101 protein-coding genes, 4 tRNA genes and 1 pseudogene (1 of these 106 only partly in view) are annotated in these 113220 nt (G+C 72.5%); 19 read left to right on the top strand and 87 right to left on the bottom strand.

The features are described 5' to 3' along the window. Both MUK52_RS21390 and leuA read right to left on the bottom strand, forming a co-directional pair. A protein-coding gene (locus MUK52_RS21390; protein WP_114057491.1) for a TerB family tellurite resistance protein crosses the window boundary here: on the bottom strand, positions 1-323 show its beginning. 373 nt of this gene lie to the left of the window's left edge; the window shows 323 of its 696 coding nt (coding positions 1-323); its start codon is at positions 321-323; the stop codon falls past the left edge of the window. Positions 324-848: 525 nt separating this feature from the next. After that, complete coding sequence (gene leuA, locus MUK52_RS21385) at positions 849-2612, bottom strand: 2-isopropylmalate synthase (protein ID WP_114057492.1); 1764 nt, start codon at positions 2610-2612, stop codon at positions 849-851. 361 nt (positions 2613-2973) lie between these two features. Here leuA and MUK52_RS21380 point away from each other — a divergent pair, with 361 nt between their 5' ends. From MUK52_RS21380 to MUK52_RS21365, 4 genes are all read left to right on the top strand, one after another. Continuing rightward, positions 2974-4047, top strand: coding sequence for a M4 family metallopeptidase (locus MUK52_RS21380; RefSeq protein WP_114057493.1), 1074 nt, complete (start codon positions 2974-2976; stop codon positions 4045-4047). Positions 4048-4075: 28 nt separating this feature from the next. Further along, the gene (locus MUK52_RS21375; RefSeq protein WP_114057494.1) at positions 4076-4342 is read left to right on the top strand and encodes a protealysin inhibitor emfourin; all 267 of its coding nucleotides are present in this window, start codon (positions 4076-4078) and stop codon (positions 4340-4342) included. A 28-nt stretch (positions 4343-4370) separates the two neighbouring features. Continuing rightward, positions 4371-5192, top strand: coding sequence for a GNAT family N-acetyltransferase (locus MUK52_RS21370; RefSeq protein WP_114057495.1), 822 nt, complete (start codon positions 4371-4373; stop codon positions 5190-5192). A 126-nt stretch (positions 5193-5318) separates the two neighbouring features. Next, positions 5319-6002, top strand: a complete 684-nt coding sequence (locus tag MUK52_RS21365) for an SAM-dependent methyltransferase (protein ID WP_114057496.1) — start codon at positions 5319-5321, stop codon at positions 6000-6002. A gap of 21 nt (positions 6003-6023) precedes the next feature. Here the strand turns inward: MUK52_RS21365 and era are convergent, their stop codons facing one another. Together era and MUK52_RS21355 are read right to left on the bottom strand one after the other, a co-directional pair. Continuing rightward, positions 6024-6974, bottom strand: a complete 951-nt coding sequence (gene era, locus MUK52_RS21360) for a GTPase Era (protein WP_114057497.1) — start codon at positions 6972-6974, stop codon at positions 6024-6026. Between the two features lie 59 nt (positions 6975-7033). Then, a complete protein-coding gene (locus tag MUK52_RS21355; RefSeq protein WP_114057498.1) occupies positions 7034-8038 on the bottom strand; it encodes a GlxA family transcriptional regulator in 1005 nt (334 codons plus the stop codon). 71 nt (positions 8039-8109) lie between these two features. Between MUK52_RS21355 and MUK52_RS21350 the strand changes: the two genes are divergently transcribed. Continuing rightward, on the top strand, positions 8110-9423 hold the full coding sequence (locus MUK52_RS21350) for an MFS transporter (protein ID WP_246042684.1): 1314 nt from the start codon (positions 8110-8112) through the stop codon (positions 9421-9423). A gap of 32 nt (positions 9424-9455) precedes the next feature. Here the strand turns inward: MUK52_RS21350 and MUK52_RS21345 are convergent, their stop codons facing one another. The 12 genes from MUK52_RS21345 to hrcA form a co-directional block, all read right to left on the bottom strand. Continuing rightward, positions 9456-9812, bottom strand: coding sequence for a cytidine deaminase-like protein (locus tag MUK52_RS21345; protein ID WP_114058900.1), 357 nt, complete (start codon positions 9810-9812; stop codon positions 9456-9458). 243 nt (positions 9813-10055) lie between these two features. Continuing rightward, on the bottom strand, positions 10056-10418 hold the full coding sequence (locus MUK52_RS21340; protein WP_114057499.1) for an MmcQ/YjbR family DNA-binding protein: 363 nt from the start codon (positions 10416-10418) through the stop codon (positions 10056-10058). After that, on the bottom strand, positions 10415-11719 hold the full coding sequence (locus MUK52_RS21335; protein WP_114057500.1) for a hemolysin family protein: 1305 nt from the start codon (positions 11717-11719) through the stop codon (positions 10415-10417). The genes MUK52_RS21340 and MUK52_RS21335 overlap by 4 nt, the downstream gene beginning before the upstream one ends. Next, positions 11716-12213 (bottom strand): rRNA maturation RNase YbeY, encoded by a 498-nt coding sequence (gene ybeY, locus MUK52_RS21330; protein WP_114057501.1) that lies wholly within the window; start codon positions 12211-12213, stop codon positions 11716-11718. Before ybeY ends, MUK52_RS21335 begins: the two co-directional genes overlap by 4 nt. A 13-nt stretch (positions 12214-12226) precedes the next feature. Beyond that, positions 12227-14353 (bottom strand): PhoH family protein, encoded by a 2127-nt coding sequence (locus MUK52_RS21325; RefSeq protein WP_114057502.1) that lies wholly within the window; start codon positions 14351-14353, stop codon positions 12227-12229. A 146-nt stretch (positions 14354-14499) separates the two neighbouring features. Continuing rightward, positions 14500-15684, bottom strand: a complete 1185-nt coding sequence (locus MUK52_RS21320) for a carbohydrate kinase family protein (protein WP_428985456.1) — start codon at positions 15682-15684, stop codon at positions 14500-14502. Positions 15685-15871: 187 nt separating this feature from the next. After that, the gene (locus MUK52_RS21315) at positions 15872-16783 is read right to left on the bottom strand and encodes a ribonuclease Z (RefSeq protein ID WP_114057504.1); all 912 of its coding nucleotides are present in this window, start codon (positions 16781-16783) and stop codon (positions 15872-15874) included. 3 nt (positions 16784-16786) lie between these two features. Beyond that, the gene (locus MUK52_RS21310; protein WP_114058901.1) at positions 16787-17146 is read right to left on the bottom strand and encodes a histidine triad nucleotide-binding protein; all 360 of its coding nucleotides are present in this window, start codon (positions 17144-17146) and stop codon (positions 16787-16789) included. Between the two features lie 100 nt (positions 17147-17246). Then, positions 17247-17990 carry a 16S rRNA (uracil(1498)-N(3))-methyltransferase gene (locus MUK52_RS21305; protein WP_114057505.1) on the bottom strand — a complete coding sequence of 248 codons (744 nt, stop codon included), beginning with the start codon at positions 17988-17990 and terminating at the stop codon, positions 17247-17249. Further along, complete coding sequence (locus tag MUK52_RS21300; protein WP_114057506.1) at positions 17987-19078, bottom strand: nitronate monooxygenase; 1092 nt, start codon at positions 19076-19078, stop codon at positions 17987-17989. The genes MUK52_RS21305 and MUK52_RS21300 overlap by 4 nt, the downstream gene beginning before the upstream one ends. A gap of 157 nt (positions 19079-19235) precedes the next feature. Then, positions 19236-20372 carry a molecular chaperone DnaJ gene (gene dnaJ, locus MUK52_RS21295; protein ID WP_114057507.1) on the bottom strand — a complete coding sequence of 379 codons (1137 nt, stop codon included), beginning with the start codon at positions 20370-20372 and terminating at the stop codon, positions 19236-19238. Then, entirely contained in the window at positions 20373-21389 is a 1017-nt protein-coding gene (hrcA, locus tag MUK52_RS21290) for a heat-inducible transcriptional repressor HrcA (protein WP_284579189.1), read from the bottom strand. Positions 21390-21532: 143 nt separating this feature from the next. On the opposite strand from hrcA, the gene MUK52_RS21285 reads away from it, so the two are divergent. Both MUK52_RS21285 and MUK52_RS21280 read left to right on the top strand, forming a co-directional pair. Next, positions 21533-22258, top strand: a complete 726-nt coding sequence (locus MUK52_RS21285; protein ID WP_114057509.1) for an MBL fold metallo-hydrolase — start codon at positions 21533-21535, stop codon at positions 22256-22258. A gap of 28 nt (positions 22259-22286) precedes the next feature. Continuing rightward, entirely contained in the window at positions 22287-23093 is an 807-nt protein-coding gene (locus tag MUK52_RS21280) for a DUF3097 domain-containing protein (protein ID WP_114057510.1), read from the top strand. Positions 23094-23132: 39 nt separating this feature from the next. Here the strand turns inward: MUK52_RS21280 and hemW are convergent, their stop codons facing one another. From hemW to lepA, 3 genes are all read right to left on the bottom strand, one after another. Continuing rightward, positions 23133-24365: a radical SAM family heme chaperone HemW gene (gene hemW / locus MUK52_RS21275; RefSeq protein WP_114057511.1), complete on the bottom strand. Its 1233-nt coding sequence runs from the start codon at positions 24363-24365 to the stop codon at positions 23133-23135. Between the two features lie 137 nt (positions 24366-24502). Next, complete coding sequence (locus tag MUK52_RS21270) at positions 24503-26392, bottom strand: AMP-dependent synthetase/ligase (protein ID WP_284579183.1); 1890 nt, start codon at positions 26390-26392, stop codon at positions 24503-24505. Between the two features lie 228 nt (positions 26393-26620). Continuing rightward, positions 26621-28486, bottom strand: a complete 1866-nt coding sequence (gene lepA / locus MUK52_RS21265; protein WP_114057513.1) for a translation elongation factor 4 — start codon at positions 28484-28486, stop codon at positions 26621-26623. A 197-nt stretch (positions 28487-28683) separates the two neighbouring features. Between lepA and rpsT the strand changes: the two genes are divergently transcribed. Next, complete coding sequence (rpsT, locus tag MUK52_RS21260) at positions 28684-28950, top strand: 30S ribosomal protein S20 (RefSeq protein WP_114057514.1); 267 nt, start codon at positions 28684-28686, stop codon at positions 28948-28950. Positions 28951-29148: 198 nt separating this feature from the next. Here the strand turns inward: rpsT and holA are convergent, their stop codons facing one another. Then, positions 29149-30147 carry a DNA polymerase III subunit delta gene (gene holA / locus MUK52_RS21255; RefSeq protein ID WP_114057515.1) on the bottom strand — a complete coding sequence of 333 codons (999 nt, stop codon included), beginning with the start codon at positions 30145-30147 and terminating at the stop codon, positions 29149-29151. A 61-nt stretch (positions 30148-30208) separates the two neighbouring features. On the opposite strand from holA, the gene MUK52_RS21250 reads away from it, so the two are divergent. Next, a complete protein-coding gene (locus MUK52_RS21250) occupies positions 30209-30451 on the top strand; it encodes a hypothetical protein (protein WP_284579167.1) in 243 nt (80 codons plus the stop codon). Between the two features lie 27 nt (positions 30452-30478). Here MUK52_RS21250 and MUK52_RS21245 read toward each other — a convergent pair whose 3' ends face one another. From MUK52_RS21245 to MUK52_RS21180, 14 genes and pseudogenes are all read right to left on the bottom strand, one after another. Next, positions 30479-31360: a YceI family protein gene (locus MUK52_RS21245; RefSeq protein ID WP_114057517.1), complete on the bottom strand. Its 882-nt coding sequence runs from the start codon at positions 31358-31360 to the stop codon at positions 30479-30481. A gap of 133 nt (positions 31361-31493) precedes the next feature. After that, positions 31494-33917 (bottom strand): annotated as a pseudogene (locus MUK52_RS21240) (ComEC/Rec2 family competence protein); the annotation flags it as partial. After that, on the bottom strand, positions 33914-34630 hold the full coding sequence (locus tag MUK52_RS21235; RefSeq protein ID WP_342777137.1) for a ComEA family DNA-binding protein: 717 nt from the start codon (positions 34628-34630) through the stop codon (positions 33914-33916). The gene MUK52_RS21235 and the pseudogene MUK52_RS21240, both read right to left, overlap by 4 nt. A gap of 931 nt (positions 34631-35561) precedes the next feature. After that, positions 35562-36407: a DegV family protein gene (locus MUK52_RS21230; RefSeq protein ID WP_114057518.1), complete on the bottom strand. Its 846-nt coding sequence runs from the start codon at positions 36405-36407 to the stop codon at positions 35562-35564. Between the two features lie 117 nt (positions 36408-36524). Further along, complete coding sequence (locus MUK52_RS21225) at positions 36525-37274, bottom strand: hypothetical protein (protein WP_284579162.1); 750 nt, start codon at positions 37272-37274, stop codon at positions 36525-36527. A 170-nt stretch (positions 37275-37444) separates the two neighbouring features. Beyond that, on the bottom strand, positions 37445-40315 hold the full coding sequence (gene leuS, locus MUK52_RS21220; RefSeq protein WP_284579160.1) for a leucine--tRNA ligase: 2871 nt from the start codon (positions 40313-40315) through the stop codon (positions 37445-37447). A 244-nt stretch (positions 40316-40559) separates the two neighbouring features. Beyond that, positions 40560-40632, bottom strand: a tRNA-Ala gene (locus MUK52_RS21215). A 144-nt stretch (positions 40633-40776) separates the two neighbouring features. Next, entirely contained in the window at positions 40777-41010 is a 234-nt protein-coding gene (locus tag MUK52_RS21210) for a hypothetical protein (protein WP_008738908.1), read from the bottom strand. A gap of 145 nt (positions 41011-41155) precedes the next feature. After that, positions 41156-41228, bottom strand: a tRNA-Ala gene (locus MUK52_RS21205). 133 nt (positions 41229-41361) lie between these two features. Beyond that, positions 41362-41982: a histidine phosphatase family protein gene (locus MUK52_RS21200; RefSeq protein WP_114057520.1), complete on the bottom strand. Its 621-nt coding sequence runs from the start codon at positions 41980-41982 to the stop codon at positions 41362-41364. Positions 41983-42077: 95 nt separating this feature from the next. Further along, positions 42078-42524 carry a ribosome silencing factor gene (gene rsfS, locus MUK52_RS21195; protein WP_114057521.1) on the bottom strand — a complete coding sequence of 149 codons (447 nt, stop codon included), beginning with the start codon at positions 42522-42524 and terminating at the stop codon, positions 42078-42080. A gap of 97 nt (positions 42525-42621) precedes the next feature. Then, the gene (locus tag MUK52_RS21190; protein WP_284579139.1) at positions 42622-44403 is read right to left on the bottom strand and encodes an LCP family protein; all 1782 of its coding nucleotides are present in this window, start codon (positions 44401-44403) and stop codon (positions 42622-42624) included. A 26-nt stretch (positions 44404-44429) separates the two neighbouring features. Further along, a complete protein-coding gene (gene nadD, locus MUK52_RS21185; protein WP_114057523.1) occupies positions 44430-45047 on the bottom strand; it encodes a nicotinate-nucleotide adenylyltransferase in 618 nt (205 codons plus the stop codon). A 71-nt stretch (positions 45048-45118) separates the two neighbouring features. Then, complete coding sequence (locus MUK52_RS21180) at positions 45119-45286, bottom strand: hypothetical protein (RefSeq protein ID WP_174250456.1); 168 nt, start codon at positions 45284-45286, stop codon at positions 45119-45121. 140 nt (positions 45287-45426) lie between these two features. Here MUK52_RS21180 and MUK52_RS21175 point away from each other — a divergent pair, with 140 nt between their 5' ends. Then, positions 45427-46530: a M48 family metallopeptidase gene (locus MUK52_RS21175; protein WP_114057524.1), complete on the top strand. Its 1104-nt coding sequence runs from the start codon at positions 45427-45429 to the stop codon at positions 46528-46530. Here the strand turns inward: MUK52_RS21175 and MUK52_RS21170 are convergent. The 7 genes from MUK52_RS21170 to MUK52_RS21140 all read right to left on the bottom strand — a co-directional run bounded on the left by MUK52_RS21170 (position 46514) and on the right by MUK52_RS21140 (position 53026). After that, a complete protein-coding gene (locus MUK52_RS21170; RefSeq protein ID WP_284579135.1) occupies positions 46514-47656 on the bottom strand; it encodes an SCO2583 family membrane protein in 1143 nt (380 codons plus the stop codon). The genes MUK52_RS21175 and MUK52_RS21170 overlap by 17 nt on opposite strands. Positions 47657-47722: 66 nt before the next feature. Next, positions 47723-48274, bottom strand: coding sequence for an SCO2584 family spore wall biosynthesis protein (locus MUK52_RS21165; RefSeq protein ID WP_246042686.1), 552 nt, complete (start codon positions 48272-48274; stop codon positions 47723-47725). A 77-nt stretch (positions 48275-48351) separates the two neighbouring features. After that, positions 48352-49629 carry a glutamate-5-semialdehyde dehydrogenase gene (locus tag MUK52_RS21160; protein WP_284579134.1) on the bottom strand — a complete coding sequence of 426 codons (1278 nt, stop codon included), beginning with the start codon at positions 49627-49629 and terminating at the stop codon, positions 48352-48354. Between the two features lie 173 nt (positions 49630-49802). Further along, the gene (locus MUK52_RS21155) at positions 49803-50237 is read right to left on the bottom strand and encodes a DUF8830 family protein (protein WP_114057528.1); all 435 of its coding nucleotides are present in this window, start codon (positions 50235-50237) and stop codon (positions 49803-49805) included. A gap of 44 nt (positions 50238-50281) precedes the next feature. Further along, the gene (gene proB, locus MUK52_RS21150; RefSeq protein WP_114057529.1) at positions 50282-51409 is read right to left on the bottom strand and encodes a glutamate 5-kinase; all 1128 of its coding nucleotides are present in this window, start codon (positions 51407-51409) and stop codon (positions 50282-50284) included. Between the two features lie 142 nt (positions 51410-51551). Then, complete coding sequence (locus MUK52_RS21145) at positions 51552-51977, bottom strand: GtrA family protein (protein WP_114057530.1); 426 nt, start codon at positions 51975-51977, stop codon at positions 51552-51554. Continuing rightward, positions 51974-53026, bottom strand: coding sequence for a glycosyltransferase family 2 protein (locus tag MUK52_RS21140; protein WP_114057531.1), 1053 nt, complete (start codon positions 53024-53026; stop codon positions 51974-51976). Before MUK52_RS21140 ends, MUK52_RS21145 begins: the two co-directional genes overlap by 4 nt. A 158-nt stretch (positions 53027-53184) precedes the next feature. Here MUK52_RS21140 and MUK52_RS21135 point away from each other — a divergent pair, with 158 nt between their 5' ends. Continuing rightward, positions 53185-56064 (top strand): bifunctional glycosyltransferase/CDP-glycerol:glycerophosphate glycerophosphotransferase, encoded by a 2880-nt coding sequence (locus MUK52_RS21135; RefSeq protein ID WP_284579131.1) that lies wholly within the window; start codon positions 53185-53187, stop codon positions 56062-56064. After that, positions 56061-57254 (top strand): glycosyltransferase, encoded by a 1194-nt coding sequence (locus tag MUK52_RS21130; protein WP_284579129.1) that lies wholly within the window; start codon positions 56061-56063, stop codon positions 57252-57254. The genes MUK52_RS21135 and MUK52_RS21130 overlap by 4 nt, the downstream gene beginning before the upstream one ends. A 108-nt stretch (positions 57255-57362) precedes the next feature. Here MUK52_RS21130 and galE read toward each other — a convergent pair whose 3' ends face one another. The 8 genes from galE to MUK52_RS21090 all read right to left on the bottom strand — a co-directional run bounded on the left by galE (position 57363) and on the right by MUK52_RS21090 (position 68832). Next, complete coding sequence (gene galE / locus MUK52_RS21125) at positions 57363-58364, bottom strand: UDP-glucose 4-epimerase GalE (protein ID WP_284579128.1); 1002 nt, start codon at positions 58362-58364, stop codon at positions 57363-57365. A 60-nt stretch (positions 58365-58424) separates the two neighbouring features. Then, positions 58425-60047: a glycosyltransferase family 2 protein gene (locus MUK52_RS21120; RefSeq protein WP_114057535.1), complete on the bottom strand. Its 1623-nt coding sequence runs from the start codon at positions 60045-60047 to the stop codon at positions 58425-58427. A gap of 78 nt (positions 60048-60125) precedes the next feature. Next, the gene (gene obgE / locus MUK52_RS21115) at positions 60126-61571 is read right to left on the bottom strand and encodes a GTPase ObgE (RefSeq protein WP_284579123.1); all 1446 of its coding nucleotides are present in this window, start codon (positions 61569-61571) and stop codon (positions 60126-60128) included. A 166-nt stretch (positions 61572-61737) separates the two neighbouring features. After that, entirely contained in the window at positions 61738-61992 is a 255-nt protein-coding gene (gene rpmA, locus MUK52_RS21110; RefSeq protein ID WP_008738950.1) for a 50S ribosomal protein L27, read from the bottom strand. 14 nt (positions 61993-62006) lie between these two features. Further along, positions 62007-62327 carry a 50S ribosomal protein L21 gene (gene rplU, locus MUK52_RS21105; protein WP_114057537.1) on the bottom strand — a complete coding sequence of 107 codons (321 nt, stop codon included), beginning with the start codon at positions 62325-62327 and terminating at the stop codon, positions 62007-62009. 307 nt (positions 62328-62634) lie between these two features. Further along, complete coding sequence (locus MUK52_RS21100; RefSeq protein ID WP_284579102.1) at positions 62635-66696, bottom strand: Rne/Rng family ribonuclease; 4062 nt, start codon at positions 66694-66696, stop codon at positions 62635-62637. Between the two features lie 237 nt (positions 66697-66933). Further along, complete coding sequence (locus tag MUK52_RS21095; protein WP_114058904.1) at positions 66934-67713, bottom strand: TIGR03936 family radical SAM-associated protein; 780 nt, start codon at positions 67711-67713, stop codon at positions 66934-66936. Between the two features lie 231 nt (positions 67714-67944). Next, a complete protein-coding gene (locus MUK52_RS21090) occupies positions 67945-68832 on the bottom strand; it encodes a hypothetical protein (RefSeq protein WP_284579099.1) in 888 nt (295 codons plus the stop codon). A gap of 181 nt (positions 68833-69013) precedes the next feature. Between MUK52_RS21090 and MUK52_RS21085 the strand changes: the two genes are divergently transcribed. Then, positions 69014-70396 carry a recombinase family protein gene (locus tag MUK52_RS21085; RefSeq protein ID WP_284579097.1) on the top strand — a complete coding sequence of 461 codons (1383 nt, stop codon included), beginning with the start codon at positions 69014-69016 and terminating at the stop codon, positions 70394-70396. Positions 70397-70443: 47 nt separating this feature from the next. On the opposite strand, the gene MUK52_RS21080 is transcribed toward MUK52_RS21085, so the two are convergent. The 12 genes from MUK52_RS21080 to MUK52_RS21025 all read right to left on the bottom strand — a co-directional run bounded on the left by MUK52_RS21080 (position 70444) and on the right by MUK52_RS21025 (position 87194). Next, positions 70444-72372: a TIGR03960 family B12-binding radical SAM protein gene (locus MUK52_RS21080; RefSeq protein WP_114057540.1), complete on the bottom strand. Its 1929-nt coding sequence runs from the start codon at positions 72370-72372 to the stop codon at positions 70444-70446. An 80-nt stretch (positions 72373-72452) separates the two neighbouring features. Beyond that, positions 72453-73994 (bottom strand): CYTH and CHAD domain-containing protein, encoded by a 1542-nt coding sequence (locus tag MUK52_RS21075; protein ID WP_284579091.1) that lies wholly within the window; start codon positions 73992-73994, stop codon positions 72453-72455. Positions 73995-74154: 160 nt separating this feature from the next. Then, entirely contained in the window at positions 74155-75354 is a 1200-nt protein-coding gene (gene rodA, locus MUK52_RS21070; RefSeq protein ID WP_114057542.1) for a rod shape-determining protein RodA, read from the bottom strand. A 10-nt stretch (positions 75355-75364) separates the two neighbouring features. Further along, entirely contained in the window at positions 75365-77545 is a 2181-nt protein-coding gene (gene mrdA, locus MUK52_RS21065; RefSeq protein ID WP_114057543.1) for a penicillin-binding protein 2, read from the bottom strand. 13 nt (positions 77546-77558) lie between these two features. After that, positions 77559-78263, bottom strand: coding sequence for a rod shape-determining protein MreD (gene mreD, locus MUK52_RS21060; RefSeq protein ID WP_114057544.1), 705 nt, complete (start codon positions 78261-78263; stop codon positions 77559-77561). 12 nt (positions 78264-78275) lie between these two features. Further along, positions 78276-79226 carry a rod shape-determining protein MreC gene (mreC, locus tag MUK52_RS21055; RefSeq protein WP_114057545.1) on the bottom strand — a complete coding sequence of 317 codons (951 nt, stop codon included), beginning with the start codon at positions 79224-79226 and terminating at the stop codon, positions 78276-78278. A 175-nt stretch (positions 79227-79401) separates the two neighbouring features. After that, complete coding sequence (locus MUK52_RS21050) at positions 79402-80421, bottom strand: rod shape-determining protein (RefSeq protein ID WP_008738981.1); 1020 nt, start codon at positions 80419-80421, stop codon at positions 79402-79404. 296 nt (positions 80422-80717) lie between these two features. Further along, entirely contained in the window at positions 80718-81128 is a 411-nt protein-coding gene (ndk, locus tag MUK52_RS21045; protein WP_114057546.1) for a nucleoside-diphosphate kinase, read from the bottom strand. 123 nt (positions 81129-81251) lie between these two features. Beyond that, positions 81252-81593 carry a DUF4233 domain-containing protein gene (locus tag MUK52_RS21040; RefSeq protein ID WP_114057547.1) on the bottom strand — a complete coding sequence of 114 codons (342 nt, stop codon included), beginning with the start codon at positions 81591-81593 and terminating at the stop codon, positions 81252-81254. Between the two features lie 3 nt (positions 81594-81596). Next, positions 81597-83069: a bifunctional tetrahydrofolate synthase/dihydrofolate synthase gene (gene folC / locus MUK52_RS21035; protein ID WP_428985499.1), complete on the bottom strand. Its 1473-nt coding sequence runs from the start codon at positions 83067-83069 to the stop codon at positions 81597-81599. Positions 83070-83224: 155 nt separating this feature from the next. After that, on the bottom strand, positions 83225-84388 hold the full coding sequence (locus MUK52_RS21030) for a sensor histidine kinase (RefSeq protein WP_284579076.1): 1164 nt from the start codon (positions 84386-84388) through the stop codon (positions 83225-83227). A gap of 157 nt (positions 84389-84545) precedes the next feature. Beyond that, complete coding sequence (locus MUK52_RS21025; protein WP_284579073.1) at positions 84546-87194, bottom strand: valine--tRNA ligase; 2649 nt, start codon at positions 87192-87194, stop codon at positions 84546-84548. Between the two features lie 90 nt (positions 87195-87284). On the opposite strand from MUK52_RS21025, the gene MUK52_RS21020 reads away from it, so the two are divergent. After that, positions 87285-88280 carry a hypothetical protein gene (locus tag MUK52_RS21020; RefSeq protein ID WP_342777138.1) on the top strand — a complete coding sequence of 332 codons (996 nt, stop codon included), beginning with the start codon at positions 87285-87287 and terminating at the stop codon, positions 88278-88280. Between the two features lie 76 nt (positions 88281-88356). On the opposite strand, the gene clpX is transcribed toward MUK52_RS21020, so the two are convergent. The 5 genes from clpX to MUK52_RS20995 all read right to left on the bottom strand — a co-directional run bounded on the left by clpX (position 88357) and on the right by MUK52_RS20995 (position 93101). Then, positions 88357-89643, bottom strand: coding sequence for an ATP-dependent Clp protease ATP-binding subunit ClpX (gene clpX, locus MUK52_RS21015; protein WP_030297265.1), 1287 nt, complete (start codon positions 89641-89643; stop codon positions 88357-88359). Positions 89644-89797: 154 nt separating this feature from the next. Then, on the bottom strand, positions 89798-90451 hold the full coding sequence (locus tag MUK52_RS21010; protein WP_174250457.1) for an ATP-dependent Clp protease proteolytic subunit: 654 nt from the start codon (positions 90449-90451) through the stop codon (positions 89798-89800). 108 nt (positions 90452-90559) lie between these two features. Then, the gene (locus MUK52_RS21005) at positions 90560-91177 is read right to left on the bottom strand and encodes an ATP-dependent Clp protease proteolytic subunit (protein WP_114057551.1); all 618 of its coding nucleotides are present in this window, start codon (positions 91175-91177) and stop codon (positions 90560-90562) included. Between the two features lie 295 nt (positions 91178-91472). Continuing rightward, entirely contained in the window at positions 91473-92852 is a 1380-nt protein-coding gene (tig, locus tag MUK52_RS21000) for a trigger factor (protein WP_114057552.1), read from the bottom strand. A 172-nt stretch (positions 92853-93024) separates the two neighbouring features. Further along, positions 93025-93101, bottom strand: a tRNA-Pro gene (locus tag MUK52_RS20995). A gap of 178 nt (positions 93102-93279) precedes the next feature. Between MUK52_RS20995 and MUK52_RS20990 the strand changes: the two genes are divergently transcribed. Then, positions 93280-93353, top strand: a tRNA-Gly gene (locus tag MUK52_RS20990). A gap of 67 nt (positions 93354-93420) precedes the next feature. On the opposite strand, the gene MUK52_RS20985 is transcribed toward MUK52_RS20990, so the two are convergent. The 11 genes from MUK52_RS20985 to MUK52_RS20935 all read right to left on the bottom strand — a co-directional run bounded on the left by MUK52_RS20985 (position 93421) and on the right by MUK52_RS20935 (position 100721). Next, positions 93421-94575, bottom strand: coding sequence for a tyrosine-type recombinase/integrase (locus MUK52_RS20985; RefSeq protein ID WP_284579058.1), 1155 nt, complete (start codon positions 94573-94575; stop codon positions 93421-93423). After that, positions 94575-94781, bottom strand: coding sequence for an excisionase family DNA-binding protein (locus MUK52_RS20980; protein WP_284579055.1), 207 nt, complete (start codon positions 94779-94781; stop codon positions 94575-94577). The genes MUK52_RS20985 and MUK52_RS20980 overlap by 1 nt, the downstream gene beginning before the upstream one ends. After that, complete coding sequence (gene repSA / locus MUK52_RS20975; RefSeq protein ID WP_284579053.1) at positions 94774-96144, bottom strand: replication initiator protein RepSA; 1371 nt, start codon at positions 96142-96144, stop codon at positions 94774-94776. The genes MUK52_RS20980 and repSA overlap by 8 nt, the downstream gene beginning before the upstream one ends. Continuing rightward, the gene (locus MUK52_RS20970) at positions 96141-96518 is read right to left on the bottom strand and encodes a hypothetical protein (protein WP_284579051.1); all 378 of its coding nucleotides are present in this window, start codon (positions 96516-96518) and stop codon (positions 96141-96143) included. Before MUK52_RS20970 ends, repSA begins: the two co-directional genes overlap by 4 nt. Positions 96519-96611: 93 nt before the next feature. Next, positions 96612-96935, bottom strand: coding sequence for a SpdD protein (locus MUK52_RS20965; protein ID WP_284579049.1), 324 nt, complete (start codon positions 96933-96935; stop codon positions 96612-96614). Positions 96936-96952: 17 nt separating this feature from the next. Next, the gene (locus MUK52_RS20960; RefSeq protein ID WP_284579047.1) at positions 96953-97111 is read right to left on the bottom strand and encodes a hypothetical protein; all 159 of its coding nucleotides are present in this window, start codon (positions 97109-97111) and stop codon (positions 96953-96955) included. Positions 97112-97129: 18 nt separating this feature from the next. Next, positions 97130-97318, bottom strand: a complete 189-nt coding sequence (locus MUK52_RS20955; RefSeq protein ID WP_284579045.1) for a mobile element transfer protein — start codon at positions 97316-97318, stop codon at positions 97130-97132. Positions 97319-97331: 13 nt separating this feature from the next. Next, a complete protein-coding gene (locus tag MUK52_RS20950; protein WP_284579043.1) occupies positions 97332-98021 on the bottom strand; it encodes a DUF2637 domain-containing protein in 690 nt (229 codons plus the stop codon). Between the two features lie 76 nt (positions 98022-98097). Beyond that, on the bottom strand, positions 98098-99444 hold the full coding sequence (locus tag MUK52_RS20945) for an FtsK/SpoIIIE domain-containing protein (protein ID WP_284579041.1): 1347 nt from the start codon (positions 99442-99444) through the stop codon (positions 98098-98100). Between the two features lie 4 nt (positions 99445-99448). After that, complete coding sequence (locus MUK52_RS20940; protein ID WP_284579039.1) at positions 99449-99802, bottom strand: SCO3933 family regulatory protein; 354 nt, start codon at positions 99800-99802, stop codon at positions 99449-99451. 139 nt (positions 99803-99941) lie between these two features. Next, the gene (locus MUK52_RS20935; RefSeq protein ID WP_284579037.1) at positions 99942-100721 is read right to left on the bottom strand and encodes a GntR family transcriptional regulator; all 780 of its coding nucleotides are present in this window, start codon (positions 100719-100721) and stop codon (positions 99942-99944) included. Between the two features lie 18 nt (positions 100722-100739). On the opposite strand from MUK52_RS20935, the gene MUK52_RS20930 reads away from it, so the two are divergent. Then, positions 100740-101207 carry an NUDIX hydrolase gene (locus tag MUK52_RS20930; protein WP_284579035.1) on the top strand — a complete coding sequence of 156 codons (468 nt, stop codon included), beginning with the start codon at positions 100740-100742 and terminating at the stop codon, positions 101205-101207. A gap of 2354 nt (positions 101208-103561) precedes the next feature. Here MUK52_RS20930 and MUK52_RS20925 read toward each other — a convergent pair. The 4 genes from MUK52_RS20925 to MUK52_RS20910 all read right to left on the bottom strand — a co-directional run bounded on the left by MUK52_RS20925 (position 103562) and on the right by MUK52_RS20910 (position 105361). After that, positions 103562-103882 (bottom strand): hypothetical protein, encoded by a 321-nt coding sequence (locus MUK52_RS20925; protein WP_284579034.1) that lies wholly within the window; start codon positions 103880-103882, stop codon positions 103562-103564. Next, positions 103879-104610 (bottom strand): GntR family transcriptional regulator, encoded by a 732-nt coding sequence (locus MUK52_RS20920; protein ID WP_284581745.1) that lies wholly within the window; start codon positions 104608-104610, stop codon positions 103879-103881. Before MUK52_RS20920 ends, MUK52_RS20925 begins: the two co-directional genes overlap by 4 nt. Further along, the gene (locus MUK52_RS20915) at positions 104607-104831 is read right to left on the bottom strand and encodes a hypothetical protein (protein WP_284579032.1); all 225 of its coding nucleotides are present in this window, start codon (positions 104829-104831) and stop codon (positions 104607-104609) included. The genes MUK52_RS20920 and MUK52_RS20915 overlap by 4 nt, the downstream gene beginning before the upstream one ends. Positions 104832-105082: 251 nt before the next feature. Continuing rightward, a complete protein-coding gene (locus MUK52_RS20910) occupies positions 105083-105361 on the bottom strand; it encodes a hypothetical protein (protein ID WP_284579029.1) in 279 nt (92 codons plus the stop codon). Positions 105362-105440: 79 nt separating this feature from the next. On the opposite strand from MUK52_RS20910, the gene MUK52_RS20905 reads away from it, so the two are divergent. After that, positions 105441-106196 (top strand): GntR family transcriptional regulator, encoded by a 756-nt coding sequence (locus tag MUK52_RS20905; protein WP_284579027.1) that lies wholly within the window; start codon positions 105441-105443, stop codon positions 106194-106196. Positions 106197-106424: 228 nt separating this feature from the next. Beyond that, positions 106425-106631, top strand: a complete 207-nt coding sequence (locus MUK52_RS20900) for an Imm32 family immunity protein (RefSeq protein WP_284579025.1) — start codon at positions 106425-106427, stop codon at positions 106629-106631. A 238-nt stretch (positions 106632-106869) separates the two neighbouring features. On the opposite strand, the gene MUK52_RS20895 is transcribed toward MUK52_RS20900, so the two are convergent. The 4 genes from MUK52_RS20895 to MUK52_RS20880 form a co-directional block, all read right to left on the bottom strand. Beyond that, on the bottom strand, positions 106870-107064 hold the full coding sequence (locus tag MUK52_RS20895; RefSeq protein WP_284579023.1) for a hypothetical protein: 195 nt from the start codon (positions 107062-107064) through the stop codon (positions 106870-106872). 131 nt (positions 107065-107195) lie between these two features. Continuing rightward, positions 107196-107657: an HD domain-containing protein gene (locus MUK52_RS20890; RefSeq protein WP_114057575.1), complete on the bottom strand. Its 462-nt coding sequence runs from the start codon at positions 107655-107657 to the stop codon at positions 107196-107198. Continuing rightward, positions 107654-109072, bottom strand: a complete 1419-nt coding sequence (locus tag MUK52_RS20885; protein ID WP_284579021.1) for a pyridoxal phosphate-dependent decarboxylase family protein — start codon at positions 109070-109072, stop codon at positions 107654-107656. Before MUK52_RS20885 ends, MUK52_RS20890 begins: the two co-directional genes overlap by 4 nt. A gap of 100 nt (positions 109073-109172) precedes the next feature. Continuing rightward, a complete protein-coding gene (locus MUK52_RS20880; protein WP_284579018.1) occupies positions 109173-110315 on the bottom strand; it encodes a SpoIIE family protein phosphatase in 1143 nt (380 codons plus the stop codon). A 215-nt stretch (positions 110316-110530) separates the two neighbouring features. Between MUK52_RS20880 and MUK52_RS20875 the strand changes: the two genes are divergently transcribed. Then, positions 110531-111766 carry a GNAT family N-acetyltransferase gene (locus MUK52_RS20875; protein ID WP_284579016.1) on the top strand — a complete coding sequence of 412 codons (1236 nt, stop codon included), beginning with the start codon at positions 110531-110533 and terminating at the stop codon, positions 111764-111766. Positions 111767-111801: 35 nt separating this feature from the next. Here MUK52_RS20875 and MUK52_RS20870 read toward each other — a convergent pair whose 3' ends face one another. Continuing rightward, on the bottom strand, positions 111802-112608 hold the full coding sequence (locus tag MUK52_RS20870; RefSeq protein WP_114057579.1) for an Fpg/Nei family DNA glycosylase: 807 nt from the start codon (positions 112606-112608) through the stop codon (positions 111802-111804). Between the two features lie 88 nt (positions 112609-112696). Continuing rightward, on the bottom strand, positions 112697-113185 hold the full coding sequence (locus MUK52_RS20865) for a ribose-5-phosphate isomerase (protein ID WP_114057580.1): 489 nt from the start codon (positions 113183-113185) through the stop codon (positions 112697-112699). Between the last annotated feature and the right edge of the window lie 35 nt (positions 113186-113220).

The raw sequence follows: 113220 nt of genomic DNA, 5'->3' as shown, positions 1-113220 counted from the left end.
CCGCCGGCCGCGAGCACGGCCAGGGCGACGGTGTGCACGGCGTCGCGCAGCAGGGCGGAGAAGCGGGTGGTGGTGAGGCGGTCGAGCACGTCGGTGCCGAAGCGCTCCCGGCAGCCCTGGCATTCGACGACGGGCCCGGCCTCGCCGCGCGACAGCAGCGGGACGCCGAGGACCGTGAACCTGCGGCGTCCGGTGCGCCGGCGGTAGTTGCGGTCGCCGCCGCAGCCCGTGCAGAAGAACTCGCCGTCGCCCACCGTGTTCCACGTGGTGCGGATGCCCCAGACCGTCAGCTTCCGGCCGTCCCCACCCCGAACTGGCAGCACGTCGCACCTCCGTCAACTCCCCCGTGGCCCTGCGGGCACGGGCGGGACCCCCAGGCGGCACACCGGGGTTGGCGTGATGTTAGCCACATCGGTGAGGATGCGTCAGTCGTGTGACAAGACAACATCCGCCGCGGGGCGGAGTTGGCCGGTCCGTGCTGCTGCGCCTCCCCCGCCCGTCTGCGGGGCCTGCCCGCGCCCGACGGCGTGCGCGGCGGATCCCGTCTGGTCACAGCCTCCGCAGGCGGGAGCGGCCGGGGCGCGGCCCGGCCGCCGGCCCGTTCCGGCGCCCGGCCGGTGAGGGGCCGGCCGAGGCCGACACCGGCGGCTCCGGCCCGGTCCGACCGTGCGGGAACCGGCCGGTGAGGGGCCGGCGGAGGGCGGCGGGGCGGGTCCGGGGCGGCGTACGGCGCCCCGGTCAACGCGGGGCACCCGGGACCATCCGCAAGGAGCCGGCAGCAGCGCCGCCGCGCCCTCCCGGGCGGGAGGGGCGCGGCGGCGCGGCGGCGGGCCCTGCGGCCCGGCGGGTCAGCGGCCCGCGCGGTTGACGGCGGAGACGACCGCCTTCAGGGAGGCGCGGGTGGTGTTGGCGTCGATGCCGATGCCCCACAGGACCCGGCCGTCGATCGCGCACTCGATGTAGGAGGCGGCGACGGCGGAGGCACCCTCACTCATCGTGTGCTCGGTGTAGTCCAGCAGGCGGGCGTCGACGCCGATGGAGGCCAGGGCGTCGAAGAACGCGGAGATCGGGCCGTTGCCGGTGCCGTTCAGGACGGTCTCGACGCCGTCCACGACGGCGTCGACGGTCAGCGTGTCCGTGCCGTCCCTGTCGGTGGCGGTCGAGCCGGCGCGCAGCTGGATGCGGCCCCACGGGTTGTCCGGGTTGGGCAGGTACTCGTCCGAGAAGATGTCCCAGATCGCCTTCGGCGTGACCTCGCCGCCCTCGGCGTCGGTCTTCGCCTGGATGATCTTCGAGAACTCGATCTGCATGCGGCGCGGCAGGTCCAGCTTGTGGTCGTTCTTCAGGACGTACGCGACGCCGCCCTTGCCGGACTGCGAGTTGACGCGGATGACGGCCTCGTACGAGCGGCCGACGTCCTTGGGGTCGATCGGCAGGTAGGGGACGGCCCACTCGATCTCGTCGACGGTCTTGCCCTGGGCGGCCGCGTCGGCCTCCATGGCGTCGAAGCCCTTCTTGATGGCGTCCTGGTGGGAGCCGGAGAAGGCCGTGTAGACCAGGTCGCCCGCGTAGGGGTGGCGCGGGTGGACCGGCATCTGGTTGCAGTACTCGCTGGTGCGGCGGATCTCGTCGATCTGGGAGAAGTCGATCTGCGGGTCGATGCCCTGGGAGAACAGGTTCATGCCCAGGGTGATCAGGTCGACGTTGCCGGTGCGCTCGCCCTGGCCGAACAGGCAGCCCTCGATGCGGTCGGCGCCGGCCATCAGGGCCAGCTCGGCGGCGGCGACGGCGGTGCCGCGGTCGTTGTGCGGGTGGACGGAGATGCAGATGTGCTCGCGGCGGGTCAGGTGGCGGGCCATCCACTCGAAGCGGTCCGCGTGGGTGGACGGCGTGGAGCGCTCCACCGTGGCCGGCAGGTTCAGGATGATCTCGCGGCCGGGGCCGGGCTGCCACACGTCGCAGACGGCCTCGCAGACCTCCAGGGCGAAGTCCAGCTCGGTGTCGGTGAAGATCTCGGGGCTGTACTGGTAGCCGAAGACGGTCTCGGGGCCCAGCAGCTTCTCGGCGTACTCCATGACCAGGCGGGTGCCGTCGACGGCGATCTGCTTGATCTGCTCCTTGGAGCCGCGGAAGACGACCCGGCGGAAGGTCGGCGCGGTGGCGTTGTACAGGTGAACGGTGGCGCGCCGGGCGCCGACCAGCGATTCCACGGTCCGCTCGATCAGGTCCTCGCGGGCCTGGGTCAGTACGGAGATGGTCACGTCGTCCGGGATGGCGCCCTCTTCGATGATGGAGCGCACGAACGCGAAGTCGGTCTCGCCGGAGGAGGGGAAGCCGACCTCGATCTCCTTGTAGCCCATGCGCACCAGCAGGTCGAACATCTCGCGCTTGCGGGCGGGGGTCATCGGGTCGATCAGCGACTGGTTGCCGTCGCGCAGGTCGGTGGACAGCCAGCGGGGCGCCTTGGTCACGCGGGCGTCGGGCCAGGTGCGGTCGGGCAGGTCCACCTGCTCGTAGCGGCCGTACTTGTGGATGGGCATCCCGGACGGCTGCTGCGCGTGCGTGGCGTTCGTGATCGGGGTGGGGCGACCGGCGAAGGTGTGCTGGCTCATGGCGTAGGGCTCCTCGGGTGTCCGCGTGGGGATCGCTGAACGGCCGACGGCGGTCGTAAACCGCAACACCAGACTCCGCGGGGAGGGGGTCGACCTACGACTGCAGACCCTCGCCGCGGCAGCTAAGCAGAAGCAGCCCGAAACGCATGATGGGCCGAGCCTAGCCGAGCCGCGCCGTGGCGCGAGGGGCCGTTCCAGTATGCGGGACCCGCCTGTCCGATTTGTACCCTATGTGGCATAGGTCTCTTTCGGTATGCGCGATCCAGGGGGTCCGTCAACGCGCTGCGACACCTTTCAGACAACCGAATGAATCATGGTTGCAGCTAGTGACAGGAAAGTGACCCACTGCCACATTGCCTGGATGGATGCCTCCCACACCCACACCGCCGCCCATGCCCCGTTCTGCACGGTCGTGCCTCCCCACATGCTCGACCGGATCGCGGGCTCCCGGAACACCGGCCGCGCCGAATCCGCCCTGCGCACCCTGGAGCACGACGCCTCCCTGCGCACCCGGCGCAACGTCACCACCGCGCGCCCCTTCACCGTGCCGTCCCCGGGCGCGCCCGTCCCGGACGAGCCGCAGCGCACCGTGTACGACGCCGAGCACCGCACCCGGCTGCCGGGGCGGAAGGTCCGCGGCGAGGGGGACGAGGCCTCCCAGGACGCCGGCGTCAACCGCGCGTACGCCGGCCTGGGCGCCACGCACGAACTGTTCCTGAAGGCCTTCGGGCGGCGCTCCATCGACGACGCCGGGCTCGCCCTGGACGCGACCGTCCACTACGGCCGGGACTACAACAACGCCTTCTGGGACGGCAGCCAGATGGTCTTCGGCGACGGCGACGGCGATCTCTTCCTCGACTTCACGGTCGCCGTGGACGTCATCGGCCACGAGCTCGCCCACGGCGTCACCCAGTACACGGCCAACCTCGTCTACCGCGGCCAGTCCGGCGCCCTCAACGAGTCCATGTCCGACGTCTTCGGCTCGCTGATCAAGCAGTACACGCTGGGACAGACCGCCGACGAGGCCGACTGGCTGATCGGCGCGGGCCTGCTCGGCCCGAACGTGAGCGGCGTGGCCCTGCGCTCGATGAAGGCGCCCGGCACCGCGTACGACGACGACGAGCTCGGCAAGGACCCGCAGCCGGCCAGCATGGACGACTACGTCGACACCCTGCGCGACAACGGCGGCGTCCACATCAACTCCGGCATCCCCAACCGCGCCTTCTACGTGGCCGCGACCGAGCTCGGCGGCAAGGCATGGGAGCGCGCCGGGCAGATCTGGTACGACACCCTCACCGGCGGCGAGCTCACCGCCAAGGCCACCTTCGCCCAGTTCGCCCGGCTCTCGACCGCGGCCGCCGCCGCCCGCTACGGCGAGGGCGGCGAGGAGCACCGGGCGCTGCAGAAGGCCTGGTCGACGGTGGGCGTCGCATAGCGCGCCCGGGTCTGGGCAGAGGACGGCCATGCGGATCGAGGTGGTGCGGACCGGCGGCTTCGCCGGCATCGAGCGGCGGGCCGAGGTGGACACGGCCGGCCGGCCGGACGAGGACGAGTGGCGCGCCCTGGCCCAGCTGGCGCTCCGCCCGGCCCCGGGCGGCCCGGCGCCGGGCGTCCGGGACGGCTTCTCCTACCGGATCACGGTCGACGGGCGGACGGTGCACTGCCACGACCCGCACCTGACGGACGCCCAGCGGGCCCTCGTCACCCGCCTCCTCAAAGAAGGTGCCTGAGCAGGGCCTCCCTTGTTTGTATGGCCCGATGACACCGACACCGCAGACCCCGCTGACCCGTGTCGAGGCGTACTACGACACCGCGCCGCGCGCCGGGGGTGCGCGGGCCGAGGACTTCGGCCCGCTCACCCTCTTCGTGCGCGAGGGCCCCGGCTGGCCCTACTACGCCCGGCCCGCGCTCGGCAGCCGCGGCGCGACCGCGGCCGACGTGGCCCGCGTGAGGGAGCGCCAGCGCGCACTGGGCGTGCCGCAGGCGTTCGAATGGGTGGCCGAAACCAGTCCCTGGCTGCGCGCCGCCGCGGAGGAGGCCGGGCTGCGGGTCCACGCGCATCCGCTGATGGTGCTGGAGCAGTCCGCTCCACCGGGGCCGCCACACCCCGGCGTCCGCCTCATCGGCCCGGACGACGCCCTGCTGCCCGCGGCCGTGGCCGTCCCCCTGCTGGCCTTCGCCGACCCCGGCACCGCGGTCGGCACGGCAGGCCCGGCGGAACTCGCCGCCGCGATGGAGCTGCCCCTGGCCGCGGCCCGCCGGGAGTCGGTCTCCGCGGACCTGGCCTCGGGGCGCACCGCCCTGGCGGTGGCGGTGCACGACGGCGCGGTCCTGGCCTCGGGCCAGTACATCCCGGTCGGCGACACCGCCGAGGTGGTCGGCGTCGCCACCCTGCCCGCGGCCCGGCGCCGCGGCCTCGCGCTGGGCGTGACCGCCGCCCTCGTCGCGGACGCCGTCGCGCGGGGCGTCCGTACGGTGTTCCTGTCGGCGGGCGACGAGGCGGTGGCCCGCGTCTACGCCCGGGCGGGCTTCCGGACGGTGGCGACGGCCCTGATCGCGGAGCCCGCCGACGAGGGCTGACGGCCCGCCGGGACGCCCGGCACGGGACGGCCCCCGCGCCTTGCCGGAACGGCAAAGGTGCTTGGCCCCGGCCCGCCCGGCGGCGCAGCATCGGGCCATCACAGCCCGTACCCCGAGGAGGACCCCGTGTCCGAGCACACCCACCACGACCAGCACCGGCACGCCGCGGCGGAGGCGGCGGCCGGCTCCCTCTCCGGTGAGGAGTTCTGGGACGCCCGCTACGGCGAGAGCGACCGCATCTGGAGCGGCAACCCGAACGAGGCGCTGGTCCGCGAGGCCGGGGAGCTTCCGCCCGGCCGGGCGCTGGACCTGGGCTGCGGGGAGGGAGCGGACGCCGTCTGGCTGGCCCGCCGCGGCTGGCGGGTGACCGCCACCGACATCTCCGGCGTCGCCCTGGAGCGGGCCGCAGGGCACGCGGCCGAGGCGGGTGTCGCGGAGCGTGTCGACTTCCGCCGCCACGACCTCGGCGAGTCCTTCCCGGCCGGGGAGTTCGACCTCGTCTCGGCCTGCTTCCTGCACGCCTACGGGGACTTCCCGCGTGCCCGGATCCTGCGCGCGGCCGCCCGGGCCGTGGCCCCGGGCGGCGTGCTGCTCGTCGTGGGCCACGGCGGCTGGGCGTCCTGGCAGGCGGAGGAGGACCGTCCGCCCGTCCACTTCCCCCGGCCGGACGAGGTCCTCGGCCAGCTGGAGCTGCCGGAGGGCGACTGGGAGGTCCTGGTCGCCGAGGAGTACGAGAAGGACCAGTCCGCGCCCGACGGCCGGCCGGGGACCCGCACCGACAACACGGTGAAGGTCCGCCGCCTGCGGTAGGGCTCCCCCCGGGCGCCGCTCTCAGAAGCCGAGCTTGCGCAGCTGCTTGGGGTCGCGCTGCCAGTCCTTGGCGACCTTCACGTGCAGGTCGAGGAAGACGGGGGTGCCGAGCAGCGCCTCGATGTGCTTGCGCGACTTCATCCCGACCTCCTTCAGTCGGGAGCCCTTGGGGCCGATGATGATGCCCTTCTGGCTCGGCCGCTCGATGTAGACGTTGGCGTGGATGTCGAGGAGCGGCCGGTCCGCGGGGCGGTTCTCCCGGGGGATCATCTCCTCGACCACGACGGCGATGGAGTGCGGCAGCTCGTCGCGGACGCCCTCCAGGGCGGCCTCGCGGATGAGCTCGGCGACCATCACGGCCTCGGGCTCGTCGGTGAGGTCGCCCTCGGGGTAGAGCGGCGGGCTCTCGGGCAGCATCGGCGCGATCAGGTCGGCCAGCAGCCCGACCTGGTTGTCGCCGACGGCGGAGACGGGGACGATCTCGGCCCACTCGATGCCGAGCTCCTCGCCCAGCCGCTGGATCGCGATGAGCTGTTCGGCCAGCGCCTTGGAGTCGACCAGGTCCGTCTTGGTCACGATGGCGATCTTGGGGGTCTTCCTGATCCCCGCGAGCTCCTTGGCGATGAACTTGTCTCCGGGGCCGAGCTTCTGGTCGGCGGGCAGGCAGAAGCCGATCACGTCGACCTCGGCCCACGTCGTGCGCACGACGTCGTTCAGCCGCTCGCCGAGGAGGGTGCGCGGCTTGTGCAGGCCGGGGGTGTCGACGAGGACGAGCTGGGCGTCCGGGCGGTGCACGATGCCGCGGACGGTGTGGCGGGTGGTCTGCGGCCGGTTGGAGGTGATCGCGACCTTGGTGCCCACCAGTGCGTTGGTCAGGGTCGACTTCCCCGCGTTGGGGCGGCCGACGAAGCAGGCGAAACCCGCACGGTGCGGGGCGGTGGACTCGGGGGAACGATCGCTCATACGGGCCATTCTCCCCGATGCCGCTCCCCGCGCCGACCAGGCTGCCGCCGTGGGGGCCGCGGGCCCGCTCACCGCGCGGTCCGCGCCGCGGGGGGCGTACCGCCCGGACCGGCCGCCCGGAAGGTGCGGCGGTAGGCCGTGGGGCTGACCCCGAGGGCCGCCTGGACGTGCTTGCGCAGCGACTGCGCCGTCCCGAACCCGGCCTCGCGCGCCACCCGCTCCATCGGCAGATCCGTCCGCTCCAGGAGCTGCCGGGCCCGCTCCACCCGCTGCCCGGTGATCCACTCCCCGGGGCTGACTCCGGCCTCCTCGCGGAACCGCCGCGTGAAGGTGCGCACCGACATGGACTCCTTGCGGGCCAGGTCTGCGAGGAGTACGGGCTCGTGGAGGCGGTCCAGCACCCAGGCGCGGGCCGCGGCCGTGCTCGCCGCCTGCGGGTTCGGGACGGGGCGGTCGACGAACTGGGCCTGCCCGCCGTCCCGGTGCGGGGGGACGACGGTCCGCCGGGCCACGTCGTTGGCGACGGCGGCGCCGTGGTCGCGGCGCACGATGTGCAGGCACAGGTCGATACCGGAGGCGACGCCGGCGGAGGTCAGGACGTCCCCGTCGTCGGTGTAGAGGACGTCCGGGTCGACGCGGACGGCGGGGAAGAGCCGCTGGAAGTGCTCGGCGTGTGCCCAGTGGGTGGTGGCGGGGCGGCCGTCCAGGTATCCGGCGGCGGCCAGGACGTAGCCGCCCGTGCAGATGGAGACGAGCCGGGTGCCGGGCCGGATGTGGGCGAGCGCGGCGGCCAGCGGGGCGGTGAGCCGGCCCTCCTCGTGGACGGGCCCGAGCTCGTACGAGGCGGGGACGACGACGGTGTCGGCGGTGGCGAGCAGCTCGGGGCCGTGCTCGACGTGGACGGCGAAGTCGGCGTCCGTGCGGACCGGGCCGGCGGCGAGGGCGCAGGTCAGGATCTCGTACAGCGGCTCCCCGGAGGCGTCCCGGGCGCGGCCGAAGATCCGGTGCGGGATGCCCAGCTCGAAGGGGAGCAGGCCGGGGAGTGCGAGGACGGCGACGCGGTGGGGGGCCATGGCCCGATCGTATCGAAGGGTGGCATCCGGGCCGCTGTCGTGCGGGGCGGGGGTCCCCGGATGCTGTCGGCGTGGAACAGACAGCTACCGCCGCCGACCCCGCCGCAGCCGACCCGGCGGGGCTTCCCCCGGCGGCCCGCGGGCGCGTCCACCGCGCCTGGTGGGTCGCCGCCGTCACCTTCGTCACCATCGTGGGCGCCGCCGCGTTCGCGTCCCTGCCGGGCCTGCTCATCGAGCCGCTGCACGCGGAGTTCGACTGGTCGCGGGGGACGATCGGGTTCGCCGTCTCGGTGAACCTCGCCCTGTACGGGCTCACCGCGCCGTTCGCCGCCGCGCTGATGGACCGCTTCGGCATCCGCCGGATCGTGGCGCTGGCCCTGCTCGTGATCTCGGGCGGCTCGCTGGCGACGGTGTGGATGACCTCGGCCTGGCAGCTGGTGCTGTTCTGGGGCGTGCTGGTGGGCCTGGGCAGCGGCTCGATGGCGCTCGCGTTCGCCGCGACGGTGGTGAACCGCTGGTTCACCGCCCGGCGCGGGCTGGTGACGGGCGTCCTGACGGCGGCGGGGGCCTCGGGCCAGCTCGTCTTCCTGCCGCTGCTGTCGTGGCTGGTCGAGCACCACGGCTGGCGGCCCGCGGCGGTGACCGTCGCGCTGGCTGCCCTGTCGGTGGTCCCGTTCGTGTGGCTGCTGCTGCGCGACCACCCTGCGGACGTGGGGCTCGCCCCGTACGGGGGCGTGTACGCGGCGAAGCCGGCGCCCGTCCCGGGGGCGGCGCGGCGGGCGGTGGCGGTGCTGCTCCGGGCTGCGCGGACCGGGCCGTTCTGGCTGCTCGCCGGGACCTTCGCGATCTGCGGCGCCTCCACCAACGGCTTGGTCAAGACGCATTTCGTACCGGCGGCGCACGACCACGGCATGCCGGTGACGGCGGCGGCCGGGCTGCTGGCGGTGATCGGCGTCTTCGACGTCGTCGGCACGGTGGCGTCCGGCTGGTTCACCGACCGCTTCGAGGTGCGCCGCCTGCTGGCCGTGTACTACGCCCTGCGCGGGGTGTCGCTGCTGTTCCTGCCGATGCTGCTGGCGCCGTCGGTGCACCCGCCGATGGTGTTCTTCATCGTCTTCTACGGGCTGGACTGGGTGGCGACCGTCCCGCCGACGGTGGCGCTGTGCCGGGAGCACTACGGCGACGACAGCGCGATCGTGTTCGGCTGGGTCCTGGCCTCGCACCAGGTCGGCGCCGCGGTGGTGGCGTTCCTCGGCGGCGTGGCCCGGGACGCCTTCGGCTCGTACGACGTGGTCTGGTACGCCTCGGGGGCGCTGTGCGCGCTGGCCGCGCTGATGGCGATGGTCATCCGCCGCCCCGCGCGGCCCGCGCCGGCCGCCGCCTGAGGTGCGGCGGCCGGCCCGGCCGTGCGGCCCGGTCAGGCGCCGGCCGGGGTGGTCGAGCGGAGGGTGCCGTCCGGGCCCGCCAGCAGGACCGGGGTGTCGGGGCCGCCGAGGTCGCGGACGGCCGCGCGGTCGGCGGCGGCGACCTCCTCGGCGCGGCTGACCACGGCCGCGGCTTCCAGGGAGCGGGCGCCGCTGGCCACGGCCATCGCGACGGCGGTCTGGAGCGCGCTCAGCCGGAGGGAGTCCAGCTCGACCGTTCCGGCGACGTAGGTGCGGCCGGTCTCGTCGCGGACCGCCGCGCCCTCGGGCACCTCGTTGCGGGCGCGGGCGCTGCGCGCCAGCGTGATGATCTTGCTGTCCTCGGGGGTGATCCCGGTGCTCTCGGTCATGGCCGACAGCATAGGGAGCGCCTCGGCGGTGCCGTACGACGGCCCCGCCGAGGCGCTCTCCCCTCCGTCCCCCGTGCCCCGTGATCCGCGCGGTCCCCCCGGGCCGCAAAGGATCACGGATTGGCCTGGACCAACATAGACGGCAGCCGGGCGGGTTCCGTGCCGCGAGGGGCGGAGGAGGGGCGTGACCTTCGTCCCACGGCCGGACCGGTCGGCCCTGGTCAGGGCCGGTTCAGGGCCGGTTCAGGGCCGGTCGAGCCGGAGCCGCTCCGCCCGCGGCAGGCCCGCGACCACCAGGTCGTAGCTGTCCTCGACGAGCTCGCGGACCAGCGCGTCCGGCACGGCACCGGGACCGCCCGCGGTGACCGTGTTCCAGTGCCGCTTGTTCATGTGCCACCCCGGGACGACGCCCTCGTGCGCGGCGCGCAGCCGCACCGCGTTCTCCGGCTCGCACTTCAGGTTCACCTTCAGCGGCTCGGCGTCGAGCGCCGACAGCGCGAACAGCTTGCCGTGCACCTTGAACACGGCGGTCTCGGGCCCGAAGGGGAACTCCTCGACCGCCGCGTTGAAGCCGAGGCAGAAGGCGCGCAGCTCCGCCGGCGTCACCCGGCCTCACCGTCCTCGTCCGCGGCGGGATCCACCGGCTCCACCAGCACCGTCACGATCTTGTTCCGGCGCCCGGCCGGTGCCTCCGCCGTCAGCCGCAGCGGCCGCCCGTCGGGCAGCTCGACCACCGCGGACGCGCCGGCGATCGGGACCCTGCCCAGCGCCTTCGCCAGGAGCCCGCCGACGGTCTCGACGTCCTCGTCGTCGAAGGCGTCGACCTTGAACAGCTCGCCGAGGTCGGTGATGTCCAGGCGCGCGGTGACCCGGTAGCGGTCCCCGCCCAGCTCCTCGACGGGCGGGAGCTCCCGGTCGTACTCGTCGGTGATCTCGCCGACGATCTCCTCCAGGATGTCCTCGATGGTGACGATGCCCGCCGTGCCGCCGTACTCGTCGATGACGACGGCGACGTGGTTGCGGACCTGCTGCATCTCACGCAGCAGGTCGCCCGCGTTCTTCGTGTCCGGCACGAAGGCCGCCGGCCGCATCGCCGTCGAGACGAGGTCGCTCTCGGCGTCGCGGCTGATGTGCGTCCTGCGGACGAGGTCCTTCAGGTACACGATGCCGACGATGTCGTCCTCGTTCTCCCCGGTCACGGGGATGCGGGAGAAGCCCGAGCGCAGTGCGAGCGTCGTCGCCTGGCGGACGGTCTTGTAGCGCTCGATGCAGACCAGGTCGGTGCGCGGCACCATCACCTCGCGCACGAGCGTGTCGCCGAGCTCGAAGACCTGGTGCACCATGCGGCGCTCCTCGTCCTCGATGAGCGATTCCCGCTCCGCCAGGTCGACCATGGCCCGCAGTTCGGCCTCGGAGGCGAACGGGCCCTTGCGGAAGCCCTTGCCCGGGGTGAGGGCGTTGCCGAGGAGGATCAGCAGCTGCGGGACAGGGCCCATGACGCGGGCCAGCGGGACGAGCACGTACGCGGCGGCCGTCGCGGTGCCCAGCGGGTGCTGGCGGCCGATGGTGCGCGGCGAGACGCCGACGGCGACGAACGACACGAGGACCATCACGCCGATCGCGACGAGCAGCGCCGTCCAGTTCTCGCCGAACTCGTCGAGGCAGACGTACGTGACGAGCACGCCCGCGGCCATCTCGCAGGTCACGCGCACCAGCAGCGCGACGTTCAGGTAGCGGGTCGTGTCGGCGGCGACCTGGACGAGCTTCTCGGAGCCGCGCCGGCCCTCCCGTACGGCCTGCTCGGCGCGGAAGGAGGAGACGCGGGCGAGCCCGGACTCGGCGCAGGCCGCGAACCAGGCGACCACGACGAGCAGGACCGCCCCGGTGATCAGCTGCGGTGCGGTCACGAGACGGTGGGGGCCGGGGACGGGCCGGTCAGGCCGCGCTCGGCGCGCCAGCCGTCCACGATCGCCGCCTGGAGGCCGAACATCTCGGCCTTCTCGTCGGGCTCCTCGTGGTCGTAGCCCAGCAGGTGCAGCACCCCGTGGACGGTCAGGAGCTGGAGCTCCTCGTCCATGGAGTGCTGCGTCGGGGCCTCCCGGCCCTGCTTCTCCGCCACCTCGGGGCAGAGCACGATGTCGCCGAGGAGGCCCTGCGGGGGCTCCTCGTCGTCCTTCGACGGCGGGCGCAGCTCGTCCATCGGGAAGGACATGACGTCGGTGGGTCCGGGCAGGTCCATCCACTGGATGTGGAGCTGCTCCATCGCGTCCTCGTCGACGACGATGACGGAGAGCTCGGACAGCGGGTGGATCCGCATCCGGGTGAGCGCGTAGCGGGCGATGTCGAGGATCGCCCGCTCGTCTACTTCGGTTCCGGACTCGTTGTTGACGTCGATCGACATGGTGCGCTGGGTTCTACTTCCGCTGGGTGCCGTTCCGGGCCGGCCGGGGTTCCCGGCCTGCCTGGCTGTCGTCGTACTTCTCGTACGCATCGACGATACGGCCGACCAGCTTGTGCCGGACCACATCCTCCGACGTGAGCTTCGAGAAGTGGATGTCGGGAACCCCGTCGAGGATCGCCTGGACCTGCCGGAGGCCGGACTTGGCGCCGCCCGGGAGGTCGACCTGGGTGACGTCGCCCGTGATGACGATCTTCGAGTCGAAGCCGAGCCGGGTCAGGAACATCTTCATCTGCTCCGGGCTCGTGTTCTGCGCCTCGTCGAGGACGACGAAGGCGTCGTTCAGCGTGTTGTGCGTCAGCAGGTAGTCCTGGGTGACATACAGGGAGTCCTCTGCGGCGACCTGAATGCAGACCGCCTCCTCACGGCCCGCGGGCTCGATGGAGTCGATGAAGCGCATCGGCCTCCCGCCGCCGCCGGCCGCACGGTACGCGTCCCGCTTGCGCACCAACCGGAAGGGTTCGATGCCCTCGGGGAGACGGATGTCGACGACGTGGGAGTCGTAGCGGTGTGCGGCCAGGGCGGTGCCCTGCTCACGCCCCGCCGCCGCACGGCGTCGGGTGTAGGCCACCCCGCCGAGGGACTGAACCAGGGCGATCACGTCGTCGCGCAGGACGATCGACGAGGTCGTGTACTGGATGCGGCAGGTCCGGTCCCGCTGGGTGACGGGGCCGCCATCGGAGTCGAGCAGGCCCTGCAGTACCGCGAGCCGCACTTCCGCCGTATTGAACAGGTAGTCGTCCGGGACGAACTTGGAACACGAGCGGCTGCCGAGCAGGTCCAGCTCACGCATGACCCGGGTCACCGGGTTCTCCAGGGTGACCACGTCCCCGGGCGACTTCACGCGGTTCAGGACGTAGTCCGGGCCGCACCGGTGGCGGACAACGACACCGGGAAGCGCGTCCTCCAGGGCTTCTGCGAGCTCCGCGTCGGCCGTGGAGAAGGACGGCGTGGTCGAGCCCGTAAGACACCCGTCCCCGAGCAGGAGACCCAGCGCGTAGGGGTCCATCGGGACCGCGCGCTCGGGGAACTCGACGGGAGCGGTGAGAAGCGGCAGCTCGTAGCGGCGGGCGTGCCCGGCACGGAGGCCGCCGATCATGTCCTTGGTCTCGAGGACCCGCCACGGCTTGCCGCGGCGCTTGTCCGAGGCGGTCCGAACCGTCCACAGGTGCTCGCCGCAGCAAAGGGTCCAGGAGCCGTCCTGGGCCGTGAGCCGGTAGATGTCCTTCTCGCCCTGCGGGTAGACGCCGAGGACCGGGGTCGGCTCCCCGTTCGATCCCACCACCAGGTCCCCCACCTGGAGGTCTCCGATGGGGCGCCAGCCGTCCGGCGTCAGGACCTTCGTGAACACAGGCTGTGCGCGGCCGCGCATGTACGCGAGCGGGGCGACCTCGATCGTGCCGTTGGCCATGAGCCGCGGGATCTTGTCGGGGTCGATCATGTCGTGCAGCGCGTCGTACAGCGGCCGCAGGTAGGGGTCGATCTTGTCGAAGAGGGTGCCGGGCAGGAAGCCGAGCCGCTCGCCCGCCTCGACGGCCGGGCGGGTCAGGATGATCCGGCTGACCTGCTTGGACTGCAGGGCCTGGACCGCCTTGGCCATGGCGAGGTAGGTCTTGCCGGTGCCCGCGGGGCCGATGCCGAAGACGATCGTGTGCTTGTCGATCGCGTCGACATACCGCTTCTGGTTGAGCGTCTTGGGGCGAATGGTGCGGCCGCGGTTGGAGAGGATGTTCTGGGTCAGCACCTCGGCGGGTGTCTCCTGCGGGCCGTCGCCGTTGTCGCTCGCCTTGAGCATGGCGATCGAGCGTTCCACTGCGTCCTCCGTCATCGGCTGCCCGGTGCGGAGCACGAGCATCATCTCGTCGAACAGGCGCTGGATCAGTGCGACTTCCGCCGCGTCCCCGACCGCGCTGACCTGGTTTCCCCGGACGTGGATGTCGGCCTTGGGGAAGGCCTTCTCGATCACGCGGAGCAGGGCGTCACCGGAGCCGAGCACGGCCACCATGGGATGGCTCGCCGGAACGGTGAAGTGGGCTCGCGCCTGACCCTGCGCCGGGGTGTGGGCTGTGGATGTCTGAGTCATGGGCCGGCACTGTGGCCTGCACATACCTCCCGCTGAGGGGTCGCGCCGGTCGACGACCTCCGGAGTACCAAGGGTACGTCGCCGGCCCGGCGGCTCCGAGGGGTTTTACCGGCCGCCCGTCCCGGCCGGGCGGCCGGTGTCCGCGCTCACGCGGAGTGGCGGAACCCGATCGTCGGGACGGCCCGGCGGCGCGGGGCGTGTGCGCAGGCGGGCGGGACCAGCTCGTCGAGGAAGGCGTACCGCTCCCGCAGCCCGTCCGGGGCGTCGTCCGCCCACCAGCGGGCCACCTCCGCCCAGCCGGGGGCCGAGAGGGAGCCGCCGAACTCGCGGACCGACAGGGCGGCCGTCAGGCCCGCGAAGGCCAGCCGGTCGGCCAGCGGCCAGCCGGCCAGCGAGCCGGTGACGAACCCGGCCACGTACACGTCGCCCGCGCCCGTCGGGTCGAGGGCGTCGACCGGGATCCCGGGCACCTCGGCCGTCTCCCCGGTGCCGGAGTCCACGGCGTACGAGCCCTCCGCGCCCAGGGTCACGACCGCGACCGGGACGCGCTCGGCCAGCGCCCGGGCCGCCTCCCGCGGACAGTCCGTACGCGTGTACCGCATGGCCTCGCCCGCGTTCGGCAGGAACGCCTCGCAGTGCTCCAGGTCGGTCAGCTCGGCGAGGTCCCACCGGCCGGTGGTGTCCCAGCCGACGTCCGCGAAGACGCGCGCCCCGCGGCGGGCGGCCTCCCCGATCCAGCCGTCCTCGCGGCCGGGGGCGAGCGAGGCCACGGCGGCCCGGGTGCGGGGCGGGCACTGCGGGAAGACGGCGCCTCCCGGGCCGGCCGCGCCCTCGCGGCCGAAGCCGGGGGGCGCCTCGTGGCCGTGCGAGACCATCGTCCGCTCGCCCTCGTACGCCATGGAGACCGTGACGGGGCTGTGCCAGCCGGGGACGGTCCGGGACATGGACAGGTCGATGCCCTCGCCCTGCTCCAGCGCGTCCCAGCAGTACTCGCCGTAGTGGTCGTCGCCGAAGGCGGCGGCGAGCGAGGTCCGCAGGCCGAGCCGGGCCAGGGCGGTGGCCATGTTGGCGACGCCGCCGGGGCTGGAGCCCATGCCGCGCGCCCAGGACTCGGTGCCGCGCACGGGGGCCGAGTCGAGGCCGGTGAAGATGATGTCGAGGAAGACCGTGCCGGTCAGGAAGACGTCGCACCCCGGCTCTCCGGGGTCGCGCACCGGACCGAGGGGGTCCACTGCTGCGCTGCGGCTGACGCGGCTGTCCCGGTTGACCACGGTGTTCTCCCCGATCGGCTCGAAGGGTCGTTTCTGCAGAGCCTCGCGCAGCGAACGCACCGAACGCAGTGGAAAGGCGACTGCCCTGCCCGTCCCGGCGGGACGGAAACCCAGTGTGGCGCACATCACTACCGCGGGACTCTTCCGCGGCTCGTGATCCCCTCGTGCGGGGGCCCGGCGGGGCCCCGGGCGGCGGGGGGCGGCGGGAGGGCCGGGCACCCGGCCCGCCGCCCCCGCCGCCTGCGGGTCAGGGGTCGGCCCGCTTGGGGACGGGGATCCGCGCGAGGTCCGCCGCGATGGTCAGCTCCCCCTCGAAACCGGCCGCGCGCGCCTGGCGCTCGAACTCGCCGGGGTCGTTGTAGCGCTGCGAGAAGTGCGTCAGCACCAGGTGCCGCACGCCGGCGCCGCGGGCGATGCGGGCCGCCTGGCCCGCGGTCAGGTGCCCGTGGTCGGCGGCCAGGCGCTCGTCCGCGTCGAGGAAGGTCGACTCGATGACCAGCAGGTCGCAGCCCTCGGCGAGCTCCTCGGCGCCGGAGCACAGCCGGGTGTCCATGACGAACGCGAACCGCTGGCCGGGCCGCGGCACGCTGACGTCGTCGAGGGTGACCGCGCCCAGCCGGCCCTCGCGCTGGATGCGGCCCACGTCGGGCCCCTTGACGCCGTGCCGTGCGAGCAGCCCGGGGACCATGCGCCGCCCGTCGGGCTCGGTGATCCGGTAGCCGAAGGACTCCACCGGGTGGGACAGCCTTCGTGCCTCCAGGAGGTACGGCGGACCCTCGGCGAGCACGCCGTCGCCGGAGACCGGCTGCTCGCGGAGCCTGACGGTCTCCCGGTAGGCGGTCGCGTACCGCAGCCGGTCGAAGAACACCTGCCCGGAGGCCGGGTAGTGCGCGGTGACGGGGTGCGGGACCTGGTCGAGGTTGATGCGCTGGACGACGCCGGCGAGGCCGAGGCTGTGGTCGCCGTGGAAGTGCGTGATGCAGATCCGGTTGATGTCGTGTGCGGCCACCCCGGCGCGCAGCATCTGGCGCTGGGTGCCCTCGCCGGGGTCGAAGAGGATGCCCTCGCCGTCCCAGCGCAGGAGGTAGCCGTTGTGGTTGCGGTGGCGGGTGGGCACCTGGCTGGCGGTGCCCAGCACCACGAATTCGCGCAGGGACACGGACTACCCCGGCGGCCACTGGAGGCCGCGCCCGCCGAGGACGTGCGCGTGGGTGTGGAAGACGGTCTGGCCCGCCCCGGTACCGGTGTTGAAGACGATCCGGTAGCCGTGGTCGTCGACCTTCTCCTGGGCGGCGATCTCGCCGGCCTCGCGGAGCACGTCGGCGGCGAGGTCGGGCGCGCCCGCGGCGAGGGAGGCCGCGTCCGGGTAGTGCGCCTTGGGGATGACCAGGACGTGGGTCGGGGCCTGGGGGTTGATGTCCCGGAACGCGACGGTCGTCTCGGTCTCGCGGACCACGGTCGCCGGGACGGTTCCCGCGACGATCTTGCAGAACAGGCAGTCCGCCTGCGGTTCCCCTGCCATGGCTTCGCCTTCCGTGACGGTGGCGCGGGCGCTGCCGCCCGCACGGGTGTTGATCAGTCCGGGCATCGTATCCGGCGGCCCGCCTCCGCCCGCCGGCATTTCAGGACCAGCGGCCGGTCCGCGCCAGCAGCACCGCGGCGGCGGCGGTGCCCGCTGTGGAGGTGCGCAGCACCGAGCGGCCCAGCCGGCAGGTGCGGGCGCCGGCCGCCGCGAAGGCGGCGAGCTCCTCCGGCGAGACGCCGCCCTCGGGGCCCACGACCAGGACGACGGACCCGGACTCCGGCAGGTCGGTCCCGGCCAGCGCCTCGGAGGGGGCGTCGCGGTCCTCGTGCAGGACCACGGCCAGGTCGGCGCCGGCCAGCAGCGCCGCGACCTGCTTGGTGGACATCGCCTCGGCCACCTCGGGGAAGCGGACGCGCCGCGACTGCTTGCCGGCCTCACGGGCGGTGCTGCGCCACTTGGCGAGGGACTTGGCGCCTCGGTCGCCGCGCCACTGGGTGATGCAGCGGGACGCCTGCCAGGGCACGATCGCGTCGACGCCGGTCTCCGTCATCGTCTCGACGGCGACCTCGCCGCGGTCGCCCTTGGGCAGTGCCTGGACGACGGTGATCGTCACCTCGGGCTCGGGCTCCTCGCCCGTCGCGGACACCGCGACGACGAGCCGGTCCCTGCCCTCGGCCGCCTCGACGACGGCCTCGGCCCAGGCTCCGCGGCCGTCGGTGAGGACCACCTCCTCGCCCGGGTTCAGCCGCTTCACGGACACCGCGTGCCGGCCTTCGGCGCCGTCCAGGACGAACCGCGGCCCCGCGGGGACCTCCTCCACCACGAACACGGGGGCGGTCATGACGTACTCCTCTTCTGCATGTCGTTCAGTGCGCTCTGCGCCTCGGCGATCTCGGCGGCCAGCACCTCCACCAGCTGCCCCGCGGGCAGCGCCCGCGCCAGCCGGTGCCCCTGGCCCGCCCACAGGGCCATGCCCTGCGGGTCCCCGGCCGCGGCGGCCGCCTTGCGCAGCCCGGCGGTGATGTGGTGGACCTGCGGGTACGCGGCCGGGGCGTACGGCCCGTGCTCGCGCATGAACCGGTTGACCAGGCCGCGGGCGGGACGCCCCGAGAACGCCCTGGTCAGCTCGGTGTGCGGGAACAGCGGGTCGGTGAGCGCCTTCTTGTGCAGCGGGTGCGCCCCGGACTCGGGGCAGGGCAGGAAGGCGGTGCCGAGCTGCGCCGCCTCGGCCCCGGCGGCCAGCAGCGCCGCGATCTGCGAGCCGCGCATCAGCCCGCCCGCGGCGATGATCGGCAGCCCGACGGCCTCCCGGATCTGGGCGACGAGGGCGAGCAGCCCGACTCCGGCGGTGGCGTCGGCCTGCGGGTCGTCGCGGTGGGTGCCCTGGTGGCCTCCCGCCTCGACGCCCTGGACGCAGACGGCGTCGGCCCCGGCGGCCTCGGCTGCGCGGGCCTCGTCGACCGAGGTGGCGGTGACGATGCTGTACGTGCCGGCCCTGCGCAGGGCGGCGAGGGCCTGCGGGGCGGGGCAGCCGAAGGTGAACGACACGGCGGGGACGGGGTCGTCCAGCAGGATCGCGAGCTTGGCGTCGTAGCCGTCGTCGCTGGTGCCGGCGGTGTCCTCCTCGGCGAGGGAGACGTCGTACCAGCTGCCCTCGCCGGCGAGCTGCCCCCGGTACGTCTCGATCGCGGCCGGGTCGGCGTGGCCGGTCTGCGGCATGAAGAGGTTGACGCCGAACGGGCGCCGGGTGAGCGCGCGCAGCCGTTTGACCTCCTGGTACATCCCGTCGGCGGTCTTGTAGCCGCCGGCGAGGAAGCCCAGGGCGCCCGCCTCGCACACCGCGGCGGCGAGCGGCGGGCAGGAGGCGCCGCCCGCCATGGGAGCCTGCACGATCGGGTACCGGGCGAGACCGTTCAGCGGCGAGGACATGCACCGCATCGTGCCATGTCCCGCTCACAGGGCCGAATCACCGCATTCGCCTGGCATAGTCCGGCGCTCCGGGCTGCCGCGGCGGCCCCCGGAAGGCGCCGAGCCCGGCCCGGGGATGTCCCCCGGGCCGGGCTCGGCGGTGGTGCGCTCCGGCCGGTCAGCGGCCGTTGAAGGCGTCCTTCAGGCGGCTGAAGAGGCCCTGCTGGCCGGGGGCGAACTGGCCCATGGGGCGCTCCTCCCCGCGCAGCTTGGCCAGCTGCCGCAGCAGCTCCTCCTGCTGGGCGTCCAGCTTGGCGGGGGTCTGGACCTCGACGTGCACGATGAGGTCGCCGCGCCCGCCGCCGCGCAGGTGCGTCACGCCGCGGCCGTGCAGCGGGATCGACTGGCCGGACTGGGTGCCGGGCCGGATGTCGACCTCCTCCATGCCGTCCAGCGTCTCCAGCGGGCACTTGGTGCCGAGCGCCGCCGCGGTCATCGGGATGGTGACCGTGCAGTGCAGGTCGTCGCCGCGCCGCTGGAACACCGGGTGGTTCAGCTCGTGGATCTCCACGTACAGGTCGCCGGCGGGGCCGCCGCCGGGGCCGACCTCGCCCTCGCCCGCGAGCTGGATCCGGGTGCCGTTCTCGACGCCGGCGGGGATCTTCACCGTGAGGCTGCGGCGGGAGCGGACCCGGCCGTCGCCCGCGCACTCGGGGCACGGGGTGGGCACGACCGTGCCGAAGCCCTGGCACTGCGGGCACGGGCGCGAGGTCATGACCTGGCCCAGGAAGGACCGGGTGACCTGCGAGACCTCACCGCGGCCGCGGCACATGTCGCACGTCTGCGCCGAGGTGCCGGGAGCGGCGCCCTCACCGGAGCAGGTGGTGCAGACGACGGCCGTGTCGACCTGGATCTCCTTGGTCGTGCCGAAGGCGGCCTCGTCCAGCTCCAGGTCCAGGCGGATCATGGCGTCCTGGCCGCGGCGGGTGCGCGAGCGCGGGCCGCGCTGCGCCGCCTGGCCGAAGAAGGCGTCCATGATGTCGGAGAAGTTGCCGAAGCCGCCCGCACCGAAGCCTCCGGCGCCGGCGCCGCCCGAGGAGGACAGCGGGTCGCCGCCGAGGTCGTAGACCTGCTTCTTCTGCGGGTCCGAGAGCACCTCGTACGCGGCGTTGATCTCCTTGAAGCGCTCCTGCGTCTTCGGGTCCGGGTTGACGTCCGGGTGGAGTTCGCGCGCCAGGCGGCGGAAGGCCTTCTTGATCTCGTCCTGCGATGCGTCGCGGCGCACGCCGAGTACGGCGTAGTAGTCCGTGGCCACTTACGACTCCGCCAGGATCTGTCCGACGTAACGTGCCACTGCGCGTACCGCTCCCATCGTTCCGGGGTAGTCCATGCGGGTCGGTCCGACCACGCCGAGTTTGGCGACTGTTTCGCCGCCCGAACCGTAGCCGACCGAGACGACGGACGTGGAGTTCAGTCCCTCGTAGGCATTCTCATGCCCGATTCGTACAGCCATGCCCGATTCGTTGGCCTCGCCGAGCAGCTTGAGGAGCACGACCTGCTCCTCCAGAGCCTCCAGCACCGGCCTGATCGTCAGGGGGAAATCGTGTCCGGAGCGCGTCAGATTGGCGGTGCCGCCGATCATCAGGCGCTCCTCGGCCTCCTCGGCCAGGGTCTCCAGCAGCGTCGACAGCACGGTCGACACCGTGCCCCGGTCCTCCGGCTCGAACGCCTCGGGCAGGTCCTGCACCAGCGTCGGGACGTCCGTGAACCGGCGGCCGACGACCCGGCTGTTGAGCCGCGCCCGCAGGTCGGCCAGGGAGGCCTCGCCGAAGGGCGCCGGGCAGTCGACGAGCCGCTGCTCGACCCGCCCGGTGTCGGTGATCAGCACGAGCATCAGGCGCGCGGGAGCCAGCGAGAGCAGCTCCACGTGCCGGACGGTCGAGCGGGTCAGCGAGGGGTACTGGACGATCGCGACCTGCCGGGTCAGCTGCGCGAGCAGCCGCACGGTGCGGCCGACGACGTCGTCGAGGTCGACGGCCCCGTCGAGGAAGTTCTGGATGGCCCGGCGCTCGGGCGTCGACAGCGGCTTGACCCCTGCCAGCCGGTCCACGAACAGCCGGTATCCCTTGTCCGTGGGGATGCGGCCCGCGCTGGTGTGGGGCTGGGCGATGTAGCCCTCCTCCTCCAGCACGGCCATGTCGTTGCGCACGGTGGCGGGCGAGACGCCGAGCCTGTGCCGCTCCGTGAGCGCCTTGGAGCCGACCGGCTCCTCCGTCCCGACGTAGTCCTGGACGATGGCGCGCAGCACCTCGAGTCTGCGTTCGCTGAGCATCGCGCGCACCTCCAGCTGTGATGCGGGTCGTGGTGGTCGTTCGTTTTGGCACTCGGGTCGTACGAGTGCCAGAGATCCCCCGGTCAGTGTACGGCCGGGGGGTACGCGGCTAGCAAGGGCGGCCCGCCAGGTAGCGTCGCGGTATGGACGTGGCTTGGGAAGAGGCGGGCTGGGAGAGACTGACCCGGCGGACCGGCCGGAAGCGCCTCCCGGTGTGGGACTGCACGGTGGGACTGGTGGTGGGAGACGATTCCGTACTGATCGTCGACCCCGGTTCGAGCCTCCGGGAGGGGGCCCTGCTGCGGGCCGAGGCGGAGCGCCTGACAGGCCGGCACGTGACCCATATCGCATTCACGCACGGCCATTTCGATCACGTCCTGGGCGGTGCGGCCTTCGCCGGCGCCGAAGTGTACGGCGCCGTCGGCCTCGACACCGAGCTCTCCGCGGGCCGCGAGGAGCTCCGCGGCGACGCCGTGCGGCACGGCCTGGACCCGGCGGACGCCGCCGAGGCGGCCGACCTGCTGGTGGTCCCGCGCCACCTGGTGTCGGGCGAGTGGACGCTGGACCTGGGCGGCGTGCAGGCGCTGCTCGCGAACGTCTCCCCCGGGCACACCCGCCACGACCTGGCGGTGCTCGTGCCCGGCGAGCGGGAGACGGTCTTCTGCGGCGACCTGGTGGAGGAGTCCGGGGAGCCGCAGGCCGGCCCCGACGCGGTGCCGGGCCGGTGGCCCGCGGCCCTGGACCGGCTGCTCGCGCTGGGCGGCGGGGACGCCCTGTACGTGCCGGGGCACGGGGCTGTGGTCGACGCGGCGTTCGTCCGTGCGCAACGCGCCACACTGGCGGCGCGCTTCGGCGTGTCGGGCGCCTGAGCGCGCCCGCTCTCCTAGTGTCGGCCGGATGCGCGAGTACTCCCCCGACCTGACCCCGCAGTGGAAGCGCCACAGGCCCGCCCCGGAGGTGCCGGCCGAGCCCGGCACCGTGGTGGAGGAGGCGGGCACCGGCTTCTGCGGGGCCGTCGTCGCCTGCGAGGCGGGCACGGTGACCCTGGAGGACCGCTTCGGCAAGCGGCGGGCGTTCCCGCTGGAGCCGCGGGGGTTCCTGCTGGAGGGCGCCCCCGTCACCCTCGTACGGCCCTCCCGGGCCCCGGCCGGCCCGCGGCGCACCGCGTCGGGCTCGCTCGCCGTCCCCGGCGCCAGGGCGCGGGTGGCACGGGCGGGCCGCATCTACGTGGAGGGCCGGCACGACGCCGAGCTCGTCGAGCGGGTCTGGGGCGACGACCTGCGGATCGAGGGCGTCGTCGTGGAGTACCTGGAGGGCGTCGACGACCTGCCGGCCGTGGTCGCCGGGTTCGCGCCCGGCCCGGACGCGCGCCTGGGCGTGCTGGTGGACCACCTCGTCCCGGGGTCGAAGGAGTCCCGCATCGCCGCGCAGGTGTCCGGCGAGCACGTCCTGGTCGCAGGTCACCCGTACGTGGACGTCTGGCAGGCGGTGAAGCCGTCCTCCCTGGGCATCGCGGCCTGGCCGGCGGTCCCGCCCGGCCAGGACTGGAAGACGGGCGTCTGCCGCGCCCTGGGCTGGCCGGAGAACACCGGCGCGGCCTGGCAGCACATCCTGTCCCGCGTGGGGTCCTACCGCGACCTGGAGCCGTCCCTGCTGGGCCGCGTCGAGGAACTGATCGACTTCGTCACGGCCCCCGCCGCCTGACGGTGCGCCGCGGCCCCGGGGCCTCGCGGGGCCGCCCGCTCAGTCCACCAGGTCCCGGACCACGGCGTCGGCGAGCAGCCGCCCCCGCAGCGTGAGCACGGCCCGCCCGCCGCGGTACGGCCCGGCCTCCAGCAGCCCGTCGGCGAGCGCCCGGCGCGAGGCCGCGAGCCCCTGCTCGGCGAGCAGTTCCAGCGGCGCGCCCTCCGCCAGCCGCAGCTCCAGCAGGATCCGCTCCACGCGGCGGTCCTCCGCGGACAGCAGCTCCCGGCCCGCCCCGGGCGAGCGCCCGGCGGCGAGCGCGGCGGCGTACGCGCCGGGGTGCTTCACGTTCCACCAGCGCACCCCGCCGACGTGGCTGTGCGCCCCGGGGCCGGCGCCCCACCAGTCGGCGCCGCGCCAGTACAGCTCGTTGTGGAGGCAGCGCCCGGCCTCGGAGGCCGCCCAGTTCGACACCTCGTACCAGTGGAAGCCGGCGCCGGCGAGGACCTCGTCGGCGATCAGGTACCGGTCGGCGTGGACGTCGTCGTCGGTCATGGGGACCTCGCCGCGCCGGATCCGGCGGGCGAGCTGGGTGCCCTCCTCGACGATCAGCGCATACGCGGAGACGTGGTCGGGGCCGGCGCCGAGCGCGGCGTCGAGGGAGGCCCTCCAGTCGTCGTCGCTCTCGCCGGGGGTGCCGTAGATCAGGTCGAGGTTGACGTGCTCGAAGCCGGCCCGGCGGGCCTCGGCGACGCAGGCCTCGGGGCGTCCGGGGGTGTGGGTGCGGTCCAGCACCTGCAGGACGTGCCGCCTGGCGCTCTGCATGCCGAAGGAGATCCGGTTGAAGCCGCCCTCGCGCAGCTCGGCCAGGTAGGCGGCGTCGACGGACTCGGGGTTGGCCTCGGTGGTGACCTCGGCGTCGGGCGCGAGGCCGAACTCGTCCCGGACGGCGGCCAGCATGCGGACGAGGTGCTCGGCCGGCAGCAGGGTCGGGGTGCCGCCGCCGACGAAGACCGTGCGGACCGGCCGGGGGTCGTCGCCGAGGACCTTGCGGGCGAGGCGGACCTCGTCGGCGAGGGTGTCGGCGTAGTTCTCCCGGGAGGCGAGCACGCCTCCGCTGCCGCGCAGCTCGGTCGCGGTGTACGTGTTGAAGTCGCAGTACCCGCAGCGCGTGGCGCAGTACGGGACGTGCAGGTAGAACCCGAGCGGACGGTCCCCGGCGCCCGCCAGGGCGTGCGGCGGCAGCGCGCCGTCTTCGGGCATGGGTTCACCGTCGGGCAGTGCGGAAGGCATGGGCCCATTGTCCCGCACGTCCGCCCGGGCCGGTCCGTGCGCGCGGCGGGCCGGGGGCGGGCGGGGGCGGTCCGGCGGCGGGCCCGGCCCCCTCCGGCGGGGCCGGGGGCCGGGCGGTGCGGGGGCCGCGCGGGTTCTCAGGCCTCGCGGGTGCCCTCGTACATCTCGTCGATCAGGTGCTTGAACTCACGCTCGACGACGGGCCGCTTCAGCTTGAGGCTGGGCGTGAGGTCGCCGTGCTCGACGTCGAGGTCGCGCGGCAGGATCCGGAACTTCTTCACCGTCTGCCAGCGCTGGAGGCCCTCGTTGAGGGTCTGGACGTACGTCTCGACCAGGCGGTTCGTCTCGGGGGCGGCGAGCACCTCGGAGTACGTCTTGCCGTCCAGGCCGTTCTCGGCGGCCCAGCCGAGGATGGCGGCCTCGTCGAGGGCGATCAGGGCGGTGCAGAAGTTCCGGTCGGCGCCGTGGACGACGATGGACGACACGTACGGGCAGATCGCCTTGAACTGGCCTTCGATCTCGGCCGGGGCGACGTACTTGCCGCCCGACGTCTTGATCAGGTCCTTCTTGCGGTCGGTGATGCGCAGGTAGCCGTCGGGCGAGAGCTCGCCGATGTCGCCCGTGTGCAGCCAGCCGTCCTCTTCGAGCACCTCGGCGGTCTTCTCGGGCTGGCCGTGGTAGCCCTGCATGATTCCGGGGCCGCGGAGCAGGACCTCGCCGTCGTCCGCGATGCGGACCTCGGTGCCGGGGAGCGGCTTGCCGACGGTGCCGGTGCGGTAGGCCTCGCCGGGGTTGACGAAGGAGGCGGCGCTGGACTCGGTGAGGCCGTAGCCCTCCAGGATGTGGATGCCGGCGCCGGAGAAGAAGTAGCCGATCTCGGGGGCGAGGGCGGAGGCGCCGGAGACGGCGGCGCGCAGCCGGCCCCCGAAGGCCTCGCGGAGCTTGGAGTAGACGAGCGCGTCGGCGATGCGGTGCTTGGCGGTGAGGCCGAGGGGGGCCGTGGCCCGGCCGGTGCGCCGGTAGTTGTCCTGGGTGACCTTGGCGTACTCGCGGGCGACGCCGACCGACCACTGGAAGATCTTGTACTTGGCGCCGCCGCCGGCGCGGGCCTTGGCCGCGACGCCGTTGTAGACCTTCTCGAAGATGCGCGGGACCGCCGCCATGTAGGTCGGCTGGACGACGGGCAGGTTTTCGATGATCTTGTCGATGCGGCCGTCGACGGCGGTGACGTGCCCCACCTCGATCTGGCCGGAGGTGAGGACCTTGCCGAAGACGTGGGCGAGCGGCAGCCACAGGTACTGGACGTCGCCGCCGGTGATCAGGCCGGTGGCGACGGTGGCCTTGGCCATGTACGACCAGTTGTCGTGCGGGAGGCGGACGCCCTTGGGGCGGCCGGTGGTGCCCGAGGTGTAGATCAGCGTGGCGAGCTGGTCGGCCGTGATGGCGCCGATCCGCTCCCGCACCGCGTCGGGGTGCTTGGCGAGGTACTCGCGGCCGCGGTCCTCCAGGTCGGCGAGGGAGAGCACCCAGCCCTCGGGGTCGTCCTCCGCGGCGACGGCGTCGGCGGCCTCCAGGACGACGACGTGGCCCAGCTCCGGCAGCTCGGCACGGCGCTCGCGGGCCTTGGCGAGCTGGGCGGCGTCCTCGGCGATCAGCACGCGGCTGGCGGAGTCTGCCAGGATGAACGCCGACTCGTCGGCGTTGGTGCTGGGGTAGACCGTGGTGACGGCGCCGCCGGCGCACATCACGCCGAGGTCGCTGAGGATCCACTCGACGCGGGTGTTGGAGGCGAGCGCGACGCGCTCCTCGGGCTGCAGGCCCAGGTCGATCAGGCCGGCGGCGATCGCGAAGACCCGGTCGGCGGCCTGGCCCCAGCTCAGCGACCTCCAGTCGTCGGGGCCGCTGCCGGATGCCGGGGGCACCGGGTACCGGTAGGCCTCGGCGTCCGGCGTGGCGGCGACACGCTCAAGGAAGAGGGCCGCCACGGTGGGCGGGCGGTTCTCGATCTGGGTCAGTGTGTCGCTCACGGACGTCCTCCGGACCACGCGGCAGGGCTGCCGTCCGAGGGGGTGGGACGGCGGCTTCCAACAGGGTTTGAGACCAGGGTCTGCAACTGGCGAGTAACCAACGGGGCAGTGATCAGACTAGGGGCCCTCCGGCTGGCGCGTAAGAGCCCTTGAGCCGCCGATTCATAACGAAACAGGCCCCCGCCGGTGCGTGCGGGGGCCTGTTCCGGCTGTCCGTGCGGCCGACTGCTACTTCTTCTTGGCGCCGGACTCGTCGCTGGAGAGGACGGCGATGAAGGCCTCCTGCGGGACCTCCACGGAGCCGACCATCTTCATCCGCTTCTTGCCTTCCTTCTGCTTCTCCAGCAGCTTCCGCTTACGGGAGATGTCACCGCCGTAGCACTTGGCGAGGACGTCCTTGCGGATGGCGCGGATGGTCTCGCGGGCGATGACCCGGGAGCCGATGGCGGCCTGCACCGGCACCTCGAACGCCTGCCGCGGGATCAGCTCGCGCAGCTTGGCGACCAGGCGCACGCCGTACGCGTAGGCGGCGTCCTTGTGGGTGATGGCGGAGAAGGCGTCGACCTTGTCGCCGTGCAGCAGGATGTCGACCTTGACGAGGCTGGAGGCCTGCTCGCCGGTGGGCTCGTAGTCGAGGGAGGCGTAGCCGCGGGTCTTGGACTTCAGCTGGTCGAAGAAGTCGAAGACGATCTCCGCGAGCGGCAGGGTGTAGCGGATCTCGACGCGGTCCTCGGAGAGGTAGTCCATGCCGAGGAGGGTGCCGCGGCGGTTCTGGCACAGCTCCATGATCGAGCCGATGAACTCGGTGGGCGCGAGGATGGTGGCGCGCACGACCGGCTCGTACACCTCCGAGATCTTCCCCTCGGGGAACTCGCTCGGATTGGTGACCGTGATCTCGCTCTTGTCCTCCATGACCACGCGGTAGACCACGTTGGGCGCGGTGGCGATCAGGTCGAGGCCGAACTCGCGCTCCAGCCGCTCGCGGATCACGTCGAGGTGGAGCAGGCCGAGGAAGCCGACGCGGAAGCCGAAGCCGAGCGCAGCGGAGGTCTCCGGCTCGTACACCAGGGCGGCGTCGTTGAGCTGGAGCTTGTCCAGGGCGTCGCGCAGCTCCGGGTAGTCCGAGCCGTCGAGCGGGTACAGGCCCGAGAAGACCATCGGCTTCGGGTCCTTGTAGCCGCCGAGGGCCTCGGTGGCGCCGCCGCTCTGCTGGGTGATGGTGTCGCCGACCTTGGACTGCCGGACGTCCTTCACACCGGTGATCAGGTAGCCGACCTCGCCGACGGAGAGGCCGTCGGCCGGGAGCATCTCGGGCGAGTTGGTGCCGATCTCCAGCAGCTCGTGGGTGGCGCCGGTGGACATCATCCGGATGCGCTCGCGCTTGCTGAGCGTGCCGTCGACGACGCGGACGTAGGTGACGACGCCGCGGTACGAGTCGTAGACGGAGTCGAAGATCATCGCGCGGGCGGGGGCGTCCTTGACGCCGACCGGAGCCGGGACGTTCTGCACGACGCGGTCGAGGAGCGCCTCGACGCCGACACCGGTCTTGGCGGACACCCGCAGCACGTCGTCGGGCTCGCAGCCGACGAGGTTCGCCAGCTCCTCGGCGAACTTCTCCGGCTGGGCGGCCGGCAGGTCGATCTTGTTGAGGACCGGGACGATCGTCAGGTCGTTCTCCATCGCCAGGTACAGGTTGGCGAGGGTCTGGGCCTCGATGCCCTGGGCGGCGTCGACCAGCAGGATCGTGCCCTCACACGCGGCGAGGGAGCGCGACACCTCGTACGTGAAGTCGACGTGCCCGGGGGTGTCGATCATGTTGAGGATGTGCGTCCTGCCGACGCCGTCGCCCGCGGTCGGCGCCCAGGGGAGACGGACGGCCTGGGACTTGATCGTGATGCCGCGCTCGCGCTCGATGTCCATGCGGTCGAGGTACTGGGCGCGCATCTGCCGCTGGTCGACGACACCGGTGAGCTGGAGCATCCGGTCGGCGAGCGTCGACTTGCCGTGGTCGATGTGCGCGATGATGCAGAAGTTGCGGATCAGCGCCGGGTCGGTACGGCTCGGCTCGGGCACGTGGCTGGGGATGGCGGGCACGCAGTGTCCTGATTCTCGGGTCGCAGTCGGAAGCCTGGCTGGGTGTCGGTCCGTTCCATGGTCCCATGGACGGGGCAGTGCGCTCGGTTTGGGCCACCTGTGGGCGCCCTGGTAGCCTGGGCAGCTGTGTCTTCCACGCCCTCTCAGCTGGGGGACACATCCGGAAGATCAAACTCTGAACCTGAAAAGGCTCTTTCGTGGCGAACATCAAGTCCCAGATCAAGCGGAACAAGACGAACGAGAAGGCGCGCCTGCGCAACAAGTCCGTCAAGTCCGAGCTCCGCACCTTCATCCGCAAGGCCAACGAGGCTGTCGCCGCCGGCGACGTCGAGAAGGCCACCGCGGCGGCGCGCGTCGCCTCCCGCAAGCTGGACAAGGCTGCTTCGAAGGGTGTCATCCACAAGAACTCGGCCGCCAACAAGAAGTCGGCGCTGGCTTCCAAGGTTGCCTCCCTCCAGGGCTGAGCACTGATGTGATCGCCGGAACGGACCCAGCGGGCCCTCTCTTCCGCTCCTGACCGGCACCTCCCCCGCCCCGGCGGGGAGACCAGCGCCGCACGCGGCCTGCGTTCGCCACGCGGGTGCGGCGCACCAGAGCAGAAACCGAAGGCCCCGGCCGTCGCCCTTCCCCAGGGCGCCGGCCGGGGCCTTCGGCGTGCCGGATCAGTGGGCGGGGCGGCGGGGGCGGGCCGCGCGGGCCACGGCCACCACCGCCTTCTCCAGGGCGTACTCCGGGTCGTCGCCGCCGCCCTTGACGCCGGCGTCGGCCTCGGCGACGGCGCGCAGCGCGTCGGCGACGCCGTCCGCGGACCAGCCGCGCATCTGCTGGCGGACCCGGTCGATCTTCCACGGCGGCATGCCGAGGTCACGCGCCAGGTCGGCGGGGCGGGCCCCGCGCGGGGCGGACGCCAGCTTGCCGATCGCCCGGACGGCCTGGGCCAGCGCGCTGGTGATCAGCACGGGGGCGACGCCCGTCGCGAGGGACCAGCGCAGGGCTTCGAGGGCCTCCGCGGCCCGGCCCTCCACTGCCCGGTCGGCGACGGTGAAGCTGGAGGCCTCCGCCCGCCCCGTGTAGTACCGGCCGACGACGGCCTCGTCGATGGTGCCCTCGACGTCCGCGCACAGCTGAGCGACGGCGCTCGCCAGCTCCCGCAGGTCGCTGCCGATCGCGTCGACCAGCGTCTGGCAGGCCTCCGGCGTCGCCGACCGGCCCAGAGTGCGGAACTCGCCCCGCACGAAAGCCAGCCGGTCCGCCGCCTTGGCCATCTTCGGGCAGGCGACCTCGCGGGCGCCCGCCTTGCGGGCCGCGTCCAGCAGGCCCTTGCCCTTCACGCCGCCCGCGTGGAGGAGTACGAGCGCGATGTCCTCGATGGGCGCCCCGACGTACGCCTTGACCTCCTTGACCGTGTCCGCGGACAGGTCCTGGGCGTTGCGCACGACCAGCACCTTCCGCTCGGAGAACAGGGAGGGGCTGGTCAGCTCGGCGAGGGTGCCGGGCTGGAGCTGGTCGGGCGTCAGGTCCCGCACGTCCGTGTCCGGGTCGGCGGCGCGGGCGGCCGCCACCACCTCCCGTACGGCGCGGTCGAGCAGCAGGTCCTCCTGCCCCACCGCGAGGGTGAGCGGGGCGAGCGGATCGTCGGTGGTGTTCTTCCTGGTGGCCATCGCCTCCAGGATCCCATGCCGCACCGACAGGCCCCCTCGCCCCGTGCCCGACAATGGTCGCGTGAACGTGCGACATGTACTGGTGCTGCCGGACCGCGACGCCGCCGAGGAGGTGGCCGAGGAGGTCGTCGAGCGGTTCGGGCCGGGCGAGGAGCCGCAGTTGGTCCGGGACGCCCTGGCCGGGGAGGACGACGCCGAGGACGCCCAGTGGCTCGTGGTCGTCGAGGACCCGGAGGGCCGGCTCGACGCCTCCGCGCTGGACGGCCTCGCCGCCGCGTACGAAGGGTGGCTGGAGGCCCCGTAGGACCGGGGGCCGGGCCGGCGGCCCGGGTCAGGCCTTGCGGACGACCTGCACGTCGAGGCTGACGTCGACGGCGGAGCCGATGGCGGCGATGCCGCCCGCCAGCACCGACTGCCAGTCGAGGGCGAAGTCCTCGCGGTGGAGCCCGGCCGTCGCCCGGCAGGCGGCCCTCGGCTCGCCCTCCATCCCCGTCCCCAGCCCCAGGTACTCGGTGTCCAGGGTCACCGAGCGGCTCGTGCCGCGCAGGGTGAGGGCTCCCGCGACAGCCCACCGGCTGCCGCTGCGGTGGATGAACCGCTCGCTGTAGAACTCCACCGTCGGGTGGCGGGCGGCGTCCAGGAAGTCCGCGGAGCGCAGGTGCTCGTCCCGCATCCGCAGACCGGTGTCGATGCTCGCCGTGTCGATGATCACGTGCATGGAGGAGTCCTCCATGCGGTCGGCGATCCGGACCGCGCCGGCGAAGGTGGTGAACCGGCCCCGGATCCTCGCGAAGCCGATGTGCCGGGCCGTGAACGCGATCGAGGAGTGCCCCGGGTCGATCTCCCAGTGCCCGGGCGCGGGCAGCAGCGGCGGCTCCACCGCGTCGAGGATGATCTCCGCGGTGCCGGCCGGCGCGGCGTCCCCGAGCAGCGTCGCCCCGTGGAACGGCGCGTAGCCCTCCGCCGTGACCGTGAGCCGGTACTCGCCCTCCGGGACCGCCGCCGTGAACCCCCCGTACGGGTCGGTCTCCCCGCTGACGACGGGGCGGCCGATCGGATCGGTCACCTCGAACGCGGCCCGCCGGACCGGCTGGTGCACGGTGTCGAGGACCCGGCAGCTGAGCAGGCGCGCCGTGTGAGGCAGCGTCAGGGTCGCGGATGTGTGCGAGCCGGCGCTCCCGGCCGTCTCGGACCCCCGTCTGCGACCGAACATGGTTGATGCACCCCCGTGCTGTGTGTACTTGTTCCGCTGTGGCGAAAACGCATTCGATCATGCGGTCGGGTTGTGGGCAAACAGAGCGGGCGCGCCCGGTATGGGCGTGTCGCCGCGTTCGTCGCGCTGGGAATGCGCGCAGTCGCGGACCGCTTCCGGCCACGGCCACAGATCCGTCGGTGTCGGTCCGCAGAACGGTCGCGCCGAGAGCCCTCAGACGGGCGAGCGTGCCCGGCGCGGGATGCCCGTAGCGGTTCCCCGCACCCACCGGGACGACCGCCAGGCGGGGCCTGACCCGGGCGTGCAGCTCGGCGTCCTGGCGGGCGGATCCGTGGTGCGCGACCTTCAGGACGTCGACCGGCCCGAGGTCCGGCCGGCTGCCCAACAGGGCCTGCTGTGCGGGCGGTTCGAGGTCCCCGAGCAGCAGCAGGGTCAGCCCGCCGGTGCGGGCCAGCAGGGCGACGCTCGCGTCGTTGGCGCCGTCGGGCGCAGGCCCGCCGGGCGGCGGCCACAGCACCTGCCATTCGAGCGGCCCGGCCCGGCGCCGCTCCCCCGCCCAGGCGGGCACGACCGGGACGCCGGCCGCCGCGGCGGCCCTCCGGACGAACGCGGCCTGCCCGGCGGGCTCTTCCAGCGCAGTGGTCTGGATCACGCCGACCGACCGGCCGTCCAACACCCCGCGGAGGCCTCCGACGTGGTCGGCGTGGAAGTGCGTCAGGAGCAGCAGCGGCACCCGCCGCACCCCGAGGGCACGCAGGCAGGAGTCCACCGGCCCCGGTTCGGGCCCCGCGTCCACGACGACGGCCGTGCCGGGGCCCGCGGCCAGGACGGCGGCGTCGCCCTGCCCGACGGCGCACTGCACGTAGCTCCAGTCGGGCGGCGGCCAGCCCGTGAGCGTACGGGTGAGCTGCGGCGGCCGCAGCAGCGCGGCGAGCAGCAGCACCGCAAGCCCGGCGCACGCCCACGGCCGGCGGACCAGCCGAGGCCCGAGCAGTACGGCGGCCCCCGCGGCCGCTGCCAGCAGCAGCCCTCCGCCGAGCCCGCCGGGCCATGCGAGCTCCGCACCGGGCAGCCGGGCGCCCGCCCGCGCCACCGCGGCGATCCACCCGGCCGGCCAGGCCGCGCACCAGGCGAGCACCTGCGCGGCGGGCGGGTACAGCGGGGCGGCCGCCAGCGCGGCGAAGCCGAGCACGGTCGCCGGAGCGGCCGCGAACTCCGCGAGCAGGTTGCACGGCACCCCGACGAGGCTGACCCGGGCGGAGAGCACCGCGACCACCGGCGCGCACACCGCCTGCGCGGCGGCCGCGGCCGCGAGCGCCTCCGCGGGGCGGGCCGGCATCCCGCGCCGCCGCAGGGTCCGGCTCCACCGCGGGGCGAGGGTCAGCAGGGCGCCGGTGGCGAGGACGGAGAGCAGGAATCCGGGGCTGCGGGCCAGCCACGGATCGTGGAGGAGGAGCAGCAGCGCGGCCGCGGCCAGTGCCGGCAGCAGCGACCGCCGCCGGCCGGTGGCGACGGCCAGCAGGCCGATCGCCCCGCAGGCCGCGGCCCGCAGCACGCTGGGGTCGGGCCGGCAGACGGCGATGAACGCCAGTACCAGCGCCGCCCCGGCGAGGGCGGTCGCCCGCAGGGAGAGCCCCAGGCGGGGCGCGAGTCCGCGCCGTTCGGCCAGCTGGGCCCGCGCAGGCGGCCCGATGAGCAGGAACAGCACCACAGTCAGGTTGGACCCGGACACGGCCAGCAGGTGCAGCAGGTCGGTGGCCCGGAACGCCTCGTGCAGGTCGGGCGGGACCCTGGAGGTGTCCCCGACGACAAGCGCCGGCAGCAGGGCCCTCGGGTCGGCGGCGAGCCCCTCGGTGGCGGTGCGCAGCCCCTGCCGGAGCCGCCCGGCCGCCTGCTGGACGGCCGTGGGCGGGCCGGTCACCGCGGGGCCGGTGCCGGTCTGCGGCCGCAGCACGGCGACCGCCCGCTCGCCGGCCCTGCCGGGCCCCAGCCGGCCTTCCACGGCGACCCGGGTGGACGGCAGCAGCCGCACCCATCCCGGGTCGGAGGCGAGGACGCGCACCGGTGTGGCCACCCGGACATGGCCCCGGCCGGGCGCCGCCACCCGGGTCAGCAGCGCGTCCACCACGACCAGCGGCGGGCCGCTGCCCCCTCGGACGGTCCGCGGGTCGGCGGTGACGGCCACCTCGGCGACCACCCGGGCATGCTGCCGGGCCAGGTCGGGGACGGGCCCGGCCCGCTCCTCGGCCCGGGTCAGCCCCGCCGCGGCGGCGCCGGCCGCGGCGCACAGCAGCGCGAGGGCGGCGGCCGTCCCGGCCCGCCACAGGCGCTCCGGGCGCCGGCACCCGGCGCACAGCAGCAGCCCGGCCCCCGCGAGGGCGCAGACGGCCCCGGCGGCGGTCCACACGCCGGGCGCGCCGAGCGCGGCCGCGGCCGCCGCCCAGGCCGCCAGCGCGGGCACCACCAGCCGCAGGTCCGCCGGCCCCCGCTCGGGGTCGGTGCCCTGGCCGGGCGTGAGGCTGCCGGACGCCCTCCGGACAGCAGTCCCGCGGTTCACGGCCGCACCAGCTTCCGGAGGTCGGCGAAGCGCCGCTCGCCGATGCCGTTGACCTGCCGGAGCTCCTCCACCGAGCGGAAGCCGCCGCGGGCGGTGCGGAAGTCGACGATGTGCCGGGCCAGCACCGGCCCCACCCCGGGCAGGGCGTCCAACTGCTCGACGGTGGCCGTCCCGAGGCTGAGCGGCCCGGCGGCAGGCCCGCCGGGGGCCGCTTGGCCGGGCGGTGCGGCCGGTGCGGGCACCCCGACCAGCACCTGCTCACCGTCAACGAGGACGCGGGCCCGGTTGAGCCCGGTGGTGTCCGCACCGGGCAGCACTCCCCCGGCTGCGGCGAGCGCATCCTCCACGCGGGAGCCGGTGGGCAGCCGCCGAAGCCCCGGATCGCGGACCTTGCCGCCGACGTCCACCACGACACGGGAGGCCGGCCCGGCAGCGGCGGCGGGCGCGGCCGGGGCGACGCCCGGCGACGGGGAAGGCGCCAGGGCCGGGGCGACCACCGCGGGCGGCGTCACCGGCCGCGGCCGCGCCGACCAGAACTGCTGCGCCCCGAACGCCACTGCGGCCGCCAGGACCACCGCGACGGCGGCCACCGCCCGGGGCCGCACCTCCAGCCGCGCCTGGACCCACAGCGGCAGCCGCTCCCGCACCCCGAGCCACCACATGCCCCGGGCCCCGCCGGCCTCCCCGGCCACCGGCGGCTCCGCGGTCCGCACGGACTGTGCAACCCCGACCGCCTCCCAGGGCCGCCCCGATACCGCAGCCCCGCCGGTCTCCGCCCGCCCGACCCCCTCCGCAGCCCCGGACCGGCCCGGCACCGCAGCACCGCCGGGTTGCGCACCTCTGACCGCGCTCCCGGACCAGCCCGGACCTCCCTGCCAGACCGGCACCGCGGCAGCGCCGGGCTCCGCACCCCTGACCGCGCCCCCGGACCCGGACCCGGCGTGATCGGCCGGGAGGCCGCGCCCTGCGGCGCCGCTGGTCTCCACACGACCAGCCACACCCGCAGGCCGCACCGCATCCCATGGCCGGCCCGGGACCCCGGCACGTCCGGGTGCCGCACGCCCGACCGCATCCGCAGGCCAGGCCGGGTCCGCCGGCGGGCCCGCAACCGCACGCAGGGCAGCACCCGCAGCAGCGCCGGACTCCGACGCACTGGGCGGCCGGGGCGGACCGGCCGACCAGGCTCGATGGGTCAACCCGGCGGGCTCTGCCGGTCGAGGGGGGTCTGCCGGCCGAGGCGGCGCTACAGGCCGAGGCGGATCCAGCCCGGCAGCATCGGACGGCGGCGAGTCGCGCGGCGGGGAGTCGGGCGGCGGGACAGGGGTCGGCGGGGACGGCGGCGGTAGAGCTGGACGTGGGGTGACTCCGCCGAGGAGGGCTTCGGCGCGCCGGCGGAGGGCGGCCGGATCGGGCTGCCCGGCGTCACGTCGGCGGGGCCGCCCGCGGCGGTGTCGCAGCGGGTGGTCGGAGTGCGGTGGCCGGCCCGGGCCCGAGGCGGCTCCGGGGCGGCGCGTACGGCGTGTGTGAAGAGTCATGCCACGACGGTAGGGACATCTCCCCGACCCCGTTCGGAACCCTCAATTCCGGTGGACGGCGCCGCCGTTGTGGACAACCGCGCCACCCGTTCCGGTGCACGCCGCCGGGTCAGCGCGGGGAGACCACCGCCGCCAGCAGCCCCGGCCCCGTGTGCGCGCCGATGACCGCGCCGACCTCACTGACGTGCAGTTCCACCAGCCCGGGGATGCGTTCCCGCAGCCGCTGCGCCAGCTTCTCCGCCCGCTCGGGAGCAGCCAGGTGGTGCACGGCCACGTCGACGCTCGCCGCGCCCGCCTGCTCGACCGCCAACTCCTCCAGCCGCGCGATGGCCTTGGAGGCCGTGCGCACCTTCTCCAGCATCTGGATCCGGCCGCCGTCCAGGGTGAGCAGCGGCTTGACGGCCAGGGCCGAGCCGAGGAGGGCCTGTGCGGCGCCGATGCGGCCGCCGCGGCGGAGGTAGTCGAGGGTGTCCACGTAGAAGTACGCGGCCATGTCCGCGGCCCGCTTCTCCGCGGCGGCCACCGCCTCGTCGAGGGAGCCGCCCGCCTCGGCGGTCTCGGCCGCCGCCAGGGCGCAGAAGCCGAGGGCCATGGCGACCATGCCGGTGTCGACGACGCGCACCGGCACCGGAGCCGTCTTCGCAGCCAGCACGGCGGCGTCGTAGGTGCCGGAGAACTCCGCGGACAGGTGCAGGCTCACGATGGCCTCTGCGCCGCTCTCCGCGACCGCCCGGTAGGCCCGGACGAACTCTTCGGGGCTCGGCCGGGACGTGGTGACGGACCGGCGCTTCTGCAGCGCGAGGGCCAGGCTGCGCGCCGAGATCTCGGTCCCCTCTTCGAGGGCCTCGTCGCCGAGGACCACGGTCAGCGGGACGGAGGTGATTCCGTGCCGCGCCATTGCCGGTGGGGGCAGGTAGGCCGTGGAATCGGTGACGATCGCGACATGGCGGGACATGAGGCGGAGGTTACCGCCAGAGCGGGCGGGTCGGCAGCCCGACCCCTCCCCACGCGTAAAGAGCGGACGCAACCGCCCGCGCCCGGGACCGTGCACCGGCCCGCGGCCGGGCTCTCCTCAGGTCGTCGTTTCGGGCCGGGTGCTCTTCTGCCACGGGTACTGCGGGGCCGGCGCGGCGGGACCGAGGGCGGGAGTCTGCGAAGCCCCCCGCTGTCCGCGCGGGTCCTGCCGCTCCTCGCCCCGGCCGTTCCCCGGCCCGGCCGCCGACCCGGCTGCCGGGCCCGCCGCCGCGTCCCATGCCGCTGCGGCCTCCGCGAGGTCGTCCAGGGGGTCCCGGCGCGAGGCGTAGTCCCGCAGTGCGTCCGACTCGACCTCGATCTGCGCCGACAGGGTCGACAGCTCGTCCTCGGCGAACCGGCGGGCCCGGTCGCGCGCGGCCCACCTCAGGGCGTCCGCGGACTGCGTGATCTTCGCCACCCGTTCCCGCAGGTCGGGCAGGGCCGCGGCGACCCGGGCCCGGTCGGGCTCCTGCTCCAGCCGCTTCAGCTCGTCGTCCAGCTCGTGGCCGTGCGCGCTGAGCCGCTCGAACAGGACGAGCGACTCCTTCAGCGAGGCGTCGGCCCGGGAGCCCTCCCTGAGGGCCTCCTGCGTGGTGCGCATGGACGTCCGCAGGTCCAGCCGCAGCTGGGCGAGCGAGCCGGGCACCCCGACCTGGCCGATGCTCTTCGCCTTGAGCGCGGTGTCCTCCACGGTCCGCTTGGCCTGGGTGATCGTCCGGTCCACGCCGCGCTTCGCCGCGCCGACCGCCTTGACCGTGGCCCAGGCGCCGAGGCCCAGGAGGGCGAACAGCATCACCAAGGTGAACATGATGATCAACGCGCCTGCCTCCACGAGGACCCCTTCCCCTGCCGTTTTCCGTCCCCTCCACCGTAAACGCCGCGGGCAGGTTGGGGGTTCCCATCGAACCCCCAACCTGCCCGTACGGGAAGACCCCGAGCGGCGGCGGACAAGCCGGCCCCAGAGGCCGGCCCCCACCGTCAGACGACGATGTTGACCAGCTTGGGCGCGCGGACGATCACCTTGCGGATCTCGGCCCCGCCCACGGCCGCCACGACCGCCGCGTCGGCGAGCGCCAGCTGCTCCAGGTCGGCCTCGGAGATCGCCGGCGGCACCTCCAGGCGCGCCTTGACCTTGCCCTTGACCTGGACGACGCAGGTGACGGTCTCGTCCACCACATACGCCGGGTCGGCCACCGGGAAGGCCTGGTGCACGACCGAGCCGGTGTGGCCCAGGCGGTGCCACAGCTCCTCCGCGATGTGCGGGGCCAGCGGGGCGACCAGCAGGACCAGCGCCTCGGCGACCGGGCGCTCCAGCGGGCGGCCCGCCTTGGTCAGGAAGTTGTTCAGCTCGGTGATCTTGGCGATGGCGGTGTTGAAGCGCAGGCCCGCCATGTCGGCGCCGGCCCCGTCGATCGCCTTGTGCAGGGCGCGCAGGGTGTCCTCGCCCGGCTCGCCGTCGACGACGGTGACGGCGCCCGTCTCCTCGTCCACGATGTTGCGCCACAGGCGCTGGAGCAGGCGGTACTGGCCGACCACGGCGCGGGTGTCCCACGGCCGCGAGACGTCCAGGGGGCCCATGGCCATCTCGTACAGGCGCAGGGTGTCCGCGCCGTACTCCTCGCAGATCTCGTCGGGCGTGACGGCGTTCTTCAGGGACTTGCCCATCTTGCCGTGCTCGCGCCTGACCGGCCGGCCCTCGAAGAAGTAGCCGCCGTCGCGCTCCTCGACCTCGGCCGCCGGGACGTACACGCCGCGCTCGTCGGTGTACGCGTACGCCTGGATCATGCCCTGGTTGAACAGCTTGTGGAACGGCTCCGCCGAGGAGACGTGGCCCAGGTCGAACAGCACCTTCGACCAGAAGCGGGCGTAGAGCAGGTGCAGCACGGCGTGCTCGGCGCCGCCGACGTACAGGTCGACGCCGCCGTGCGGCGCGCCCTCGCGCGGGCCCATCCAGTACTGCTCGATCTCCGGGTCGACCAGGGCCTCGCTGTTGTGCGGGTCCAGGTAGCGCAGCTCGTACCAGCAGGAGCCGGCCCAGTTGGGCATGGTGTTGGTCTCGCGCCGGTAGGAGCGCACGCCGCGGCCGTCGCCCAGGTCCAGCTCGACGTTGACCCAGGCCTCGTTGCGGGACAGCGGGGTCTCGGGCTGGGAGGCGGCGTCGTCGGGCTCGAAGGTGCGCGGCGAGTAGTCCTCGACCTCGGGCAGCTCCAGCGGCAGCATCGACTCGGGCAGGGGGTGCGCGACGCCGTCCTCGTCGTAGACGATCGGGAACGGCTCGCCCCAGTACCGCTGGCGGCTGAACAGCCAGTCGCGCAGGCGGAAGTTGACGGTGCCCTCGCCGATGCCCCGCTCGGTCAGCCAGGCGGTGATGGCGGCCTTCGCCTCGACGACGCCCATGCCGTCCAGCGAGATGCCCTCGCCGGCCGAGTTGACGATGGTGCCGTCGTACGAGGTGAACGCGTCCTCCCACTCGGCGGGGTCGGCGTCGCGGCCGTCGGAGGGCTCGACGACGCAGCGGATCGGCAGCTCGAAGGCCTGCGCGAAGGCGAAGTCGCGTGAGTCGTGTGCCGGGACGGCCATGATCGCGCCGGTGCCGTAGCCCATCAGCACGTAGTCGGCGATGAAGACGGGGACCGGGTCGCCGCTGACCGGGTTGACAGCGTACGCGCCGGTGAAGACGCCGGTCTTGTCCTTGGCCTCGGCCTGGCGCTCGACGTCCGACTTGGCGGCGGCCTGCTTGCGGTAGGAGTCCACGGCCTCGGACGGGGTCGCCGAGCCGCCGGTCCACACCTGGCGGGTGCCCTCGGGCCACTCGGCCGGGACGATCTTCTCGACGAGCGGGTGCTCGGGCGCCAGCACCATGTAGGTGGCGCCGAACAGGGTGTCGGGGCGGGTGGTGAAGACGGTGACGGTGTCGTCGCCGACGGCGAAGTCGACGCGGGCGCCCTCGGAGCGGCCGATCCAGTTCCGCTGCTGCAGCTTGATGGCCTCGGGCCAGTCCAGCGCGTCCAGGTCGTCCAGCAGCCGGTCGGCGTACGCGGTGATCCGCATGTTCCACTGGCTCAGCTTGGCCTTGAAGACGGGGAAGTTGCCGCGCTCGGAACGGCCGTCGGCGGTGACCTCCTCGTTGGCCAGGACGGTGCCCAGGCCGGGGCACCAGTTCACGGGGGCGTCCGAGGCGTACGCCAGCCGGAAGTCGTTCAGGACCGCGGACCGCTCGGCGGCGTCCAGCTCGGCCCAGGCGCGGCCGCCGGGGACCTCACGGCTGCCGTCCTCGAAGGCGGCGACCAGCTCGGCGATGGGGCGGGCCTTCTTCGCGTCGGCGTCGTACCAGGCGTTGTAGATCTGCAGGAAGATCCACTGGGTCCACTTGTAGTAGTCCGGGTCGATCGTGGCGAAGGAGCGGCGCTTGTCGTGGCCGAGGCCCAGGCGGCGCAGCTGCTTCTTCATGTTCTCGATGTTCGCCTCGGTGGACACGCGCGGGTGCGTGCCGGTCTGCACGGCGTACTGCTCCGCCGGCAGGCCGAAGGCGTCGAAGCCCAGGGTGTGCAGGACGTTGTGGCCGCTCATCCGCTGGTGGCGGGCGTAGACGTCGGTCGCGATGTAGCCCAGCGGGTGGCCGACGTGCAGGCCCGCACCGGAGGGGTAGGGGAACATGTCCATGATGAACTTCTTGGGGCGCGCGACGGCCTCGGCGTCCCCGGCCAGGTCGCCGACGGGGTTCGGGGCCTCGTAGGTGCCCTGCGCGTCCCAGACGTCCTGCCAGCGTGCCTCGATGTCGGCGGCCATGGCGGCCGTGTAACGGTGCGCCTCGGCCGCCTCGGCGGCCGGGGTGTTCGTCTCGCTCATGTCTTCGGAAGCTCCATCGATCGTCTCTGCCGTCTCTGCCTGCCCAAACGAAAAAACCCCTCGCACAGGAGGGGGAGCCGCGCCGATGCCGACCATCGCAGGGTCGGCCCTGATCAGCGCGGCTCGGTAAGCAGAAGGCGTACGGCACGCATGGCGCCAGGGTACCGCAGCGGTCCCGGCGGCCGCTCGGGCGTTCCGCACAACGAAGCGGGCCACCCGATCCGGGTGGCCCGCTTCCGTACTGTGGAGCTAAGGAGAATTGAACTCCTGACCTCTTGCATGCCATGCAAGCGCTCTACCAACTGAGCTATAGCCCCTTGCTTCTCTGCCGCCGGGCCCCTTCTCGGTTTCCCTTGCCGGTTCCCCCTGGCGACACCCAGAACATTACACGGTTCCGGGCCAGGTCCAAAAACGAGATTCCGAGCCGGTCGACATGCCCACCTTTGCCCGTTTTGCGGCATCTAGGCCCGGGCGAACTGGTAGAAGCGCTTGAGCGTGCAGTGTTCGTCGAGGAGCCGGCCGTAGATCGGCTCGCCCTCCAGCTCGCGGTACGTCTCGATGGGGTCGCCCTTGATGATCAGCGCCCGTGCGCATTCCTCGCACCAGTACTGGTAGTCGGGGTTGACCGGGTCCATGTCCCGCACGATCGGCGTGCCGTTGTTGCACCAGTCGCACCGGCGCCGGTGTGCACCCATCCGTCAGCGACTCCCTCCCGCGTCGGGCCGTCGACTCCCCCTCCGGCCGTCCGATTCTGCCACGCGGGCGCGCGGCAGGTCAGCAAGCGCAGGCAAGGGGCAAACGCAAGGATCCCGCCCCCTGTTGGGGACGGGATCCTGATTGTGGAGCTAAGGAGAATTGAACTCCTGACCTCTTGCATGCCATGCAAGCGCTCTACCAACTGAGCTATAGCCCCGCTCTCCGCCTCGCTCCCCCGTTTCCGGTGTTCCGCGCTGCGAACAAGAAGAACTTTAGCCGCGACCAGCCGGAAAGTGAAATCCGGGCCGGGGGCGCCTCTGAGACGGGCTCAGACGGGCCCCCTGCGGAGCTCAGTCGTCGTCGCCGAGCACGGGTTCCGGCAGCGTGCCGGCGTTGTGCTCGAGCAGGCGCCAGCCGCGGGCGCCCTCCCCCAGGACGGACCAGCAGCAGTTGGAGAGCCCGCCGAGGCTCTCCCAGTCGTGCGGCTGCAGGCCGAGCAGCCGGCCGATCGTCGTGCGGATGGTGCCGCCGTGGCTGACCACCACCAGCGTGCCGCCTTCCGGCAGCCGCCCGGCGTGCTCCAGCACCACCGGGGCCGCCCGGTCGGCGACCTCGGTCTCCAGCTCGCCGCCGCCGCGGCGCACGGGCTCGCCGCGCTTCCACGCGGCGTACTGCTCGCCGTGCTTGGCGAGGATCTCGTCGTGGGTCAGGCCCTGCCACTCGCCGGCGTACGTCTCGCGCAGCGCGGCGGTGCGGGCGACGGGGAGCCCCGTGACGGCGGCCAGCTCCGCCGCCGTGCGGGAGGCCCGCTGGAGGTCCGAGGCCACGATGGCGTCCGGCCCCAGGGAGGCCAGCAGGCGGGCGGCGCGGCGGGCCTGCGCCATACCGGTCTCGGTCAGCGGGATGTCCGTGGAGCCCTGGAAGCGGCGCTCCAGGTTCCAGGCCGTCTGGCCGTGCCGCCACAGGACGATCTTCCGGCCGGTCCGGGCCGGCCGCCCGGGGGCCGTGCCGGCGGCGGCCGCCGGCTGCTGCTGGTCCGGGCCCTTGCCCGGCTGCGTGCTCGCGCTCAGAACAGATCACCGTCCAGGTCGTCGTCGCCCTGCGCCTCGCGCAGCTTGGCGTACTCCTCGGCCTTGCCCTTCGTCAGCTTGGCGTCCTCGGGGAGTTCGATCTCGGGGCAGTCCTTCCACAGGCGCTCCAGCGCGTAGAAGACCCGCTCCTCGCTGTGCTGCACGTGGACGACGATGTCGACGTAGTCGAGCAGGATCCAGCGGGCGTCGCGGTCGCCCTCGCGGCGTACCGGCTTGGCGCCGAGCTCCTTGAGGAGGCGCTCCTCGATCTCGTCGACGATGGACTTGACCTGGCGGTCGTTGGGCGCCGAGGCGAGCAGGAAGGCGTCGGTGATCGACAGCACGTCGCTGACGTCGTACGCGATGATGTCGTGCGCGAGCCGGTCGGCCGCCGCCTGGGCGGCGGTGGTGATGAGCTCGATGGAGCGGTCCGTGGCGGTCACTGGCCATGCTTTCGGGTCGGCGGGCAGATCCCTACAAGGGTCTCATGTGCCGCCGACGCCGCCCGCGCCGTGCTTCCGGCCGCCGGCCGGAAGCACGTCAGGAGGGCTTCCAGTCCCTGCCCAGCGTCACGACGATGTCGGCGTTGACCGGGTTCTCGCCCTTCTTCACCGCCGTCTCCGGCAGCCCCAGCGTCTTGGCGACCTCGACGGCCCGGGGCCGCTGGGCGTCGTCCTGGTAGGTGACCTGGGTCGTGGACTGCTGCCGGTCCGCCTTGCCGCCGTCGACGAAGGTGTAGCCGCCGTTGAGGAGGGCGGCCCTGGCCGCGACCTGCGCCTTGGCGTCGCCGGTGGCGTCCCGCAGGCCGACGCGCGGCGCGGCGCCGGGCTGCGCGGCGGTGAAGCTGCCGCCGAGCACCTCCTTGACAACGGTCCGGTTGGCCTCGTCCGTGAGCGTGCCGTCGGGCTTCACGCCGAGTACGTCGGTGCGGTACGCGGACCGCCCCTCCTTGGCGTGCTCGCCCAGCCTGGCCAGCATCGCGCCGAGGGTCTCGGCGCTCAGGGACGGGTCGAGGATCTGTCCCATGCTCTCCACGGTCGTCGTGGCCGACTGCGCGTCGCCGGGGATCTTGCGCAGCACCCCGTACAGCACCTGCCCGAGGCGCTCCAGCTGCTCGGCCTCCGGCTCGCCGGGGGCGCGGTGGGTGGCGTACGCGACGGCCATGGCGCCGCTCAGGTGCTGCTTCGCGCCCTGCCCCACGGCGGGGATCTTGGCGGCGTCGTCGGCCGGGATCGCGGTGTCGGTGTCGGCCTCGATGCCGCCGACGAGCTCAACGAGGTTGTCCAGGAACGGCGTGTCCAGGCGCCAGGTGCCGCCGATGCCGGTGCCGAGCACCGAGTCGAGGGACTCGCGCACGCCGAGGCCGCCCTTCTCGACGGCCTTGCCCAGGGGGGTGGCGGTGCCGTCGTCCCCGGTGACGCCGAGGGTGTTGGGCAGCAGGACGGTGGCGCCCCGGCCCGTCGTGACGTTGTCCACGAGCAGGGCGGTGGAGGTGCCGCCCTTCTTCGTGTTGTGGACATGCACGACGATCATGTCGCGCTTCTGGGGCCCGGCGGCGGTGGCGGTGCCCTTGCCGTCGGCCCCGCCGAGGAAGGGCAGCATGCCTGCCCACCAGAGGTAGCCCGCGCCCGCGACCGCGAGGAGCGCGAGGACGGCGGTCAGGGCGACGACGCGGTTGCGGCCGCGGCGGCGGGCCTCCTCGCGGCGCTCGGTGCGGCTCTCGGTGAACTTGAGCCAGTCGATGACGTCGTCGGAGTCCTCGTCCGGCTGGTCGAGGAACGCGAACTGCTCCGTCCGGTAGCCGGCGCCGCCGCCGTCCCCGGCACCGCCTGCGTCCGCGCCGTCTGCCGCCCGGCGCGGCTCCGGGACCTGGGCGGTGTGCGGCGCTGCGGCGGCGGAGGCGGCCGGGGCGGCGGCCGGGGGCTGGGGGGCGGCCGCGGGCTGGGGGGCGGGCTGCTGGTGCGGGATCCACTGCTCGCGCAGTTGCTGCTGGTGCGCGTCCTGGCCGTACGTCCCGGCCGCGGGGTACTGCTGGGGGGCGTACTGCGGGGGCGCGTACTGCTGGGGCTGCGCCGGGTAGTGCTGCTGTCCGCCGTACGAGGGGGTGCCGCCGTAGGCCGGGTCCGCGCCGTGGACGGGGTCCGGTCCGTGGTGCGGGCCCGGTCCGTGGCCGGGGTCCGCGTACCCGGTGCCCGGGTCGTGGTGGTGTGCCTGCGGGGCGGCGGGCGCGGGGCCGTACACCGGGCGCCCGTACGCGTCGTAGCCGATGAGCTGCTGCTCCCGGGCTCCGTACGGGTCGTACGGCTCCTGTCGGTCGTTCACCGCGGGCCCCTCTCGTCGCCGGGAGCTCAGGCTCCCCGGTACAGCTCACGCTTGTCGATGTAGCGCACCACACCGTCCGGCACCAGATACCAGACCGGGTCGCCCTGGGCCACGCGCGTGCGGCAGTCGGTGGAGGAGATGGCCAGGGCGGGCACCTCGACGAGGGAGACGCCGCCTTCGGGCAGGCCGTCGTCGGAGAGGGCGTGGCCGGGCCGGGTCACCCCGATGAAGTGGGCGAGGGAGAAGAGCTCGTCGGCGTTGCGCCAGGTGAGGATCTGCGCGAGGGCGTCGGCGCCGGTGATGAAGAAGAGGTCGGCGTCCTGGTTGAGCGCGCTGAGGTCGCGGAGGGTGTCGATCGTGTACGTCGGCCCGCCGCGGTCGATGTCGATGCGGCTCACCGAGAACTGCGGGTTGGACGCCGTCGCGATGACGGTCATGAGGTAGCGGTCCTCGGCGGGCGACACGGCCCGGTGAGACTTCTGCCAGGGCTCGCCCGTCGGTACGAAGACCACCTCGTCGAGGTGGAACAGGGCGGCCACTTCACTGGCGGCCACCAGGTGTCCGTGGTGGATCGGGTCGAATGTCCCGCCCATCACGCCGAGCCGGCGCTTGACCGGGCCGGTAGGCGTCTCCTGCTCTCCCATGAGCGCAGAGCCTACTGGCCCGGCCGGCTGCCGCGGACCGGGGTCGGGCGCGTGCGCGCCCGCGGGGCGGTTCAGCGGTCGCGGTTCAGGCGCGTGGTGACCCAGAGCATCAGGAGCAGGATGACGAGCGCGGCGCCGCCGGTGAGGTACGGGTTGAGGCTGTCGTGGTTGCCGCCGTGCTGCTCGGCCCCCTCCGAGGCGAGGAGAACCAGGGAGTGGGCGGTTGAAGTGAGGCTCATCAGGGGGTACCTATCGAGTCGGGGAGCGGGCGGAGATCTCGCTCACATCGTATGCGGGGGCCTGGGGCACGCTCACGCCGACTCAGGCGTTGGAGAGGATAGACGCACGTGCATCCAGGTCCGATCGAGGGGGAGGCGTCATGAGCGGGACGGTTTTCGAGAAGGTGCCGGCGCGCGACCGCAAGAGGTTCGAAGGCATTTCGTCGCGGGCGTACGAGCACCCGGCGGACCGGTCCGCCCTGGTGGCGCTCCGCAAGCTGAGCGGGTTCGACACGGTGTTCAAGGCGCTGAGCGGGCTGCTGCCGGAGCGCAGCCTGCGGCTGCTGTTCCTGTCGGACTCGGTGCGGGTGGGCGAGACGCAGTTCCCGCACCTGCACGAGATGCTCCGGGACGCCTGCTACATCCTGGACCTGGAGAAGGTCCCGCAGATGTACGTCCAGCAGGACCCGAAGCCGAATGCCATGTGCATCGGGCTGGACGAGCCGATCATCGTGGTGACCACGGCCCTGGTGGAGCTCCTGGACGAGGAGGAGATGCGGGCGGTCGTGGGCCACGAGGTGGGGCACGCGCTGTCGGGCCACTCGGTGTACCGCACGGTGCTGCTGTTCCTGACGAACCTCGCGCTGAAGGTGGCCTGGATCCCGCTGGGCACGGTGGCGATCTCCGCGATCGTGACGGCGCTGCGGGAGTGGTTCCGCAAGTCGGAGCTGTCGGCGGACCGGGCGGGCCTGCTGGTCGGGCAGGACGTGAACGCCTCGATGCGCGGCCTGATGAAGATCGCGGGCGGCAACCACCTGCACGAGATGAACGTGGACGCCTTCCTCGCCCAGGCCGAGGAGTACGAGTCGAGCGGCGACCTGCGGGACTCCGTCCTGAAGATCCTCAACATGCTGCCGCGGACGCACCCCTTCACCGCGGTGCGGGCGGCCGAGCTGAAGAAGTGGTCGCAGAGCCGGGACTACCAGCGGATCATGGACGGCCACTACCCGAAGCGCGACGAGGACAAGGACGCCTCGGTGGCGGACTCCTTCCGGCAGTCGGCCGCGCACTACGCGGACTCGGTGCGCACGAGCCGGGATCCGCTGATGAAGCTGGTGGGCGGCATCGCGGGCGGGACGGCCGACCTGGGCGGCCGGCTGCGGGACAAGTTCACCGGCGCGGCCGGCTCCGGGGCGGCGTCCGCCTCCGGTCCGGCGGGCGCGGCCGGCGGCGAGGCCGGGGAGGGCGCTACGGGGCGGGGCTGACGGGCGGCGCCGCCGAATCGGCCGGCGCCATCACGCCGCACAGGCCGCCGGTGCGCCGCGGTCGGCCCGCGGCGTACGGGTCACTCGCGGCCGGGCCCACGGTGGTGGGCCCGGTGCCGGCCGGGAGCGGGCGGAAGGCGCCGGCCGGGTCGGCGGAGCAGGCCTGGGGGCCGGCCAGCACATAGGCCGACACCAGTTCCGTCCGCCGGGCGGCGAGGTCCTCCAGGTCGAAACGGAAGCGCAGTTCGCGGCGGACCGTGAAGAGGGAGGCCTCGCCGGAGGCCGGCTGCGCCGCCGCGGCGGGCCGTACGGCGTACACGAAGGTGTGGTCGGCAGTGACCTCCAGGACCTCCGGGGAGGCCTCCTCGTAGGCGAGCGTGCCGTGGACGCGGACCCGAGGGTCGGCGACGGCGGTGCCCCGGTCGAAGCGGACCAGCCAGCCCGTGGCGGCGTGCCGCCCGTCGCCGGAGGGCGAGGCCATGCTGCGGTCGAACTGCTCCAGCTGGTCCGGGTCGAGCAGCGCCCGGACGGGCCGGGTGGCCGCGCCCGCGAGGACGTCCGGGTCGAGTGAGGACTGCACGAGGTAGTCCTTGGCGGTGGACAGGGCGGTGGCGACCTGCCCGTCGGTGAAGTGTGCGGTGCGCCGGACGGCCGGCATGGTGATCCCGGCCGCCCCGGTGCGGAATGCGGCGGCCGGGCCCTGCCCGAACAGGTCGGCGGGCTGCCCGCCGGGCACCGCGACGGCCGGGGCCAGCGGGACGACGGTGCTGGTCAGCGGCTCGGTCCTGATCTGCGCCCGGGGCGCGGCGGGGTTGCTCAGCCCCATGTACACGGCCGCGGCGAAGGCCGCCGCGATGAGCAGGACGAGCAGCATGCCCTGGCGGGCGGCGCGGCCCGGGGTGCCGGTCCGGGGCTTGGCGGGGCCGCTGCCCGACCAGATGGAGCGGCTGCGGACGGCCCGTGCGTGCTCGCCCATCCGCTCCTGCGCGGAGAACTCCTGGAGGCGGGCAGCGCGGACGAAGTCCTCGTCGAACACGACCGACCGGTACTCGTCCGGGCGGAGCTCGTCGTCACCCCCGCCGATGCCGTCGGGGGGTCCGTCGGGTGGATCTGCCGGCGCGGCCATTGCTTCTCCCCGCTGTCACCGGTCCAGAGAAGCCCCCTGCCCGCGTGGCGGAGCGGGGCCGTACCTTCAGGGTTGGCGGCCGGCGGGTTCCATAAACGCCCCGGCGCCGGTGACTTCCCTGAGCGGGGTGCTGGAGGGGGCCGGGGCGGGCTCGGAGCCGCCGGAGGCGCTGCGGTAGACGGCGCTGAAGGCGAGCGCGACCATGCCGAGGCCCATCACGAAGGCGAGGACCCAGGCGACGGGGCGGAGCCACGGGGAGCGCCCGCGGTAGGGGCGCAGGCTGCCGCCGTAGGTGCCGTAGGGCCCTTCGGGGTAGCCGTGGGCGTAGTGGTGCTCCCAGCCGGGCTCGTCGATGCCGTAGCCGCCGGGGCGGCCGTAGCCGTACCCGTCGTGGTCGTCGTCGGAGGTCCAGCCGCCCGCGACGGCCCGCGCGGCCTCCGCCTCGGCGCGGGCGCGGTCGGCGGCCCGCTGCCGCTCGGCGGCGCTGGGTTCATGGAGCTCCGCGCTCCGGACGAAGTCCTCGTCGAGCACCACGGCGGCGAAGTCGAACTCAACGCCTCCGCGGTCGTCGTCGGGCTCCCCGTCGTCCGGGTACCTGCCCCCCACGTCGTCCGGCACGGGACCAGCGTAGACCTGGGGGGCCGCTTTGGGCAGGGTGTCCGCCGAAATCCGGCCACCCCGTGTTGGGTGGACGGTTACCGTACGTGGCCGTCACCGGTGACGATGTACTTGGTGGAGGTCAGTTCGGGCAGGCCCATCGGGCCCCTGGCGTGCAGCTTCTGGGTGGAGATGCCGATCTCGGCACCGAAGCCGAACTGGCCACCGTCCGTGAACCGGGTGGAGGCGTTCACGGCGACGGTGGTGGAGTCGACCAGCTGGGTGAAGCGGCGGGCGGCGGCCTGCGAGGTGGTGACGATCGCCTCCGTGTGGCCGGAGGTCCAGCGGCGGATGTGGTCGACGGCGTCGTCGAGGGAGTCGACGACGCCGGCGGCGATGTCGTAGGAGAGGTACTCGGCGGCCCAGTCCTCGTCGGTGGCGGGCACGGCGGTGGCCTTCGAGCCCTCGGCGGCGGCGAGGACGCGCGCGTCGCCGTGGACGGTGACGCCGGCGTCGGCGAGGGCGTCGAGGGCGCGCGGCAGGAAGGCGTCGGCGATGTCGCGGTGGACGAGGAGCGTCTCGGCGGCGTTGCAGACGGAGGGGCGCTGCGCCTTGGAGTTGACGAGGATCTCCACGGCCATGTCGAGGTCGGCCTGCGCGTCCACGTAGACGTGGCAGTTGCCGGTACCGGTCTCGATGACCGGGACGGTGGACTCCTCCACGACGGTCTTGATGAGGGAGGCCCCGCCGCGCGGGATGAGGACGTCGACGAGGCCGCGGGCGCGCATCAGCTCGCGGACGGAGTCGCGGGACTCGCCGGGGACGAGCTGGACCGCGTCGGCGGGCAGGCCGGCGGACTCGACGGCGTCGCGGAGGATGGCGACGAGCGCGGTGTTGGAGGCGTAGGCGGAGGAGCTGCCGCGCAGCAGGACGGCGTTGCCTGACTTGAGGCAGAGCGCGGCGGCGTCGACGGTGACGTTGGGCCGGGCCTCGTAGATGATGCCGACCACGCCGAGCGGGACGCGGATCTGCCGCAGGTCGATGCCGTTGGGGAGGGTGGAGCCGCGGACGACCTCGCCGACGGGGTCGGGGAGGGCGGCGACGTCGCGGACGTCGGAGGCGATGGCGCGGATCCGCTCCGGGGTGAGGGTGAGGCGGTCGATGACGGTCTCGCTGGTGCCGGCGGCGCGCGCCTTGTCGGTGTCGACGGCGTTCGCGGCGGTGATCTCGGCGGTACGGGCCTCCAGGGCGTCCGCAATGGCCAGGAGCGCGGTGTCCTTGGCGGACCGCGGGAGCGGGGCGACGGCCGCGGCGGCGGTGCGGGCGCGGCGGGCGGCGGCGAGGACGGGCGAGGTCGTGGCATCGAGCGAGGTCATGCCGCCCAGGGTAGTCCCCGGCGCGGCCCGCCCGGCCGGCCCTCCCACCCCGCGAGACGCGGGGCGGACCGGGCCCTCCCGGCCGCGCTCCCCAGCCGTGCGTACCGCCGCCCGCACCGGGCGGGTGCGGTGCGGCGGGACGCGCGGCGGGACGGCGGGCGGCGGTCGCCCGCTCAGTACGGGTGGACGCCCACCGGGTGCGCGGGCGGCGGTCCGTAGCCTTCCGCCACGCGGAGGTGGTAGGTCGCCCGGTCGATGACCTCCAGGCCGACGATCTCCCAGGCGGGGAGCCGGGCGGTGGAGCGGTGCTCGCCCCACAGCCGCAGCGCCACGGCGGCCGCATCGTGGAGGTCGCGGGCCTCCTCCCAGTACCGGATCTCGGCGTGGTCGTCGGCGTATCTGCTGGTCAGCAGGAAGGGGTGGTCGTGGGCCAGCTGCTCCAGGCCGCGCCGCACCTCGGACAGCGGCGCCGGCTTGCCGGAGACGCTCAGGGTGACGTGCCAGAGGCGGGAGGCCTCGGCCGGCTCGTCCCCGCCGCCGTTGATGCTGGTCAGCGCTCGTCTCACCAGCCGCCTCCTGTCTGCACCACGCGTTGTCGGGCCTTTCACAGTTGACCAGCCCGCGGGCCGCCGCGCGGCTGTTTTGCCGAACCTCAGCCCTGCAGCAGGACCAGATCGTCCCTGTGGATGACCTCGCGCTCGTACTCGGGACCGAGTTCCCGGGCAAGTTCGCGGGTCGAGCGGCCGAGGAGCCGCGGCAGCTCCTTCGCGTCGAAGTTGACGAGGCCGCGCGCGACGGCCCGTCCGTCGGGGCCCCGCAGCTCGACCGGGTCGCCGGCGGTGAAGTCGCCCTCGACGGCCGCGATGCCGGCGGGCAGCAGGGAGCTGCCGCGCTCGGTGACGGCGCGGACGGCGCCCTCGTCGAGGACGAGGTGCCCCTGGGGCGTCGAGGCGTGCTGGAGCCAGAGCAGCCGGTTGGCGGAGCGGCGGCCGGTGGCGTGGAAGTGGGTGCCGGTCTCGCGGCCGGCGAGCGCGTCGGCGGCGTGGCTGGCGGAGGTGAGGACGACGGGGATCCCCGCGGCGGCGGCGATGCGCGCGGCCTCGACCTTGGTGACCATGCCGCCGGTGCCCACGCCGGCCTTGCCGGCGCTGCCGATGGAGACGTGCGCGATGTCCTGCGGGCCGCGGACCTGGTCGATGCGGCTTGTGCCGGGCAGCGAGGGGTCGCCGTCGTAGAGGCCGTCGACGTCGGAGAGCAGGACGAGGAGGTCGGCGCGGACGAGGTGGGCGACGAGCGCGGCGAGGCGGTCGTTGTCGCCGAAGCGGATCTCGTCCGTGGCGACGGTGTCGTTCTCGTTGACGACCGGCAGGGCGCCCATGGCGAGCAGCTGGTCGAGTGTGCGGTAGGCGTTGCGGTAGTGCGCGCGCCGGCTGGTGTCGTCGGTGGTGAGCAGGACCTGGCCGACGCGGACGCCGTAGCGGGCGAAGGAGGCGGTGTAGCGGGCGACGAGGAGGCCCTGGCCGACGCTGGCGGCGGCCTGCTGCCGGGCGAGGTCGGTGGGGCGGCGGCGCAGGCCGAGCGGGGCGAGGCCGGCGGCGATGGCGCCGCTGGAGACGAGGACGATCTCCTTCTCGCCGCCGCTGCGGGCCTTGGCCAGTACGTCGACCAGTGCGTCCACCCGGTCGGCGTCCAGTCCGCCGGCCGCGGTGGTCAGGGAGGAGGAGCCGACCTTGACCACGATCCTGCGGGCGTCGACGACGCCCTGCCTAGCCGCTGACACGTGTGTCCCCTTGCCCCTCGCCTTGCCGGTACGTCTGTCATCTCAATCTACGGGGTGCGCGGAGGCCGCCGCTCCGGGGTTTCGGAGGGTGGACGGCGGCCTCCGGCCGCGCCGCGGTCTGCGGGGTCGGCGGGGTTCGGGATCAGCGGGGTTCGGGGCAGCTGCCGGCCGGCTCCGGCTGCCCGGCGGCTGCGCGGCCGCCGGGGACGAGGATCTTCCGGGAGAGCAGGAACGTGAAGGGGATGGCGGCGACGGCCGCGACGAGCGGGGCGATCCGGGTGTCCATGCCGGCCCAGGCCACGAGGGCGTAGAGGCCCGCCGACTGGATCACGTAGTTGGTGACGTTCGTCAGCGGGAAGAGGAGGAACTTCCTCCAGCTCGGCCGGGTCCGGTAGGTGAAGTAGGTGTTCATGAAGAACGAGCCGACCATCGCCAGCAGGAAGGCCAGGGTGTAGGCGAGGAAGTACGGCATCCACGGGTGCAGGAGCAGGTAGATCCCGAAGAAGGTGCCGGTGTTGACGGCGCCGACGAGCGCGAAGCGGAAGATCTGGCCGAGGTGGTCTCTCACGTGCGGGGCACCTCCCCGTCCGCGGTGAGGGGCGCCGGTCCGGCCGCCGCGGGTCCGCCGCGCTCGCGCTCGGCGCGCAGCACCGCGGCGGCAGCGGCGGCAGCGGCCGGGCGCGGCCGGACGTCGGCGCCGTGGGACTCCTTCACGAGGAAGTGGGGGCGGCGCTTGGTCTCGTAGTAGATGCGCCCGATGTACTCGCCGATCAGCCCCAGCATGACCATCTGTACGCCGCCGATGCCCACGATGATCGCGACGAGGGTGACGTAGCCCGGCGCGTCCACGCCGCGCGTCATGGCCGCGACCGCCACCCACAGGGCGTACACGGCGGTCAGCGCCACCAGCGACGCGCCCGCCCAGATGCCGATGCGCAGCGGCCGGCTGTTGAAGGAGATCAGCCCGTCCATGGCGTAGTTCAGCAGGGAGCCGAACCTCCACTTGGTCTCCCCCGCCTCCCGCCGGGCGTTGCGGTAGTCGAAGTGGACGGTGTCGAAGCCGATCCAGGAGAAGAGGCCCTTGGAGAAGCGGTTGTACTCCGGCAGCGACAGCAGCGCGTCCACGGCGGACCGCGACAGCATCCGGAAGTCGCCCACGCCGTCGGTGAGTTCGACGTCGACCCAGCGGTTGACGCCGCGGTAGTAGAGGCGGCTGAGGGCGGAGCGGAGCCGCTTGTCGCCCTCGCGGTTGCGGCGGGCGATGATCTGGTCGTGGCCCTGCCGGTGGTAGTCGAGCATGGTGGCGATGAGCTCCGGCGGGTGCTGGAGGTCCGCGTCCATGATCACGACGGCGTCGCCGGAGGCCTCGCGCAGGCCGGCGAGCATGCCGGCCTCCTTGCCGAAGTTCCGGCTGAAGGAGACGTAGCGGGTGGAGTCCGCGTACTCGGCCGCGATCTTGCGGAGTTTGCCGAGGGTTCCGTCGCGGCTGCCGTCGTCCACATAGCAGACCTCGTACTCGACCGGCAGGGAGTCCAGCACTCTGCGGATCTCCCGGTCGAAGCTGTCGATCACGGCTTCTTCGTTGTAGCAGGGAACCACTACGGACAGCTTCGTCATGAACACTTCCTGCGGGGGTCCGAACGGGTGAGGGACGACCACCGGACCAGCCACGCGTCTTTCCTCAAAAGTATGCACGCCGAGGGTCGGCCTGCCTGAGATCCCTGCGGCACACGGTAGCTTTGACGGGTTAAGCGGAATGGAACGAAGGGATCGAGGTGCACGTGCCTGACGTCTCCGTGGTCGTCATCGTCTACAACGACGAAGAGCGTCTGCCGACAGCCGTCCGGTCGGTTTTGGACCAGACGCTGCACGGGGTCGAAGTCGTGATCGTCGACGACTGCAGCAAGGACCGGTCGTACGCGGTCGCACAGGAGCTCGAAGCCGCCCACCCCGGCCGGGTCCGCGCCTTCCGGCTGCCCGAGAACAGCGGCGGCTGCGGAGCCCCCCGCAACCACGGCATCCGGCAGGCCGCCGGCACCTACGTGATGTTCCTCGACAGCGACGACGTCCTGGAGCGGAACGCCTGCCGCAACATGCTGGAAGCGGCCGAGCGGACCGGCTCCGACCTGGTCTCCGGCATGTGCGTGCGGGTGCACCTCGACAACCGCTGGGGCAAGACCACCGAGTGGTACCCGTGGATCTACTCCCGCACCCGCACCCTGGAGTCGATCACCGAGTTCCCCGACCTGCTGGTCTACGACACGCTGTCGACGAACAAGTGCTACCGGCGCTCCTTCCTGCTGGAGCAGGGCCTGGAGTTCCCCGTCGGCATCCACTACGAGGACCTGCTGTTCTCCGCCCAGGCGTACGTCGCCGCCCGCCGCATCACGCTGATCCCGAACCAGGTCTACCGCTGGAACGTCGTCGAGAAGGCCGCCTCGAAGTCGATCAGCAACCGGCGCCACGAGATCGCCAACTTCGTGCACCGCATGGAGATCCACCGCCGGGTCGACGAGCTGCTGGCCTCCAAGGGCTACACCGACATCAAGACCGCGAAGGACGCCAAGTTCCTCAAGCACGACCTCGTGCTGCACCTGCGCGACCTGCCGCTGCTCGGCGACGCCTACCGCCAGGAGTTCGCCCGCCTGGCCAACGGCTACCTGGCCACCATCGACCCCGCCGCCTACGAGCACGTCACCCACCTCCAGGCGATCTGCGCCTACCTGCTCGGCAAGGAGGACTGGGACAACCTCCTCCCGGCCGCCGACGCCATGGTCAACAAGGGCCGGCTGACCTCCCCGCTCGCCGAGCGCGACGGCCGCGTCTACTGGTGCGCGAACCACATCGACGACCCGGCCGACACCGAGGCCCGCCGGATACTGGACGTCACCGCGCAGGGCTTCCACACCACCCCGCTCACGGGCCTCACCCTCGGCAACCGCCTCACCTCCTACGAGGACGACGGCCGCGGCACCGTCACCCTGTCCGGATCGATCGTGAACCCGCTGCGCCGCATCGGCCCCGACGCGGAGCTCTCCGCGGTGCTGGAGCTGCGCGCCCGCCGGCAGATCGGCGTCCGCTCCTTCAGCTTCCCTGCGGCAACCGTCCGACACGCGGGTGACACGATCGAGTGGACCGCCACCGCCGACATCGCCGGCACCGTGCGCCCCCTCGGCATCGTCGACGCCGTCTGGGACGTCCGCCTGCGCCTCGACGCCGGCGGCGAGCGCATCGTCACCCGCGTCTCCACCGCCGGCCTCGACCTCGATGCGGCGGCCCGCCTGCGGGTCCGCCCCCGCCTCACCCGGCTGGTCTCCGACCGCTTCGAGCCCGAGGTCACCAAGAAGGGCAACCTCTCCTACGTCCTGACCGCCGAGGGGCCCGCCGCCGTCCGCACCCAGGCCCTCATCACCGGCGCCATGCACGGCAAGGCCGCCGGCGTCGTCAAGCGCGGGCTGCGCAAGGCCCTGCGCGCCCGCCGGAACCTCGGCTCGGGCGAGCAGAAGGTCCGCGTGTACCACGAGGTCTTCTCGAAGCTGCCGGTCAGGAAGGGCCTGGTCGTCTTCGAGAGCCACATGGGCAAGCAGTACAGCGACAGCCCGAAGGCGATCTACGAGGAGATGGTCCGCCAGGGCGTCCCCTTCGAGGCGGTCTGGTCCTACGCGGGCGCCAAGCCGACCGGCTTCCCGAAGGAGGCCACCCTGGTCAAGCGCTGGAGCTGGCAGTACCTGCGCGCCCTCGCCCAGGCCGAGTTCTGGATCGACAACCAGGGCTTCCCCCTCGCCCTGACCAAGCGCGAGGGCACCACGTACATCCAGACCTGGCACGGCTCGGCCCTCAAGCGGATGGGCTTCCACGAGCCGCGCACCAAGGCGCAGGGCCGCGCCGCCCAGGACCGCTTCCAGGCGGCCGTGGACCGCTTCGACCACTTCCTCGTCCGCTCCGAGCACGACGTCCGCACCCTCGCCAAGGGCTTCCGCCTGCGCGACGAGGTCCTGCTGCGCGCCGGCTACCCCCGCAACGACGCCCTCGTGGAGGCGCACCGCGCCGAGGCGCAGAGCGGGGAGCGGGTCCGCGGCCCGCTCGCCGCCGAGCTGGGCATCGACCCGGACAAGCGGGTGCTGCTGTACGCGCCCACCTTCCGGGCCAACGCGGAGGGCGCCGTCGAGGGGTTCGAGTTCCCCTTCGACGTGGAGGAGTTCGCGGACCGCCTCGGCGACCGCTTCACCCTGCTGGTGCGCACGCACTACCTCAACAGCGTCTCCCTGCCGCCGTCGGTCGCGGGCCGCGTCGTCGACGTCTCCCGGCACCACGACATCACCCCGCTGCTGGCCCTCGCCGACGGGCTGATCACCGACTACTCGTCCGTGATGTTCGACTACGCGGTCCTGGACCGGCCGATGCTGTTCTTCGCGTACGACTACGACAGCTACGCGGGCGACATCCGCGGCACGTACTTCGACCTGAAGGAGAAGGCCCCCGGGCCGGTCGTGGCCACCGCCGAGGAGCTCTTCCAGGCCGTCGCCGCCTTCGACGAGGCGGACGCCAAGTACGCGGAGGCGCGCCAGCGCTTCCTCACCGAGTTCGGCGAGTACGACCGCGGCGACGCAGCCCGCCGGATCGTCGAGAAGTTCTTCACCAGGAGCGGAAAGTGAGCCAGCAGACCGCCGGGACCGCAGCGGACCTCGAACAGCGCGGCGGCCGCGACGTCTTCATCGTCTCCAACAGCGTCGACGAGATCGGCGGGGTGACGACCTGGTCGCACCAGATGGCCCGGCTCTTCACCGACCGCGGCCACCGCGTGCACCTCGTCGGCATCGCGCCCGTCGCCGAGGAGCTCCGGCAGAGGCTGCCGCAGGACCTGCCGTACGCGGTGACCACCCTGTACGACGCCCACCCGCCGCAGGCCCGCCGCCTGCGCGGCATCAAGGGCCGGCTCAACGCGCCCGAGCGGCGCCGCCAGGCCGCCCGGCGGGCCCTGATGCAGCAGAAGGCGGAGCAGCTGAGCACCCTGCTGCGGGCGGCCCGGCCCGGCGGCGTCGTGATCGTCACACAGGTGTGGGCGATGGAGTGGGTGGCGCTCGCCGACACCAAGGGGCTGTCCGTCATCGGCATGAGCCACGAGTCGTTCGAGGCCAGCCAGAAGTCGACCCGCGGCGAGCGGGTCCGCCGCCACTACCGCGACGTCGACCGGCTGCTCGTGCTCACCCCGGAGGACGCGGACCTGTGGATCCGGGCCGGCATGGAGAACGTCTCCAGCATGCCGAACCCGCTGCCGTTCATGCCGGACTCCCCCGCGCCGCGCACGGAGAAGGTCGTCGTGAGCGTGGGCCGCCTCGCCTTCGAGAAGGGCGTGGACCTGCTGCTCGACGCCTGGGCGGAGGCGGCCCCGCTGCACCCGGACTGGATCCTGCGGATCCACGGCGCGGGCGTCGAGGAGGCGCGGCTGCGGGAGCACGCCGCCTCCCTCGGGGTGTCCGGCTCCGTGGAGTGGGCGGGCAGCACCGACGACGTGCTGGGCGCGCTGCGCGGGGCGTCGGTGTTCGCGCAGGCGTCGCGCGCCGAGGGCTTCCCGATCACCCTGCTGGAGGCGATGGCCGCGGGGCTGCCGGTCGTCGCGTTCGACTGTGCGCCCGGCGTGCGCGAGATCGTCGGGCACGGTGAGGACGGGCTGCTGGCCCGGCTGGGCAACACGATGGAGCTGGCCGGGCACCTGGACGCGCTGATGGCGGACCGGGAGCTGCGGGACCGGCTCGGCGACCGGGCCTTCCGGGCGGTGCGCCGCTACTCCGCGGCCGAGATCACCGACCGGTGGGAGCGGCTGTTCGCCTTCCTGGAGCGCTGAGCGCGGGGCGCTCACCGTACGGCGGAGCCGCCCGACCCGGAGGACCGGGGCGGGCGGCTCCGCCGTGTCACGGCCGGGACGGGCGGGTCCTCCGGGACGGGCGGGTCCTCAGCGCTCCGACGTGCGCCCGGCCTTGCCGCGGTTGGCCTCCCAGCCCGCCCACGCCGAGGTGATCATGTCGCGGACGTCGTGCTTCGCCTTCCAGCCCAGCTCGGCGTGGATGCGGTCGGCGGAGGCGACGACCTTGGCCGGGTCGCCGGGGCGGCGCGGCACGACGACCGGCTCGTACGCGTGGCCGGTGCCCTCGTTGAGGAGGGTGGCCATCTCGCGCACGGACACGCCCTCGCCGCGGCCGATGTTGACCGTCAGGTCGCGGTACTCGCCCGCGTCCGCCCACTCGCGCAGCTTCCGGGCCGCCGCGACGTGCGCCTCGGCCAGGTCCTCGACGTGGATGTAGTCGCGGATGCAGGTGCCGTCCGGGGTGGGGTAGTCGTCGCCGAAGATGCGGGCGCCCTCGCCCTTGTCGAAGCGCTCGAAGACCATCGGGACCAGGTTGAACACACCGGTGTCGGCGAGCTCCGGGGTGGCCGCGCCGGCCACGTTGAAGTAGCGCAGGCAGGCCGTCGCGATGCCGTGCGCCCGGCCGGCCGCGCGGATCAGCCACTCGCCGGCCAGCTTGGTCTCGCCGTACGGGCTCAGCGGCGCGCACGGGGTCTCCTCGGTGACGAGGTCCACGTCCGGCATGCCGTACACGGAGGCGGAGGAGGAGAAGAGGACGTTCCGGACGCCGGCCGCGGCGACCGCCCCGAGCAGGACCTGCAGGCCCTCCACGTTCTCGTGGTAGTAGAACAGCGGCTTCTCGACGGACTCGCCGACCTGCTTCTTGCCGGCCAGGTGCACCACGCCGGTGACCTTGTGCTTGCGGATCACCTCGTCGAGGACGAGGCGGTCCAGGACCGAGCCGATCACCAGCGGGACGCCCTCCGGGACGCGGTCCTCGTTGCCGGTGGACAGGTCGTCCAGAACGACGACCTGCTCACCCGCGAGCAGCATCGCGCGGACGACGTGCGAGCCGATGTAGCCGGCGCCGCCGGTGATCAGAAAAGTCATGCGTTTCTCCCGAGTGCATTCCATGGGTCCGGGCGGCGGCCTTCGGGGCCGCCGCCCGCGTCATCCCGCCGCGCGGCCCGCGCGGGCCCGGTGGAGGCGGTTGCGTACGAAGCTCAGCGCGCCCGCGGCTCCCGGCGCGAGCCGCAGGGCCAGGGAACCCCCGGCGGTGCGGTACGGCTGCGCCAGCAGCACACCGTACCTGCTGCTCAGCAGCGCCCTGCGGCGCAGCAGCGCGTCGAGGGGGCGGGGCGCGGTCGCCAGGACGGTGCCGTCGGCGAAGGCGACGTCGATCTCGACGCCCCAGGCCTGCATGCCCCGGCGGCCCTGTCGGCGCCCGGCGGCGGCGACCGCGGTCAGCGGGAAGGGGACGTCACAGGTCCAGCCGCTGCCGTCGGCGGCGGGGCGCAGGTCGACGGGCCGGTCGAGGAGGGGCTCGCCGCCGGAGCGCGGCACGAACCGCAGCCGGACGGTGCGCGGCCCGGCCTCGGCGAGCCGCCCGTACAGGTCGTGCACCCGGATCCGCAGGCCGGCGGCGCCGGCTCCGGCGCCTGCCTCGACGGTGGCGGGCAGGGCGGCGGCGGGCAGTTCCTCCAGCCCGTCCAGCTCGACGGGAAGGGCGTCGCTCCACACGGGCCGGCCGCCGGGGCCGGTCGCGTACGGGGGCAGCAGCCGCGGCGGTTCGGCGGCGAACCGGGTCAGCCGCTCCAGGTCGGCGGGCGGGGCGTCGGCGGCGCGCAGCACGCGGACGATCCACCGGGCGTGCGCACCGGCAGCCTCGACGGCGGCCTCGTCGAACCCGGCCAGGTAGTCGCGGGTCAGGGCCCACCAGTCGGCCCGGTAGCCGGGGTCGCTGCCGAGTTCGCGCAGGTACATGCGCAGGTCGTACTCCAGGAACTTCACCCGGCAGGCGAGGCCGAGCTCCGGGGATGCCTCGGCGAGGATCCGGGCGGCGGTGCGGTGGGCCTCGATGCGGGAGCGCCAGTTGGAGACGTCCTTGCGGTCCAGGGAGATCGACACCTGGGCGGCGCTGCGCCGGACGTGCCAGACGTAGACGAGGTCCTCGACGACGGCGATGCGCGGCGCGGCGGCGAGGACGCGGGCGGTGAAGACGAAGTCCTCGTAGGTGAACCGGCCGTCGGGGAAGCGGATGCCGTGCTTGTCCAGGAAGGCCCGCTCGTACAGCTTGTTGACGCAGAGGGTGTCGCGGACCAGCTCGGGCCGGTCGGCCGGCCGGTCGACGACCTCGCCGTGCCGGTACAGGCCGGGCACCCAGGGGGTGTCGTGGTGCTGGGGCAGCTCCCGGCGCACGCACGCACCGACGGCCACCGGGGCGCGGTGCTCCTCGGCGGCGCGGAGGAGCGCCTCGGCGGCCCCGGGCGGCAGGACGTCGTCGCTGTCGAGGAACAGCACGTACGGGGAGGTGGCGGCGGCGATCCCGTCGTTGCGGGGGGTGCCGCAGCCGCCGCTGTTCTCCGTACGGTGGACGACCTTCAGGCGCGGGTGGACGGCGGCCAGCCCGTCCAGCACCTCCGCGGTGCCGTCGGCCGAGGCGTCGTTGACGGCGATGACCTCGGCCACGACCGGGCCCTGGGCGAGAGCCGAGGTGACGGCTTCGCCCACGAGCCCGGCGTCGTTGTAGGCGATCACGACGACGGAGACACTGGGGGGCTGCGTGCTGCTCACCCCGTGGATCCTAGGCGACCCGGGTAAACATCCCTTCAACTCCGCCGCCCGATGCGCCCGCGGACCGCATGATTCAGGTCAGAAAGGACGGAATTCGTCGTATTCGTCCTGTGCGGAGTCGCTGCGGCGGGCGTCGCGCTCCTTGCGGCGCTGGGCGGCCGGACGCGGCGCTTCCATGCGGTGGTCCTCGCCGCGGCGGCCCAGCATCTCCGCGCCGGCCATCATGGACGGCTCCCAGTCGAAGACGACCGCGTTCTCGTCGGAGCCGATGGCGACGCCGTCGCCGGCGCGGGCGCCGACCTTCAGCAGCTCGTCCTCGACACCGAGGCGGTTCAGGCGGTCGGCGAGGTAGCCGACGGCCTCGTCGTTGTTGAAGTCGGTCTGGCGGACCCAGCGCTCCGGCTTCTCGCCGCGCACCCGGTAGACGCCCTCCGCCTCGTCGAAGGTGACGGTGAAGCCGGTCTCGTCGACGGCCTTCGGGCGGATGACGATGCGGGTCGCCTCCTGCTTCGGCTTGCGGGCGCGCGCCTTGGCGACGACCTCCGCGAGGAAGTAGGAGAGCTCCTTCAGGCCGGTGCGGGCGACCGCGGAGACCTCGAAGACCTTGTAGCCGCGGGCCTCCAGGTCGGGCCGGATCATGTCGGCGAGGTCCTTGCCGTCCGGGATGTCGACCTTGTTGAGGACGACGAGGCGCGGCCGCTTCTCCAGGCCGCCGCCGTACTGCTTGAGCTCCTCCTCGATGACGTCGAGGTCGGAGACGGGGTCGCGGTCGGACTCCAGGGTGGCCGTGTCCAGGACGTGCACCAGGACGGAGCAGCGCTCCACGTGCCGCAGGAACTCCAGGCCCAGGCCCTTGCCCTGGCTGGCGCCCGGGATGAGGCCGGGGACGTCGGCGATCGTGTAGACGGTCGAGCCGGCGGTGACGACGCCCAGGTTCGGGACGAGCGTGGTGAACGGGTAGTCCGCGATCTTCGGCTTGGCGGCGGAGAGCACCGAGATCAGCGAGGACTTGCCGGCGCTCGGGAAGCCGACGAGCGCCACGTCCGCGACGGTCTTCAGCTCCAGGACGATGTCGCCGGTCGCGCCGGGCACGCCGAGGAGCGCGAAGCCGGGGGCCTTGCGGCGGGCGGAGGAGAGTGCCGCGTTGCCGAGGCCGCCGCGGCCGCCCTCGGCGGCGACGTACGTGGTGCCCTGGCCGACCAGGTCGGCGAGGACGTTCCCCTCCTTGTCGAGGACGACGGTGCCGTCCGGCACGGGCAGGACGAGGTCCTGGCCGTCCTTGCCGGAGCGGTTGCCGCCCTCGCCGGGCTTGCCGTTGGTGGCCTTGCGGTGCGGGCTGTGGTGGTAGTCCAGAAGAGTCGTCACGGACTGGTCCACGACGAGGACGACGTCGCCGCCGCGGCCGCCGTTGCCGCCGTCGGGGCCGCCGAGCGGCTTGAACTTCTCCCGGTGCACGGAGGCGCAGCCGTGGCCTCCGTTACCCGCGGCGACATGCAGCTCGACGCGGTCCACGAAGGTGGTCATGGTGTTCCTCCAGATACAGACGGGATGTCCCGGACAGGCCTTGCTGTCCCATTAAACGTGTGTACGTGCAAACGCGCCGAGGGCGGACCTCTCTTCCCGGCGCCTGCCGGGAAGAGCTGGGATCCGCCCTCGGTAAGTTACGAACGCTTGATCAGCAGAAGCTGGATCAGGCGGCCGGAACGATGTTCACGACCTTGCGGCCACGGTGGGTGCCGAACTGCACCGCGCCGGCCTGCAGGGCGAACAGCGTGTCGTCGCCACCACGGCCGACACCGGCGCCCGGGTGGAAGTGGGTGCCGCGCTGGCGGACGAGGATCTCACCAGCGGAAACGACCTGACCGCCGAAGCGCTTCACGCCGAGCCGCTGGGCATTGGAGTCGCGACCGTTCCGGGTGGACGATGCGCCCTTCTTGTGTGCCATTGCTCAGTCCCTCTTTACTTCGCGGCCGACGGGATGGACGTGACCTTGATCGCCGTGTACTGCTGACGGTGACCCTGGCGACGGCGGTAGCCGGTCTTGTTCTTGTAGCGCAGGATGTCGATCTTGGCGCCCTTGGTGTGGTCCACGACCTCGGCCTGGACCTTGATGCCCGCCAGGACCCACGGGTCGCTGGTCACGGCGTCGCCGTCGACAACGAGCAGGGTCGAGAGCTCGACCGTGTCGCCAGCCTTGGCAGTGGAAATCTTGTCAACCTCAACGATGTCGCCGACAGCAACCTTGTGCTGGCGACCACCGCTGCGCACGATGGCGTACACGCGGATCTCTCTCTCGCTCGATGGGAACCCCTGAAGCCAGCCGTCTCCCGCAGAACGCGGGTCGGCCTCCCCCGGACCGCGCAGCGGCCCGGGAGGTGAGGTGCTCAGTGGCTGGCGCGCACGTAGACACGCCGACGGTCAAGATTACGGTCCCGGGTTTAAGAGGTCAAACCGGGTCGGCCGCCACGACGCGGCCCCGGACCGGCGACGCGTCGAGGAACGCATCGTCTTTCCGCGGGGTACGGGACCGCCCCGGCCCCGCGGGGTGCGGGGCCGGGGCGGTCCGTTGACATGCGACCCGGGCGGGTCAGGCGTCCGAGTCGGTGGAGGCCGCGGCGGAGGGAGCGCTCTGCTCCGCCGCCGCGGTCTTCTTCGTCGCCTTCTTCGCCGTCGTCTTCTTCGCCGTCGTCGTCTTCTTGGCCGCGGTCTTCTTGGCCGTCGTCGTCTTCTTGGCGGCGGCCTTCTTTGCCGGGGCCTTCTTGGCGGCCGTCTTGCGGGCCGTCTTCTTGGCCGGGGCCGGCTCCTCGGCCGGGGCCTCGGGCTCGGCGGCGGCTGCCGGGGCCTGCTCCGACGGGGCCGTCTCGACGACGACCACCGCCGCCTCCGCGCCGGCCGGCGAGCCGGCGGGCGAGGTGGCCTTGCGGACGGCACGGCGCCGCGGACGGGCCGGTGCGGCCGCGGGGGCCTCGGCCTCGACCGGAGCGGGCTCCGGCTGCGGTTCGGCGGCCGGCTCGGGCTCGACGGCCGGCTCCGGCTCGGCCGCGGCGGCCGGCTGGGGCTGCGGCTCGGGCTCGGCCGCGGCGGCCGGCTCGGGCTGCGGCTCGGCGGCCGGCTGGGGGGCCGCAGTCGCCGGCGCGGTCGCCTTGCGGGTGGCGCGGCGGCGCGTCCGGCCCTTCGGCTCGGCCTCGACCGTCTCCGACGCGGCCACGGCCTCGGCGACGGCCTCCGCGGCCGGCTCCAGCACCGTGTCGGCAGGCGCGGTGACCGGCTCGGCCTCCACCTCGACGACCGGCGCCGGCGCGGCCTCGACCGCAGCCGCGGCAGCCGGAGCAGCAGCTGCGCGCGGGGCGCCCGCGGCGGCGGTCGCCTTGCGCGTGGCGCGGCGCCGGTTGCGGCGGCTGCTGACGCCGGCCGCGGCCTCCGCCTCCGCGACGCTGCTGTACAGCTCCTCGTCCGGGGCGAACGCCGGCTCGGGCAGCGCGACCGGCGCGGCCACCTCGGCGGCCACCTCGGCCTCGCTCTCCGCCTCCGGCTCGGCCACGGCGACCGTCCCGGCGGTCTCCACGGCCTCGACCTCGTGTTCGTGGCCCCGGCCGCCGCGCCGCTTGGCGCGCTTGCCGCCGTTGCCGCCGGCCGCGGACGCCGTGTCCATGTGGACGATCACGCCGCGCCCGTTGCAGTGGACGCAGGTCTCGGAGAAGGACTCCAGCAGGCCCTGGCCGACCCGCTTGCGGGTCATCTGGACCAGGCCGAGCGAGGTCACCTCGGCGACCTGGTGCTTCGTACGGTCGCGGCCCAGGCACTCCAGCATGCGCCGCAGGACCAGGTCGCGGTTCGACTCCAGCACCATGTCGATGAAGTCGATGACGACGATGCCGCCCAGGTCGCGCAGCCGCAGCTGGCGCACGATCTCCTCGGCAGCCTCCAGGTTGTTCCGGGTGACGGTCTCCTCGAGGTTGCCGCCCTGACCGGTGAACTTGCCGGTGTTGACGTCGATGACGACCATCGCCTCGGTCTTGTCGATCACGAGGGAGCCGCCGGAGGGCAGCCACACCTTGCGGTCGAGCGCCTTGGCGAGCTGCTCGTCGATCCGGTACGTGGCGAAGACGTCGACCTCGGACGTCCAGCGCTGCAGGCGGCCGGCCAGGTCGGGGGCGACGTGCGAGACGTAGCCGTGGATGGTCTCCCAGGCGCTGTCGCCGCTGACGATGACCTTCGAGAAGTCCTCGTTGAAGATGTCGCGCACGACGCGGACGGTCATGTCCGGCTCACCGTACAGCAGGCTCGGCGACGACGTCGTGATCTGCTTCGACTTCTTCTGGATCTCCTCCCACTGCGCCTGGAGGCGCTCGACGTCGCGGCGCAGCTCGTCCTCGCTCGCGCCCTCGGCGGCCGTGCGCACGATGACGCCGGCGTCCTCGGGGACGATCTTCTTGAGGATGGTCTTCAGGCGGGCGCGCTCGGTGTCGGGCAGCTTGCGGCTGATGCCGGTCATCGAGCCCTCGGGCACGTAGACCAGGTAGCGGCCGGGCAGCGAGACCTGGCTGGTCAGGCGGGCGCCCTTGTGGCCGATCGGGTCCTTGGTGACCTGGACCAGCACGGACTGGCCGGACTTCAGGGCGGTCTCGATGCGGCGCGGGCCGTTGGCCATGCCGAGCGCCTCGAAGTTGACCTCGCCGGCGTACAGGACGGCGTTGCGGCCCTTGCCGATGTCGATGAAGGCGGCCTCCATGGACGGCAGCACGTTCTGGACCTTGCCCAGGTAGACGTTGCCGACGTACGAGGTGGCCTCTTCCTTGTTGACGTAGTGCTCGACGAGCACGTTGTCCTCAAGGACGCCGATCTGCGTGCGGTCTCCGTTCTGGCGGACGACCATGACGCGCTCGACGGCCTCGCGGCGCGCGAGGAACTCGGCCTCGGTGATGATCGGCACGCGGCGGCGGCCCTGCTCGCGGCCCTCGCGGCGGCGCTGCTTCTTGGCCTCCAGCCGGGTCGAGCCCTTGATGGACTGGACCTCGTCGGACTCGGGCTTCTCGCGGGCGGGGCGCGGCTCGCGGACCTTGACGACGGTGCGTACGCCGTCCTCGTCGGCGGCGTCGGCGTCCGCGGCGGTGTCACCGCTGCGGCGGCGACGGCGGCGGCGACGGCGGCTGGAGGTGCTGCCGAGGGCGTCGGCCTCCTCGGCCTCCTCCTCGTCCTCCTCGGCCTCGGCGGCCTCCTGGTCGGCGGCCTCGGCCTCGTCCTCGGCGGCTTCGTCGAGCTCGGAGGCCTCGCCGCGGCGGCGACGGCGGCCACCGCGGCGGCGACGGCGGGACGGGCGCTCGTCGGAGTCGTCGGCCTCGTCCTCTTCGAGGTCGGCGGCCTCGGCCTCCGGCTCCTCGTCGGCGGGCTCGGGTGCGGCCGGGGCCTCGGCCGCGGGGGCCTCGACGGCGCCGCGGCTGCGCCGGCGGCGGCGGCCGGACGGCTGCGCGGCGGGGGCCTGGACGGCCTCGACCTCGGCCTCGGCCTCCTCCTCGTCCTCGTCGGCTTCCTCGGCCTGGGCCTCGGCGGCAGCGGCGGCGGCCGCGAGGGCGGCGGTCTCCGGGGTCTGGAACATCGGCTCGGTGAAGACCGGCGCCTGGAACACGGGGACGGCGGGGCGCACGGCGCGGCGGGAGCGCGCCGGGGCGGCGGGCTCCTCGGACGCGGGCTGTGCGGCGGGGGCGGCCGGCGCCTCGGCGGCGGGGGCGGGGGCGGCCGGGGCGGCGGCGCGGGTGGCACGGCGGCGGCCGCGCTTGGGCGCGTCGACGGCGTCGGCCACGGTGACGGTGGCCTTGGGGGCCTCCTGCTTGACGGGCTCGGTGGCGGGCGCCTCGACGGCGGCGGCAGCGGCCTCGGCGGCGGGGGCGGAGGTGGCGCGGGTGGCACGGCGGCGGGTCCGCGGAGCGGGCGCAGCAGCCTCCTCGACGGCGGCAGGCGCCTCGACGGCGGCGGGCGCCTCTGCGGCAGGAGCCTCGACGGAGGCGGCCTCGGCGACCGGGGCGGAGGTGGCACGGGTGGCACGGCGGCGCGTCCGCGGAGCCGGAGCAGCAGCCTCCTCAACCGCGGCCGAAGCCTCCACGGCAGCAGCGGGAGCCTCCACCACGGCAGCAGGCTCGGCAGCCGGAGCGGACGTCCCACGGGTGGCACGGCGGCGGGTCCGCGGAGCCGGAGCAGCAGCCTCCTCGACGGCGGCAGGCGCCTCGACGGCGGCGGGCGCCTCTGCGGCAGGAGCCTCGACGGAGGCGGCCTCGGCGACCGGGGCGGAGGTGGCACGGGTGGCACGGCGGCGCGTCCGCGGAGCCGGAGCAGCAGCCTCCTCAACCGCGGCAGGCGCCTCGACGGCGGCGGGCGCCTCGACGGAGGCGGCCTCGGCGACAGGGGCGGATACGGCGCGGGTGGCACGGCGGCGGGCCCGCGGCGGGGCGGCGGCGGGCGCGGCCTCGGCCTCGGGGGCGGCGGCAGGGGCGGCATCGACCGCCTCGGCGGCGGGCGCGGACGCGGCGGCGGTCGCACCGGGCGGGCCGGCGGGACGCGACGCGGCACGGCGGCGCCTGCGCGGCGGCAGGTTGTCGCTCGGGCTGCCGTTGTCGATGCCGGCGGGGGTGTTGTTGTTCTCGTTGTCGAGCATGCGGGCGGTTCTCCCGTCACGCTCCCGGGCTCCGCGGCTGACATCCGGTCCGGCTCGGCTCCGCGCGTGTCGGCGCGGAGCCGGCCTCCGGGGCGCGTTCGCCTCACGGGAGCTGTAGTCCATGGCCGCCGGTTCCGTACGCTTTGTCCGTACGGCCTGGCGGAAGTCTTCAGGTCGATGCGCGGCCCGACCCAGGTGGCTCCCGAGTGCCAGGGCTGCGCGGCGGCGGCGACGCCCTTACGCGGCGGGACCTTCCGGCGCCTTCGCGTCGGCAGCCACGGCGGCCGTGGGTGGAGCGGCCGTGTCGGCCTCGCGGTCGGGCGCGAGCGGGTCGGTCACCGTGCCGGACTCCTCGTCGAAGAGCCCCTGCGCCAGCCTGGTCACCGCTGCGGGGACCGGCGGCGCCAGGTCGGCCACAGCTCGGAGACCGGACAGGACGTCGTCGGGTCGAACGGCAGGTGTCAGATGCCGAACAACCAGCCGCAGTATCGCACAGGCACTGTCCGGCGTCCTATCAGCCGGCGAAGGAAGGACCTCCAGTGCCGCGACGGCTCCGCGGGTGTCGAAGGTGCGGATGCCGTTCTTGGTGCGGCGCTGCACCTCCACCTGCTCGGCGGCGAGGAAGGCCTCGGCCGCGCGCGCCGCGTCGCCGGAGTCGACCCCGTCGAGCCGCAGCTCCCACACGGAGGCGGTCAGGCGGTCCGCGAGGCCGGAGGTGCGGGCCTCGACGGCGTCGGTGATGTCGAGGCCGACCGGCATCGACTCGTCGAGCAGTTCGCGGAGCTTCTCCGGGTCGCGGGGCTCCGTGAGCGCGATCTCCAGGTACTCGGCCTCGCTGCCGGTGCCGGTCGGCGCGGCGTTCGCGTAGGAGACGCGGGGGTGGGGGGTGAAGCCGGCCGAGTACGCCATCGGCACCTCGGCGCGGCGCAGGGCGCGTTCGAACGCGCGCTGGAAGTCGCGGTGGCTGGTGAACCGGAGGCGGCCGCGCTTGGTGTAGCGCAGTCGGATGCGCTGCACCACCGGTGCGGGGGGCGGGCCTTCGGGCTGTCGCTTGCCCAGGGGTTCTTCTCCTTGTGCGGGGCTCCGCGGCTCGCGCGTCGCCCTGAGGTCCGGGGGACTGCCGGCCGTGCCCCGCTCCCCGGCTCGCCCCCGCCTCGGGGGGCGGGGGGTGCTCGGGGCGGGCATGCGGCCTGTGGCTGTCGTACTACCCAGATTACGCGCCCCTGACCTCGCCGGTTCCCGGGGCGGTCAGCCGAGGAGGACGCGGCGCACTTCTGCCCGCACCTGCCGGGCGGTGGTGCGCAGGGTGCGCCACGCGTCGCGCAGCACGTGCCCGACCGGGGTGAGGACGTACCGGTAGAGCTGCCGGCAGGGCCAGCCCGCCAGCACCCATGCGGCCAGGGAGAGCCCCCGCCACAGGGCCCGGGCGATCCGGCCGGCCACGTGCCAGGCCCAGACGAGAACCTGCCACAGCGGCAGGAGGAGCAGCCGGTGGACGCCTCGGGCGACCCAGGCGACGGCCGTGCCGACGGGGACGAGGACCCACCGCCACACCGCCGCGGCGGTCCAGGCGGCCGCCCGCCCCACCGGAACGACGAGGTGGTCCCAGGCGGCGCGGAGCAGCCACAGCACGCCGAGGCCGGCCGGCGCGAGCGCGTACCGGTACACGGCCGAGGCCAGCCACAGCACGCCGCGCCCGAGGGGGGCGAGCAGGTACCCGTACACGGCCCGGCCCAGCCATACGAGGCCTTGCCCGGTCGGGGCGATCAGCCAGCGGTGGCCGGTGGAGCCCAGCCACCGCAGGCCCCGCCCGAGGGGGGCGAGCAGGTACGCGTACAGGGCGCGGCCCGCGGGCGCGAGCAGGTACCGCCACAGCCCGACCCACGGCCAGACGAAGACCAGCTTGAGCAGGACGCCCAGCACCCACCCGGTGCCGCGGAGGACGGGCCCGAGGACGTGGGTCCACAGCGGCCCGAGCAGGTGCCGGTGCAGGGCCCGCGCCACGGCGGCGAGCAGCTCCCACACCACCCGCACGGGCAGCACGACGAGCACGGCGACGATCTTGACGGGCACCCGGACGACCCCGGTGAGGCAGCCTTCGCCCTGGCCGGCGGAGGGGCGTGTGACGCGTTCCATGCCCCCATGGACACAAGAACGCCCCCGTGCCGTTGCAGCGGGGGCGCGGATCTTCACCGGGATCCCGTCGGCAGCCGGAGCACCTGCGGACGAGGCAGGCGCTCCGGGCTGATTCCGGGCGGGGCGGGAGGTCCTACTTGTTGACGACGCTGGCGTGCACTGGAGAGAGCCGGACCTGGCGATGCTCGATGAGCTCCGGGGGGCCGAGAGCGCGCTTCCTGCGGATGCCCCGCGCGCCCTGATATCGGTGCGGCTGTCGGCGCTCACCGCGGACACCACGTCGCCTGTGCGCCAGGAGCTCGAACTGCGGCGCCTCGCCGGGGAACGAGGATTGCGCGTCGTGGGTGTGGCCAGGGACCTCAACGTCTCGGCCACCCGGGTCCCGCCTTGGCGGCGCAAGGAACTCGGGCGCTGGCTGAACGACCGCGTGCCGGAATTCGACGTGATCCTCTTCTGGACGATGTATCGGTTCGTCAGACGGGTGACCGACCTCAGCACCATGATCGATTGGTGCTCGGTCCATGGAAAGAACCTCGTCTCGAAGCACGACGCCATCGACCTCTCCACCTCGCTCGGCAAGGCCACGGCAGAACTCGTCAGCGCCCTGGCGGAGATCGAGACGGGTGGAACAAGGACCAGGGTGGCGAGCCTGTGGGACTACGCCAGGACGCAGTCGGACTGGCTCGTGGGGAAGCCGCCCTACGGGTACGCGACCGATGGCAGTGGGAAGCTGGTCATCGAGCCGCGAGCGCAGCGCGTGCTCCGGTGGTGCCACGGCGCAGCAGTGCGAGGAGTCTCGGCACGTCGCATGACCACCGTACTCAGCCGCGCCGGGGTCCCGACCGGCGGAGGCGGACAGTGGACGGCCAGCACGCTTCTGAGAAGGCTGCGGAACCCGGCACTGATGGGGCTCCGGGTCGCGGAGGACAAGGATGGCGGTACGCGCCGGTCCAGGATCGTCCGCGACAAGGCCGGCCTCCCTGTCCGCGTGGCGGACCCGATCTTCACGGAAGCCGAGTGGCGCACCCTCCAGACCGCCCTCGACCGGCGGAGCAAGTCGCAGCCCCATCGCCGCCCTCGCGGCGCGACCGCGTTCCTCGGGGTTCTGGTCTGCACGGACTGCGGCACGAACATGACCGTCCGACGGACTTCGGTGCAGGGCCGGACCTATGCCTACCTGCGCTGCCGGAGTTGTCCGGGCGGAGGTTTGGGCGCACCCGATCCAGAGGCCGTGTACAGGGAGCTCCGAGGGCAGGCCGTGGCCGCGCTGGGTGCGCAGCCGGTACGCGTACGGGAGTACGTGCGCGGGAGCGCTGGCCCGCGACGGACCGAGCCGCATTGGGTCATCGCAGCGAACGGCGAGACCTTCGGACACCGCTGGGAACGCGAGGGCCAGTTCGTCATGGCCGAAGACCTGCGACGGGCTGGAGTCACCTGCCGGGTCCGTCGCACGAAGGTCTCCCGGACCAGAGCACCCGAGGTCCGGGTCGAGCTCGCCATCCCGGCCGACGCCGAGGAACGCCTGATCATCAGGCAGGACGTCTTCTCGGACCTGGTCCGTTGACACGTCGGCCCCGTCCTCGGTGGACGGGGCCGACGGAGCGGGCACTGCTACTTGTTCACGACCGTCAGCGGCAGGAGCTTCTTGCCCGTGGGGCCGATCTGGATGTCGAGCCCGAGCTGAGGACAGACGCCGCAGTCGAAGCACGGGGTCCAACGGCAGTCCTCGACCTCCGTCTCGTCGAGGGCGTCCTGCCAGTCCTCCCACAGCCAGTCCTTGTCGAGGCCCGAGTCGAGGTGGTCCCAGGGGAGGACCTCCTCGTAGGTGCGCTCGCGGGTCGTGTACCAGGCCACGTCGACGCCGTACTGCGGGAGCGCCTTCTCGGCGCACTCCATCCAGCGGTCGTAGCTGAAGTGCTCGCGCCAGCCGTCGAAGCGGCCGCCGTCCTCGTACACGGCGCGGATGACGTCGCCGATGCGGCGGTCGCCGCGGGAGAGGAGGCCCTCGACGATGCCCGGCTTGCCGTCGTGGTAGCGGAAGCCGATGGAGCGGCCGTACTTCTTGTCGCCGCGGATCTTGTCGCGGAGCTTCGCCAGGCGGGCGTCCGTCTCCTCCGCCGACAGCTGGGGGGCCCACTGGAAGGGGGTGTGCGGCTTGGGGACGAAGCCGCCGATGGAGACGGTGCAGCGGATGTCGTTCTGGCCGGACACCTCGCGGCCCTTGGCGATCACGTTGACCGCCATGTCGCCGATCTGGAGGACGTCCTCGTCGGTCTCGGTCGGCAGGCCGCACATGAAGTACAGCTTCACCTGCCGCCAGCCGTTGCCGTAGGCGGTGGCGACGGTCCGGATCAGGTCCTCTTCCGAGACCATCTTGTTGATGACCTTGCGCATGCGCTCGGAGCCGCCCTCGGGGGCGAAGGTCAGGCCGGAGCGGCGCCCGTTGCGGGTGAGCTCGTTGGCCAGGTCCACGTTGAAGGCGTCGACGCGGGTCGACGGGAGGGACAGGCCCACCTTGTCGTCCGTGTAGCGGTCGGCGAGGCCCTTGGCGATGTCGGCGATCTCCGTGTGGTCCGCGGAGGAGAGGGAGAGGAGGCCGACCTCCTCGAAGCCCGTCGCCTTCAGGCCGCGGTCCACCATCTCGCCGATGCCGGTGATGCTTCGCTCCCGCACGGGGCGCGTGATCATGCCGGCCTGGCAGAAGCGGCAGCCGCGGGTGCAGCCGCGGAAGATCTCGACGGACATCCGCTCGTGGACGGTCTCGGCGAGCGGGACCAGCGGCTGCTTGGGGTAGGGCCACTCGTCGAGGTCCATGACGGTGTGCTTGGACACGCGCCACGGCACGCCGGATCGGTTGGGCACGACGCGGCCGATGCGGCCGTCGGGCAGGTACTCGACGTCGTAGAAGCCGGGGACGTACACGCCGCCGGTCTTGGCGAGGCGCAGCAGCAGCTCCTCGCGGCCGCCGGGCCGGCCTTCGGCCTTCCAGGCGCGGATGATCTCGGTGATGTCGAGGACGGCCTGCTCGCCGTCGCCGATGACGGCGCAGTCGATGAAGTCGGCGATCGGCTCGGGGTTGAAGGCGGCGTGTCCGCCGGCGAGGACGATCGGGTGGTCGACGGTGCGGTCGCGGGCTTCGAGGGGGATGCCCGCGAGGTCCAGCGCCGTGAGCATGTTGGTGTAGCCCAGCTCCGTGGAGAAGGACAGGCCGAAGACGTCGAAGGCGCCGACCGGGCGGTGGCTGTCGACGGTGAACTGCGGCACCTTGTGCTCGCGCATGAGCTCTTCGAGGTCCGGCCACACGCTGTACGTGCGCTCGGCGAGGACGCCCTCGCGCTCGTTGAGCACCTCGTAGAGGATCATGACGCCCTGGTTGGGGAGCCCGACCTCGTACGCGTCCGGGTACATGAGCGCCCACCGGACGTCACACGAATCCCACGGCTTGACGGTGGAGTTGAGTTCACCGCCGACGTACTGGATGGGCTTCTGCACATGCGGGAGCAGAGCTTCGAGCTGTGGGAAGACCGACTCGGACATCACGCGACTTTCGTGAAGCGGGCAGGGGGCGACTCTCTAGCGTAACCCGAGGGGCCGGGCCCGCCGGACGGTGTGATCACCACCTACGGGCGGAGGCCCTTCCCGGGTGCCCGGCGCGAGACCTTGTCCCATAGGTGCGGAAGGTCGCGTTCGCTCTGGGCGGCCAGGGCGTCCTCGCGGGCGTAGAGGACGCCCCAGGTGAAGGCGTTCTCGCAGGCCGCGGCAGCCTGGATGGAGAGGTCGCGCAGGGCTTCGCGGGCGACGACGCCGTCCTGGTGGTCGCCGAGGAGGGTCTGGACGGCCTTGAGGTCCTTGCGCAGGCGCTTGGCCGGCTTGCCGAGCACCGGTACGGCCGCCTCGGCGGCGTAGCGGGCCCGTTTGGCCGCCTTGCGGGCGGAGTGCAGGGCGAGGTCGCGGTCGGGGCCGGGGTCGAGGGCGAGGGCGTCGGCGATGCGGCCGGCGAGGCGGTCGTACTCGCGGCGGACGGCCTTGACGAGGACGGGCCCGGCGGGCTTGCCGGCGGCGTGGAGCAGCGGCGGGTCGGCGAGCAGGGCGTCGAGGGAGTCGAGGAGGGCGAGCTGGCGGGGGTCGTCGAGGGCGGAGAGGGCGCGGCGGCGGGATTCGGCGCGGCGGCCGTTGTTCCAGGTGCGCAGGCGGCCGCGGACGGGTCCGAGGAGGAGCGGGTGCGGGAGTTCGCCGATGCGGGTGCGGAAGCGTTCGTGGAGGACTTCCTGGTCGCGGTCGACGCCGAGTTCGCGGGCGAGCCGGCGGAGCTCGTCGCCGAGGGGGTCGGTGGCCGTGGGGTCGAGGACCTTGCGGTGGGTCTTGAGGGCGCTGCGCAGGCGCCGGCTGGCGACGCGCATCTGGTGGACGGCGTCGGGGAGGTCGCGGCGGACGGCGGGGTCGAGGGCGACGAGGGCGTCGCGCTGTTCCCGGAGGAAGGCGAGGACGTAGGCGCCCGCGGTGCCGTCGCCCCAGTCGGGGCGGGGTGGTGGGGTGGCGGCGGTGCCGGTCTCGGCGAGGGCGCGGGCGAGTTTGGAGGGGCTGTCGGAGGCCCGGATGCCGGCTTTGCGGAACTTCTTCTGGACGGCGTCGAGGAGGGAGGGGTCGGTGCCGTCGGCGAGTTCGACTTCGATCTCGGTCCAGTCGGCGGTGGCGGCGGCGGGGTCTTCGGCCTGCCGGGATTCGGCGTGGACGGTGTCGGTGGAGAGCTCGGCGAGGAGGGCGCCGTCGGCGTCGAGGAGGTGGCGGATCCGGCGGGTGGAGCGGAGCCGGACCAGCGGGACGAGGTCGGCGTCGCGGGCGCGGGAGCGGACGAGGGCGGCGAGGTGGCGGGGGACGGTGTCGGAGAGGGGGGCGCCGATCTCGTCGCGGACGCCCGGGGAGACGGGCAGTTTGAGGTGCCAGCCGGCGTCGGGGCCGCCGGTGCGGCGGCGCAGGGTGACGCCGTCCGCGGCGAGCCGCTGGTCGGGGGTGTCGTAGTAGACGGCGTCGAGGTCGGCGATGCCGCGGTCGGCGACGGCGGCGATTCCCGCGGTGCCGGTCAGGTCGGGAACGCCGCGCTGTTCGGCCTCGTCCGTCGTGAACTCGAATTTGCGTTCGATTTCGCGTTTCGTGTCCGCCATGCACCGAACTTAGACCGGGTCGGCGGGTCGCCGCAGGGCGAACGGGCGCTCGACGGGTGAAACGGAGGAGATCCGGCCGCATGGCGCTGCCCTGCCGCCCGCCCGCCCGCCCCGGCAGGCCGCCCCCGCCGCCGGAGACCCGCCTCCGGCGACTCGCCGCCTACGCCGACATCGGCCGCTGCACCTTGATCGACTGGAGCAGTCCGATGGCCACCCACACGGCGAACATGGACGACCCTCCGTACGAGACGAACGGCAGCGGCAGGCCGGCGACGGGCATGATCCCGAGCGTCATGCCGATGTTCTCGAAGGACTGGAAGGCGAACCAGGCGATGATGCCGGCGCAGACGATGGTCCCGTACAGCTCGGTGGTCTCCCGGGCGATCACGCAGGCGCGCCAGAGGATGACGCCGAGCAGGACGAGGATGAGGCCGGCGCCGACGAAGCCGAGCTCCTCCCCCGCCACGGTGAAGACGAAGTCGGTCTGCTGCTCGGGGACGAACTGGCCGGTGGTCTGCGAACCCTTGAACAGCCCGGATCCGGTGAGCCCGCCGGAGCCGATGGCGATGCGCGCCTGGTTGGTGTTGTAGCCGACGCCGGCGGGGTCGAGCTCGGGGTTGGCGAACGCCGCGAAGCGGTTGATCTGGTACTCGTCGAGGATGCCGAGCTGCCAGACGAGGACGGCGCCGGCGACGCCGGAGCCGAGGAGGCCGAAGACCCAGCGGTTGGAGGCACCGGAGGCGAGCAGGACGCCGAGCACGATGACGACCATGACCATGACCGACCCGAGGTCGGGCATGAGCATGATGATGCCCATGGGGGCGGCCGCGAGGAGCAGGGCCTTGACGACCGTCCGGTGGTCGGGATGGGCGATGTCGCCCGCGTCGACTCTCGCGGCCAGCAGCATCGCCATGACCAGGATGATCGTGATCTTGACGAACTCGGAGGGCTGGAGCGAGAAGCCGCCGCCGAGGACGATCCACGCGTGGGCGCCGTTGATGGTGGCGCCGAGCGGGGTGAGCACGGCGATGATCAGCACGAGGGAGATGCCGTAGAGGACCGGCACGGCGCCCCGCAGCGTGCGGTGGCCGAGCCAGATCGTGCCGATCATCAGGACGAGCCCGATGCCGGTGTTCATGGCGTGGCGGACGAGGAAGTAGTACGGGTCGCCCTGGTTGAGCTGGGTCCGGTTCCTCGTCGCCGACCACACCAGCAGGGTGCCGAGGAGGGACAGGGCGAGCGCCGAGAGGAGTATCGGCCAGTCGAGCCGGCGCAGCACCGAGTCGCGCGAGGTCAGCTTGGCCATCGCGCCGCGCTCGGGCGCGTACCGGGAGACGGAGAACTTGTTGGCGGTCTGCATGGTGGTGGGCTCAGTCCTGCCACGAGGGGGGCGGTGCGGGGGGTCCGGCGAGCGCGGGCGGCGCCAGGTCTTCGGGGGACGGGGGCACGTACGGCTTCACCTCGGGCGCCTCGATCGTGCCGTCGGGGCGGACGGCCGGCAGCTTGGTCTGCGGCTTGGGCAGCAGGGCCCGGGCCGGGTCGAAGCCGCCCTCCATGTCGAGGCCGTACATGGCGTTGTAGATGTTGCGGACGGCGGGGCCGGAGGCGCCGGAGCCGGTGCCGCCCTGGGAGATCGTCATGACGATGGTGAAGTCGTCGGTGTAGGTGGCCAGCCAGGAGGTCGTCTGCTTGCCGTAGACCTGGGCGGTGCCGGTCTTGGCGCGCATCGGGATCTTGTCCTGGGGCCAGCCGCCGAAGCGCCAGGCGGCGGTGCCGCCGGGTTCGACGACCATCCGCAGGCCCTTGTCGAGGTCCTTCAGCGTCTCGGCGTCGACGGGCAGCCGGCCGTGCGGCGTGGGCTGGATGACGTCGGTCCGCTTGCCGTCGGGGCTGATGACGGCCTTGCCGACGGTGGGGTTGTAGAGGGTGCCGCCGTTGCTGATGGCGGCGTAGGCGGTCGCCATCTGGATCGGGGTGACGAGGACGTCGCCCTGGCCGATGGCGAAGTTGATGCTGTCGAACGCCTTGAGCTGGTTGCCTTCGAGGCAGCTCTCGTAGGCGATCTGCTCGACGTAGGTGCCGCCTTTCTTGCCCTGCTTGCACCAGGCGTCCTTGTTGGCCTTCCAGAAGCTCTTCTTCCACTGCCGGTCGGGGATGCGGCCGGTGACCTCGTTCGGCAGGTCGACGCCGGTCTCGGAGCCGAGGCCGAACTCGCGGGCGGTCCGGTAGAACCAGTCGTGGGCGTCCTTCTTCGGGGTCAGGCCGCCGTCGCGCTGCCATTCCTTGTGCCCGAGGGCGTAGAAGACGGTGTTGCAGGAGAACTTCAGCGCCTCGCCGAGGGTGATGGGGCCGTGCCCCTTGGACTCGAAGTTGGCGAAGCTGCGGCCGCCGAGGCTGTAGGAGCTGCTGCAGTTGTAGCGGCTGTCGAAGGGGTAGCCGGCGCGCACGGCGGCGCTGGCGGAGACCACCTTGAAGATGGAGCCGGCGGGTGCCTGGCCCTGGATGGCCCGGTTGAGGAGCGGGTAGTTGGATCCCTTGCTGGTGAGCCGGGCGTAGTCCTTGGCGGAGATGCCGCCGACCCAGGCGTTGGGGTCGTAGTCGGGCTGGGAGGCCATGGCGACGATGCGGCCGGTCTTGGACTCCATGACGACGACGGCGCCGGCGTCGGCCTCGTACTTCCGGCCGGTGATCTTGTCGGTCTCCTGGCGGACGGTCTTCATCGCCTGCTGGAGCTCGAACTCCGCGACGGCCTGGACGCGGGCGTCGATGCTGGTGACGAGGGTGGAGCCGGGGATGCCCGGGTCGGACCTGGTCTGGCCCATGACCCGGCCGAGGTTGTCGACCTCGTAGGAGGTGACGGCCGCCTTGCCGCGCAGCTCCTTGTCGTACGTCCGCTCGATCCCGGAGCGGCCGACCTGGTCGGAGCGCAGGTGCGGGGAGTCGGTGTTCTTGGCCTTCTGGATCTCGTCGTCGGTGACCGGGGAGAGGTAGCCGAGCACCTGCGCGGTGCGGGCGCCGCCGGGCGCGGGGTAGCGGCGTACGGCGGTGGGCTCGGCGCTGATGCCGGGGAACTCCTCGGGGCGCTCGCGGATCTGGAGGGCCTGCTGGGTGGTGGCCTCGGAGGTGACCGGGATCGGCTGGTAGGGGGAGCCGTTCCAGCAGGGGCGGGGGGTCTCGGAGTCGCAGATGCGGACCTTCTCCATGACCTCCTTCGGCGTCATGTCGAGCACGCCGGCGAGCCGGGTCAGGACGCCCCTGCCCTTGTCCTTCATCTTCATCAGGGCGGTGCGGCTGGCGGAGACCACGAGCCGGGTCTCGTTGTCGGCGAGGGCCACGCCGCGGGCGTCGAGGATGGGGCCGCGCACGGCGGGCTGGACGACCCGCTGGACGTGGTTGTGCCGGGCCTCGTAGGAGTACTCGTCGCCGTTGCGGATCTGGATGTACCACAGGCGCCCGCCGAGGGTGGCCAGCATGGAGCAGATGAGCACCTGGACGATGACGAGCCGGATCTGCACGCGGGAGGTGCGGCCGGTCTCGGGGGTGTTGGTCACGGGCCCTGCCCCCTCACAGCTTCTTGACGCTCTTCACGCTCTTGACGCCCTTGACCCCCCTTATCCGGCCGGCCCGGTTGGCCCGGTTGCGCGCGGTGATCAGCCGGAGGCCGCCGCGCTGGCTGCCGATGCGCAGGCCGGTGCCGCCGGCGACCCAGCCGGAGGAGACGTCGGCCGCCTTGGCCTGGCCGGTGTTGGCCTCGACGGCCAGCGGGTCGTTCTCGGCGCGCCGGGCGAGGGCCATGATGAACGGCACGGTGAACGGCGCGAGGAGCAGGTCGTAGACGGTCGCGGTGAGCAGCAGCCCCGTCAGGCCGACGTGGCGGGCGGCGGTGTCGCCGACGAGGGCGCCGACGCCCGCGTACATCAGGGTGGAGGTGATGGCCGCGGCGACGACGGTGAGCAGGGGGCCCCAGGCGGAGCGGAACCGTCCGGAGTCGGGCCGGACGAGGCCGGCGGCGTAGCCGATGACGCACAGGACGAGGGCGTAGCGCCCGGCGGCGTGGTCGGCGGGCGGGGCGAGGTCGGCGACGAGTCCGGCGGCGAAGCCGATGAGGGCGCCGCTGGTGTGCCCGTAGACGAGGGCGAGGGCGACGACGGTCAGCAGGACGAGGTCGGGCACGGCCCCGGGCAGCTGCAGCCGTCCGAGGACGCTGACCTGGATGACGAGGGCGACCACGACGAGCGTGGCGGAGAGCAGGATCCGGTTGAAGCGCATGGGGGGCAGCTCCTACTCGTCGGCCGGCTTGGCGGGGGCACCGGCGGACGCGGCGGGGGACGGGGTGACCGTGACCGTGACCGTCGGGGTGGGCTGGACCGCGGGCTTGGGGGGCAGGACGGTGTCGCGCGGGTCCTCGCGCGGCGGTACGACGACGACGCCGACGATGTCGAGGCGGGAGAAGCCGACGAAGGGGCGGACCCAGACGGTGCGGGTGAGGTCGCCGCGGGCGGGGTCGACCTTGACGACCTCGCCGATCGGGACGCCGGGGACGAAGGGCTTGTTGCCGCGGGACCCGAAGGTGACGAGGCGGTCTCCGGGGGCGACCTTGGCCTTGCCGTTGAGCATCTGGACGGACAGGGCGCGGTCGCCCTGGCCGGTGGCGAAGCCGAGTTCGCCGGTCTTCTCCAGGCGGGTGCCGACGGTGAAGTCGGGGTCGTTGGCGAGGACGACGGTGGCGGTGTCGGGGCCGACCGTGGCGACGCGGCCGACGAGGCCGTCGCCGTTGAGGACGGTCATGTCGCGTTCGATGCCGTCCTTGCTGCCGGCGTCGATGGTGACGGTCCAGGAGAATCCCTGGGCCGCTCCTATGGCGATGACCTCGGCGCCCTTGATGCCGTACTGGCCGGAGCCGGCCCGCTTGAGCATCTCGTCGAGTTCCCGGATGCGGCTGCGGGTGAGGTCCTCGCTGCCCAGCTTGGCCTTCAGGGCGGCGTTCTCGCGTTCGAGGACGGCGATGCGGCTGTGCCGTTCGCCGGAGTCCCGTACGGCGCCTATGGCGTTGGCGACGGGGTCGACCGCCGAGGCGACGCCTTCCTCGACTGGTCCGAAGACCGCCGCGGCGGCCTGCCGGGCGCCGTCGACCGGAGACTCCTCGCCTGCCCTGATGTCCACCGTGATCAATGCGAACGCGATGGCGATCAGGAGCACCAGGAGCAGCCGGCTTTCTCGTGTGTCCCTCACGTGCGGCGGCCGTGCCTTCCTCGTAGTTGCCCGTGCGGCTGAGCCGCTCCGGTCGCGCCCGGCGCTCGGGGGCGCACCGGGCTGCTGCCTGTATATCAACGATCCGCCGCACGGGCGCGGCAGCACCCGTACGGCGGATCCTTGTGTTCCGTGCCGCCCCGCAAGGGGGTTGGCGTCACCGTCGGGGCTGGGCGTCCAGGACCTGCTGGAGCGCCTCGAACTCCTCCACGCACTTGCCGGAGCCGAGCGCGACGGAGTCCAGGGGGTCCTCGGCGATGTGGATCGGCATGCCCGTCTCGCGGCGCAGCCGCTCGTCGAGGCCGCGCAGCAGGGCGCCGCCGCCGGTGAGGACGATGCCGCGGTCCATGATGTCGCCGGAGAGCTCCGGCGGGCACTTGTCGAGGGTCGTCTTGACCGCGTCCACGATCGCGTTCACCGGCTCCTCGATGGCCTTGCGGACCTCGGCGGCCGAGATGACGACCGTCTTGGGCAGGCCCGAGACGAGGTCGCGGCCGCGGATCTCGGTGTGCTCGTCCTTGTCGAGGTCGTACGCCGACCCGATCGTGATCTTGATCTGTTCGGCGGTCCGCTCACCGAGGAGGAGGCTGTACTCCTTCTTGATGTGCTGGATGATCGCGTTGTCCAGCTCGTCGCCGGCGACCCGGATGGACTGGGCCGTGACGATTCCGCCGAGGGAGATGACGGCGACCTCCGTGGTGCCGCCGCCGATGTCCACGACCATGTTGCCGGTGGCCTCGTGGACCGGGAGGCCCGAGCCGATGGCGGCGGCCATGGGCTCCTCGATGATGTGGACCTGACGGGCGCCCGCCTGGGTGGACGCCTCGATGACGGCGCGGCGCTCCACCCCGGTGATGCCGGAGGGGACGCAGACCACGACGCGCGGACGGGCCAGGTAGCGGCGCTTGTGGATCTTGAGGATGAAGTACCGGAGCATCCGCTCGGTGATCTCGAAGTCGGCGATGACGCCGTCCTTGAGGGGCCTGACGGCGACGATGTTCCCGGGCGTGCGCCCGATCATCTTCTTCGCCTCGGAGCCGACCGCCAGAATGCCACCGGTGTTCGTGTTGATGGCGACCACGGACGGCTCGTTCAGGACGATCCCCCGGCCCCTCACGTACACCAGCGTGTTGGCGGTCCCGAGGTCGATCGCCATGTCACGGCCGATGAACGACATGTTGTTCCCCTTGTTCCCCATGAGGAGCGTCTGGCCTTCCAGTTGATAGCGGCTGCTGTCAGGTCGGCGAGGTGGGTGTGTGGGTGGAGGCCCCATCGTAGTGCCGCGGGTGCGCACATCGCGCGACGGGACTCCGGCAATCCCGCCGGAACGGATACCCGCCCCCTTACTGGTGACGTCGTGTCCTGCCCATGCGTTCCCGCAGGTGCCCCCGTATACCGAAGGGCGACCGAAATTACTTCGGTCGCCCCAGGTGGAGAGCGCTATTCGGCTGATGTCACGTCAGGAGCGACGGGTCACAGCGCGGGGAAGAACAGCTTCAGCTCGCGCTCCGCGGACTCCTCCGAGTCCGACGCGTGGATCAGGTTCTCGCGGACGATGGTCCCGAAGTCCCCCCGGATGGAGCCGGGCGCCGCGGCGATCGGGTCGGTCGGGCCGGCCAGCTGCCGGACGCCCTCGATGGCCCGCTCGCCCTCGACCACGAGGACGACGGCCGGGCCGCTCGCCATGAAGCCCATGAGCGGCTCGTAGAAGACCTTGCCCTTGTGCTCGCCGTAGTGGGCCTCCAGGGTCTCCTGGTCCAGCGTGCGCAGCTCCATGGCGGGAATCGTCCAGCCGGCCTTCCGCTCGATGCGGCCGATGATCTCGCCGACCAGTCCCCTCTTCACCGCGTCGGGCTTGAGGATGACGAGCGTGCGCTGGGACATGTTGCGGCTCCTTGCGGCAAACGGGTGCGGTGGTACGAGGCTACAGGGAGCGCCGGGGGCCGCCGGCACCCGGACCGGGTACCGCCTCCGCCTGCCGCGCGGCTCCGCCCGGCCCCGCCGGGCTCAGGCCTGGGCTTCGCCCTGCGCGGCCCAGCGGGCCTTGGCCTCGTCGATCTTGCGGCCGTAGTGGACCGAGCACCACCACAGGCCGGCGAAGACCGCCCCGAGGAAGAACATCGTCGGCACGACGAAGCCGCTCGCGATCAGCCCGATCTGCAGCGCCCAGCCGATCTGCACCGCGCCGGGGCGCGACAGCATCCCGCACAGCAGCACCGACAGCAGCATGGCGATCCCGCAGACCGTCCAGACCGTGGCCTGCGACAGGTCGCCCTTCATGGCGACCAGCCCGGCGAAACCGATCACGAAGAACTCCGCGATCAGGGTGCTCGCACACAGCGTGCGCATCCGTCAGCCCCTCTTCAGCAGCAGGCGGGCCTCGCCCACCGTGATCACGGAGCCGGTGACCAGGACGCCGGCCCCTCCGTACTCGCCCTCTTCCTCCGCCAGGGTGATGGCGGCCTCCAGGGCGTCGTCCAGCCGCGGCTCCACCTGCACCCGGTCGGGGCCGAACACCTCGACCGCGACGGCCGCCAGCTCGTCCGCCGACATCGACCGGTGACTGGTGTTCGCGGTGACGACGACCTCCGCGAAGATCGGCTCGAAGGCCTCGAACACCCCGCGGACGTCCTTGCCCTCGCTGGCGGCGACGACGCCGATCAGCCGGCTGAAGCCGAAGGCCTCGGTGACCGCCTCCGCCGTCACCTGCGCGCCCGCCGGGTTGTGCGCCGCGTCCAGGATGACCGTGGGGCTGCGGCGGACGACCTCCATCCGGCCCGGCGAGGCAACCGACGCGAACGCCCGGCGCACCGTGTCGGCGTCCAGCTCCCGCGCGGCCTCCCGGCCGACACCGAAGAAGGCCTCGACCGCGGCCAGCGCCACCGCCGCGTTGTGCGCCATGTGCGCGCCGTGCAGCGGCAGGAAGATCCCGTCGTACTCGCCGCCCATGCCGCGCAGCGTCAGCATCTGCCCGCCGACCGCCACCTCGCGGGAGACGACTCCGAACTCCATGCCCTCCCGGGCGACCGTCGCGTCGACCTCGACGGCCCTCTTCAGCAGCACCTGCGCGGCGTCCACCGGCTGCTGCGCCAGGATCACGGTGGCGTCCTGCTTGACGACACCGCCCTTCTCGCCCGCGATCTCGCCCGGGGTCGAGCCGAGCCGGTCGGTGTGGTCCAGGCTGATCGGGGTGATGACCGCGACCGCGGCGTCGATGACGTTCGTCGCGTCCCAGGTGCCGCCCATCCCGACCTCGATGACGGCGACGTCGACCGGGGCGTCCGCGAACGCCGCGTACGCCATGCCGGTGAGCACCTCGAAGAAGGACAGCCGGTACTCCTGCGCGGCGTCGACCATCTCCACGTACGGCTTGATGTCGCGGTAGGTCTCCACGAACCGCTCGGCCGCGATCGGCGCCCCGTCCAGGCTGATCCGCTCGGTGACCGACTGCACGTGCGGGCTGGTGTACCGGCCGGTGCGCAGGTCGAAGGCGTTCAGCAGGGCCTCGATCATGCGGGCCGTGCTGGTCTTGCCGTTGGTGCCGGTCACGTGGATCGTCGGGTACGCGCGCTGCGGCTCGCCGAGGACGTCCATCAGCGCGGCGATCCGCGACACGGACGGCTCCAGCTTCGTCTCGCCCCAGCGGGTGGAGAGCTCCTGCTCGACCTCCCGCAGCGCCGCGGCCACCTCCGGGTCGAGGGGCTCGGCGGGCACCGCGTCGCCCTGCGGCGGTCCGGCCTGGGCGCGCAGGGTGCGGCTGCCGGCCTCGATCACCGCCAGGTCGGGGTCGCGCTCGGACTCTTCGGCCACGATCCGGTCGAACATGTCGAGGGTGTCGTCGCGGTCGTCGGGGCCGTGGCCCTCGGGCTGCTGCTCACTCACAGGGCCAGTTTACGGACGCGGACCGGCGCGGCTTCCGACCCGGGCCCTTCGGCACCTCCTGCGGGGGCCGCGGCCGTGCTGCGCCGGCGGCTGCAGGCCTATCCGCGGGGGAAGACGGCGACGACCACGTACCTGTCGTCCGTCCGGGTGGCCTCCAGGGTTCCGCCCAGGCTGCCGACGCGTTCCGCCATGCTCGCCGTGCCCGAGCCCGCCGAGACCGGCGCGCGGGACGGGATCCCGGCAGGCAGCGGGTTGCCCACCGAGATCCGCAGCTGCCCGCCGTCCGCCGTGATCCGGACGTCGACGGTCTCGCCGCAGGCGTGCTTGGCCGCGTTGGTGAGGCACTCCTGCACCACCCGGTAGACGGCGGCCTGCCGCAGCGGCGACAGCCCGTGCACCTGCGGGTCCAGCTCCATGCGCACCGGCGAGCCGGCCCGGGCGCTCTCCTCGGCGAGCGCGGCAAGCCCCTCCACGCCGGGGGTGGCGGCGGGGCCGCCGCGCTGCACGACGATCTCGTTGAGGGCGAGGTGCGCCCGGCGCGCGGTGTCCGCCAGCTCCGCGAAGTCCTTCCCGTACGCCGTCCCGCGGGCCCGCACCGACAGCACCTCGGAGCGGACCGTCAGCAGGGTCAGCTCGCGGCCGACAAAGTCGTGGACGTCCCGGCCGACCGAGGTGCGCTCCTCCTGCACCGCCTGGAGCACGGCCGCCTCGGCCCGCCGGGCCTCCAGCTCGCGCACCAGGTCGTGGCGGGAGGCGGCGACCCCGACGACCGAGGCGAGCACCCCGATGGGCACGACGAGGCTCACGTACGCGCTGAGGGTCTGGGCCCGCGGCTCGGGCCAGCCGGGGATGCCGAACACGCCGAGGGCGTACGCCACGTATCCGGCGGTGGCGAGCACGGCGGCCCGGCGCCCGCGGAAGCGGCCCACCGAGTACAGGGCGAACTGGACCAGCGTCAGCTCGTGCAGCCAGCCGAGGAACAGCAGCGCGGTGGCGTACGCGATCCACGGCGCGCGGCGCCGCACCAGCAGCGTCGCCGCCCCGGCGGCCAGCGCTGCGGCGGCCAGCAGCCCGTTCAGCGAGTTGTCGGCGGCGGCGAGGCCCGGCAGGTCGAGGGCCATCAGCGCCAGGCAGCCGAGGGCGGCGAGCACGTCCTGCGCCCGCTGCGGCCCGGCGTACCGGGCGCCGGCGGTACGGCGGCCCGCGGCCGCGGCGGCCGCCGCGGCCCGGTGGAGCGCCGGGACGACGGACTGGACGGGCATGCTGTCCATCTTCCGCGGTCGGCGGCGGGGAGGAGGCGGACTGCGGGCGGCGGCGGGCGTGAGAATCGGCACGCCGCTCGCCGGGAACTCCCCCGTACGGCGCAGGCCCCCGCGCCGCGGGTGCGGTGCGGGGGCCTGCGGGCGGCCGTACGGTCCGTCAGGCGGCGGGCAGCGCGGCCAGCTGGGCCTGGATGCGGGCGATGTCCGCTTCGGCCTTGGCCAGACGGCCCTTGATCTTGTCCACGACGTTGTCGGGGGCCTTCGCCAGGAAGGCCTCGTTCCCGAGCTTCGCCTCGGCCTGGGCCTTCTCCTTCTCCGCGGCCGCGAGGTCCTTGGAGAGGCGCTTGCGCTCGGCCGCCACGTCGATGGTGCCCGACAGGTCGAGCGCGACGGTCGCGCCGCCGACCGGCAGGGTCGCGGTGGCGCTGAAGCCCTCGCCCTCCGGCTGGAGGCGCAGCAGCTGGCGGATGGCCGTCTCGTGCGCGGCGAGCGGGGTGCCGGCCAGGTCGAGGCGGGCCGGGACCTTCTGGCCCGGCTGCAGGCCCTGGTCGGCGCGGAACCGGCGGACCTCGGTGACGACCTGCTGGAGGTTCTCGATCTCGGCCTCGGCGGCCTCGTCGCGGAAGCCGCCCGGTGCGTCAGCGCCGGGAACGGACACGGTGGTCGGCCACTCGGCGACCACGATGGACTCGCGGCCGGTCAGCGTGGTCCACAGCGTCTCGGTGACGAACGGGACGACCGGGTGCAGCAGCCGCATCAGGACGTCCAGGACCTCGCCGAGGACCCGGCCCGAGGCCTTGGCGCCCTCGCCGCCCGCGAAGAACGTCGTCTTCGACAGCTCGACGTACCAGTCGAAGACCTCGTCCCACGCGAAGTGGTACAGCGCCTCGCTGAGCTTGGCGAACTGGAAGTCCTCGTAGTACGCGTCGACCTGCGCGACCGTCTTGTTCAGACGGGAGAGGATCCAGCGGTCGGTGGCGGACAGCTGCTCCGCCGGCGGCAGCTCGCCCTCGACGGTGGCGCCGTTCATCAGCGCGAAGCGGGTCGCGTTCCAGATCTTGTTGGCGAAGTTCCGGGACGCCTGGACCCAGTCCTCGCCGATCGGGACGTCGGTGCCGGGGTTGGCGCCCTTGGCCAGGGTGAAGCGGACGGCGTCGGAGCCGTACTTGTCCATCCAGTCCAGCGGGTCGACGACGTTGCCGAAGGACTTCGACATCTTCTTGCCGCGCTCGTCGCGGACCAGGCCGGTCAGGGCGATGGTCTTGAACGGGACCTCGCCGTCCATCGCGTACAGGCCGAACATCATCATCCGGGCGACCCAGAAGAAGATGATGTCGTGGCCGGTGAGCAGGACATCGGTGGAGTAGAACTTCGCCAGGTCCGGGGTCTTCTCCGGCCAGCCGAGCGTGGAGAACGGCCACAGGCCGGAGGAGAACCACGTGTCGAGGACGTCGGTGTCCTGGGTCCAGCCCTCGCCGGTCGGCGGCTGCTCGTCGGGGCCGACGCAGACGATCTCGCCGTCCGGGCCGTACCAGATCGGGATCCGGTGGCCCCACCACAGCTGGCGCGAGATGCACCAGTCGTTCATGTTGTCGACCCAGTCGAAGTAGCGCTTCGACATGTCCTCGGGGTGGATCTTGACGCGGCCGTCGCGGACGGCGTCCCCGGCGGCCTTGGCCAGCGGCTTGACGTTGACCCACCACTGCATCGACAGGCGCGGCTCGACGGTCGTCTTGCAGCGCGAGCAGTGGCCGACGGAGTGCATGTACGGGCGCTTCTCGGCGACGATCCGGCCCTGCTCGCGCAGGGCGCCGACGACGGCGGAGCGGGCCTCGTAGCGGTCCAGGCCGAGGAAGGGGCCGTGGACGGTGATGACGCCGTGCTCGTCCATGATCGTCATGGCGGGCAGGTCGTGGCGCTGGCCGATCGCGAAGTCGTTCGGGTCGTGCGCCGGGGTCACCTTGACGGCGCCGGTGCCGAACTCGGGGTCGACGTGCGTGTCGGCGACGACCGGGATGCTGCGGTCGGTCAGCGGCAGCTTGATCCGCTTGCCGACGAGGTGCCGGTAGCGCTCGTCGTCCGGGTGGACGGCGACGGCGGTGTCGCCGAGCATCGTCTCGGCGCGGGTCGTCGCGACGACCAGGGAGTCCTCGCCCTCGCCGTACCGGATGGAGACGAGCTCGCCGGCGTCCTCCTGGTACTCCACCTCGATGTCCGAGATGGCGGTCAGGCAGCGCGGGCACCAGTTGATGATGCGCTCGGCGCGGTAGATCAGCTCGTCGTCGTAGAGCTTCTTGAAGATCGTCTGGACGGCCTTGGACAGGCCCTCGTCCATGGTGAACCGCTCACGCGACCAGTCGACGCCGTCGCCGAGGCGGCGCATCTGGCCGAGGATCTTGCCGCCGTACTCCTCCTTCCACTGCCAGACGCGCTCGACGAACTCCTCGCGGCCCAGGTCGTGGCGGGACTTGCCCTCCTCGGCGAGCTGCTGCTCGACCTTGTTCTGGGTGGCGATGCCGGCGTGGTCCATGCCGGGCAGCCACAGGGCCTCGTGGCCCTGCATGCGCTTGCGGCGGGTCAGGGCGTCCATCAGCGTGTGCTGGAAGGCGTGGCCCAGGTGGAGCGAGCCGGTGACGTTCGGCGGCGGGATGACGATGGTGTACGCGGGCTTCCCGCTCGCCGCGTCGGCGGTGAAGTAGCCACGCTCTACCCAGCGCTCGTAGAGCTTCCCCTCTACCTCGGCCGGCGCGTACTGGGTCGGCAGTTCGGAGTTGGGGCTGCTGGGTGTCTGCGTGTTCTCGGTCACGGGCACAGTTTAGAGGCGTAACGGTCCGGTACTGAAACCGGTAATCAGGGGGCCCGGCGGCCTGCGCCCGGCCCGCGTGGGCCAGGATGTGTGGAGCGCATAAACATCCTGAAGGGGGACGAGGGCATGAGCTACAACCAGCCGGGGCCGTACGGAGGCCCGCCGCAGCAGCAGCCGGGACCGTACGGGGCACCGCCCCCGCCCCCGCCGGGGCAGCCCGGCCCGTACGGCCAGCCGCCGGCCGCGCAGCCGGGCTACGGCTACCCGCAGCAGCCCCCGCAGCCCGCCCCGGGCTACCCCCCGCAGCCGCCGACGGCGCCGATGGGCTTCCCCCAGCAGCAGCCCCCGCCGTACGGCTACCAGCAGCCGGGCATGCCCCCGCAGCCCCCGTACGGCGCCCAGCCCCCGAAGAAGTCGAAGGCCGGCGTGGTCATCGCGGTGGTCGTGGCGGTGGCGGTCGTCGCGGCGGGCGGCTGGTACCTCGTCGGCGGCGGCTCGGGCGGCACGATCGACGAGGCGACGAAGGGCTACAAGCTGGTCGCGCCGGAGACGGTCGGCGAGTTCAAGAAGAACCCGAAGTCCGCACCGAAGTCCTTCAGCGACAAGGACCGCCGCGAGGCCGAGGCCGTCGGCGTGAAGAACCCCCAGCAGGTGGCGCAGAAGTACCAGGCGGGCGACCCGGGCAACCCGCTGGCGGCCAAGGGCCTCAACTTCGAGGGCGTCTACGGCGACATCGCCGAGCCCGAGAAGGCCGTCGACGCCTACTTCGCCCTGGCCAAGGCCAGCACCAGCGAGGGCTCCAAGACGAATGTCGAGCTCATCGACACCCCGAAGGCGATGACTCCGAAGGGCTTCAAGGGCGCGGTGATGAAGTGCCAGGAAGCCAAGTACACCGTGAACGACCCGTCGTTCAAGGGCCCCAAGGAGTTCACGCTCCCCATCTGCATCTGGGGTGACCACAGCACCCTGACCATGGTCGGCGCGAGCGACGCAGGCGCCCTCCTGACGGGCAAGAAGGGCTACACCCTGGAACAGGTCGCGGACTTCGCGGCCCAGCTCTACAACACGGCCCGCGTGAAGATCTGATCCGCCGGCCGGCAGACACGAGGAGGGGCGCCCCGGATGTCCGGGGCGCCCTCCTCGTTCGTCAGGGTGGCGGCGGTTACGCCGACTTCTCCTGCGGGCCCTGGTCCTTCGGGACGATCCGCGGGACCAGCGTCGGGTTGACGTTGGAGCGGACGACGTCCGCGGTGATGACCACGCGGGCCACGTCCTTGCGGGACGGCACCTCGTACATCACCGACATCAGCACCTCCTCCATGATGGCGCGGAGCCCGCGCGCACCGGTCTGGCGGAGGATCGCCTGGTCCGCGATGGCCTCCAGGGCCTCGCGCTCGAAGTCCAGCTCGACACCGTCGAGTTCGAACAGCCGCTGGTACTGCTTCACCAGCGCGTTCCGCGGCTCGACGAGGATCTGGAGCAGCGCCTCGCGGTCCAGGTTGTGGACCGAGGTGATGACCGGCAGACGGCCGATGAACTCGGGGATCATCCCGAACTTCACCAGGTCCTCCGGCATGACCTCCTGGAACTGGTCGCTCGCCTCGATCTCCCGCTTCGAGCGGATCGTCGCGCCGAAGCCGATGCCCTTGGCGCCCGCCCGGGACTCGATGATCTTCTCCAGGCCGGCGAAGGCGCCGCCCACGATGAACAGCACGTTCGTCGTGTCGATCTGGATGAACTCCTGGTGCGGGTGCTTGCGCCCGCCCTGCGGCGGCACCGAGGCGGTGGTGCCCTCCAGGATCTTCAGCAGGGCCTGCTGCACGCCCTCGCCGCTGACATCGCGCGTGATCGAAGGGTTCTCGCTCTTGCGGGCGACCTTGTCGATCTCGTCGATGTAGATGATGCCGGTCTCGGCCTTCTTGACGTCGTAGTCGGCGGCCTGGATCAGCTTCAGCAAAATGTTCTCGACGTCCTCGCCGACGTAGCCCGCCTCGGTCAGCGCGGTGGCGTCCGCGATGGCGAACGGCACGTTCAGCATCCGGGCGAGGGTCTGCGCCAGCAGCGTCTTGCCCGAGCCGGTGGGGCCCAGCAGCAGGATGTTGGACTTGGCCAGCTCGATGGCGTCGTCACGGCCCTGCGCGCCGCCGTTCTCGCCGGCCTGGACGCGCTTGTAGTGGTTGTAGACCGCCACGGAGAGCGCCTTCTTCGCCGGCTCCTGGCCGACGACGTAGCTCTCCAGGAACTCGTAGATCTCGCGCGGCTTGGGGAGTTCCTCCCACCGCACCTCGGAGGTCTCGGCGAGCTCCTCCTCGATGATCTCGTTGCAGAGGTCGATGCACTCGTCGCAGATGTAGACACCGGGTCCTGCGATGAGCTTCTTCACCTGCTTCTGGCTCTTTCCGCAGAACGAGCACTTGAGCAGGTCGCCGCCGTCACCGATGCGTGCCACGAGGTGCTTCCCCTTCGCCTGGGAGACGCCTGGTTCAGCGGCTCCTGGTGCCTCATATCCGACGGTACCCTGCCGGGGGCCCCATTCGGGGCCCCCTTGGCGCGGTTCACATCGCCCAATCGTGCGACGTGTCCGCGCCAAGCGGCGGCAGGGGTCAGACCGAGTTCATCTTCCGGGTGGAGATGATCTGGTCGATCAGGCCGTACGCCAGCGCGTCCTCGGCCGTGAGGATCTTGTCGCGCTCGATGTCCTCGCGGATCTTCTCGATCGGCGTGCTCGAGTGCTTGGCCAGCATGGTCTCCAGCTGGTCGCGCATGCGCAGGATCTCGTTGGCCGCGATCTCCAGGTCGGAGAGCTGCTCGCGGCCGGTGCCGCCGGACGGCTGGTGGATCAGCACGCGGGCGTTGGGCAGGGCCATGCGCTTGCCGGGGGTGCCCGCGGCGAGCAGGACCGCGGCGGCGGACGCCGCCTGGCCCATGCAGACCGTCTGGATGTCCGGCTTCACGAACTGCATCGTGTCGTAAATCGCCGTCAGCGCCGTGAAGGAGCCGCCGGGGCTGTTGATGTAGATCGAGATGTCGCGGTCCGGGTCCATCGACTCCAGGCACAGCAGCTGCGCCATGACGTCGTTGGCCGAGGCGTCGTCGATCTGGACGCCGAGGAAGATCACGCGCTCCTCGAAGAGCTTCGCGTACGGGTCGTACTCGCGCACGCCCTGCGAGGTGCGCTCGACGAAGCGCGGGACGACGTAGCGGTTGTCCACCTGCGGGCCGGTGTAGAGGCCGCCGGCGGGAGAGAGGTTGTTCATGTGCATCGGGTGTTCACCATCCTGGTGGCGTTCTGCGGGCTGGGGCTTGCCTGGTGCGGGGCGGGCGCGCGGCCCGGCGGGGGCCGCTCGCGCGCCGCGGGGCCGGGATCAGGCCCCGGTGCCGCCGCCGCCCGGGACCAGCGACGCTGCGGAGATGATCTCGTCGATGAGGCCGTACTGCTTGGCCTCCTCCGCCGTGAACCAGCGGTCGCGGTCGCCGTCGCGGATGATGGTCTCCACGGTCTGCCCGGAGTGGTGCGCGGTGATCTCCGCCATGCGCTGCTTGGTGCGCAGCAGGTACTGGGCCTGGATCTTGATGTCCGAGGCGGTGCCGCCGATGCCGGCGGAGCCCTGGTGCATCAGGATGTCGGTGTTCGGGAGCGCGAAGCGCTTGCCCGGGGCGCCGCCGGTGAGCAGGAACTGGCCCATGGAGGCCGCCATGCCCATGCCGATGGTGACGACGTCGTTCGGGATGTACTGCATGGTGTCGTAGACCGCCATGCCGGCCGTCACCGAGCCGCCGGGGCTGTTGATGTAGAGGTAGATGTCCTTCTCCGGCTCGGCGGCCAGGAGCAGGAGCTGCGCCGTGATCTTGTTCGCGATGTCGTCGTCGACCTGCTGGCCGAGGAAGATGATGCGCTCGCCGAGCAGCCGGTTGTAGACATGGTCGCCGAGGCCGCCACCGATGGACGGCTCACCCGCGGCGTAAGGCTTCAGATTCGTCACGTATCCACCTGCTCGTCTCCGACGGCCGCTTGCCGTCTCAGCGTCTTGTTCTGGGGGCGCGGGCCCGCCTGCGCGGCGCGGTCCGCCGTCGTCCGGGTACTCCCGTGCCCTCGTATTCATGGACCCTAACGCGCAGGTCGGACAACGCCATCCCGCTTCCCGAACTGTTCGCTCGGAGCGCAAGGTTCCCCAGGGCCGGGGCCGGTGTGCGGAAGGGCCCGCACGCGGCTGCGTGCGGGCCCTTCCCCGGCTGCTGCTGCCCTGCCGGCAACCCCTGCGGGCCGCCGGCGCGGGGTCACTTGGCCTCGTCGCCCTCGACGGCCGCCTCGACGGTCTCGGCGGCGGCCTCGGCCGCCTCCTCGTCCTCGTCGGACAGGTCGATGACCTCGCCGTTGGTGTCGACGACCTTGGCGGCCTCGACGACGACCGCGAGGGCCTTGCCGCGGGCGACCTCGCCGACGAGCATCGGGACCTGGCCGCCCTCGACGACCGCCTGGGCGAACTGGTCGGGGGACATGCCGGAGGAGGCGGCGCGGCGCATGAGGTGCTCGGTGAGCTCCTCCTGGTTGACGCCCAGCTTCTCCTTGTTGACCAGGGCGTCCAGGACGAACTGGGTCTTGATGCCCTTGACCGCCTGCTCCTTGGTCTCGGCGTCGAACTCCTCGACCGTCTTGCCCTGGAACTCCAGGTACTTCTCGAGGGTCAGGCCCATCTGGCCGAGCTGGTGGTGCTCCAGGTTGTGCTTGCGGGTGTTGATCTCGTCCTCGAGCAGCTTCTCGGGGATCGGCACCTCGACGAGCTCCAGCAGCTTCTCCAGGACGCGCTCCTGGGCCTGCGTGGCCTGGTCGTACTGCTTCATGTTCTCGAGGCGCTTGCGGCTGTCGGCCTTCAGCTCCTCCAGGGTGTCGAACTCGCTCGCCATCTGCGCGAACTCGTCGTCCAGCTCCGGCAGCTCGCGGGCGGAGACCTTGGACACCTTGACGGTGACCTCGGCGTCCTTGCCCTCGGCGGAGCCGCCCTTCAGCTGCGAGGTGAAGGTGGCCTCGCCGCCGGCCTCCAGGCCCTTGACGGCCTCGTCGATGCCGTCGAGGAGCTCGCCCGAGCCGATGGTGTAGGAGACGTCCTTGGCGACGCCGTCGGGCAGCACCTCGCCCTCGACCTTGGCCTCCAGGTCGATGGTGACGACGTCGCCCTCGGCGGCGGCGCGCTCGACGTCCTTGGTGGACGCGAAGCGGCCGCGCAGCTGCTCGACGGACTTCTCGATGTCCTCGTCGGTGACCTCGACGGCGTCGACCTCGACCTCGATGCCGGAGAAGTCCGGGATCTCGATCTCGGGGCGCACGTCCACCTCGGCGGTGAAGGCCAGCAGCTCGCCGTCCTTCAGCTCGGTGATGTCGACCTCGGGCTGGCCCAGCGGGTTCAGCTCGGCCTCGTTGACGGCCTCGGTGTAGAACTTCGGCAGCGCGTCGTTGACGGCCTCCTCCAGCACCGCGCCGCGACCGAAGCGCTGGTCGATCACGCGGGCGGGGATCTTGCCCTTGCGGAAGCCCTTCACCGTGACCTGCTGGTTGATCTTCTTGTACGCCGCGTCGAGGCTGGCCTTGAGCTCCTCGAAGGGCACCTCGACAGTGAGCCGAACCCGAGTCGGGTTCAGGGTCTCCACGGCGCTCTTCACGGTTCGGTCTCCTTGTGGCTGACTGCTGGGGTCTCTGCTGTCGCTGCGAATCAGCGTTCCAGCGGATCGGGCCCGGTACATCAGACACACGGGCACGCAGCTTGCATAGTAACCGCAAGCGGCAATCAGCCCACAACGCGATCACTGCGAGGACGGTGCCGGATGGTGGTGCTGGTCGGGGTGGCCGGATTCGAACCGACGACCTTCCGCTCCCAAAGCGGACGCGCTACCAAGCTGCGCCACACCCCGTCGGTGCGACACGTAGGGTACATGGCCGGAGACCCTCCGACACGCCGCGTTTCGCGGAAGATTCCGGCCACGCCGCCCCGGCCCGTGCGCGGGCACGCGAATGCGGTGTGCACTTGCCCGGCCCGACCCGCTAGGATGCTGTCCGTGCCGCGGTCCCCGGACCTGCGGCGATCGTGTTGCGGGTGTAGCTCAATGGTAGAGCACTAGTCTTCCAAACTAGCTACGCGGGTTCGATTCCCGTCACCCGCTCCAGACGACTCAGGGCCAGGTCAGAGGACATCTCCTCCGCCTGGCCCTGACTCGTTCTCAGGGTGTGCGTTCAACCCGCCGTGTCCCCCGCGTGCCTCTCGGGCTCCTGATCTTGCTCCGTGCCCCCGCGGCTCTTCTCAACAAGTCCGCTCAGCGCGTCGGCGATCAGCCGGTCCCGCTCGGCACTCGCGTGCTGGTAGATCAGCGCAGCGCGGGCGGTGCTGTGGCCCATGCGCGCCATCAGCTCTCGTGTGCTCGCCCCGGTGGATGCGGCGAGGGTGTTCCCCGTGTGCCGAAGATCATGGAAATGCAGCCCGGTGACGCCTGCCTCACTACAGGCCTTGTGCCACAGCCGGTTGAAGTGGTTCCGCCGGGGCGTGGCCCCCTTGGCTCCGACGAAGACCCGTCCGTCGGCCCCGGGCTCGGCGTACCGCTTCAAATGATCTCGGACGTCCGGAACGATCACGCCGGGGATGGAGACCGTCCGCTTGCCCGCTGCACTCTTGGGCGCCTTGATCTCCCGCTGCCCGTTGCCCAGCTCGGCGACAGACCGCCGGACGCGCACCGTCCCGTGGTCCAGGTCGACATCCCGGCGGTGCAGTCCGATCAGCTCACCCCATCTGAGGCCGAGGAACCCGGCCAGGAGCACCAGGGCCCGGAAGCGGGGGTCAACCGCATCGGCCAGGGCGTAGACCTCCTTCACGGTGGCGGTCGGCCGCTCAGGCGTGCGCACGACGCTCGCACCCTTGATCTGGCAGGGATTGCGCCTGATCAGCTGGTCTGACAGTGCCGTGCCCAGGATTGCGCGCAGGAGGGCATAGGCCTTGGCCACGGTCGTCGGGCCGGTGCCGGCGGCGAGCTTGTCGGCACGCCAGCGCCGTACGAGGGGCGCCGAGATGTCCGCGACGTTGACGGCACTGAACGTCGGCTCCAAATGGTGCTTGAGCAACGAGCCGTACAACTGGCGGGTCGTGCTGGTCAGCTCACGTTCCTTGACCCAGGCGACGGCGTACGGCCCGAAGGGGACCTTCCCGGCGTCCGGGTCCAGCCATTCCCCCTGCCGCATCTCCGTCTGCTTGACGGCCAACCAGTCGTCAGCCTCGCGTTTGGTCCGAAACGTCTCCGGCGCAGGCCGGAGCTGCCCGTCGGGCCCGACGTAGCGCGCCTGGTATCGGCCGGAGGGCAGCTTCCGTACCCGTCCGAACTGGCGACGCTTGCCGGCCATCAGGCGGCCACCGCCATACGGTCGCGCCGACGCGGTGCCACGGTGTTGGCGGCGATGTACTCGCGGACGGCGCTCTCAGGGATCCGTACGTGACGGCCGACCTTCACGTAGGTGATGCGCCGCTCCTCGATGAGGCGCCGGGGAAACCGCGCGGTGGTGCCGAGGATCTCGGCGACCTGGACGACGGACAAGTAGCGCTCACTCATACAGCTCCCCCCTCAGGGCTTCGCCGGCGGTTACGCGGTTGAGCTGGATGTCTCGGGCGATGGACGCCGCCAGGACGGCTTCGCCGGGGCTGTGGCCGTGGCCGGCGTACTGCCAGGACGCGAGGACGAGGACGGTGTCCGGCTCCAGGTCGTCCAGGCCGCGGGCTGCGGCTTCCTGGGCGGCGCGGTAGTCGGCGCGGGTCTGGCGGAGGGCGCCGAGGGTGGTGGAGTAGTGGCGGGACTTGGTGGAGAAGTGGCCGCGGAAGCCGAGCATGTGGGCCCAGGCGGCGAGGCGGCGGCCCGGGTAGAGCGGGTCGAGGTCGAGGCAGGCACCGATCAGGCGGGCGGTGTGGTCGGGGACGACGAGGAGGACCAGGGCTTCGCGGTTGCCGATGCGGCGGTCGAGGGTGCCGGTGTCCTCGGCGGCCTTGGTGGCGTACTTGGCAACGTACGAGGCCACGGCCTGCTCGGTGATGTCGGAGCCGTCCCCGAAGGCCTTGATCGGGCGGATGTCGAGTTGGGTGCCCCAGCGGAGGGTGCGCGCCGGCTGGTCGTCGGCGGCCGGGACGGCGATGGACGTATACGTGTGCGCGACAGCGGCCCGGATGGCTTCGGTGAGGAGCCGGGTGGTGGCCCAGTGCGGGGGCGGGGTGAGCGGGCCGGTGGGTCCGTCGAGGCGGATCACGGCGTGGAAGTGGATGGCGCCGCGCTTCTGGAACTCTGCGACCTTGCCGAAGGAGACGCGGCATGACTCCTTCAGTTCGCGTTGGGTGAGGCCGGCGCGGGCGGCGATCTCGCGGCGGAGGCGGGTGGTGAAGCGGGACCAGAGCTGTCCGGCGTGGTTGTTGAAGAGGACGGCGCCCGCGTAGTCGTACGTGGCCGGGTCGAGGGCGGTGCCGAGGAGCAGGTCGTCGGCGGGGTGGAGGGTGCCGCAGCGGCAGCGGCCGGAGTCGGGCCGGTTGTGAACCGGGCCGAAGGACGGGGCGGTGAGGGTGGCGAAGACGCGGGGGTGCTCGCGGACGGTGGCGGGGATGTCTCGGCGGTCGTCTCCGGCGAGCCCGGCCCGGATCAGGTGGTAGGTGTCCCCGGCGTACGTCCAGGCGCAGGACGGGCAGCGGGAGGCGCGGCGGTTGCCGCAGGCGATCCGGAGGCGGGCACCGGGCTCGTTCTCGGTCGAGTAGCGGTGGTACGTCTCCCCGCTGGTCTTGTCCTTGGTGAGCGTCCAGCCGGTGATGTGGATCGGGTCGGCGCAGCCGCCGGTGCGGTGGACCTGCTCCTCCCAGCGACGGAAACCGGGAGCCCCGGCGACCCTCAGCAGATCACCGAGGAGGCCAGGGTCCAGGTCCGCGAGGTTCGCGGTCATGCACCCACCGCCGCAGGAGCGGGCACGAAGAGCGTGTAGACCTTCAGCGTGATCCGACCCACGGGTGCCGTGAAGAGGAGCTGGTTCTCGCCCCTCAGGTCCTTGAGCTGCACGTCCAAGGCGTCGGTGTGGGTGGCCTGCCGCCAGGCCTCCAGGTCGGCCGGGCTGTCGAGGAGGACGTGTGCCTCGCTCGGCGTGATCTGGCTGGTGGTGATGTACGCGCCGGGCAGGTCCGGGTGCGACTGGGCCAACTGGACGAGAGCCGCGAACACGGCGGTCTGCGCGGTCAGCGGGTTGTTCATGTCGGCGTCGATCAGCATGGCGCTCACCGTCCGGCCGGGTGACGGGGCCGAGGTGTCGCTGTGCTGGGCCATGATGGTGGTCCTTTCGGTTTCGGTCGGGAGGGGCCGTTCCGTCCGGGGGCGGCGATGCTTGGTGGCTTGTGACGCCCCCGGAGGCCGGTCCAGTCAGTGGTTCGTGAACTCCTGGCGCAGTGCGCGGATGAGGAACAGGACCACGACGGCGCTGATGGACAGGGCGACGGCCGTGACGGCGACGGCCAGGAGCAGCGAGACGGCGACGGAGGCCAAGGCCAGGACCCCGGCGACACCGCCGGCGGCGAGGGCGACCGCGGCGCCGGGCGTCTTGGGGGCCAGGGCCGCGAGGCCGGCCGGAGCCGCCACCGGAACGGGGGCGTTCTCCTGCTGGCCGGTCGCGGGCACCGGAAACGGGGCCGGGTGGACGGTCACGGGGGTGTAGGTGTCGGGTGCGGGGTACTTGGGCTTGAGCATTGGTTCTCCTTCCGGGATTACTTGTCGATCACGGTGTTGAGGGCGGGGGCGAGGAAGCTGTGCGCGAGGAGGAAGCCGCCGAGGAGGATCACGGCGACCAGCCACCAGGGCGGGCGGACGAGCTTCACGCCCAGGGCGCCGATGACGATGAGGGCGAGCCAGAGCGGGACGTCCACAACGGGTCTCCTTCGAGGTCAGCGCGCGGCGCAGCGGTGGGACTGGGCAGCGAGTTCGGCGGCGGCCCGGCTGGTGTAGTCGGCCGACCAGCCGCAGTGGGGGGCGGTGCAGGCGGCGGAGTGCAGTTCGCGGCCGTGGCGGCCGGTGTAGGTGCCGACCTCCACCGGGCCGATCCGGCGGGTGTCGCGGAAGCGGTAGCGGGGCATGGCGGGGCTCCTCTCAGACGAGTTGTGCGGCGATGGCGTCGGCCATGGGGGCCGGGACTCCGAGGCGGGCGCGCAGGGTGTCGGCGTCGATCGGGTGGCCGGTGCGGGCGCGATGCTCGTCGGCGACCTTGCGGCCGTAGGCGAGGAGCGCGTCCGGTACGGCGACGGCCGGGGCCGGTGGCGGGGACGGAGGCAGGGCCGGAGCGGGCTCGGGCGCGGGAAGCCCCGTGACGCCCGGCTTCGGTGCGGGCTCCTGGATCTGCTCGGCGTCGACATCCGCGTCGGCTTGGTCGTGGTCCTGCTCGGCGGACGAGGCCGCGGCGGTTTCGTCCGCCGGGCTGTGGACGAGGAGGGTGCCGCCGAGGAAGGCCAGCGCGGGCCATCCGGCGACGAGGATCCGCAGCCAATCCGGGACGGCGTTGAGGTCGAGAAGGCCGGCGGTGGCGACGTTCGCGCCGAGCGAGGCGGCGAGGGCAACGGTGAACCAGGTCCAGGCGGACCGGGTCGGCTCCCCGGCGTCGCGCAGGAGCCGCAGGCGGCGCCAGGCGGCGACGAGGAGCAGGTCCACGCTGATGGGGTAGGCCCAGGCTTTCCAGCCGTCCTGCCCCGCGGCTTCGGCGAGGTCGTGCAGGTGGGCGAAGGACAGGGCCCCGGCGATGACGGCCTGGACGAGGACTGCGTCCGGACGGACCTTGAGATGCATGGTGTTTCACCTCCTCCAGGCATGGGAGGGGCAGGGACATGGCGCTTGACGGTCGCGCCGACCGAGAACGGGGAGGTCAGGCAGGCTGCTTGCCCTGCGAGGGCAGGGCGGTCCGCCGCGGCCGGAAGGGCGCCAGAGCCGGGATGTCCGGGGCGAGGTGTTCGAACTGGGCGCAGACGGCGGCGGTCTCGTCGAGGGAGACGAATGCGGACCGGATGCGGGCCCACCCGCCGGAGAGGAGGCCGACGACGGCGGTTCCGGGGCGGTCGATGGCGATGTTGGTGGCCGCGCTCACGGCACGGAGGCTGATGTCGCCGAGTGCCATCTTCGCGGAGGCTTCGTCGTTGACGCGGTGTGCCACACGGCCGGTGAGTTGGGCGCGGAGGGCGGTGGCGCCGGTGCCGAGGTCGGAGCCGAAGCGCTGCCCGCAGATCTCCAGGTAGATGGCGGCGGCCCGGCCGAGCTGTCCGAGGCGGACCAGCTGGGTGACCATGTGGTCCCGGCGCTTCTCGTCGGACTTGTTGGCGATCAGGAACAGCTCGGCCACTTCGTCCACGATCAGCACGATGGGTGCGGGTCGGAGGTCCTCGGGCAGACCCCAGACGTCGGATGTAATCTCGTCCACCGCGACGCCGGTGCCGAGGCCCTGCGAAGCCCGTATCAGCTCGTAGCGCTGGATCATCTCCTCGACGAGCACGTCCAGGAGCCCAGACGCCTCGTCGGGCGTATAGGCCAGCCCCGACAACCGGCGCGCGAACGGAGCCAGCTCCACACCCCACTTGCAGTCGATGCCGACCAGCGCAACGGGCTGCCTGGCCAACTCCTTGACCAGGGCCCGCAGGTAGACCGACTTCCCTGACTCGGTGGCGCCTACGACCAGCTCGTGAGGGCTGGCCCGGAAGTTCCGCATGTGCACGATGCCGTCGTCCCGCAGCGCAACCGGCACCTTCAGCAGCCCGGCCGCCGGAACGTCGCGCGGCATGACGACCTTACGCAGGACGTCGTAGCCGATGAGCCGGATCTCCAGGAACCCAGGCTTCAGCGACCTGACGTGGACTCCCTGCAGGCCCCAGGAGTGCCGCAGCCGCTCGGTGGCCGCATCGAAGTCCTGCACGTCCTGGCCCGGCAGCATCTTGATCCGCAGGACCAGTCCGAACCGCGTGATCCTGATCCGGCGCGGCTTCGGGAGTGCCCGGTCGGGCATGCGGTGCAGGGCCGCCGCGAGGATCACCCGGGACCGTGACGGCTGCTCTGTCAGCCCGCAGGCCTCCATGACCGAGCGGTACGTCCACAGCAGTCGCACGACGGTGGCCAGCCAGCCGAATCCGACCCAGTACCAGCCGGGCCGCTTCCACTTCAGCCAGCCGAGTGCGGCTGCGACCAGCGATAAGCCGACCAGCGCGGCAGTCTGTCCGCCGGTCATCGCGTCAGGCCTGAACCGGGGCCGACGCGGGAGCCAGGGAGGTGATGGCCGCGGCGCGGAAGCTGATCCCGTGCCGCCTCTGGCCGTTGAACTCGCTCTCCCAGGGCCGGGCGATGAGACCGGTGATCGCGACCGGCGTCCCCATCGCGAACTCTCCCGTGAGTCCCGGCTGCGGGACGGCGACGGACAGGACCTCGGCGACTCCGGCCATCAGGAACACCACGTCGACGGTGGCCAGCTGGGCGCCGGTCTCCAGGTCGACGGCGATCTCGCCGGTCTTGCGGTCCTTGATCTTCGGCTGGGGCGGCTGGGCGATCATCACCATCGCCGCGGAGGTGTCGACGGGAATCTGGCGCATGACAGATGACTCCTCTACAGAGGTCGGATTCCGTCACTCCTGTATAGGAGTGACATGAAGAAGAGTGCAGCACTCCTATACATGAGTCAACCCGCCGCGGAAGAAAACTCGCGGCGGGCTGTGGGGAGTTGAGCGCCCGTCAGTCGGCGGCAGGGATCCGGTACTCAAAGACGAACTGGTCCGCGGCCATGAGGGTGTCGCACACCTCCACCACCCGACCGGTCTCGGTGACGGCGTTGCGTAGCAGGTGAACGACCGGGGCGCCGGGACTCAGAGCCAGCTCGGACGCTTCGGCCTTGGCGGCCGGCCGGGCCTGCAAGGTCTCGACGAACTCGGCGAACACGTGCCCGTGATCCTCCAGGCGGGCATAGATGCCGCCACCACCCGGGTTCTCGGCGAACAGCTCCGGGATGTCCTTAACGACGTCCCACGGCAGGTACGACGTCGCCGTCTCCACCGGCGTCCCGTTCCGGAAGTACAGCCGCCGCCGCGCGAGGATCTGCGTACCGGGCTCGACACCGAGCCGCTGGGCGATCTCCTCCGGGGCCTCCATCGGCCCGATGAAGATGACGCTGACCTTGGCCGTAGCCCCCGACTGCTCGGACTCGGCGAGGTAAGCAGCCTTGCCCCCGCGGCGCAGCGACCGCCGGAAGCGGTCGGACGACCGGTGCCGCACAGGCGGCCGGGCCTTCACGTACGAGCCCTTGCCGTGCCGGGTGTCCACGAGCCCACTGGCGCGGATCTCGGTCATGGCCTTGCGGATGGTCCCGCCGGACACGCCGTAGCGCTCCACCATCTCGGCTTCACTCGGCACCTGGTCACCGGGCTGCAAGACGCCGGCGCGAATCTGCTGAACGATGTCCTCGGCGATCTGCAAGTACCGAGGCACGGTCTTGCCACCTCCTACAGCTGTTCCCATGGTCCTTTTCTTCCTCCTATGCTCCTGTACATGAGTAACAGCGCCCCGACGAGCCGGTCAACGCCCCGCCACTCCGTGTCCGTAGCCGGAGTGGTGGTCCGCGACGACGGCCGGCTCCTGGCGATCCAGCGGGCAGACAACGGAACGTGGGAGCTCCCGGGCGGAGTGCTGGAACTCGAAGAGACCCCGGAGGAGGGCGTACGGCGCGAGGTCTTGGAGGAAACCGGGCTCCGAGTCGACGTCGCCGAGCTGACAGGCGTCTACAAGAACGTCACCATGGGCGTCGTCGCGCTGGTCTTCCGCTGCAAGCCGGTCGGCGGCGCCGAGTGCACTTCGGACGAGACCACGGCAGTCCAATGGCTCACGCCCGAAGAGGTGTCCGAACGGATGTCCGAGGTCTACGCCATCCGGCTCCTGGACGCGCTGGACGGGCACGGGCCCCACGTGCGGAGCCATGACGGGCGCCAGCTCTTCGCGGTGCGGTGAAAGTTTCCCTACTCCATCAAGGCACCCGCCGCGCACGGCGCGGCGAGCGCGCCCGTCGCCCGGGCCTGCGCTCCTATCTCCGCCCCGCTCCACCCCGGCCGCCGGCCGCGCGCCAGACAGCGCGGGTCTGATGGGGGAACTGCCCACGGAGCCTGAACCCGCTCAACTCCACAAGCGCACGCAGTCCGACCCCGAGCTCACGCCGAGCAAGCCCAAACCACCACGCGGCCGCCATCCCGTCCGAGCCATCCGGCCAGGCTTGCCCGAACGCACGAGGGACTGCACCCGCACAGGGGACCGCAGGCGAGCCCCAGCAACGGTCAGAACCATGCCTCCGGCGGGGGCGCTCAGGCTCCGGGATGACGGGGGCCGGCACTGCGGGTGCGGGCCGGTGGATGGTGAAGGTGGGGAGCTGTCATCCCGCCTGCCGTCGACCCAGGCAAGCCATAGCAGACCAGGCTTCTGGGGCCCAGGTCGTTCGTCCAGCAGGGCGCTCCACCTGGGCCCCAGAAGCCTGCCCCGCTATCACTCCGTGTGGGTCGACGGCAGACGGGATGACAGCGGGGTGGGCTCTGCGCTCAGGTGGTCTGGCGCCCGCTTATCCCGCCGTGGGGCTTGGGAGGTCACGGCAGCCGCAGCCCGCCGCCGTGTTCTCAGCACCGAGAACGGGGCTGGCCGACCTCGCCTCTCTCGGCACCAGAAACTACAGATGGAAACACTCGGCGCAATCGGATTCCGCCAGAATGCGGCCGAAACGAACCCTCGCGATTCAGTCAAGCGTTCCGGAATTATCCGTTTCATTTAATTTTAACGGAGGGGGTTCATGTCCGACTTGTCCATTTAGTTCACTCCTCGGGGGGCGTGAGGCTCAAGTAAACCTCAAAAAGAAAATTTCCACTTGCCTGCCCCTTGCGGAGGTGGAACTGTCATATCTGCGCAGAGAGCGAAAGCACCCTTCGCATGCAGGTGGGTGCTGGCGTCAATCCTGCGTTCATTGCTGACCAGAAGACGCCTATGGCGTTCAGCGGGAGAGGGTAGTGGCGAAATTGTTGAAGGGTAATTTGATTCGGCGGGCGGCTGTCGCTCCGGCGCTTGGGGTACTGATGGGCGGTCTTCTCTCGCTCGGCGTCGGGACTGCCGCATCGGCTTCCGAAGCAGGAGCTACGGGAAGGCCCGACGGCTGCAACTTCACGGTTTCTAGCAACTGGCACACGGAAGCCCGTTGCAGCAGCCACAATGGCGGCTCCTATCGAGCAGTCGCCGTGTGCACGGACAGTGAGTCCGGGAGGGTGCAGGACTTCTACGGCCCCTGGAGGCAGACCGGATTCTCCTTCGCGTACTGCAACGGATCCTACCGAACCACTTCCGCGGGCATCGAGACGTCCGTCAGAAACTACGCGGGCTGAAAGCAGCAGAATCCTCTTAGGAAGGGCAGCGCAAATGAAGAAGCTCTACGCAGCATTGCTTGCTGGAACGGCGATGGCTTTCATCGGACTCCAGGGTGTGGCCACTGCAGCCCCCACGGGATGGCCGACCGGGTGTTACAACCACAAGAGTCCACTCGGTGGCGGCTGGCTCGCCGCATGCACTAACAGTAATGGCGGGCACTACAAGGCGACCGTCCTTTGTGAGCGTTGGGACGGTGCGGGTCTCGTCGATATAGAATCGGTAGCCTGGAAGAACGGTGGCGAACCTTCCTTTGCCGCCTGCCCCCCGCGCACTACCGTTAAGAGCGGCGGGATTGTCACACGGTCCTATTAGAAGGCCCCACCGCGGCCCCGGGTTCCCGAAATCTACCACGGAGGCCGCAGGTGAGTACGGCTAGCGAATGCGGCGCCGCCTCGGATACTCGGAGGTGGCGCCGTATTTGTAACGTCAGAGCGGGTCGGCGGCGCCACCAGCGAAGTTCAGTACCGATTTCGATGGATCCAGGCCGGGGTGGGTCGAAAGCGCTGCCAGAACAGCGGGCCTCGCAGCCCTTAGCCCTCTGAGCAGAAGCGAATCGCCGCTCCTCGGGCGTGTGATTGCTAGGCCCAGTCATCATTCCGCTCAAGTTCTATTGCTGCAGTCGGCCAGCGTGCGGGATATCGCCCACAGATCGTGGCCGTGATGCTGGGCCGAGCGGCTAGCCGCTGGGCCCAGCATCAGGAAATGTGCGATGCGCAATATGGACGCGGGCACCCAGGAGCAGCCACGCAGCAGTTGTGCGACCTGAGCCCGGCTGGTGAAGGCCAGGTACTGGGCGAACTTACAAAGCAGGTGTCGCGGACATGAATCCTGCCAGGACAAACCAAGAGGTCACCTACCGAATCTGGTACGTGACCTCTCGTTCCGTGGTCTCGTGAAGGCTCCTGCTAGCTCATCGCTGAGTCCTTCGTGAGCCGGATGCGCGGGCGCGGTAGGCGGTGGCCGCGGCTGGTTGCTACGCGGACCGCGTCACGGAGAGCTTCGGTCAGGTCCGTCGCGAGGAGATGGAGTTCCTCCGCGTCCGAGTTCACGTCGGCGAGCACTTCGAGGGCGTGGGCCAAGAGCTCGGTTCCCAATCCGAGCTGGATCTCTTCGGTGTTGTCGGCCAGGCGGGACAGGTAGCCGTTGGTGTCGTCGGCGCTCAGGTAGCAGGGCTTGTCGTCGGGGCCCGACCAGGGGAGGAGACGCAGTTCGTTGCTCAGTGTCATTCCTTCGAACTCCTCTCCTCGGGCATGAGGCGAGTGGTGAAGAGTGCGTCCGCTCCGTCACCGGGGAGGACCAGGAGGGCTGCCTCGACCACGCGGCCAGTGGCGTCGGTTGCCACACGGGTGAGCGAGAGGACCGCCAGGGAGGTGCTGATTCGGAGGGCGGTTACCTCCTCCTGAGTCGGGAGGCGGGCGCTGAGCCGCTCCTGGACTTCGGCCAGCGGTGGGCGGAGCTCTGCCAAACGTATTGCCATCTCGTCGGGCACGGATGAGTCGGCCGGCGCCAGGTCGCGGGGGACGTAGATGCGGGCCAGGCTGTGTGGCGACTTCCCTTCATAGGTGATGCAGAAGACTTCGGTCAGGGGGCTGCGCGGTGGCACGTTCAGCAAGCCCGCCAGGTGGTCGTGCGCCTCAAGGTTCGTGGCACGGACGGTCACGTGGAGGGGAGTAGAACGGGTGCTCCAGGTGGGCGCCTCGCCTCCACCACCGGTGTACGTGATCCTGTGGAGGGGGCGGCGGACGAAGTTGCCGCTGCCGTGAAGCTTCTCGATCAGGCCTTCACCCTGGAGGAGCGCCAGGGCGCTTCGCAGGGTTGGGGTGCTGACCGCATAGCGGCTGGCGAGCTGCGCCTCGGAAGGGAGGCGTTCGCCAACCTTGAAGTGGCCCGTTGAGATCTGGTGCCGGAGATCGTCGGCGATGGTGTCACGACGGGAAGGCACGGGGAGGATCACCACTTCCTCATCATCCGGAGGGCGATGAAACGGCTTTGGGCGTGCATCGTCAGTGCCTCGCCCGTCTCGAAGAACAGCCGCTTCGCGCCTGCAGGGAGCTGCACGAGGTCGGCCACGCGGCACGGCTGGCCGCCGATCTGGATGACGTCGCCACGCTGCACGGTGACGGAAGTGATCTCGATGTTGGCGGCGAGGGCTCCGCTGGTGGTCGGTCTCCTCACGGGTTCACCTGCTGCGATTCCGGCGCGTCGTCCGTGGTGTGGCAGGAGCAGTCGCAGGCTTCGTAGATCACCGGGACACCTGCCGGCGCCCTGGAGGGGGACGGCGGGGTGCACTCTCGGTGTGCGCCGATCGCGCACGAGCTCGACCGGTAGGTGGTCCTCGCGTGAGTGGCGTAGGAGAGTGCGGGGAGTGGCAGCCCACTGGTGCGGGCGGTCGTGGGGGTCATACGGTTGTGCACGCTGATCAGCTCCTATCGCTGATGGCCAGGTCCCCGGACGTCGCCCGTCGCGGGGACCGCTTCGTTTACTGCGGCCCAGAGGATGCGGCCGGCCAAGCTGCTGGCGAGGAGCCCGAATCGGTCGGCCTCCGCCACGACTTCCAAGACCTCCCGCCACGATTCGGCGGGCATCGCTTCCGGAACCTCCGCTTCGATCGACGTGTAGGTGGCGTGCGACTCCACACGCGTGGTCAGCCCGAGGGCCGACAACCGGGCGGCGAGGTCCTCGGCCCTTGCTTCCGAAGCGGGCACAGGAGGGCCTCCGTCACCGGTCGATCACTTTGAGTGAAGCTAGTTAACTAGATTAGAGCTAGTGGACTAGATTTTCCACATGCCTGAGCAGCCGCCTTATCTCCGCATCGCCGACGTCCTGCGGCAGCGGATCGCGGAGCATGAGTGGACGGCCGGCGATCGGCTGCCGTCACGTGCCCAGATCGCCGAGGAGTGCGGCGTGGGCGAGAATGTGGTCCGTCGGGCGCAGGAGCTACTGATCTCCCAAGGAGTGCTGGAGGGGCGCGCAGGTTCGGGCACCTACGTCGCCGAGCCTCGTCGGCGTGTACGGGTCGTTCGGTCCTCGGCCCGTGAGCAGCCCGGCGGTTCCCCGTTCCGGGCGGACATGCAGGCCTTGGGAAAGCAGGGCACCTGGGAGAGCCGCACCGAAGCGAAGGTGCTGGCCCCGGCCGAGATCGCGGCGCGGCTCGGTATCGCCGAGGGTGATCTGTGCGTGCGTACCGTCTACGAGTTCCTCGCCGATGGTCGGCCGGTGCAGTTGTCGACGAGCTGGGAGCCGTACGAGCTGACCGCGGGCACCCTCGTTGTCCTGCCGGAAGGCGGGCCACACGCGGGCGTCGGCGTCGTGAACCGGATGACCGCGATCGGGATCACCGTCAGCCACGCCGTGGAGCAGCCGGAACCGCGGCAGGCGAGCGCCGAGGAAGCATTGCTCCTGGGAATCCAGAAGGCCGCGCTCGTCACGCACATCCGGCGGACGTACTACAGCGACCAAGGGCGGCCCGTGGAGACGGCGGACATCGTCATCCCCGCCGCGCTGTGCGAGATCGTCTACGAGATTCCCGTCAACGGTTGAGCAGGGGGCAGTGGGTAGCCAGCAGACGGAAGCACCGATCTCCGACCTGCATCGTCCGGATGTTCGCAGACGTTCGAGCCGCTCCTTAGCCGCACAGCGTGGCTCATCCGCAGACAGGACACACGCAGTCGAGCGAGCATAAGGCCCTGCCCCACCGGATACTCCGAGGCCCTCCGGCCTCCGAAGCCGTGTGCGGGTGGCTACAGGGTCCAGGCTACCTTTGGGGCCATGGATGAACCCCGGATCACGGTGCAGAGCTCAGCAGGCGAAACCTTGATAACGGCCAACGCCGAGGGACTTCGTCTCCTCGCGGAGCGACTCGTGGAACTTGCCGACCCAGGCCTGAGCGACGGTTATCACTTGCACCTTGATGCGGGCGTGGACCTTGAGGAGGGCTCGGCCGGCCTCGTCCTTCAACGTGACGACTCGATCTAGGCGTGCCCCCCGCGTGCCCGGTTGAGCGGCAGCAGGCGGGGAGCCACGGGGAACGATGGTGAGCGGACGGGTATCCCGCAGGTCAGCGAGTTAGCTGGTCAGCGCGGGCCCGCGTACGCGATCTTCCAAACTAGCTACGCGGGTTCGATTCCCGTCACCCGCTCTCACCTGGTCAGGGCCGGGCGGAGGATGTTTCCTCCGCCCGGCCCTGATGCGTTTTCCGGGGCCGGGGCGCGGGTCAGAGCTTGATGCCGGCGATCGTGTCCGCGAGGGAGTCCAGGAAGCGGTTGACGTCCGGGGCGATCGAGCTGGACGCGAGGAAGAAGCCGAAGAGGACCGCGACGATCGCGGGGCCCGCCTTCAGGTGGTTGCCGCGGATCAGCACCACCATGATGATCGCCAACAGAACCACCACCGACAGCGAAATGGCCACTACTGATCACACCTTCGATCGTCCCCGGTCCGGCCGGGAGCGCACGGTCGGCGCACGCCCCCCTGCCGTCCATCCTCCCACCAACGGGGCCCGACTATCCGCCCCCTGACGAATCGGCGGCCCGGACGGGGTCAGGGGGCGGTCAGGCCGAGCAGGGAGCGGACGCGGGCGTACTTCGCGGTCAGCCGCTCGCGGGTGGGGGCGTCCAGTACGGACAGCCGCGCCGGGTCCGCGTTGTGCGCGAGGTCGGCCTCCTTCACCAGGAGGGCGCCGGGGGTGGCGAGGATGCGGGCCGTGTACTCCTCCAGCGGCTCGCCGGGGCGCTTGGTGACGGCCAGGACCATGTCCTTCACCGCCTGCGGGAGGGCGGCGGAATCCAGCCACTCCCGGCTGAGCGCGTCGTCCTCGACGGCGTCGTGCAGCCAGGCCGCGGCCTGCTGCTCGGGGCTGCCGCCGCGGGAGCGGACGCCTTCCGCCACGGCCGCCAGGTGTTCGGCGTACGGGCGGCCCGCCTTGTCGGTCTGCCCCTCGTGCGCGGCGCGCGCCAGGGCTTCGACCTCCGCCAGGGTGAGAGGCTGCTGCTGCGTCGTCATGCGGTCCCCTTCACTGCCGTCTGCGCTGCCGCGCCGCGGAGGGCTTCGGCGGCCCGGTGCACGTCCGCCTGCGTGGTGCGCCAGTTGGAGAACGCGGCGCGCAGGGCGGGGGTTCCCGCGTGGACGGTCGGGGTGGTGAACACCTCGGCCGCGGCGGCCTCGCGCACGGCCGCCAGGCGGGCGGTGAGCCGGTCCGGGTCGGGCTCCCCGGCGAGGGTGAAGAGGACGACGTTGAGCCGGACCGGGGCGAGCAGCCGGAAGGCGGGGTCGCTGTCCAGGGCTGCGCCGAGGGCCCGGGCGCAGGCGACATCGCGTTCGACGATCTCGCGGTGGCCGGCGCGGCCGTACGCGCGCAGCGTGAACCAGGCGGCGAGGGCGCGCAGCCGGCGGGAGTTCTCCGGGGTGAGGTGGACGAGGTCGGGGTCGGCGCCGAGGGGGCCGAGGTAGGCGGCGGCGTTCCGGAAGACGCGGGTCTGCAGGTCGGGCCGGCGGGTGAACTGGACGGCGCTGTCGTAGGGGACGTTCAGCCATTTGTGCAGGTCGACGCAGACGGAGTCGGAGGCGTCGAGGCCGTCGACGAGGTGGGCGTGGTGCGGGGACAGGGCGGCGAACGCGCCGAAGGCGGCGTCGGTGTGCAGCCAGAAGCCGTGGCGTTCCTTCAGTGCGGCGACGGCGCGCAGGTCGTCGAAGTCGACGGTGTTGACGGTGCCGGCGTTGGCGACGACGACGGCCGGGCCGGGGGTGTCGGCGAGGGCGCGGTCGAGGGCGGCGGGGTCGACGGCCTCCCGGCCGGGGAGGGTGGGGACGGGGACGAGGGCGCTGCGGCCGAGGCCGAGGAAGGAGAGGGCCTTGGCGATGGAGGAGTGCGGGGCGCCGGAGAGGACGCGTACGGGCCCGAGGGCGGCGGCGCCGTCCTCGGCGGGTGAGACGCCGAGGCGTTCGCCGAGCCATTCGCGGGCGATGGCGAGGCCGGTGGTGTTGGACATGGTGGCGCCGCTGACGAAGGTCCCGGAATGGGCGGGGCCGAGGCCGAACAGGTCGCGGAGCCAGCGGACGGTCTCGCGCTCCAGGTCCTGGCCGCCCCCGTCGAGCGCGGAGTTGGAGTTCTGGTCGTGGACGGCGGTGAGCCAGTCGCCGGCGAGGGCGGCGGGGGTGGCGCCGCCGGTGACGAAGCCGAGGTAGCGGGGGCCGGCCGAGGCCGACAGCCGCGGCTCCCACCGCAGGCGGAAGGCGGCGAGGGCGGCTTCGGCCCCGGCGCCGTGATCGGGGAGCGGCTCGGGCCGCAGGGGGTGCGCCGGGGGCGGCGGTACGACGGGCATCGTGTCGAGCCCGTCGAGTGCGTCGGCGGCGGCTCGGCGCACGGATTCGAGCAGTTCGGGCAGCCGCCCGAGGTCGGCGGCGAGGATGTGGTCCATGGGCGGCACCGTAGAGCCCGGCGGCGGGCGGCGGGCGGGCCAATCGGCACCGGGTGGCCGGTCCGCGGCCCGCCGCCCCGTCCGCCCTGCGGTACGGGGGTCAGGGCGAGCGGCGGATGAGGAGGAGGGCGCGGTCGTCGTTGACGTCCTTGGCGACCTTCTCGATGAGGTGCCAGGCGGCGCCCTGCCAGCCGGCGGCAACGTACCGGTCGGCTTCTCCGGTGAGGCGGTCGATGCCCTCGCCGATGTCGCGGTCGGCGGTCTCGACAAGTCCGTCGGTGAAGAGCATCAGGACGTCGCCGGGGCGCAGCCGGCCGCGGGCGGGCTCGAACTCGGCGCCGTCGTAGACGCCGAGGAGCGGTCCCTCGCCGGTCTTCTCCTGCCAGCGGCCGGTTCCGGCGGAGAGCTGGAGGGCGGGCAGGTGGCCGGCGGACAGGAGTTCGTAGTCGCCGGTTTCGAGGTCGAGGACGAGGTGGACGGAGGTGGCGAAGCCCTCGTCCCAGTCCTGGCGCAGCAGGTAGCCGTTGGCGGCGGGCAGGAAGCCCTGGGGCGGGAGGGCGCCGAGGAGGCCCCCGAAGGCGCCGGAGAGCAGCAGGGCGCGCGAGCCGGCTTCCATGCCCTTGCCGGAGACGTCGGTGAGGACGACTTCGAGGGTGCGGCCGCCGTTGGTGCGGGCGGCGACGACGAAGTCGCCGGAGAAGGACTGGCCGCCGGCCGGGCGGAGGGCCATCTCCTGGTGCCAGCCGCGGGGCAGGGCGGGGAGTTTGCTCTGGACGCGGATGCGTTCGCGGAGGTCGAAGAGCATCGTGCCGCCGCGTCTCCAGGGGACGCCGACGCGGCTGCGGAACTGGGCGATGACGAGGCCGAAGAAGCCGCAGGCGGCCACGACGAGGACCGTGCCGGGGGTGACCCGGGCGGGGCCCTGGGTGTAGGGGCCGAGGACGAGGGATTCGACGATGAGGGCGGCGGCGGAGGCGGCGTACAGGGCGAGGAGGCTCGCGGGGCGCAGCAGCAGGCCGCCCGCGACGATGGGCAGGACGAGGGCGGCGGGCGAGAACCACACCGGGAACACGAGGGTGCCGCAGGCGATGGCGGGGACGGTGGCGAACAGTCCGGCGAAGGCGAGCCAGTCGGAGGCGTCTCCGCGGAAGTAGTCGACGGCGGATTTGCGCAGGGCTGTGCGGGCCCGGTGCCACGCCCTGCGCGTCCGGGCCCTGAGCGTCTCCACACGTGCTCCGGCCATGTCCCTCGGGACCCTATCCATCCCGGCCGTGTGCGCGCAGGGGGACCCCCGGACCGGTCCGCTCCGCTCCGCCGCGGCGCCGGGCGGTCCCGCAGGGCGCCGACGGCCGCTGCCCGGGCGGGAGTCGGGGCGGGGGGCGGCGGCGGCCCGGGCGGGCCCGCGGGCCGGCCGAAAAGCCTTAGACCGTGATGGATGCCACTGGTAAGGATGAGCACATGACTCTTGAGATGCGCATCTTGCGGTCGGATGAGTGGGATGTCTGGTACGACCACCTCGAACTGGCCTTCGGCGGAGTGGCGGAGTCCCGGCAGGAGCGGGAGCTGTATCGGGCCCTGACGGAGTTCGAGCGGTCGCTCGGCGTCTGGGACGGGCAGGTGTGCGTGGGCTCGGCGGGCGCGTTCACGTTCCGGCTGTCGGTGCCGGGCGGGGGGCTGGTGCCGGCGGCGGGCGTCACGATGGTGGGCGTCGCTCCGACGCACCGCCGCCGCGGCGTGCTGACCTCCCTGATGCGCCGGCAGCTCGACGACGTCCGCGCGGGCGGTGAGCCGGTCGCGGTGCTGACGGCCTCGGAGCCGGCGATCTACGGGCGTTTCGGCTACGCCGCCGCCGCGTACGACCTGGGGGTGGCCGTCGACACGTCGCGGGTGGCGCTGTCGGTGCCGCCGGGGACGGACGGGGTGCGGCTGCGCCTGGCCGATCCGGAGAAGGCGCTCGACGACTGCGAGAGGGTGTACGCGCAGCTCGTCGCGCGGCGGCCCGGCATGCCCGCGCGGCAGCCGGGCTGGGAGCGGCAGGCACTGCTGGACCCGCCGGGCTCCCGCGAGGGGGCGTCCCCTCTCCGGTGCGTGGTGGCGGAGCGGGCGGACGGCTCGGTCGCGGGGTACGCCCGCTACCGGGTCAAGCCCGAGTGGAACGCGGCCGGGCCGTGCGGCGAGGTCGAGGTGCAGGACCTGGACGCGCTGGACCCGGCGGCGTCGGCGGCGCTCTGGCGCTACCTGTTCGGGATCGACCTGACCTCGGTGGTGCGGGCCCGCAGGCGGCCGGTGGACGATCCGCTGCTGCACCTGGTCAGCGACCCGCGGCGGGCGCTGCCGGCGCTGCGGGACTCCTTGTACGTGCGGCTGGTGGACCTGCCGCGGGCGCTTGCGGCGAGGGCGTACGGGGCTCCGCTGGACGTGGTGCTGGAGGTGGCGGACCTGTTCTGCCCGTGGAACGAGGGCCGGTGGCGGCTGACCGCCGACGGGCGGGGCCCGGTCCGCTGCGGGCGTACGGAGGACCCGGCGGACCTGGAGCTGTCGGTACGGGAGCTGGCGGCGGCCTACCTCGGCGGGGTCGCGCTGACCGCGCTGGCGGAGGCGGGGCGGGTGCGGGAGCTGCGTCCGGGGACGCTCGCGGCGGCCTCGCGGGCGTTCGCCGGCGACGTGGCGCCCTGGCTGCCGCACGGCTTCTGACGGGCCGGGCCCCGCACCCGGCGGGGCCGCCGTCCTCAGCGGGTCTGGCAGCCGGGGCACCAGAAGAGGTTGCGTGCGGCGAGGCCTGCGGTGCGGACGGTGCTCCCGCAGACGTGGCAGGGCATGTTCGCCCGCCGGTAGACGTACACCTCGCCGCCGTGGTCGTCGACGCGCGGCGGGCGGCCCATCGCCTCGGGCGTGTGCTCCTCGCGGACGGTGTCGATCCGGTTGTTCCGCACGCCCTCGCGCATGAGCGCCGCCAGGTCGGCCCACATGGCGTCCCATTCGGCGCGGCGGACGTCCCTGCCGAGCCGGTACGGGTCCACGCCGTGCCGGAAGAGCACCTCGGCGCGGTAGACGTTGCCGACTCCGGCGACGACCTTCTGGTCCATCAGGAGCGCCGCGATGGTGGTGCGGGAGCGCGATATCCGCTTCCACGCGCGGTCGGGGTCGTCGCCGGCGCGCAGCGGGTCCGGGCCGAGCCGGTCGTGCACCGCCTGCTTCTCGGCGTCGCCGATGAGGGCGCAGGCCGTCGGGCCGCGCAGGTCGGCGAAGTGCTCGCCGTTCGCCAGCCGGAGCCGGACGGTGTCGGCGGCGGGCGGTGCGGGGGCGGGTCCGAAGCCGAGCTTGCCGAAGAGCCCGAGGTGGATGTGGATCCAGGCGTCGCCGAGTTCAAGGAAGAGGTGCTTGCCGTGTGCCTCGGCGCTCTCCAGCCGGCGGCCGTCGAGCAGGGCGGCGCTCTCGGCGAACCGGCCCTGCGGGCTGCTCACCCGGACGGGCCGGCCGGCGAACCGCTCGGTGTGGTCCTGGGCGAGGCGGTGGATCGTATGCCCCTCGGGCACTGCTGCTCTCCTCGGGTCTGCCGCCGCCGCGCCCGCCGCGGGAACGGCAGTGCCGCCGGACCCCGCGGATCCGGCGGCACGGCGGCTGCTACTGGTCCTGCGGGTGGTGGGCCGGGATGGGCGGGAGCTCGCCGGTCTGCTCGTACGCGGAGAGCATGTCGATGCGGCGGGTGTGGCGCTCCTCGCCGGAGTACGGGGTCGCGAGGAACGCCTCGATGAAGGAGGTGGCCTCGTCCTGGGTGTGCATGCGGCCGCCGACGGAGATGACGTTGGCATTGTTGTGCTCGCGGCCCAGCTTCGCGGTCTCCACGCTCCAGGCGAGGACGGCGCGGACGCCCTTGACCTTGTTGGCGGCGATCTGCTCGCCGTTGCCGGAGCCGCCGATCACGATGCCGAGGCTGCCCTCGTCGGCGGCGGTCTTCTCCGCGGCGCGCAGGCAGAACGGCGGGTAGTCGTCCACGGCGTCGTAGATGTGGGGCCCGCAGTCGACGGGCTCGTGGCCGTTGTCCTTGAGCCAGTCCACCAGGTGGTTCTTCAGCTCAAAGCCGGCATGGTCGGATCCGAGGTACACGCGCATGGGACGAGTGTGTCACGAGCGGTCCGCGAGGCCCG

Origin of the sequence: Streptomyces sp. 2P-4 (assembly GCF_030167965.1) — a bacterium.
Lineage (GTDB): Bacteria > Actinomycetota > Actinomycetes > Streptomycetales > Streptomycetaceae > Streptomyces > Streptomyces globosus_A.
This window is presented reverse-complemented; position numbering and strand designations above follow the sequence as displayed.

Excerpts from the sequence above, each read along its gene's own strand:
- MUK52_RS20985 (WP_284579058.1), bottom strand. The coding sequence starts at position 94,575 with ATGGCCGGCAAGCGTCGCCAGTTCGGACGGGTACGGAAGCTGCCCTCC.
- MUK52_RS20890 (WP_114057575.1), bottom strand. The coding sequence starts at position 107,657 with ATGACGACGCAGCAGCAGCCTCTCACCCTGGCGGAGGTCGAAGCCCTG.
- hemW (WP_114057511.1), bottom strand. The coding sequence starts at position 24,365 with ATGCCTTCCGCACTGCCCGACGGTGAACCCATGCCCGAAGACGGCGCG.
- ndk (WP_114057546.1), bottom strand. The coding sequence starts at position 81,128 with ATGTCCCAGCGCACGCTCGTCATCCTCAAGCCCGACGCGGTGAAGAGG.
- MUK52_RS20880 (WP_284579018.1), bottom strand. The coding sequence starts at position 110,315 with ATGGCCGGAGCACGTGTGGAGACGCTCAGGGCCCGGACGCGCAGGGCG.
- MUK52_RS21280 (WP_114057510.1), top strand. The coding sequence starts at position 22,287 with ATGCGCGAGTACTCCCCCGACCTGACCCCGCAGTGGAAGCGCCACAGG.
- MUK52_RS21180 (WP_174250456.1), bottom strand. The coding sequence starts at position 45,286 with ATGAGCCTCACTTCAACCGCCCACTCCCTGGTTCTCCTCGCCTCGGAG.
- MUK52_RS20980 (WP_284579055.1), bottom strand. The coding sequence starts at position 94,781 with ATGAGTGAGCGCTACTTGTCCGTCGTCCAGGTCGCCGAGATCCTCGGC.
- MUK52_RS21140 (WP_114057531.1), bottom strand. The coding sequence starts at position 53,026 with ATGACGAAGCTGTCCGTAGTGGTTCCCTGCTACAACGAAGAAGCCGTG.
- MUK52_RS21090 (WP_284579099.1), bottom strand. The coding sequence starts at position 68,832 with ATGGAACGCGTCACACGCCCCTCCGCCGGCCAGGGCGAAGGCTGCCTC.
- MUK52_RS21210 (WP_008738908.1), bottom strand. The coding sequence starts at position 41,010 with ATGGGTGCACACCGGCGCCGGTGCGACTGGTGCAACAACGGCACGCCG.
- nadD (WP_114057523.1), bottom strand. The coding sequence starts at position 45,047 with ATGGGAGAGCAGGAGACGCCTACCGGCCCGGTCAAGCGCCGGCTCGGC.
- galE (WP_284579128.1), bottom strand. The coding sequence starts at position 58,364 with ATGACTTTTCTGATCACCGGCGGCGCCGGCTACATCGGCTCGCACGTC.
- MUK52_RS21170 (WP_284579135.1), bottom strand. The coding sequence starts at position 47,656 with ATGGCCGCGCCGGCAGATCCACCCGACGGACCCCCCGACGGCATCGGC.
- MUK52_RS20865 (WP_114057580.1), bottom strand. The coding sequence starts at position 113,185 with ATGCGCGTGTACCTCGGATCCGACCATGCCGGCTTTGAGCTGAAGAAC.
- MUK52_RS21175 (WP_114057524.1), top strand. The coding sequence starts at position 45,427 with ATGAGCGGGACGGTTTTCGAGAAGGTGCCGGCGCGCGACCGCAAGAGG.
- MUK52_RS20900 (WP_284579025.1), top strand. The coding sequence starts at position 106,425 with ATGGATGAACCCCGGATCACGGTGCAGAGCTCAGCAGGCGAAACCTTG.
- MUK52_RS21225 (WP_284579162.1), bottom strand. The coding sequence starts at position 37,274 with ATGTTCACCTTGGTGATGCTGTTCGCCCTCCTGGGCCTCGGCGCCTGG.
- MUK52_RS20905 (WP_284579027.1), top strand. The coding sequence starts at position 105,441 with ATGCCTGAGCAGCCGCCTTATCTCCGCATCGCCGACGTCCTGCGGCAG.
- repSA (WP_284579053.1), bottom strand. The coding sequence starts at position 96,144 with ATGACCGCGAACCTCGCGGACCTGGACCCTGGCCTCCTCGGTGATCTG.
- MUK52_RS20955 (WP_284579045.1), bottom strand. The coding sequence starts at position 97,318 with ATGCCCCGCTACCGCTTCCGCGACACCCGCCGGATCGGCCCGGTGGAG.
- MUK52_RS21285 (WP_114057509.1), top strand. The coding sequence starts at position 21,533 with ATGGACGTGGCTTGGGAAGAGGCGGGCTGGGAGAGACTGACCCGGCGG.
- rodA (WP_114057542.1), bottom strand. The coding sequence starts at position 75,354 with ATGCAGACCGCCAACAAGTTCTCCGTCTCCCGGTACGCGCCCGAGCGC.
- MUK52_RS21050 (WP_008738981.1), bottom strand. The coding sequence starts at position 80,421 with ATGTCGTTCATCGGCCGTGACATGGCGATCGACCTCGGGACCGCCAAC.
- MUK52_RS21375 (WP_114057494.1), top strand. The coding sequence starts at position 4,076 with ATGCGGATCGAGGTGGTGCGGACCGGCGGCTTCGCCGGCATCGAGCGG.
- rpmA (WP_008738950.1), bottom strand. The coding sequence starts at position 61,992 with ATGGCACACAAGAAGGGCGCATCGTCCACCCGGAACGGTCGCGACTCC.
- MUK52_RS21160 (WP_284579134.1), bottom strand. The coding sequence starts at position 49,629 with ATGACCTCGCTCGATGCCACGACCTCGCCCGTCCTCGCCGCCGCCCGC.
- MUK52_RS21040 (WP_114057547.1), bottom strand. The coding sequence starts at position 81,593 with ATGCGCACGCTGTGTGCGAGCACCCTGATCGCGGAGTTCTTCGTGATC.
- MUK52_RS21010 (WP_174250457.1), bottom strand. The coding sequence starts at position 90,451 with ATGAACAACCTCTCTCCCGCCGGCGGCCTCTACACCGGCCCGCAGGTG.
- MUK52_RS20945 (WP_284579041.1), bottom strand. The coding sequence starts at position 99,444 with ATGACCGGCGGACAGACTGCCGCGCTGGTCGGCTTATCGCTGGTCGCA.
- MUK52_RS21085 (WP_284579097.1), top strand. The coding sequence starts at position 69,014 with ATGCTCGATGAGCTCCGGGGGGCCGAGAGCGCGCTTCCTGCGGATGCC.
- MUK52_RS21345 (WP_114058900.1), bottom strand. The coding sequence starts at position 9,812 with ATGACCGAGAGCACCGGGATCACCCCCGAGGACAGCAAGATCATCACG.
- MUK52_RS21245 (WP_114057517.1), bottom strand. The coding sequence starts at position 31,360 with ATGTTCGGTCGCAGACGGGGGTCCGAGACGGCCGGGAGCGCCGGCTCG.
- MUK52_RS20950 (WP_284579043.1), bottom strand. The coding sequence starts at position 98,021 with ATGCATCTCAAGGTCCGTCCGGACGCAGTCCTCGTCCAGGCCGTCATC.
- MUK52_RS21355 (WP_114057498.1), bottom strand. The coding sequence starts at position 8,038 with ATGGCCCCCCACCGCGTCGCCGTCCTCGCACTCCCCGGCCTGCTCCCC.
- holA (WP_114057515.1), bottom strand. The coding sequence starts at position 30,147 with ATGGCCACCAGGAAGAACACCACCGACGATCCGCTCGCCCCGCTCACC.
- folC (WP_428985499.1), bottom strand. The coding sequence starts at position 83,069 with ATGTTCGACCGGATCGTGGCCGAAGAGTCCGAGCGCGACCCCGACCTG.
- MUK52_RS20875 (WP_284579016.1), top strand. The coding sequence starts at position 110,531 with ATGACTCTTGAGATGCGCATCTTGCGGTCGGATGAGTGGGATGTCTGG.
- ybeY (WP_114057501.1), bottom strand. The coding sequence starts at position 12,213 with ATGTCGATCGACGTCAACAACGAGTCCGGAACCGAAGTAGACGAGCGG.
- MUK52_RS20940 (WP_284579039.1), bottom strand. The coding sequence starts at position 99,802 with ATGCGCCAGATTCCCGTCGACACCTCCGCGGCGATGGTGATGATCGCC.
- MUK52_RS20965 (WP_284579049.1), bottom strand. The coding sequence starts at position 96,935 with ATGCTCAAGCCCAAGTACCCCGCACCCGACACCTACACCCCCGTGACC.
- MUK52_RS21305 (WP_114057505.1), bottom strand. The coding sequence starts at position 17,990 with ATGACCGCCCCCGTGTTCGTGGTGGAGGAGGTCCCCGCGGGGCCGCGG.
- MUK52_RS20970 (WP_284579051.1), bottom strand. The coding sequence starts at position 96,518 with ATGGCCCAGCACAGCGACACCTCGGCCCCGTCACCCGGCCGGACGGTG.
- mreD (WP_114057544.1), bottom strand. The coding sequence starts at position 78,263 with ATGCGCTTCAACCGGATCCTGCTCTCCGCCACGCTCGTCGTGGTCGCC.
- MUK52_RS21310 (WP_114058901.1), bottom strand. The coding sequence starts at position 17,146 with ATGGCAGGGGAACCGCAGGCGGACTGCCTGTTCTGCAAGATCGTCGCG.
- leuA (WP_114057492.1), bottom strand. The coding sequence starts at position 2,612 with ATGAGCCAGCACACCTTCGCCGGTCGCCCCACCCCGATCACGAACGCC.
- MUK52_RS20930 (WP_284579035.1), top strand. The coding sequence starts at position 100,740 with ATGCTCCTGTACATGAGTAACAGCGCCCCGACGAGCCGGTCAACGCCC.
- MUK52_RS20935 (WP_284579037.1), bottom strand. The coding sequence starts at position 100,721 with ATGGGAACAGCTGTAGGAGGTGGCAAGACCGTGCCTCGGTACTTGCAG.
- MUK52_RS21030 (WP_284579076.1), bottom strand. The coding sequence starts at position 84,388 with ATGCCCGTCCAGTCCGTCGTCCCGGCGCTCCACCGGGCCGCGGCGGCC.
- MUK52_RS21380 (WP_114057493.1), top strand. The coding sequence starts at position 2,974 with ATGGATGCCTCCCACACCCACACCGCCGCCCATGCCCCGTTCTGCACG.
- obgE (WP_284579123.1), bottom strand. The coding sequence starts at position 61,571 with ATGACCACCTTCGTGGACCGCGTCGAGCTGCATGTCGCCGCGGGTAAC.
- MUK52_RS21075 (WP_284579091.1), bottom strand. The coding sequence starts at position 73,994 with ATGGCGGACACGAAACGCGAAATCGAACGCAAATTCGAGTTCACGACG.
- leuS (WP_284579160.1), bottom strand. The coding sequence starts at position 40,315 with ATGAGCGAGACGAACACCCCGGCCGCCGAGGCGGCCGAGGCGCACCGT.
- era (WP_114057497.1), bottom strand. The coding sequence starts at position 6,974 with ATGGCCCGTATGAGCGATCGTTCCCCCGAGTCCACCGCCCCGCACCGT.
- MUK52_RS20925 (WP_284579034.1), bottom strand. The coding sequence starts at position 103,882 with ATGACACTGAGCAACGAACTGCGTCTCCTCCCCTGGTCGGGCCCCGAC.
- MUK52_RS20885 (WP_284579021.1), bottom strand. The coding sequence starts at position 109,072 with ATGGACCACATCCTCGCCGCCGACCTCGGGCGGCTGCCCGAACTGCTC.
- MUK52_RS21300 (WP_114057506.1), bottom strand. The coding sequence starts at position 19,078 with ATGTCCTCGCCGCTGAACGGTCTCGCCCGGTACCCGATCGTGCAGGCT.
- MUK52_RS21100 (WP_284579102.1), bottom strand. The coding sequence starts at position 66,696 with ATGCTCGACAACGAGAACAACAACACCCCCGCCGGCATCGACAACGGC.
- MUK52_RS21230 (WP_114057518.1), bottom strand. The coding sequence starts at position 36,407 with ATGTCCCGCCATGTCGCGATCGTCACCGATTCCACGGCCTACCTGCCC.
- hrcA (WP_284579189.1), bottom strand. The coding sequence starts at position 21,389 with ATGCTCAGCGAACGCAGACTCGAGGTGCTGCGCGCCATCGTCCAGGAC.
- MUK52_RS21325 (WP_114057502.1), bottom strand. The coding sequence starts at position 14,353 with ATGACTCAGACATCCACAGCCCACACCCCGGCGCAGGGTCAGGCGCGA.
- MUK52_RS21370 (WP_114057495.1), top strand. The coding sequence starts at position 4,371 with ATGACACCGACACCGCAGACCCCGCTGACCCGTGTCGAGGCGTACTAC.